The organism is Chitinophaga dinghuensis, assembly GCF_003259435.1.
Taxonomy (GTDB): Bacteria; Bacteroidota; Bacteroidia; order Chitinophagales; family Chitinophagaceae; genus Chitinophaga; species Chitinophaga dinghuensis.
Genome location: NZ_QLMA01000013.1, coordinates 1 through 115,343, shown reverse-complemented (window position 1 = coordinate 115,343; position 115,343 = coordinate 1). Strand labels below are relative to the sequence as shown.

Here is a 115,343-nt window from a genome sequence, read left to right as displayed (position 1 = left end):
ACACACGGCTGCAACAGCCTCTTTGTAGATCATTTTAATGGATTTGATTATATCGTAGCTCCTTCAGGCAGTTGCGTACTCCATATTAAGGATCATTTACATGATCCCAAAAGGGAAGCTGCTGCCGAAAATATACGGGCACGTATATACGAGCTTTCCGAATTCCTCACAGACGTACTGAAAGTGACTTCGCTGCCGGCAAAGTTCCCACATAAAGTAGGACTGCATCAGAGCTGCCACGGACAACGTGGCCTCCACCTGGCGCAGATGAGCGAACTGGTAGACCAGCCTTTCTCCAAACCAGGGCAACTCCTGCAAATGGTGGAAGGCCTGGAACTCATTTCACTGGACCGTACGGATGAATGCTGCGGATTTGGAGGTACCTTCTGCGTGGCAGAAGAAGCCGTATCTGTAAAAATGGGAGTAGACCGTATAGCCGATCACGTTAAACATGAGGCAGAAGTCATCACAGGTACGGACGTCAGTTGCCTCATGCACCTGGAAGGTATTATCAATCGCCGTCAGCAGCCATTGCGGGTGATGCATATCGCTGAAATTCTTAATAACACTATCTGATGAACAGTCAACATACCGATCACGCCTCACTTGCCGGAAAGTTCAATGAAAACGAACTAAGGGTAAACTGGCATGATGAAACATTATGGTGGGTAAGGAAAAAGAGAGATCGCATGGCCTGGTCTGTAAATGGCTGGGAAAAACTAAGGGAAGCCGCCTCCGATATCAAACGACATGTACTGGGAAACCTTCACGATTACCTGGTACAATTCGAGCAACAGGCCATTAAAAACGGCGCTGTGGTACACTGGGCTGCAGATGCCGCCGAACACAACAAAATAGTACTGGAAATACTGCAAAAACACCAGGTGAAACGCATGGTGAAAAGTAAATCCATGCTCACGGAAGAATGCCATCTCAACCCGCACCTGGAAGCCCATGGTATCGACGTGATAGATACAGATCTCGGCGAACGCATTGTGCAACTGGCGAAAGAACCGCCTAGTCATATCGTGCTGCCTTGTATTCATAAGAAGAAAGAGGAAATCGGGGATTTATTCCACGAACATCTGGGTACCCCTGCAGGTAACGCAGATCCGCAATTCCTCACCGCTGCGGCACGTCAACATCTGCGACAGGAATTCCTCCAGGCAGATGCCGCCATCACCGGTGTGAACTTCGCAGTAGCAGAAACCGGCGAAATGGTGGTTTGTACGAACGAAGGAAATGCTGATATGGGCGCGCATCTCGCAAAAGTGCATATCGCATGTATGGGCCTGGAAAAAATTATTCCTAAACGAAAACACCTGGGCGTATTCCTGCGATTACTGGCAAGAAGCGCTACCGGACAGCCTATCACCACGTATTCCAGCCATTTCCGCCAACCGCGGGAAGGACAGGAGTTACACATTGTTTTAGTGGATAATGGCCGCTCCAGACAATTAGGAAGAGAGGATTTTCGTAATTCATTGAAGTGTATCCGTTGTGGCGCTTGTATGAATACCTGCCCTGTTTACAGAAGAAGTGGAGGACATAGTTATCATACTGCGGTGGCTGGCCCTATCGGCTCTATCCTGGCGCCCAATCTGGATATGAAAGACTTCGCAGATTTACCATTTGCATCCACACTCTGCGGCTCCTGCTCCAATGTATGTCCCGTGAAAATAGATATTCACCAGCAACTATATAAATGGAGACAGGTCATTGTACAGGAAGGATATGCTACTACCGGAAAGAAAATGAGCATGAAGATGATGACGTCTGTATTGTCATCTCCAGCTACCTATCGTACTGCCGGCAAAATGGGCAGATGGGTATTGCGTGCATTTCCTGGCATGGTGAATAATAAAATGAATCCATGGTATAAACAAAGAGAAATGCCCGCGCCTCCGAAAGTATCTTTTTCTGAATGGTATGCAAAAAATAAAAAAGATGAGCAGCAGGGATAAAATATTACAAGCCGTAAAGAACAATCAGCCGGAACATACGATGCTGCCTTCTTTGGAAGGATTGTCGGATATGCCTGATACGCTGGAAGATTATAAACGAGTAGTGGAAGGATTAGGCGCTATCGTGGAAGAAGTAAATAGCGAAGCAGATGAATTAGCTGCACTGGATAAACATCTACCGGATAGATTACGTATGATTGATGCAAGGTCATCCATACAACGCGAATGGATACACGAAGATCCACATTCGCTGGAAGATGTAGATGTGGCTATTGTAGAAGGCCAGTGGGCAGTGGCAGAGAACGGTGCAGTCTGGTTAACAGAAAAAGATATGCAGGTACGCGCATTGCCATTTATATGTCAGCATCTCATATTAGTAATATCACGCGAACGTATACTCGCAACGATGCATGAGGCGTATGAAAAAATCGGATCGCCTGAAAATGGTTTTGGCGTTTTCATTGCAGGTCCATCTAAAACAGCAGACATTGAGCAGTCGCTCGTACTAGGCGCACACGGCGCGAAAAGCTTACTGGTGCTGGTTAAGCCATGAATGGAAAAAGTGAATTATATTAGATAAAAATTAACGCCGCAATCGCGGCGTTAATTTTTTTTCAAAAAAATGTTTGTTTGTTTAACTTGTTGGTATAATGTTTGTTCCTTAGAAACACTTTGAAAAACCATATCGAGCGTATTGTCGCAATATCAGAATTGCTAACCAGAAAAATTGAAAAGCCATGCATCGCAACAAAACTTTAGAGAAGCTGTCACAGCGGATTTTAACTGTATGCACTAAAAAATCTTCAGAAAGGCATATTAATTTTCCGTTTCATTGATATAGATTTCAAATTTTATTTTCTACTTTGCATTCACTATTGAAAACCGAAAGTATTATCACGCATACTAACATTACGTAGGAATGCAAACTTGTTAACTGGATCAGTCCATTCTTTTGTGGTATCTATGAAAACCACCATCACAACGGTATTTGGGCTGATTAGAGAAAATATTTTATAACCATATCTTATTATTGAAACCTATGGTGCGAAAAACATCATGGATCACCCCGTCGTGGCTAATACTATTGCTCGACCTTGGGTGTTCCGTTCTGGCTGTCAATTTAGCCTTTCTGTTGCGGCTGAATTTTGATATGAAGGACATTGCGCCTTATCCTATCGCGCAGATTTCATTGTGGGTCCTGGGAGTTAATTTACTACTGTCACTCTCACTACGTACATACCGGGGAATTGTTCGCCATACAGGTATGGCCGACATTGGCCGTATTGCAGGTATGAACGTGCTTTGCAGCGCGGTATTATTTACTATCGGTTATGCATATACGCAATATGCAGACCTGAATATATTTCCGCTTTCCATCATTCTGATTTACTTTTTTATCAGCGCATTTGCCTTACTGTCGTACCGATTGCTGGTGAAATGGACCTTCCGATATTATTCGTTGTTACGTTCTTCCAATAAGGAACGCGCTGCCGTTTTTTATACCGGACATACCGGACTCATGCTGCGAAAAGCCATCAGCGATGATCCTGCCGCAGAAATACGCGTGGTAGCCTTTATTGCAGATGCCGCCGCTCATGCAGGTAAATCATTGGAAGGACTCCCAATTTATTCTGCTGACACCAATCAGCTGTACCGGTTAGTGCAGGCAAAGGTGAACGTATTGCTGATACCAGAAGATCATATACAACCAGAACGACTGAACGAACTTGTGGATACCTGCATTTCATTGAATATAAAAGTGCAGAAAGTAGTGCCTGTCAGCCAATGGGTAGACGGCGCTGTAAATAACAGTGTACAATTGAAAGACATTAATATTGAAGACCTGCTGGAAAGAGCTGAGATAAAAATCAGAAACCCCCGCATCAGCGAAGAGCTGAAAGGCAAGAATATCCTGGTAACCGGCGCTGCCGGATCTATCGGAAGTGAAATTGTGAGGCAGCTGGTAAAATATGAACCAGGATTGATCGTTCTCTGTGATAAGGCCGAATCGCCCCTCCATGAACTGGAGCTGGAACTGGCAGAAAAATCCGGCCGCGCACAAATCATTCCTTTCATCGGGAATGTATGCGATCATACCCGCATGCAGCAACTGTTTGATATCTATGCTCCCGCAATAGTTTATCATGCTGCCGCCTACAAACACGTACCCATGATGGAAAAGAATCCGTCCATCGCTGTAATGAACAATGTACTGGGCACTAAAATCATGGCAGAACTTTCCGTTGAATACCACGTGGAGAAATTCGTGATGGTATCTACGGATAAAGCAGTAAATCCCACCAATGTAATGGGGGCTTCCAAACGCATTGCAGAAATCTTCTCCCAATCATTCAATAATTACCTGAATGAGCAATACCAGCGGCCAGGGCCTGTTTACGGTACGCCGCCGACCCGCTTTATCACTACCCGTTTCGGAAATGTGTTAGGCTCTAATGGTTCTGTCATCCCCCGCTTTAAACAACAGTTGGAGAAAGGCGGACCATTAACAGTCACGCATCCGGATATCACCCGCTATTTCATGACAATTCCGGAAGCTTGCCAGCTCGTACTGGAAGCCGGTTCTATGGGGCAAGGAGGAGAGATCTTTGTCTTCGATATGGGGAAACCCATGAAAATCGCAGACCTGGCCCGCAAGATGATTCGCATGACAGGTAAGGAACCCGGAAAAGATATCCAGATAGTATACACCGGCCTCAGACCCGGAGAAAAATTATACGAGGAACTGTTGAACAATGCAGAAAATACCATGGCTACCTATCACGAGAAAATCATGATTGCCAAGGTACGCACATACAACTTCACCCTGGTAAATGAACAGGTGGAAGATCTGATAGAAGCAGCGAGCAAGCACTATCTGATGCCTACTGTGGCACAGATGAAAAAATTAGTCCCCGAATTTATCAGCAGAAATTCTGCCTACGAGGAGCTGGACAAAGGCACCATTACCATGTAACAGTAACGCATATACTAAATAGAGAGTTGACTATGATAATAAGCAATCAAAAACGGACAGATGCAATGCAGCCCCGGTACAGTTCCCTGTACTGGCTGCTTCTGTTAGTCGTTTCCGGGCTTTTCGCATGCAGAGCGCCCAAAAATATTACTTACTTCAAAGATCTGTCAGACACCATTCCGCACACGGAAGTAGAACAAGCCGCCTATAAAACGCCGGCTATCCAGGTGGATGATATCCTGCAGGTGACCATCCAGACACTGGACCCCAACGCTACTGCCTTACTCAATCAACAAGGACAATCAGTACCCGGCGGCACTCCCGCAGGGATGCCTGGTACAGCGGTTTCCGGCTATCTGGTAGATAAAGATGGAAATATCTCCTTGCCAATGATCGGCAAACTACAAGTGAAAGGAAAATCCACAGATGCAGTAAGAGATGAAATTCAAACAAAGGCTGCTGCGCTATACAAAGATCCGGTGGTGAATGTGCGCTTTGCGAATTTTAAAGTGACGGTATTGGGTGAGGTGGCAAGGCCGTCTTCCTATATCATGCCCAACGAAAAAGTAACCCTACTGGATGCAATAGGCATGGCCGGCGATCTGACCATCTACGGTAAACGGGAGAACGTACTCCTCATCCGTGAAAGCGAAGGAAAGAAAGAGTTTGTACGATTCGACCTGAATAAAAGCAACCTGTTTACTTCTCCCTATTATTATTTGCGGCAGGGAGATGTGATCTACGTGGAGCCAAACAAGCAAAAGGTTGCATCAACAGATATGTCGCAGGTAAAACGTATTTCTATCATGGCTTCTGTACTGTCATTACTGATTGTCGTGGCCTCCAGGATTAACTTTTAATTTAAGATCATGCAGGAGAATAAATATCAATCTTTCAACGGCAGGTACTCGCTCAACGGCAATGCTGCAACCGAACCGGAAGCAACGCTGGACCTCCGCAAACTGCTGGATCACCTGGGCCGCTCCTGGTACTGGTTTGTATTCAGTATTCTACTGACAGGCACACTGGGCTGGATCTATCTGCGATATGCCACCCCTGGTTATAAAATCAATGCCAAAATACTGGTAGAGGATAAACAAAAAGGGGCAGACATTCCAGGCGCTGATCTCTTGCAGCAGATGGAAATGTTTACCAGCAAAAGCAGCGTGGATAATGAACTGGAAATTATCAGTTCCCGCTCGCTGATGGAAAAGGTAGTAAGAGATCAACAGCTATATATCCGTTACCTCGTGGAAGGCCGCCTGAAAAAAACGGAAATATATGGCAATGTACCTTTCTCTATGAACTGGCTCTCGCTCAAGGATAGTCTGGCCGTAGCGAATTACGTACTGGAACCCATAGGGAAAGACAGCTTCCAGCTGAGCATTGATAAGTGGAGTAAAAAAGCTGCATGGGGAGACACGATCCAGTCTGTCGCAGGACTGCTCCGCATAGACAGAGATACGGAATATCCCCTCGATCATAAAGAATATACACTGGAGGTGAGTCCGGTGGATAAAACGGTAGCCGATTACCTGCGTCAGTTGGATGCGGCCATTCCCAACAAACAGGTAAGTACCATCGATATGACCATGTCCGCCGATATTCCCCGCAAAGGAGAAATGGTGCTCAATAAACTTATCGATGCCTATTTGCGTGCCAGTGTGGAAGATAAAAACCGTATTGCGGACAGTACCATCGCTTTCATCGATAACCGCCTGACCATCGTTACTTCGGAACTATCCGGCGTGGAAAAAAATATCCAGCGTTTCAAAGAAGCCAACCAACTGGCGGATCTTGGCGAACAAGCCAAACTCCTCGTTGCTGGCACCGGCGATTCCCGCAAACAACTGATCGATCAACAGGTGAAATTGAATGTGGTAGAATCATTGGAGCAATATGTAAAAGATGAAAAGAACAATAAAAGGGTAGTGCCGGCGGCTATCGTGGTACAAGATCCTACTTTCGTCAGCCTCGTTGAAAAATACAATACCCTCCAGCTGGAAAGAGAACGTTTACTGCTGGCCAATACAGAAGGACACCCGGTTATTCATAACATCGATGTACAACTGGCTGGACTGCGCAGCGATCTGCTCAGTAACCTGAGCACTTTCAAAAAAGGAATACAACTTAGCCTGGAAGCCATGCAAGCCAATGCAGGCAACCTGGATAAGCAGATTCAAAAGGTGCCATCCACAGAAAGGGTGTTTTTAGACTATTCCAGGCAACAGGCCATTAAGCAGGAGTTATACCTGTATTTACTGAAGAAACGCGAAGAATCGGCCATTTCCAAGTCTTCCAACCTGGCCATTGCCCGGATCATAGACCCGGCGAAAAGCGATCCTAAGCCTTTTAAACCCAAGGGTTTGTTTATCTATCTGATCGCCTTTATCTTTGGTATGGGCTTACCGGCAGGAATTTTCTACCTGGCAGACCTGTTAAACAGGCGTATACGCAGCAGGGAAGAAGTACAATCGCTCACGCCGGCGCCTGTACTGGCCGAAATAGGACATAATACGGAAGAAGAACTTGTTGTGGTTAAAAAGGATGTAAGAACCCCGCTGGTAGAACAATTCAGGGCATTACGCACGAATCTGCAATTCATCATGACCAATCCGCAGGAAAAGGTAATTTTACTGACCTCCAGTATGAGCGGCGAAGGTAAATCCTTCGTAGCCACCAACCTGGCTGCAGTGATTGCCCTCTCCGGTAAAAGAGTCCTGCTGATGGAAATGGACCTGCGCAAACCTAAAATTTCAGAAAACCTCGGTCTTAGCAATCATACCGGTTTCAGTACATACGCCATCGGTAAATCAGCCATGGACGCTGTCATAAAACCTTCCGGTATACACGAAAACTGTTGGTTAATTTCCTCCGGGCCAATCCCTCCCAATCCGGCGGAATTGCTGCTGATGGAAAATACCGGCCTGCTCTTTGCAGAACTGCGCAAAATGTTCGACTATATCATCGTGGATACCGCTCCTGTTGGCCTCGTTACAGATGCCCAGCTGCTGGCAAGATTCGCAGATGCGTCGTTATACCTGATGCGCCAGGGCTATACCTTCCGCGAACAGGCCAAACTGACCAAAGACCTGCTCCTCCACCAGAAGATGCCTCGTCTCAATATCATCATCAACGATGTGAAACAAGGCACCTCCTACGGTTACGGATATGGCTACGGTTACGGCTATATGGAAGAAGAGAACAAACCAATGATCAGAAAAATCAAAAAAGTATTCAGCAAATAAATTTTTATTGAAAACACTATGAATCAGGATATCAAAATTGGAGTTATTGGCCTGGGCTATGTAGGATTACCGCTCGCCGTGGAATTTGCCAAAAAATACAAGGTAATAGGATTCGATATCAACGCTTCCAGAGTGGCTGACCTCATGGGCGGTAACGATCATACCCTGGAAGTTAGTTCAGACCAGCTCCAGGCAGTACTGACCGACTGTACAACGCCTACTGGCCTGTATTGCACCAATGAACTGGAGCGCATCGCACCTTGTAACGTCTATATCGTAACGGTACCTACGCCTGTTGATAAAAACAACAGACCCGACCTGACTCCACTCTTCAAAGCCAGTGAAACAGTAGGGAAGGTGCTGAAAAAAGGAGATATCGTGGTGTATGAATCTACGGTATACCCTGGTGTAACAGAAGAAGAATGCGTGCCTGTACTGGAAAAACATTCCGGCCTCCAATTCAATAAAGATTTCTTTGCAGGATATTCTCCGGAACGTATCAACCCGGGAGATAAAGAACATACGGTGGCCAAAATTCTGAAAGTAACTTCCGGTTCCACCCCAGAAGTGGCAGAAACGGTAGACCAACTCTATCGCTCTGTAATTACTGCAGGTACGCATAAAGCAACCTCTATCAGAGTGGCAGAAGCGGCAAAAGTAATCGAAAACGCACAACGAGATATCAATATCGCATTCGTCAATGAACTGGCGAAAATATTCAATCGCCTCGGCATCGATACCGATGAAGTATTGAAAGCCGCCGGTACTAAATGGAACTTCCTGAAATTTAAACCAGGATTAGTAGGTGGTCACTGCATCGGCGTAGATCCTTACTACCTGGCGCAAAAAGCGCAGGAAGCCGGTTATCATCCGGAGATCATTCTCGCTGGCCGCCGCCTCAACGATGGCATGGGCGCTTATGTGGCCCAGGAAGTGATCAAACTGATGGTGAAGAAAGATATCCCGGTAAAAGGCGCTAAAATACTGGTACTGGGCGTTACCTTCAAAGAGAACTGCCCGGATGTAAGAAACACCAAAGTAGTGGATATCCTCAACACGCTGGCAGATTACGGTACCAACATCACCATCTACGACCCTTGGGCTACCCCTGGAGAAGTGGAACATGAGTACGGTTGGAAATCACAGCAAGACCTGAATACCGTTTGCGATTATGATGCTGTTATTCTAGCTGTGGCACATGATGCATTCAATGAGCTGAACATTAACAAACTTTGTAAGAATCGCGCAGTGGTATACGATGTAAAAGGGGTGCTTCCAAAAGAAATAACGGACGCACGCCTGTAATTGCTCATCTCTCAAAAAATAATCATGTACGATAAACCATATCATAACGATAGTCTGAATAATAAATCCTTCCTGGTCACAGGAGGCGCAGGATTCATCGGGTCCGGCCTGGTGGAATACCTGCTGAAATACGGCGCTAAAAAAGTACGCGTATTAGATAACTTTGCGACCGGCAGTATGGATAATATCCGGCCACACCTGGATAATCCCAGCTTCGAACTGTTGGAAGGAGATATCCGTAACCCGGAAACCTGCCGCGAGGCTGTCATAGGAATAGACTATGTAAGCCACCAGGCGGCACTCGGCTCTGTTCCCCGCTCTATCAATGATCCGCTTACTTCCAATGATGTCAATATCACCGGCCATCTGAATATGCTCGTAGCGGCAAGAGATGCTGGCGTCAAAAGAATGATCTACGCTGCCAGCTCCAGCACTTACGGCGATCATCCGGGATTACCAAAAGTGGAAGACCAGATCGGTAAACCATTATCGCCATATGCTATTACCAAATTTGTAAATGAATTGTATGGAGACATCTTCTCTCGTACCTACAATTTTCACACCATAGGTCTGCGCTATTTCAACGTGTTCGGACCACGGCAAAACCCTCGCGGGCCTTATGCAGCAGTGATTCCGCTGTTCATAGAAGCCGCCCTGAAAGGGGAAGCCCCTTTCATCAACGGTGATGGCGAAACCAGCCGCGACTTCACCTTCGTGGAAAATGCAGTGCAGGCCAATGTAAAAGCCATGCTGCTGCCGGAAATAAAACAACATGAAGTAATTAATATCGCCTTCGGTGAACGTACCACCCTAAACCAATTATGGGAGGTGGTCACCGGCCTCGCAGGCAAACAAATCCCGGCGCAATACCGCGATGAACGCGCCGGTGACGTTAGACACAGTCTTGCTAATATTCAGAAAGCTAATAACCTGATAGGATATACGCCCGAATTTTCTGTACACCAGGGGCTGAAACTGGCGTACGACTGGTATGCTGCCAACCTGCAGCAACGCACCGTTTAATATGTTACCGCAGTAGCGGATAGAACCTTTTTATGAACTTAACCATATCTAAGCTACGACGCAAGTGGTCAGACACTGCCGTGAAATACCGGCTGCATGCCCCTAAGCAACTGTCAGGCGAACACAAAACCCTGATCAGAAACTTCGGAGCACTCTCCATCCTGCAAGGGCTGAACATGATACTGCCGCTGATCACACTGCCATACGTACTCCGTATTTTCGGTACGGAAAAATATGGCGTGATCGTACTGGCAAACTCCTTGCTGGCTTACTTTCAAAGCTTCGCAGACTTCAGCTTTAATATTACCGCTACCAGAGATGTGGCCGTACACCGCCACAGCAACAGAGCCCTCAGTCTGATCTATAGCCGCGTACTATCTGTGAAGTCAGTACTGGTCCTGTTTTCATTCCTTTTATTCCTGCCGCTCGTACTCTTCGTACCACAGTTCGCAGACAATAAAATGGTATTCCTGCTGGCTTTCCCGGCACTTGCAGGCTATGCGTTGTTCCCGGAATGGTTCTTCCAGGGCATGGAAGAGATGAAGTTCATCACCATCCTCTCTGCCTGCATAAAAATTTTCTTCACCATCTGCATATTCGTATTTATCCATCGCCAGGAAGATTTCTTCCTGTACCCCATGTTCAATGCCCTGGGATATATAGGGGCAGGACTCTATGCGCAATACCTGCTGCATAGCAAGTACGGCCTGCATTTCCAGTTTATTGGATTCCGGAAAATACGACAGGTACTACGCAGTAACTTCAACATCTTTATCAACCAATTTCTGCCCAACTTGTACAACAACTCCACCACCTTTCTGCTGGGTATCCTCACCGGAAACGCGGCAGTAGGGGTGTATGGGGCAGCGAAAAGCCTGATAGAAGCCGCCAACACCGGCCTGAACATATTGTCACGAGTGTTTTTTCCTTTTCTTAACCGCAACAGCGGCGCCTTTGATAAATTCCGCAAACTAATCCTTGCTGCGGGGATCGTGCTGTGCGCAGGTATCTGCGCACTATCGGTTCCCATCGCCAGGATCTTTCACCTGAAAGGAAGCAATGCCGTGTGGATGCTTTGCATCATGGCGGCCAGCATCGTTTTTATGGCGATGTACTACTGCTATGGCACCAACTACTTCATCGTGAAAAGAGAAGATAAACTGGTGATGAAAAATACAGTCCTTGCCTCTGTAACAGGCTTTGTGATGGCCTTCCCCCTGATCATGCTGTTCTCCGGCGTAGGCGCGGCAGTAAACCTCGCTGTGGCCAGAGGACTCATGGGAATTGGCCTTTGGTGGAAATATAAAAAAGAAAGAAAATGAAACTGGCTATTCATCCCACTCCAGGCTCCTTTAGTGATCGCTGGATAGATTATTGCCGTAATAACGGTATCGGATATACGTTGGTGGATTGTTATCGCAATGATATCCTGGAACAATTGAAAGACTGCGACGCACTCTTGTGGCACTGGCATCACGGAGATTATAAAGCAGTGCGCTTCGCGCGACAACTGACCCTCTCCCTGGAAGCCGCCGGCAAAGTAGTGTTCCCGGATACGCATTCTGCCTGGCACTTCGATGATAAGGTAGGGCAAAAATACCTGATGGAAGCATTGCATGCGCCACTGGTACCTTCCTTTGTATTCTATGATAAAAAAACTGCATCAGACTGGATCAACAAAACGTCTTTCCCTAAAGTATTCAAACTGAAAGGCGGCGCTGGCGCCTCTAATGTTCGACTGGTTCATACTGCGGCAGATGCCCGCAAACTGGCCAGCAAAGCCTTTGGCCGCGGATTTGCAGCCCGTGACCGTTTCAATCGCTTCAGAGATGCGTTGTGGCGATTTAAACGCGATAAAAACAGGGCTGCTTTCCTCGGTCTGTTCAAAGGAATCGGAAGAATATTCTTTCCTACCGTATACGAAAAAATGCAGGGGAAAGAAAAAGGCTATCTCTACTTCCAGGAGTTCATGCCAGACAATGGGTATGATACCCGCATCATCGCCATAGCTGGAAAAGCCTTTGCCATCCGCAGATACAACCGCAAGAACGATTTCCGCGCTTCCGGCAGCGGTGTGATTGGCTACAACAGGGAATTATTCGATACCCGATGCGTACGCATCACTTTGGATCTGGCAGCGAAAATGAAATCCCAGAGTCTTGCCCTGGATTTTATTTACGATACACAACAACAACCACTCATCGTTGAAATGAGCTACGGCTTTGCGATGAAAGTATACGATGCCTGCGAAGGCTACTGGGATCATGAACTGAACTGGCATGAAGGACCTTTTGTACCACAAGATTTTATGATGGAAACAGTAATAGAACAAATACTAACCCGTAAACCGGTTTACTCATGAAACCACTGCCGGTAAAAATATTGGTGTCGATGTTCATTATGAGCCTGCTCTTCCTCAACAAGGAATGGCTGGTGATATATGGATGGGGGATTACTGCGCTCATGTACTTCGCTTTCATACTTGATCTGAAGAATGTCCGGACTTTCAGCTTCCACTCCAATGTACATGGTTCCAGGATCTTCCTGCTGGCCATGCTAGCATTGCTGTCTACACTCTGGTCCCCGGATGCAGAGGCCACTTTACAACACGCTTTTGTGATGTTCATTCTGGTGGCCAACAGCTTCATATTGTACTATTTCCTGGTCAGGTATCAGCTGCATGGTATGGTGACTTCCATCGTACTGATCTACGCTTTCATCAATTATTCACTGGCATTGGGACTTCCGGTATTTAAGTTCCTGGAAAATCACGACGATGAAATGATGCGTTTTATCGGAACAGAACTGAATCCAAACTACCTGTCTATCATGCTGATGTTTTCCATTTTCCTGAGCCTCCTGGCATTTCACCGGAATCAGCTGAAAACGCGCATGGCGAAAGGATTACATCTCCTTAATATCTTGCTGGCATTATATACTATTTTCCTCACTGCCTCCAGGAAAGGGATTGGATTTGGCCTGCTCCTCATCTGTTTTTATGGACTGATTCATATCAAAAGTCTACTCGGGTCATTCAAAACAATCGCTATCGGAGCCATCGCCATTTTCGCAATATCCTTTTTTATGAAAGGCGATTTTGTCAATGAAAACATTGCACCCGCTATGGATCGCATCGGACGCCTGTTCCTGACAATTGGCGGCCGCGATAACGAAGGGAGTACGGAAGACAGGGTTAAATTCATCCGCGAAGGCTGGCAACAGTTTACTGCCAGTCCCATTATCGGGTATGGCGCTGCCAGCTTCCGCTACTATTATCATTTTTATGCACATAATAACTATATAGAATTACTTTTCGGAGTAGGCTTCCTCGGACCTGTTATCTATTACAGCATTCACTTCTCCATTCTGAATAAACTCAGAAAGTATCGCACAGGGATCTTCCTCGCTGCGTTCCTGATCGTGCTGATGCTGATGGATGTAGGACTGGTAGCCTATTACGATAAACGAATTATGTTGATGTTGCTGTTGATTATCATTACAGCAGACAGGGAAATTCAGGAAAAGCAGCTATCCGACAGTCTGCGCCGGTTCCCGCTGAGCCTTAATTAACAGTTAATACGAAGGTGAATGAAAAAGAAGATTGCGTTTATACTACCCAGTTTAAAAGGCGGAGGCGCTGAAAAAGTGGTGATGAATATCATCAACTCCCTGGATACTACCCAGCTGGATATACACCTGATTGTGATCTGCCCGGCCTACGACTATATCGATCTGCTGACGCAACAAGTGAAAGTGATCAGGTTGGAGAAACCAAGCACCAGTGCAGGTATCCGGGATATTTACCAGGTGATGAAAGAGCTCCAGCCACATATCGTATTCACCACACTGAATCATATCAGTATTATCAGTATCCTGATGCGCCGCCTCACTGGTGGTAAGTATGTGAATGTAGTACGGCTCCCCACACTTCCCAGCAATATGCTGGGCGCCGGTATGAAAGGAAAAATAGAACGATTTCTGAACAGGAAAGTGCTCAGACATGCCCATCACGTCATCGCACAAACGACGAGGATGAAAGAAGAAGCGGAAACATTCTATCGCATTCCGGCAAAGAAAGTCAGGCATATTCCCAACCTGGTGAACATCCGGCAGGTGGAAGCCATGGCAAATGAACTGATTAACGTATACGACTACACGCGATTCAATATAGTTGCGGCAGGGTCCTTGTATTCTGCTAAAGGATTTGATGTATTAATAAAAGCAATGCCTGCTGTACTGCAGGCGATACCGCAGGCCCGGCTGCATATTCTCGGGAAAGAGAATATGGAACCCGGTTATGGAGCATTCCTCCGGAAAATGGTGAAGGATATGAATTTGGAAGACGCGGTGCTTTTCCATGGCTTTAAATCCAATCCATATCCGTATTTCAGAGAAGCGGATCTGTTTGTACTATCCTCCCGCAAGGAGGGATTTCCTAACGTAGTGCTGGAAGCCCTGCTGCTGGGAACTCCCGTTGTAGCCACCAGTTGCGTGGATTTCAAAGGTATTATAGAACCTGGTGTAAATGGGGACGTAGTACCTGTGGAAGATGAAAAGAAACTGGCTGCAGCAATAGTAAATGCAAAAAGCCTCTCTGCCCCGAAACTGGCAGTCAGGAATTTTGATTATTCCTCATTCTTTATGTCCGTTTAAACTGATGAGCGATCGTAAAATTTTATTTGTAATCACCACCCTTGGATTTGGTGGCGCTGAAAGCCAGCTGCTGGGCATCATTCCGGCATTGGCCGACAGAGGGTATGATATCTCCCTACTAACTATTAAATCAGACCTCGGGCTGTTGAACCGACTCGATAAAAGAGTCCGACATTTCCACCTGGGCCTGAATGGTCCCAAAACAATGCTGCACGCCTGGAAACAATTGAAACAGGTGATGAGGAAAGTACAACCAGATATTGTACACTGTCATCTCTATCACGCCAATTTATTAGGCCGGTTGATTAAACTGCGATATCCTGGAATCCGCGTCATCAATACATCTCACAGTAATTATGATGCGCGCAAACGGATGATCAGCCCTTATCTTTTTTACCGCCTGACCAATCGTTGGGTAGATTATCATACGGCCGTTTCGACGCCCGCCCTGGAACGATTACAGGAGAAGAAAAGTATCGATGCCAACAGATCAGCTGTGGTATACAATGCGATCGATGTAGAGTTATTTGCACAGCCTGCTGAAAAACAGGTACAGCCTGTGTTTCGCTGGATTGCAATTGGCCGGTTAATTGAAGTCAAAGATTACAGAAACCTGATCGATGCGTTACAATTGTTACTACGTTCCGGTATTTCTTTCTCTGTAGACATCGCCGGAGACGGAGATCTGAAACAGGAATTGAAAGCGCAAACAGAACTGGTAGGACTCAACAGACACGTTACATTCCTGGGACTGGTGAAAAATATTTCCGCTATCATTCCCGATTATGACGGCTACGTCATTTCTTCCCGCAGCGAAGGGATGCCCATGGCACTGTTGGAGGCGATGTCTGCCGGATTACCGGTCGCAGGTACAGATGTAGGCGGTATCAGAAGTATTGTGGAAGGAGCGGAGGGCGGTATTATCGTTCCGCCAAGAGACCCGGTAGCATTGTCTTCCGGCATGATGCAGCTGATGAAAACGGATATCCATACCCGTAAGACATATGGAGGACGTAATGCCGCATTTGTGAGAAATAATTTCGAAAAATCCATGATACTCAATTCATGGGAAGCTATATACGAAAATCGCTAAAACTAAGTATATGCGCAGACGTTGTTTAACCTTTACGGCCTGCCTCTGGTTATGGGTAGGCTGTTACGCTCAGGATGCATTCCGTTACCGGGCATTGCCATCCACATATAGTAACAGTCAGACTGCCACTCCGTTTCGCAGCGCTGCTGTCAGTGATAATGCAGCGGCCTTTGACCTGGCAACTGCTTTGCCGTCAGGCTATGTCAAAGATGGATCTGTGGACTATACGAGCCAGTTGCAGTCGGCCATAAATACACATAATGTGGTAAAAATGCCCGACTTCCCCGTAATGGTCAACGATGCAGGTATCTCATTGAAAAGTAACAGTACCGTAATATTTCAGCCAAATTCTGCGCTGGTACTGCAAGCCACAGGAAAGCCAAAGTATGCAATCCTCCGCATGCTGGATGTACAAAATGTGAAAGTGTATAATCCGGTGATTATCGGGGACCGCGACAAACATAATGGAAGTGGTGGAGAATGGGGGATGGGAATAGATATTCGTTCCAGCGATAATATCAGTATTTATAATCCACGGGTGTCAAAATGTTGGGGAGACGGCATTTACATTGGTCAGGCAGAGAAAATGAATGCGAATACCAATATCGCCATTTATAATGCGCTGGTAGATAATAATCGTAGAAACGGCATTACCATCGGCTCTGTGAAAGGATTAAAACTGATACAACCTGTAGTGAGTAATACTTCGGGAACATTGCCTATGGCAGGTATCGATATAGAACCGAATAGTAGTGCAGATGCGGTCGATAATGTAACCATTGATCGTCCGGTAACATTCAATAATGAAAAATATGGTATTGTTATTGGGTTGTCCCGTTTGCCTGGTCCGGATCAAAAGCAAGTGAATATTACCATTAATAAACACACAGATGATGGCAGCGGCAGCGCCTTCTGGATGGGCGGCACGGATGCCCGCTACACTGCCGCCGATAAGCCGCTGGCTGGTAGCATACAAGTACTGGACCCTGTCTGGAAAAATAATGCAGTACCTTTTAAAGGCGCTAAAACATATGACTTTGCACCACCATGTAAGTTCAGAAATATTTCTATTCAGAAGCCTGGTAGCAACAACGAAGTAGAAAAACTAAAACGTATGCAGGCCAACAAGAAAAACCTGGATATACAGTAAGGAATTAGAAAAACCGCGAAATTTTAACCATATCTCATGAAACTGTTTATCGTTGTAAACGTAGACTGGTTCTTCCTGTCGCATAGGTTACCCATTGCGCTCGCTGCCAAAGCAGCTGGTTACGATGTAACTATCGTTACGGCAGACACAGGCCGTGCAGAGGAAATACGTAGTCATGGCTTAAAGGTAATCGACCTGCCCTTTAATCGCTCCGGCACCAATATGAAGGAAGAACTGAATACAATTCGCCAACTGTTACGCCTATATAAAAGACATAAGCCGGACGTATTGCATCACGTTACTATCAAAGTGGCTTTATATGGCAGTATCGCTGCGCGGCTATGCAAAATAAAAGGAATTGTCAACGCTATTAGTGGCCTGGGATACAACTTCACCGCTGGCCGGAAAGGGCTGGCGCAGAAAGTGCTGCTCACCATGATGAAATTTGGATTCCGGGGAGGCAACAAGCATTTCATTTTTCAAAATGAAGATGATGTACAGGTGTTCCGTTCCATGCGCTTAGTGGAAGATCAGGATGTGACGCTGATCAAAGGCTCCGGCGTAGACCTGAAAGAATTCAATTTTGTGGTCAAACATCTCCCTCCTGGAAAAATAAAAGTCTTATTGCCTGCCCGCATGCTGCGGGATAAAGGAGTCATAGAGTTTATTACTGCTGCAAACCTGATCCGTAAAGAATTACAGGGCATAGCCCAGTTTATTTTAGCAGGAGATGTGGACCATGAAAACCTCGCAGCCATTCCGGAAGAGGAACTGCGTTCGCTCACTGATGGAGACTACATCAAATGGATTGGCTACCAGAAAAATGTGCGCCAGTTGTTACAGGAATCAGACCTGGTAGTATTACCCTCTTACCGGGAAGGGCTCCCTAAATCACTGATAGAAGCCGCTGCGGTCGGACGCCCTATCATCACCACAGATGTTCCCGGTTGCAGGGAATGCGTTATACATGATTACAATGGTTTCCTGGTGCCAGCAAAAGATGCGGAAGCATTGGCGGCAGCTATGCGCCGACTCATCCTCTCCGAAGAGCTACGTAAGCGTATGGGCGCACATTCCAGAACATTGGCAGAAAAAGAGTTTGGAGTAGATAAAGTCGTAGAGAAAACATTACATATTTACAGAAACCTGGCAAAAGTATCCTGATGAAGGTATTAATGAGTGGTTATCGTGGCTTTGCAGGTACTAACCTCATGGCCTACACGAAAGAGAAGTGGCATGTCACCGGGCTTACCCGCCGCCGCGAGTCCTATGAACAACCGGCAACGGCCATCACATGGGAAGAATTGACGAATGGTCCCATGCCGGAAGTGGATGCAGTAGTACATCTGGCAGGTAAAGCGCATGATATGAAAAATACCAGCGCGCCAGCGGCTTATTTTGAAGCGAATACTTACCTGACGCAACAACTGTTTGATCGCTTTCTGCAAAGCGATGCGAAATATTTTATATACTGCAGTAGTGTGAAAGCTGCTGCGGATGAGGTAACAGGCATGCTCACAGAAGAAGCGGCGCCCAATCCTAAAACGATCTATGGCAAATCAAAACAAATGGCAGAAGCCTACCTGCAACAGCAATTGCTGCCTGCGGGTAAATACCTTTATATCCTGCGCCCATGTATGATTCACGGACCAGGCAATAAAGGAAACCTCAACCTGCTGTATGGATTTGTACAACGTGGAATTCCTTACCCTTTATCAGCCTTCGAAAATCGACGTTCCTTTTTGTCTGTAGAAAATTTATCCTTCGTAGTAACGCAACTGCTGGAAAGCGGTGGTAGCATTCCTTCCGGCGTTTACAACCTGGCCGATGATGAATCGCTCTCCACAAACGACCTCATTCAAATCATGGAGGAAGTAACTGGAAAGCATGTACGCAAATGGCATATTTCTCCTGGATTTATCCGGCGTATGGCAAGGATAGGAGATGTGATCCGCTTCCCGCTCAATACAGACCGCTTGCAGAAACTGACATCTTCCTACGAAGTATCCAACAAAAAAATTAAACAGATGCTGGGGCTGGACAGGCTGCCTATTGATGCCCGTTCCGGCCTGACAGCCACTATCCGAAGTTTTCAATCCGAATGATATGACTTATTTAATCATCGCTTGTATTTTAATGGCCGCTATCCAAATTTATTTCAAGATAGCAGACCAACTCAATATTATCGATAAACCAAATCAACGTAGTTCGCATACTACCGTTACAATCAGGGGAGGAGGAATAGTAATACCGCTTGCGGCTGTTTGTTACATGATTTTTTTTCACCAGGTTTCCTGGTTTATAATTGCCGGGCTATTACTCATCAGTGCCGTCAGCTTCGCAGATGATGTGAGTAGTCTTTCCAGCAGGGTCAGGCTCCTGGTACAATTAACCGCAGTGGCACTAATGCTCTTTGGTTTGGGTGCGCTGCAGTCATGGCCCTGGTGGATTACGGCCATCAGTTTTCTGTTAATGGTAGGCGTGATAAATGCCTACAACTTTATGGATGGTATCAATGGAATTACTGGTCTGTACAGCCTGGTAGCATTGCTGAGTCTGTGGTATATTAACGTATATGAATATACGTTTACAGATCCTGCATTTATTATCTGCCCGATCATAGGTTGTCTGGTATTTCTTATTTTCAATTTCAGGAAAAAAGCGAAATGTTTTGCCGGCGATGTAGGCAGCGTAGCGTTGGGGAGTTGGGTCACTATTCTGCTGCTGTGGCTAATCTGGAATAGCAACGATCTGCGGTATATTTTGCTCTTGGCAGTATATGGCTGCGACACCGTTTTAACAATTTTACATAGATTATTCCTCGGACAGGATATCTTTGAAGCACACAGGTTACATTTTTACCAGATACTGGCAAATGAACAACAAGTTCCTCACCTTTTGGTGAGCACAGGTTATGGCATATTGCAGCTGGCAATAAATATGATGATACTGAATACTCACTGGAATTTTGTTACGACATTCGTAGTTAGTTGTCTGCCATTGGTAGCCATATACGCCAGTATGAAAAACAGACTGATGACCAAATCTATCGCATTATGAAAAAAGAAGTAGTTATTTATGGCGCTGGTGGCCATGCACGCGTGATATCTTCCCTCATAAAAAATCAGCTCCGCGAAGTAAGTTGTTTCTTTGATGATCAGGAATCCTTGCAGGGAAATGTAATGCGATATAATAAAGATGCTTTCCCGGATGCGGAAATGATCATTGCAGTAGGCAACAACACTACGCGTCAGCGGCTGGCATCGGAAGTTGCACATGAATTCGGCACTTTCGTTCATCCTGCAGCCACCGTAGATGCAGATACCGTACTCGGTGAAGGAACGGTGGTATTAGCAAAGGCAGTTATACAAGCCAATGTGAAAATTGGCGCGCATGTGATTATTAATGCAGGCGCGATTGTAGATCACGATGCCGTAATAGAAGACTATGTACACATTGCGCCGAATGCCTGTATTGGCGGTGGCGCGCATATCGAGAAGGGCGCTGTTATCGGCGCCGGGGCTGTAGTGTCTCGCTTCGCGAGAGTGAAAGCCAATACGGCTGTTCCTCCGCTGACGGTAGTATAGCAAGTGAACTTATTTATTGAAACCATGCAGATGATGAAAACCCTTACAGCCTTGCTGGCTGTAACGCTATTGAACAATCCGATCACTGCACAGGATATCAGCCTGGGAAATCCTTCCATAGAAGGGCCTCCCAAGGCTGGTAATGTGCCATATCCATGGATTCGGGCATTTGAATCACCGGATACGCAACCAGGTTATTATGGTATTTCACTACCTGCTTCCAATGGTAAAACCTATGCGGGATTTATCCTCGGAAAACGTTGGGAGGAAGGTATTTTCCAACAACTGCCCACACCCATGAAGGCCGGCAGTTATTACCAGGTGTCTTTCGATCTGGCCTTCCCGCCAAAATATGATACGCTTACACTTTGCACCGGTACACTGGCGATCTATGGCAGTAATAGCACAACGGAGAAAGGGGATATGTTATGGCAGTCCGGCACATTTAATCATGAAAGCTGGACCCGATACACCGCCAGTTTCAGACCGGAAAAAGAATACGCCTATATTCTTTTTGTACCATATCTGCCGCCTTCCTGCGGCGCAAAACAATTCACCGGCGCATTAATAGACAACATCAGCTCTAAGCTGGCACAAGTGCCGGAGCTAAGATTTGAACAACAACCTACCTGTAAAGGAAAAAGTACAGGCGCAATTAAGGTTATTCCAACAGGCGGACAGCCGCCATATTCCTATCATTGGCAACATGGGCCCAGTACCAGCCATCTGAAAGGCCTGAGCGAAGGGGCTTATACTGTCACGGTCAATTCCGCCAACGGTACCAGCGTTAGCAGAACAGTTAACGTAGATGCCTATACGCTGAATGCAAAGGCTGTTCCCAAGGAACCGCTTTGTCATGGCGATGCTAATGGGAGTCTGGCGCTGAAACCATTGAATGGCATCGCGCCTTATCTGTATGGATTAGGTAATGAAGTAATATTTCAGGGAGACTCGATCTTCTCCAGCCTGCGGGCAGGCACTTATACATTCGGAGTAGCGGATGCGGTGGGCTGTGAAATGCGCGCCCGAACAATACTTCCGGAGCCAGCTTCACTGGAACTGAAAAATGTGAAACTACATCATGTCAGTTGTACAGAAACAATGGATGGTCATATCATCCTGCATATTAGTGGAGGAACGCCGCCATATGCGTATAGCCTCAATCATGGCCAGTGGCAAACCGATAGCAGTTTCGGCAGACTGGATGCAGGACAGTACCAGATAAAGGTAAAAGACCAGCACAACTGTGCCGTTGCAGGAGAGGTAAACATCATTCGTTATATCCGCGAATGCGCTGTATTTATGCCGAATGCCTTCTCACCAAATGGTGATGGTGTCAATGATGTTTTCCGTGCAAAAGTGCATGATGATGTACACGATTTCCGGTTGGCGGTTTATAACAGATGGGGGGAACTAGTATTCGAATCACGGGAGCCGGAATCCGGATGGGACGGCACTTTCAAAGGGCAGCCGGCAAATACGGAAGTATACGCCTGGGTACTAACGTATACGGATAGTCGCCAGCAGGCCCGCAAACAAACAGGTTCCGTTACCCTTATCCGGTAACAGGAATCGCTGCATTTTTAAATGGATAAGCTTCCAATGTCTGTCTGAGTTTTTTATTAGTAGCCATATCCCTGATCGCCTGTAAATGCTTATGATGATGCAGATCCGTACCTATGTAGTCAATCCAGCCTTTTTGTAACAAATATTCTGCGGCTTGTTTGATATGCTTCCCATAATACCCGGTGAGGGATAACAGATTTACCTGCATCATACAACCTCTTTCCCGATACCTGGCATAGGATTCCGGATGCTGATGATGATAGGCATATCGCTCCGGATGTGCCAGTAGTGGCTGATATCCGGCGGCTTGCAAATCAAACAGCCATTGGAATATTTGGGGGGGCGCCGACATAAACGACATCTCCACCAATACTACCTGATCAAATAGTTTCATTAATGGTTGCTGTAGCAATTGCGGGAGTGTTTCATCCAGGTAGTATTCGCCTGCATGGCGAAACGGAATGGTATTACCCTCTTCCCGCAAGGCTGCTTGTACCTGTTGATATGGATCGGAGAGGGTATGTAAATCATTAGGAAAACGATCCATCATGACATGCGGGGTGGTAATGATCTGGCGTATACCCATTTGTTGCAAGGCATGGATGAATTCCAGGCTGGTGGCTACATCCTGCACACCATCGTCTACAGCTGGCAGTAGGTGAGAATGCAGGTCGGTACCCATGAAGGCAAGCAATGCTTCTGTACTGACCTGCGATGAAGAGCGTCTGCGAAATAAAAACATAAATGGTTCCGAATAAAGATATGATCAATAAGATCCTGCTTTACATCGAAATTAATGCCACAATCTCTTCCAGATATTGTTTATCTGTTTCGTCGAAATGGGAGAGCAGCTCGCTGTCTACATCCAACACTCCTTTCACCACGCCGTCGCGGATAATAGGGACTACTATTTCAGAACGGGAAAGACTGCTGCATGCGATATGTCCGGGGAAGGCTTCTACATCCGGCACTATCAGTGTGGCAGCTTCTGCCCAACTGGTGCCGCATACGCCTTTTCCTTTGCGGATACGCGTGCAGGCAACAGGTCCCTGGAAGGGGCCCAGCACCAGCTCCTCATTTTTTACGAGGTAAAAACCTACCCAAAACCAGTTAAACTGTTCTTTCAGCGCGCCGGCAATATTGGCCAGATTGGCCACCAGGTCAGGTTCTCCATCTATTAAACCTTTAATCTGCGGAAGCAGGGAGATATACTGTTCCGCCTTTTCTCCTTTTGATATTTTTAAATCTTCAGCCATTTTTCAAAGGTAGGATAAAGTTCTGCTGCGAAGAAACTAACAGTCTTCACAGTATTGTCATTCCTGCATCAGAGGATATTAAAATATTTGTCAATTCTAGTATTTAAATCGTATATTTATCCGAGTAACCATTAGCAATATCAGTAAACCAGTCCAAAAATTTAGCGTGAAAAAATTCCATTTATTGCGAGGAGTACGCATAATAAATCCTTAATTAAAATATCTTTGCTGCGCTATGAAACATCCTGAAGTAATACTGGTAAACGAGTCCGATGAGCCGATAGGAACAATGGAAAAATTAGAGGCCCATGAGAAGGGATTATTACACAGAGCTTTTTCCGTTTTTGTCGTAAACGATGCGGGAGAGATCCTCATTCAGCAACGCGCTTTGGATAAGTACCATTCAGGAGGCCTTTGGACCAATACCTGTTGCAGTCATCCTGCCCCAGGAGAAACAACGCTGGCCGCTGCTCACCGCCGTCTTCAAGAAGAGATGGGATTTGATTGTCCGCTGCAGGAGATTTTCTCCTTTACTTACAAAAATGTTTTTGACAATGGTCTTACCGAACATGAATTTGACCACGTGTTCGTTGGGACCTACAACGGTCTTGTCCGTCCGGATGTCGCTGAAGTCAACAATTATCAATATCTGCCTGCCAACCAGCTATTGGAAAGGATGAAAGCGGAGCCGGAAAGCTTTACCGTATGGTTTCACAGGGCATTGCCTATGGTGTTGGAGCACCTCAAAATGACCATAAGTGAAGTGAAGGCATAACCGGTATTTTCCGGTGCCATCCTATGCTGATTCTTTCTGCAGATTGCTGTCGCGATTTAGATGTTAGCTTGTCGGCACTTAACCTCCGCAGACAACTATGTCATTTACCCGCTTCTGGTCTGATTTTAACTGTATCGATTTACCGTTAACCGAATACTCATGCCGCTTTGTGCACGCGGCATCAAAATTCTCATGTCCGTTTTTAACCAGTATCGTCACCCTTACGACGACACTGACATTATCGCTATGCCGCATTTTCTAAACCATCATAGTCAACTTTAAATCAGAGGCACATGAATGCTATCCAACTTCCAGAACTGAGGTTCCCTTTCCCTTCCCGTGTAAGTCCACGCGCTAACGATGCTCAGCAACATCTCAACAACTGGGCACAAGCCTACGGGTTATTGCCAACAGAAGAGGCACTTATGAAATTCGACAAAGCCCGTTTTGCATGGCTCGTAGCCAGAACTTTCCCGGATGCACCTTTTGAAGAACTTTGCCTGATCGCCGATTTCAACGCATGGTTATTCCTCTTCGATGATCAATGTGACGAAGCCGCCCAAGGCAAAAAATCCGCCTATCTCCGTACCATCATGACGGGATTGCTGGATATTCTACGCAACAATAAGGTGTACAGTCCCGTAGATGCAGGCCCTTTCCCCGCTGCACTCTCCGATATCTGGGCTCGCATGCGCGCTATCAGTAAACCTGCATGGAGACTCCGTTTTATCCGCAGCGTGCAGGATTATTTCGAAGCCTGCATCTGGGAATCCGAAAACCGCGAAGCCGGTAAAACCCCATCCGTAAAGGATTACGTACGTATGCGTCCATTCACAGGCGCCCTTCTCGCAGATGTAGATGCAATCGATATTATTGAAAAAATCTACCTGCCAGACGACATGTTGCAAAATGCTATTTTGCAAAGAATGATCCAGGCATGCAATAATGTAGTATGCTGGACCAACGATATCATTTCCTGCCAGAAGGAAGCCCTCCAGGGAGACGTTCATAACCTGGTGCTGGTACTCCACCACGAAAAACAATACAGCCTGCAGGAGGCCGTAAATGAGGCTACGCAGATGACCAGAGAAGAACTGGCCATATTCCTCGTACTGGAACGATTACTCCCCACCCTCGAAGGCTATGGTTCCTATGAACTGCTGCGATTCGTTTCTGTATTGCAAAGCTGGATGATCGGTAATTATGAATGGGCTGTACTGGATACCAAACGGTATCAGTTAGGCCAGACAGTACTGGTAGGCTGATAAACAAAACAGCCAGCATCTTTTACGATGCTGGCTGTCCACTATTTTTTTACGTATCTGCGCTCTATCAACCGCCCTAGTCCCCAGAAGGAAAGCGCCAGTATGGCGAAGAATAATCCCTTGTTCGTTCGGTCCCACAAATACTCAAAATATCGGGTGTATAAATCCAACAGGAAAAACACCACCGCCATATCCCGGATCATAGGGTCCTTCCGCCGCAGCGAATATAAGAATGTCAAAATACACTGCGCTGTGAATATAAACACCCATAACAACAACTGATGTTGCCGTACCTGCTGCCACTCGCTCCAGGTGCCGGTATTGCCAAAAATAGATATCAGCCAGCCAGAGAGCAGAAATAACAACCAACCACCCGCATAGGTCAGCATTTTGATGGGCGTATATAACCGCGTATTTTTCATGACAGTACCGGCTATCACCATTATTCCGCCCAGCACCGCCATCCTGCACGGCAGATTCATGCCGAAGAAAAAAGCGTTGTCTCCCGTTAAAAAATAAGACAACTTCACATACGCAGGAATCAGGGCAATCATCGTGGCTACCCATATCAAACGGGATTCTAACGCCAATGCCAGTACGCCATATATAATAGTGGCCATTAACCAGAAAGCGCCATAATTACCGCCTAAGTAGTCCAGGGATTTTCCCAGGTATACTACGGTAACGCCTGTACTAAGCACAGGTAACAACCAGTAAAGCTCCCGGTTAAACGAAAAGCCGTACTCATGCCGCTTACGCCGCCAGCCCTGGTAGCAAAGCACTACGGTCACTATCCCGAACAACAAGGCAATCACGCCATCCGTCAGCGAAAATTTCTTCCGGATAATCTCAATCCATTTCTCATCCAGTACCAACGACCCAAATGCCATTAGCGCACAGGAGATGGCCGCTATAAAAATATATAACGCAATCGTCTGCCAATCACTGGTCCTGACCTTAATACTATCTTTCAACTGTCGGGCCTGATCTTCTGAAATGACAGCCTGTTGCTGCCACTCAAAAATGGCCTTGTGGAGGAGATGAGCATCTCTGTTATCTACTTCTGGCATCTGTTACGTAAAGGTTTTGTTCGGATAATTATATGGTTTTATCTACAATATGTACTGCTCTTAGCGTATTTCTTTTCTTGATCTTCAATCTGAAATGGTTGAACAAGGCCAACGCCGGTATCGTCCAGTAACTTAACCACTGGTAATGTACATTTTCAGGATAGAAAAAGTAAACCATAGTAATCACTGTAAACCCAGTAGCCATCGTCAGGAAATTATATTTATACCGCTGATACATGAGCTCTTTCTCTGTCCAGTGGCCAGGCATCGCTAAACTGGGCTTCTTCTGGAACACATAGTAACTAATCCAGAACAACGCTGCCAGCGCACCCGCCAGATTGCATAAGTAAATAAACAACGGTAAGATGAAGTGCGTTTTAATATGCATCATCGCAGATGCCGTGAATGGAAAGCTGACAATGAAAAACAGGAAGAACAAGTTCCTGTTCAACAAACCAGTGTCATAATGTTGCAGAAAACGACACAACTGCAAATGACGACGCCAGAAATTTCCCAGAAAAACAAAAGTGGCGGCAAAGGTGAAGAACTCGAAAATAACAGGCTTTAAATAGGGCATGTAATTCGCTACAGGTACCGTGTCCGGGATATCGGGGAGCTTGATCTCAATAATCAGTAGGGTCATTGCAATGGCAAACACCGCATCACTGAAAAGAATCAATCGCTCCAGTTCAAATGCACGATGCTCAGGTTTGGGTTCCTTGATAACAGACATTGACATAATAGGAGTGAATCTTTTTACTTGATATCAGCAATATACAAAGTATCCGGCAAAGCACCCCATATGCCGCTTTTCTTTCAACATTTTCAACATTTCGTTGTTATCTACCCTGACAATCGTCAAGGACCGTCAAAGATTACTTATGCGTGGCACCCATTTGCTGTTATCTCTACTGCTGATTTCCGGATTCCAGACTGTCTCTGCACAGGTGGATACGGCTCGTTCCGGAACTTATGCCTTCAATCTCAATGATTGTATCCAGTATGGCATCACCCATCATCATGATGTGGTAAATGCCCACCTGGACGTAAATTTTTCTAAAGAACAGGTGAAGGAGGCTACCGCGAAATTATTTCCGCACGTCAATATATCCGGCAGTTTTAATGATAACCTTAAACTCCAAACTTCCCTGATCCCGGATTTTATCAACGGAAACCTGAACGAGAAAATTCCTGTGCAATTCGGTACCCGGTTTGCCTCCAGTATAACCGGTGAAATCGACCAGACAATTTTTAACAGCGACTACTTCCTCGGCCTCAAGGCCTCCCGCGTATATACGGATCTGTCCTCGAAAACGCTTACCCGTACAAATATTGATACCAAAGTGGCCATCACCAAGGCCTATTATGCGGTTCTTACCAGCCAGGAAAGTATCCGTCTCACTAAATCTAATCTCCAGCAACTGACCAAAACCCTCCAGGATACCAAAAGCAGGTATGATCAGGGCGTAGCAGAAAGGGTAGACGTAGATCGGATTCAGGTATCATATAACAATACGGTTACTCAGGTGGGCAACCAAATCAGAACACTCGTATATACGTTACAGTTGCTGAAATTTCAGATGGGCATGCCCCAGGAAAATCAACTGGAACTCATAGAAACCGTCAACGATCTGAAAGTGGAAGACTATGCCGGAGATACGGTCAACTACCGCCCGGAAGACCGCATCGAATACGGTATCCAGAATACCCAGATCGCCCTGAATGAACTGCAACTTAAAAGCAAAAAACTCCAGTATCTACCACAACTCGCTGGCTTTGTAAACTACGGATGGAACTACTTCTCCGCTGATTTCAAAGAGCTTTATAAACACGGCTTCGGCGCATCTGTGCTAGGGGTTAATCTTACCTGGCCCATCTTCGCCGGAACCGAACGCCTCCATCAAATCCGCGAAAACCAGATCACCGTGAAAAAATCACAAAATGACCTGGACTATCTCGTTCAACAAATACAGGTGGAAGTCAAAAACGCCAATACCAGCTATCAGAACAATAAAGACAATTTCGTCACCGCTAAGAAAAATATGGATCTCACGCAGGGAATTTATGACCGTATCGTGCTGAAATATGATCAGGGCGTGAGCACCTCTCTGGATGTACTCTCCGCTGAAAATGAGCTGACAGCCGCCAGAACAGATTATATCAATGCCATGCTCAATATCCTGGTCAGCAAAACAGACCTGGATAAAGCTACCGGCAGAATTAAGTAATTCGTCAATCGTAATTTCTTCTCCATATGTATCCAAACAAAAATTCGAACATATTGCTTGTTGCTACTGTGGTTGCTTTCAGCGCCTGTGGCGGTGCAAAAAAGAAACAGCAGCAACAGGCAATGATGATGGCCCAGATGAAACCAACGGTGGTGCCCTATACGGTTCAAGCCGGATCCTATACAGTTGTGGAGAAGTTTCCGGCCACCCTCACCGCCAATAATATCGTGGAAATCAGAGCGGATGTAACTGGCTTCCTGACAGCCATCAAAGTGCCAGATGGCGCTAATGTTCAGAAAGGACAAGTCCTCTATGAACTGGACAGAAGCCGCTATACTGCCGTTCTCAACCAATCAGCCGCCTCCCAGCAACAGGCAGAAGCAGACCTCGCACTCAAACAGCGCGATTATGAAAGATATAAAAATCTCCTCGACCACGACGCCATCTCCAAACAAACAGTAGATCAGGCACATACTGCCCTCCTCACTGCCCAGGCCAATCTCGCTGCGGCAAAAGCAGCCGTTGCCCGCGCCGGCACTGATGTGAACCATGCCATGATCAAAGCCCCCGTGTCTGGCAAAATCGGTATCGTACAAATCAAAGTAGGAGATATCGTCAACGCAGGTCAAACACTTATTAATACCGTGGTAAATGAAACGCCCATGTTTGTGGACTTTGACGTATCGCAATCCAGGGTCCAGGAGTTTACCAAACTGAAACATAACGCAGGCGATATCAAATTCTACCTGCAATTCGCCAACGGTGATCGATACAACGAACCTGGTACCATCCAGACGATTAATAATATTGTAGACCCTACTACTGGTACTGTGAAGGTGCGACTAACCTTCCCCAATAAAGACAGGCTCCTTACTTCCGGTATGAGCCTGGTGGTACTCATGCAATACGCTACGCCAGCAACACAAGTGGCCATCCCGTCTACTGCTATCGTGCAGAACCTTTCTGAAACAAGTGTCATGCTGCTGACGAAAGACAATGTGGTGAAACAACAACCCGTTGTTCCCGGCGCGATCACAGATACCATGCTGCTGATCTCCGGCGGCCTTAATGCGGGCGACAGGATAGTAGCACAGGGCATGCAGCGTCTGAAACCGGGAGATACTGTAAATATTGCCGGCGCAACTCCGCCACCAACGGCGCCAGCAGGAAAACCGGCAGGAAAATAATCATCAAAACTGCATTCACAGCATGATCTCGAAAACATTTATAGAGCGCAAGAATACTACGATCGTTATCGCTATTATCATCGTGATTGTAGGGTTGATCTGTATGTTTAACCTGCCCATTGCGCAGTTACCCGACATCGCGCCTCCGGTAACGGACGTGCGTGCCAGTTATGTGGGCGCCAACTCCACTACGGTGGAAGAAACAGTGACCACTCCCATCGAAAACCAGGTAAACGGTACGCCCGGCGCTATGTATATCCAGAGTGTGAGCGCCAACGATGGTTCCATGAGTATTACTGTCACCTTCAACCTGGGTACCAACCCGGATATCGCCACCCTGGACGTGCAAAACCGCGTGAGCCTCGCATTGCCCAGTACGCCCGATGAAGTACGTCGTGTGGGCGTTACCGTTAAAAAACGTTCCAATGACATGTTGATGGTACTGGCGGTGAATTCTCCTAATGGAACGCATACCCGCGAATACCTGGACAACTACGTAAATATTTATCTCAAACCAGAACTGGCCCGTCTGGACGGGGTGGGAGATGTGAATGCCTTCTCGCAGGACTATAGTATGCGTATCTGGCTCAACCCGGATAAAATGGCGGCCCTCGGCCTCACGCCAAATGATGTGGCAGCCGCCATTACAGAGCAAAACCAACAAGTGCCTGCCGGTAGTATCGGCGCGCCTCCTATGAGCAAACAACAGGCTTTTGAATATACCGTGAGCGTGAAAGGACGTCTGGCTACCTCCGAAGAATTCGGCAATATCGTTATCCGCAAAAGCGATAACGGTTCCCTGGTCCGCCTGCGTGATATCGCCCGCGTCAACTTAGGCTCTTTTACCTACTCTATCGAAGCAAAAGCAGATGGTAAGGTCGGTAGCGGTCTGGCAATCTATTTGTCGCCAGGCGCAAACGCCCTCGACGTAAACGATCGCGTGCTGGCAAAAATGGATGAGCTATCCAAATCATTCCCGGATGATATGAAATACCTCGTGCCATTTGAAACAACTTCTTTCGTAAAAATATCTATCGACGAGGTAATCCATACTTTCCTGGAAGCGCTGGCCCTCGTGGTGTTTGTGGTGTTCGTCTTCCTCCAGAACTGGCGTGCTACCCTCATTCCGATTCTCGTTATCCCCATCTCGCTGATTGGTACATTCATCTTCTTCCAATTGCTCGGCTTCTCCATCAATACCCTCACGCTCTTCGGTTTCGTACTGGCAATCGGGATAGTGGTGGATGATGCCATCGTGGTGGTGGAGGCAGTCCAGCACCATATCGACGCTGATCTGATGTCGCCCAGGGAAGCTACCTATAAAGCGATGTCGGAAGTACAGGCGCCGGTTATCGCTATTGCGCTGATCCTGGCAGCCGTATTCGTGCCGGTGGCATTTATTCCGGGGGTGAGTGGACGATTGTACCAGCAGTTTGCATTAACGATCGCATTCTCCGTACTCTTGTCGGCTTTCCTCGCTTTGACGCTCACACCGGCGCTGACAGCCATTTTGCTGAAACCTGCGCATCTCAATAAACAATCGCACGGCATCAATAAGCTCTTCTTTAAATTTAATGAATGGTTTGCACGCGTTACCGAGAGATACGCACATGGCGTCAAGCATGCCATCCACCAAACATGGGTGGTATTGCTCACACTGGCGGTCTTATTCATTATTGCTGCATGGCTCTTTAAAAAGACGCCCACTACCTTCGTGCCGCAGGAAGACATGGGCGCCCTGTTTATTGCCGTAGAGCTGCCAGATGCGTCCTCTACACAGCGTACCAAGGAAGTCATCGAGGAAATCAATCATATCCTGTTATCCGACAGTGCGGTGAATCACTTCTTCGGTATCGCAGGTATCAACTTCGTGGCCAATGCCACCAAACCCAACTCAGGTACTTTCTTCGTGAGTCTCAAACCCTGGGACGAACGCTATAAACATGGCGATGATATGAACCATGTGCTGGGCCGAATCCAGGGCCAGACGATGCGAATCGTCGGCGCCACGATTATTTGTATTCCAGCGCCTACTTTGCGGGGATTGGGTAACTCCGGTGGTTTCTCCTTCATCATGGAACAAAAAAGTAATCCGGACCTGGGCCAGTTTATGCAGGTGATGGGCCAGTTCTTAATGACGGCCAACCAACGTCCTGAAATAGCCCGCGCATATGCTTTCTTTAGTGCTAATACGCCGCAATTCAACGTGGATGTAGACCGTGATAAGTGTAAGCAGCTGGGAGTACAGATCAGCGATGTATTCGGCGCTTTACAGACCTTCCTCGGCGGATTATATGTAAACGACTTTACCCGGTTCAGTCGCAGCTTCCGCGTGGTAATGCAGGCAGATTCCCTCTATAGAACAAGCATCGATAACCTGGCAACCTATTATGTCCGCAATAACTTAGGACAGATGATACCATTGAGTGCACTCATTACCAGCAAGAAAGGAGGAGGCGCGCCGGTGATCAACCACTTCAACCTTTACCGCTCCGTTGAAATTGACGGGGACGCCCAACAGGGCTACAGCTCCGGCGATGCGATCAACGCGCTGAAGGAAGTGGCCACACAGGTATTGCCTTCCAACTTCGGCTACGAATGGGCCAACGTATCCAAACAGGAAATTGAAGCTGGTAATAAGAGCTTGCTCATTTTCATGCTCTCTATTCTCTTCGTATTCCTCCTGTTGACAGCCCTTTACGAAAGCTGGTCTGTACCGTTCTCCGTATTGCTGGCGGTACCAGTGGCGCTCTTCGGATCTATTGTGGCACTGTCGCTCTCCAAACAGGCAAACAGTGTTTACTCGCAGATCGGTCTGATTACACTGATCGGGCTGTCGGCCAAAAATGCTATCTTGATTGTAGAATTCTGTAAAGAGCGTGTAGACAGAGGTATGCCATTGCTGGCGGCCACGATTGAGGCGGTGAAACTTCGTTTCCGCCCGATCCTGATGACTTCCTTCGCCTTCATTCTCGGGGTAATGCCGCTCTGCTTTGCGAAAGGCGCAGGCGCCGCCTCCCGCGTAAACATCGGGTTTACGGTGGTAGGAGGTATGCTGGCAGCCACTTTACTAGCCATATTCAGTGTGCCGGTACTCTATGTGCTGATCACTAAAATGGCATACGGTAAGAAAAAATTGGCCGAACTGGAAGCGCATGGCAACGAAGAAAAGAAACCTAAAGGACTGGGAGAATAAACCATGAAGAACACAGAAAGATTCACTTCCCGCGTGGAAAATTATGTCAAATATCGTCCGCATTATCCGGATGGACTGCTGCCTTACCTGAAAGAAGAAGGCGTGCTCAAAACGGAAACAGTGATTGCAGATATTGGCGCGGGAACTGGTATCTCTACGGAACCATTTCTGGCAAACGGTAATAAAGTATTTGCAGTGGAACCCAATGAGGCCATGCGGGAATATATGATCCAGCAATTATCTGTATACGCTGGTTTTACCGCAGTAACGGGTACGGCTGAACGCACTACGCTGCCGGATGCCAGCATCGATCTGATCACTGCAGGACAAGCTTTTCACTGGTTCGACCCGCAAGCTGCCAAAGCAGAATTTCTGCGTATAGGCGTGCCTGATGTAATGGTGGCGCTGATATGGAATGTCAGGCAGGCAGATACGGCTTTTGAAAAGGATTACGAGTCGCTCCTGCAACGTTATGGTACAGATTATAAGGAAGTCTCCCACAAAAATATAGGCGCTCCTCAACTGACTACTTTCTATGCACCGAATACATTTAAGCTGAAGAAACTGCAACACGTGCAGCAGTTTGATATCAAAGGACTGAAAGGCAGATTAATGTCTTCTTCTTATGCGCCGGAGAAAGGGCCGGCTCATGATGCGATGATACGGGAAGTGGAGGAAATCTATGAAAAACACCAGGTCAATGGTATGGTGAAATTTCATTTTGATACGGAAATATATCTGGGACCTTTAACGCTGTAGCGCTAAAGGTCCCGGATATACGAATTTATACAAGACTGTCGAACAGAATTTCAATCGGGTGTCTGGCAATGACGCCGGTACCATCTTTCACCTGATGACGGCAACTGGTTCCCGGAGCCGCTATCACGGTGCCTTTGGCAGCATTACGCACCGCAGGAAACAGCACCATCTCTCCAATCTTCATACTGATATCATAGTGTTCTTTTTCATATCCAAAAGAACCCGCCATACCGCAACAACCGGAAGGAATTACTTCCACCGTGAAGTTCGCTGGCAGGGAAAGGATTTTTTTGCTGTATTGAGGAGACGACAAGGCCTTTTGCTGACAATGTCCATGCAGCTTGATATGTAATTCCTTTTTGGTAAACTGTGCAGCGGTGATATTGCCTTTTTCCGCTTCCATAGCGAGGAATTCATCTACCAGGTACACATGTTTGGAGAGTTCCTGCGCACTTTTGCGAAGTCCTTCTCTCACCAGGTCAGGATATTCATCGCGGAAGCTCAGAATAGCAGACGGCTCAATTCCCAACAGGGGTGTGTTTTCATCGATTTTAGTCTGGAAAATACGAACGTTGTCTTCCGCAATTTCGCGGGCTTCCCGCAGCAATCCTTTGGACATATAGGCTCTCGCACTTTCCGGATGTTCTATCATTTCTACGCGGTAACCCAGTTTGTGCAGGAGTTTTACCGCTTTGATACCGATAGGCGTATCGTTATAGTTGGTAAACTCATCACAGAAGAGATATACCTTTTTATTACCTGTTTTACCTTTTGGCTCTTTCGGCCATTTGCGTACAAACCAGTTACGGAAGGTGGTCTTATGCAATGTAGGCAGGGAGCGTTTAGCGGCAAACCCGGACACTTTACGTATAACGGCGCCGGTTATACTATTTTTCACCAGCCCGTTGTAAAGATGTGGCGCAATGGAGGCCAGCGCATTCAGTCGGGAATAGTTACCGATCATTTTGGCGCGCATCGGTACGCCGTTGGCATCATAGTAATGCTGGAGGAATTCCATCTTTAGTTTGGCCATATCCACGTTGGAAGGGCATTCCGACTTACAGCCCTTACATGCCAGGCAGAGATCGAGCACATCGTAGATCTCTTCATGATCAAACTTGTTTTCTTTATTGGAGTGGGTGAGGAATTCGCGTAAAATATTTGCCCTTGCACGGGTGGTATCTTTCTCATTCCTGGTAGCCATGTAGCTGGGGCACATGGTACCGCCACTGAGCTGTGTTTTGCGGCAGTCTCCGGAGCCATTGCACTGTTCTGCGTGCTGCAGAATGGTTTGATCCGGAAAATGGAAGATAGTATTGATATTGGGAGACACCTGTCCTGGTTCATACCGGAGCATGCTATTCATCGAAGGCGTATCGACAATCTTATTAGGATTGAAAATATTCTCCGGGTCCCAGGTGTATTTAATCTGACGCAGTAACTCATAGTTTTTAGCGCCTACCATTTGTCGGATGAATTCACCACGCAAGCGGCCATCGCCATGTTCGCCAGAGAGGGAGCCCTGGTATTTTTTTACCAGTGTCGCAATTTCTTCGGCAATTTTGCGGAAGAGGTGATTCCCTTCTACCGTTTTCAAATTGATGATAGGGCGTAGGTGAATTTCTCCGGAGCCGGCATGTGCATAATGCACGGCATATAATCCGTACTGTTCCAGGATCTGGTTAAAATCGCGGATGAAGTGAGGTAAGTCTTCCACTGCAACAGCGGTATCTTCAATCACAGGTACTGCTTTTTCATCGCCGGGAAGGTTACTGAGTAGTCCCAGACCGGCTTTACGCAGGGTCCATATTTTCTTGGTATCCTCTCCGAACAGTACCGGGAAATGATAACCCAGGCCTGCTGCGCGGAGTTTGGTCTCCACTTCGTTACAAATGGTTTTGATGTCTTCACGGTTATCGCGGCAGAATTCCACTACCAGGATAGCGCCCGGATCGCCTTGTACGAAGAAGCGGTTTTTACTTTGTTCGATATTATCCTTGGTACACTCCAGGATGTAGTGGTCAATCAGTTCACTGGCGCTGGGTTTGAAATCCATTACCAGCACGTTGGCCCGGAGGGATTCATCGATGTTGTTGAAGTGTATGCAAAGGAGACCCGTTTCCTTTGGAGGGAGCGGGTTCACGTGCAATTTGATTTCTGTCAGAAAAGCAAGGGTTCCTTCCGATCCTGCAATGAGTTTACAGAAGTTGAATTCCTCTGTACCAGCAGTGAATGGCGCTGTTTCCAGCAGCATGTCTACTGCATAACCGGTATTGCGGCGGGGAATACTTTTCTTGGGGAACTCTTTCCGGATTTCTTCCTGGTTGGTATGCAAACTAAGGGCGGTCCGTATTTGCTGGTAAATTTTAGTTTCCAGGTTATCGGGGCCTTCGCATTTTTTATGGAAAGTGTCGGTATCTATTGCGCCGAAGGTGGTTTCGGTACCATCGCTGAGAAGGGCTTTCACTTCCAGCAGATGTTCGCGGGTACTACCGTATACAACAGAGTTGGAGCCGCAGGAGTTGTTGCCTACCATCCCGCCAATCATGGCGCGGTTGGCGGTGGATGTTTCAGGTCCGAAGTAAAGTCCGTGCGGTTTGAGGAACATATTCAGTTCATCGCGGATGACGCCGGGTTGTACGCGTACCCATCCTTCTTCTTTGTTGAGTTCCAGTATTTTGGTAAATGTTCTGGAAACGTCTGTGATGATACCGTTCCCTACTACCTGTCCGGCGAGAGAGGTGCCGGCAGTACGGGGTATCAGTGATGTCTTGTTTTCTCTGGCAAAATGGATCAACTTTTTAAGATCTGCCACATCGGCCGGAATAGCCACTGCAAGGGGCATTTCGCGGTATGCCGAAGCATCTGTGGCGTAGAGGGTCCGCATGGTGTCATCTGTGTATAGCGTGCCTTCCAGTTCCTGGGCCAATTGCTCTAGCTTGTCGCGCATGATTAGTTCCTGTTAAATTGAAAGGGCGAATTTAATATATCAACTTGTCTTTTTCATCTCCTGTAATAAGATCGTCAAAAAAAGTCGGGCTATTTTAATAATTGTGGTTTTTTTATTTCAATTCCACATACTCTTTTCAGCTGTTCTGCCAGGTAAACGCCTAGCTCCGGTGTGTATTTTTCATCGGGGGTATGGAGGAAAAAATAGCATTCCTTCAATCCATGACTGAGCCAGTATTTCAGACGGTGCATCCAGTCATCTATTCTTGTAAAGTCGGTCGGGTGCTGATTTGCGACGAAACGCACAAACGTTATGGGGAGGGTAAGATGCATATGTAAAACATCGCGTCTTCCGGCAGTATCAGTGATCACCAAACCAGTTTTTTGTTTACGCAGGAAGGTAAACAGGTCCATCATAATATCTTCTTCGGCGAACCATTGGGGATGTCTTAACTCCACAAAAAACAGTAGATCTTTGGGTAACTGGGCGATATAATCATAGAGCTGTTGCTTTCTGTTGGGACCGAATTTATCACTCAACTGTAAAAATATAGCGCCGAGGTGTTTTCCAAAGCCCAGGAGCCCATCCAGGAAGTAGGTGGTTCGTTCATCTGCATTGGCGAGACGATTATAGTGACTGATGGCCTGGGGTACTTTCGGGCAGAACACGAAATCCTCGCCACGAGCCTGCTCTCCCCATCTGCGGATGGTAGTCTCATCATAAATCTTATAATACGTGGCATTCAGCTCAATGCTGTTGAAGTGTTTGATATATTCCTGGAGATATTGACTTTCGCGGGTTCCTTCCGGATAGAGCAATCCTACCCAGTCTTTTCTGCCCCATTTGCCAGCGCCCGTATAAATATGAGGATGCGCAACTGGTTTGCCTTTCAGGACGTGTTTATTGAACAGCGGTTCTGCTGGAAGCTTGAAATCTATGTCTTCCAGCATGGATGCGGGTACAAGACCGAATTTCATAACCTGATGTTTTTAGAGTACAAGCAAGGACAATCAATGAGCTTTAACTACCAGCAAGTTAGGAAAATTTTGAATTTCAATTTTTTGAGATTAACTTAAGTGTATACAATTAGCAGCATGGAAATTTTACACGTCAGCGCGGAATGTTATCCGGTAGCCAAAGTAGGTGGCCTGGGAGATGTGGTCGGAGCTCTGCCCAAATATCAGCAGCAACTCGGGCATGTCGCCAAAGTGGTATTACCCGCCTACAGGAACAAATTTTATGATACCCATGAATTTGATGTTGTTCATCAGGCTGGCATGTGGCTGGGTCACGAGTGGTACCATTTTAATATCCTGAAGGAACGACAGAACAGCCTTGAGTTTGACCTGTACCTGGTAGATATTCCCGGCCTCCTCGATACCCCGGGCGTTTATGGATATCCCAATGATACAGAACGATTCCTGGCCTTCCAGATAGCAGTACTTGACTGGATCAACGAATGGAATCATCTGCCCGATGTCATTCACTGTCACGATCATCATACCGGACTGATTCCCTTTCTGCTGAGCTGGGGGTACAAATACAGCCGCCTCAAAGAGGTACCTTCTGTACTCACTATTCACAACGCACAGTACCAGGGCCAGTTTGGATGGGATAAGCTCTACCTGATCCCGGGCTTCGATCTGTGGAAATCAGGTCTGCTGGATTGGGGCGGTTGCATCAATCCGCTGGCAGCGGCCATCAAATGTGCCTGGAGAGTGACTACGGTTTCTCCCGGTTACCTGGAAGAACTCTATACAAATGCCAATGGCCTGGAATGGCTGATTAGCAGTGAACGTGCAAAAACATGTGGTATCATTAACGGCATAGATACCGTTGTTTGGGACCCAGCTACCGATCCGCGTATTTCAAATAATTATACTCCGGAACTGGTTCCGGAAGGAAAAGAAGTGAACAAAGTAAAGCTCTGTGAACGATTTGGGCTGGATGCCTCCTTGCCGTTGATTTCCTTTATTGGGCGATTGGTAGGGGATAAGGGCGCCGATCTGCTCCCGGAAATTATCGGAAGAAGTTTACATGAACTGCCAGGAGAAGTGAACTTCCTGGTATTAGGTAGCGGAGACCCGCATATTGAAGCACAATTGAAAGAAACCCGTAATTATGCCAGCTATGGATTTAACCTTCATATTGGTTATGATGAGGCATTGTCGCACCAGATCTATGCCGGCAGCGATTTTCTTCTGATGCCTTCCCGTGTGGAGCCTTGCGGACTGAATCAATTATATGCATTGCGATATGGCACAGTACCTGTAGTAAGAAGTACAGGTGGCCTGAAAGATACCGTCACTGATTTCGGCGATGCCGGAGGAGTAGGTATCCGCTTTATACAGCCCTCTGTTTGGGATGCATGCACCTCCGTTAAAAGGGCCCTGGAGCTTTACCACGACAAGCGGCGTATGCGCGATGTGCAGCTTGCAGGTATGCACCTGGACCACTCCTGGACCACCTCCGCAGCGCAGTATGTGGATCTCTACAGGAGCATGAAGTAGTCTGATACAAATTCTTAATTCCCAATATAATATGTCCAATAGCGTAATTTCCATTATTCTGGGGGGAGGCGCCGGTACCCGCCTGTATCCACTTACCCGCCGCCGCTCCAAACCAGCCGTACCTCTCGCCGGAAAATACCGACTGGTGGATATCCCCATCTCCAATTGCCTGAATGCAGGCCTGAACAGGATTTTCGTGCTGACGCAGTTCAATTCTGCTTCTTTAAACAAGCACATCAAAAACACCTACCATTTCAGCAATTTCGACAAAGGATTTGTAGATATTCTGGCAGCAGAACAAACGCCGGATAATCCCACCTGGTACCAGGGTACAGCCGATGCCGTACGCCAGTGCCTGCACCACATGGAAAACTTCGAGTTTGAGTATATCCTCATTCTTTCCGGAGACCAGCTATATCAGATGGACTTCCATAAAATGCTGCAGCAACACAAGGATGCCGGTGCGGAAATATCCATCGCTACCATCCCGGTAAGCGCCAAAGACGCTTCCGATTTTGGCATTCTGAAAACCAATGAAGCCGGTGCTATTGTGTCTTTCACCGAGAAACCCTCCCAGGACGTATTGCCGCCATGGGCTTCAGAAGTAAGTGATGAAATGAAGCAAGAAGGCCGCGTTTACCTGGCCAGCATGGGCATTTACATTTTCTCCAGGAAAGTGCTGTTCGATATGCTGCATGACCAGCCGGATGCGACCGACTTCGGCAAACAACTCATTCCATACGCTATTGAGGCGAACTATAAAGTATTCAGCTATCAATATGAAGGCTACTGGACAGATATCGGAAACATACCGTCCTTCTTTGAAGCCAATATTGGCCTGACAGACGATATTCCCCTGTTTAACCTGTATGATGAGTCGCAGACCATCTATTCCAGGGCCAGAATGCTGCCTCCGGCAAAAATTTCAGGGGACATTCAAAAAACAATGATCGCCGATGGTTGTATTATTCTGGCAAGCCGCCTCGAACGATGCGTCATCGGTATTCGTACCCGCATCGGAAAAGGAAGCATCATCACCAACAGCTATATTATGGGAAGCGATTATTATCAAACCCTGGATGAACTGAACAGAGCTAAGGATAATGGTCTTCCGCCAATGGGAATTGGAGAGGATTGCGTTATTAATAATGCCATCATTGATAAAAACTGCAGTATCGGAAACGGCGTACATATTAATGGAGGCAAACATCTGGCAGACGGGGATTTTGAGAAATATACCGTGAAAGATGGTATTGTTGTAGTCAAAAAAGGAATGGTGCTGCCCGACGGATTCGAAATTTGATGACTAAATGTGGTAAACCATGCAATTGTCTATTGATAGGAAGTCCACCAAAGTATATCCAGACCTGAAAAGGGTAGTGGCCCGGTTTTTCTTCAACGGAGAAGCCCGCGCAAAATCCATTATCCAAAAAGTGGCTGATATGACGGATACAGAAGTGAATCTAACGATTATGCCTATACTGAGAGAATTCTCCAGGCGACATCGTAACATCACCCGTATCTTCGAACGGCACGCGGAAAAGGTCAGTCATCTCTTTGTGCCACTGGGACTTAGTTATGGCAACATAAACTATCATAAACGACTGCTCATTGGTTCCTATTTCACCAACGAATACTCCATAGAGTCCGCTGCATTCTTCAACCCTTCCATAGTGGAAGATATTGACCAGAGTGGTCTGGAAGAAGGCGAAAAGCGCATTATTATCAGTTTCAGGGCGGTGGGCGAAGGACACGTGTCTTCCATAGCTTTCCGCAATGGCCTCATCAACAGGAACAATGAAATAGAACTGGAAGATCCCGGTAATTACATAGACGAAGCGGAAGTGAAACGCAATGCGGTATATGAAAAGCAGTCTTTCTTTCAGAATGCTGTATCCATCAATCTGCCGGACTCCATTATGCAGGAAGTGCAGAACTGTCTTTCCGATCAGTTTGAGTATCAGTCGCTCAAAAGGGCCATCCGCGATATGCAGCAACGCTACCAGGTAGACCATCTCCTGAAAAAGGAACTGGAAAGAGTGCTGTGGCTGGCAGATAGCTATTATGAGCTGAATTTCTCCCTGGATACAGATATTTCCGACCGTATCATCTTTCCCTATTCCGACGCAGAAAGCAGGGGGATAGAAGATGCCCGGTTCGTCCGATATACAGATGAAGATGGCAGCGTGACCTACTACGCCACCTATACAGCCTTCGATGGCATTACCATTCAGCCGAAGCTTTTACAGACTTCCGATTTCTATTATTTCAAAATATTACCCTTGTACGGAGAAGGCGCCCAGAATAAGAATCTGGCGCTTTTTCCCCGCAAGATCAATGGTAAATACGTAATGATCTCCCGCATTGATGGCATCAATGGGTATATCATGTACTCCGACCATATTAATATCTGGGAAAATCCTCAAATCCTTCAAACCCCGAAATATCCCTGGGAGTTTGTCCAGGTGGGCAACTGCGGCTCTCCTATAGAAACGCCGGAAGGCTGGCTGGTGATTACCCATGGGGTAGGACCTATGCGTACTTATTGCATCGGGGCGAGTCTGCTGGATCTGAATGACCCCAGGATAGAAATAGGCCGACTCAAAGAACCGCTGCTGATGCCTACCAAAGACGAGCGGGAAGGCTATGTACCGAATGTATTGTACTCCTGTGGCTCTATCATACATAATAAAGAGCTGATTATTCCCTATGGTTTATCGGACTATGCATCGGGTTTTGCCACTGTTAACCTGGAAAGATTATTGGCCACTATAAAGGCCGATGGCGTATGATTCCATCTGTCATGTGAATGACAGTATTTTTCCCCTCCAGTTACCGTTCCTTAATTACCTGATCCGGGAATCAAAAAACTGTTTAACTTCGTACATTCAAAAATTTCGATGTATTGGTTTTCTTTGAGCTCCACCACATCTGTAATTCGTCATTTGTAATTATTGATAGATATGCTCGAATATATTCCTTATGGGAAAACTGGCTATTTTAGCCAGCTGGTAACAGATTTTTTGGCAGAAGATCCACAGATTAGGCCTTATTACAAATATTCACCCGTCAGACCGGATTTTGCAGCAGCGATAGATGCCCGAAAGGCTTTTAACACTCCCCGCAAGGAACTGGCAGCAGCACTGGAAACGCAATATGCCACTTTGGAAGTCATACCGCCGGTATATGAAAACATCCGATTGCTGGAAAGCCCTGATACCTTTACTGTCTGTACAGCCCATCAACCCAATATTTTCACAGGTTACCTCTATTTCGCCTATAAAATTCTGCAAACGATAAAACTGGCCGGAGAACTGAAAGCGCAGTATCCTCAGTATAACTTCGTGCCGGTATATTATATGGGCAGCGAAGATGCAGACCTGGAAGAACTGGGTAGCATCTACCTGGAAGGTAAAACCCTGACCTGGAAAACGGATCAGCAAGGGCCTGTAGGTCGGATGGACCCCAAGGGGCTGGACTTGCTGATTCAACAAATACAAGATAACATTGGGTTTGCGCCGCATGGTCAGGAGTTGCTGGAGATTTTACGCAAAGCTTACCTGGAGCATGCAAATATTCAGGAGGCAACCTTATACCTGGTACATACGCTTTTTGGGCGTTATGGACTGGTAACGGTGGTACCGGATAATCCGGCGTTAAAGCGTTTATACATTCCCGTGATGAAGGATGAACTACATCATCAGCGTTCTCACGACCTGGTAGCAGACACCCTTGCTAAGATCGGGAACCATTATAAAATACAGGCCAACCCGAGGGATATCAACCTGTTTTACCTGGAGAAAGGGCTGCGGGAGCGTATTGTGCGGGAAGGTGACCGATGGAAAGTACTCCATACTGCTATCAGCTTTGATGCTGCCGGTCTGGATGCAGAACTGGAAGCCCATCCAGATAAGTTTAGTCCGAATGTGATTCTCAGAGGCATGTTCCAGGAAACAATACTGCCGAATATTGCATTTATCGGCGGTGGTGGGGAGATTGCCTACTGGCTGGAACTGCAGGAGTTATTCCAGCATTATGGCGTGCCTTATCCTATTCTGTTACTCCGTAATTCATTGTTATTGGTAGATGAACAGAGTAATGTGCGACTGGAAAAATTGGGTCTGCCTGTGACTACTCTTTTCAAAAGCACCGATGAAATCGTTAATGGCTTTGTACAAGAACATACCAATGCTTCTCTGGTGCTGAAAGATGAATATGCGGCTATAGAGAAGCTATTTGATGAACTGGAAGCGAAAGCGCGTGAGATAGATGTAACGCTGGTAGCGAGTGCAGGAGCAGAGCGGAAAAGAGCCATGAAGTCGATCAGCAAACTGGAACATAAATTCCTGCGTGCAGAAAAGAAAAAGTTCTCCTGGCAAACGGATCAGATCTGTACGATCAAAGCGCGACTTTTTCCTGCCGGCTCACTGCAAGAAAGAAAAGAAAACTTCATTCCATGGTACGCTATGGAAGGCCCGGCCTTCTTTGATCGCGTACTGGCCGCTCTTACGCCAGTAACAGATCAGTTTACTATAGTTGTATCATAAATAGTTTTGAGTTACTCACTCTGCAAGGAACGTTGAAACATTCTTACGTCCCTTCGTTCCGCGCACCGCGCGGAACGAAGAAAAAAAGTAAAGCGACAAAACCGACAGCGAAGCTGTCGGTTTTGTCGCTTTAAATAAAAAAATATAATCCAAAAGTCTTATATTACAATTGTTGACCTAAATCGAATTAGTTTTTGCTTGTGAACTGTCATAAAGGGTGCCTGCCATCCACAGCAGCCACCCTTTTTTTATTTCCTAAAAGCCCCCAGCCGCCAAGACACCGCCGTAGTCACCACAAACATCCAAGGCCAGATAATATGCATATGATTACCTACAAAAGCATGAGACACAGATGCGCCCGTCAGGTCGAAAATAATGCCCGCATAGGCCCATTCTTTAATAATACGGAAGCGTTTATTCGGCAGCAGTATAGCCAGACCGCCCAGCGTCTTATAAATACCTAACAGTTGCGTGAAAAAATCAGGATACCCCATCTGACGCATACCATTTTCCGGACCAGTGGCCAGCACAACATCCGCCAGACCGCCAGAGATCATCACCATAGCTGTAATAACAGTAACGGTCCAGTAAATAACTTTGAAAACAGTAGTAGTGGAAGAGGCAGCATCCGGAATCAGCCATTTTCTGCTTTCGGGACGAGTGGCCCAGGACACTAAACTTAACGTGGCGAAGATGATCGGGCCAACTGCCGATGCAGTATCATGCGTGGCTATATGAGAATAGGCGGCTGTAATATATACCAGGAAAATACCACAATAAGCCCATTCTTTCTGCCGACCTAATTTCGGCAGGATTAACACCAATACCGCTGCAATTTTCCATGCGCCAATGATATACAGCAGATAAGAAGGATAGCCCAGTGTTACAAATACTTGTTGTACAAATGGAAGCTGTGCCAGATCCCAATAGGCGCCAACAGTGGTTTCCAATAATACGATAGCTGTGGCTATCCAATAAATAATGGTTCTGGTAGTGAATGACCAATGGGTCTTGCCTGCTAATTGCATAAAATAGTGTTTTTATACTATTACAAGGAACAGGAATTCCGAATATGGACACGTCAGCGGATTATTTTTTTAAATTTTTTAGTTTTTCTTCCAATAACTGTATTTCGGAGGGGATGGTAGTGATGGAAAGTGCCTGCTGATAAGCCTTTGCGGCCTTTTCTGTATCCAGCTGTTCGTATAAGGCTCCCAGCAACAGATAATAATCAGTATGCTGTGGTACCTGTAGTTCCAGGAGTTCTTTTAAGGCAGCGGCGGCTCCTGCTACTTTGTATTTTGCATAAAGCCTATTCAGCGCGCCGGCAGCAGAGTACTTAATGGTGAGGAGTTGATCATAGAGCTGCAATATCTCTTCCCATTTGGTGGTGGAGTCTTCCGGAATACAGTGCCAGTAAGCAATGCGAGCCTCCAGATGATAGGAAGTGAGGTAGTTGCCGCTGGCAGAAAGTGCCAGGTAATGCATTCCCTGGCGAACCAGTGGCAAATCCCATTGGCTGCTGTCTTGCTCATCATACAACAGCAGGGTGTCTTCTTCTGGCTGTCTGGCCGCAAAACGGGAGGCATGAAAACAAATCAATGCAATCAGCGCATTGGTGGCAGGCGTGTTGGTGGGGGGATATGTTGTTAACTGCAAACAAAGTCGTAATGCTTCCAAACACAAATCACGACGTAATACCTGATCTTGGGTACGGGAATAATATCCTTCATTAAATACCAGGTAGATGACATGCAGTACGTTTTCCAGGCGGGGAATGATATCCTGATCCGCAGGCATTTCCAGCTGAATATTTTCCTGTCGCAATCTATCCTTTGCACGGAGCAATCGTTTGCTGATAGTTTCACGGTTGGTGAAAAAAGCGGTGGCAATCTCCTCAATACCAAACCCACAAAGAATGCGTAATGCCAGTCCTATCTGCGCTTCGCTGGCGATCACGGGATTGCAGACGGCAAATATCATCCGGAGTTTACTATCCTGGATATGTTCTTCGGAGAAGTCCAGCTCCTCTTCACTGACGCTGTTACTGGTGATGACGGGCATTACCTTATCCCGGTATATTTTATCCCTGCGCCAGAAGTGAATAGCTTTTTGCCGGGCCACCAAATATAACCAGGCAGCGGGATTGGCGGGAATACCTTTAATTCCCCAGGTTTCTGCGGCGGCGAGAAATGTTTCGCTGGCAATATCCTCCGCGGCATGCATATGCTGTACGCCAAACTGGCGCGTAATTACGGCCACAATACGAGGGAATTCCTGCTGGAATAAGTCTTTTAAAGATACGGTGGGTGTTTCCATACGACTGAAAAGAGGTAGTCAAAAGTAAATATTCCGGATAAAAATAGGGAATATTTACTTCTGACTACTTCTTCGTTTATGCATCACAGTTAGTTATCAACCATAGATAGGACGTACTTCTACGGAACCATCCGCTTCCAGTACAGGGCAGCCATGCGCCAGTGTGAGCGCTTCATCTATACTGGCAGCCTTAATCACAATATAGCCGCCGAGCTTTTCTTTGATTTCCACGAAAGGCCCGTCTGTTACCACGCCTCCCGGACGCAATACCTTTCCTGCGAGATCCAGCCGGGAACCATTATTCACAAAGTACCCCTGTGCAGCAATTCCCTCCACCCAGGATTTCCATTTCCCGGCTAATTCAGCCATTTCTTTAGGACTGGTTTGACTGAAGTCATAACTGGGCTGTCTGAACAGCAACATAAATTCTTTCATTTTTAGGCTTTTAATTGTTTACGAATGTAATCATCCCTTGTATAAGGATTGAAGCAAAAAAATATGGACAAGTATCTCGATAAATTTAATGACCAATGGCACGAATGTTGTCATTTTTCGGCAAATTGCATCCCTGATGACGATTAAAGGAGGTCCCTATGCGTATGATTGGAAAGAAGGTATTCTGGCAATCGCCCTTATTGTACTGTTTAGCATATTCCAGTTCTCCACGGCATTATTGATCACCATTTTTTTATCAGGAGGATGGTTGTACTGGCGCCTGCGTCAATGGCATATTATCACGGTAACGATTACTGACAAACAATTGCTGTTACAATATGCCAACTGGATGAAAATGGATAAAACGGTCACTTATCCGCTAGATTCGCTGAATTTTGTAGTGAGAAAAATGTTGGTGCAGCGAGGAATGGTCAGACAAAAAATGTTAAGTATCTATTCCGGCAACCAGGAAATAGCTGCCTTCATGTATACCAAAACCCGATTTGACTGGGATAGCATCCAGCAACTCATAGACAATTTGAAGAAAGCCCGTGTGCCGGGGATCAGCGAGTTATAATGCCAACGCTCGCAAAAAATATGAAAACCAATTAATAGATCTATATCATGAAAAAAGTGTTACTGTTAGCCGTAATGGGACTGATGGGCTCCAAATTGTATGCGCAAGATTTCAAACATGGAATTGGAACCGGCTTTATTTTTTCTACACCTCCAGGTACAGTAGGTTCAGAAGGAGATGTTTCCCTGAATTACTATCCCCGCGTTAATTTCGAATTGAATAAATCTACTTCCATCGCTGTAGGTGTACCATTGGCATTTGGCTTTGGCGGTTCTTATTCTGATGGCTTTGGCGGTACCCGTAAAACCTTCTCCTTCGCTATCAATGCGCCGGTAATGGCAGAATATAACTTCGGAGCAGGAGCGGTGAAAAATACTAGCAGAAGATTTGGCGCCTTTGCCGGTGCTGGTTTTGGTTTGCACTACGGGCACTATTATTATTCAGATTCCTACTATGAGGATTTGAGCGTGAATAGCAATAAGACCTCTGCTGGTCCTGCTGCGAGCTTAGGCGTACGCTTCGCTGTTGGTCGTGGTAAACACAATATCGAAGTACGCACTTCCTATATGCATACCCTTGGCAACGATGGTGGCAATATTGTAGGCACTTACTGCCTTTTCAACTTCTAAAGAAAAATGGCGGGATGTAAAGTCCCGCCATTTTTATCAGCCACCATCGCTTTTAGGAACGCGATGATACCCATGTCATCATTTATGAGCTAGAGGCGGCAGGCGTTGCTGAAAGTCTTTAATAATGCTACCTTTACATGCCTAAGAAAAAATTCCCTGAAATTATTACGAACCATCACCTATGAAAGTGGAAGCAACACCTGGCAACAGGATTAAATGGTCAGCCTACCGTATTTTTATTTTCCTTTTTATCATCCTTATTTATAACACTCCGATTATCCACGGATATCAGTTGCATCTTATTATTGGCGCAGGAGCGGTGATGCTGCTCTGGTCTATTTTTCGTCAAAGAGAGGAGGCGGTTATTATTAGCGACCAACACCTGGAAATCATAACATGCAATGCGCTCAACAGAAAGATTACGAAAGGCTATGACCTGCGCGACATAAAGTATAATCTGTCAAAAGAAAGAAATTTACGGGAGAGAGAAGCCGATCAGTCTGATCCGGAACAGAAATTATATCTCTATTATAAAGAAAGATTTATCGTGAAAATTGATAGTCGCAAAAATGGGTGGAACAAATATAAAATAGATAAGATGGTAGATGGATTGAAAGAAGCAGGTGTTCCGCTGCAATATAATCCTTCATAAATAGATTATTTGGGGAGACAGCCATCCCTCGGACTTACGTCTCCCTAAATCAGCTGCTAATTCTGTCAGTCTCCGCCAGAGGGCATAGTTCTTGTGGCAAATGAGATATGCAGCAACAATCTACCCCTGGTTTTGTGAATGTAAGAGGCGCTCGTGAGCATAACCTCAAAAATGTGGATCTACAAATTCCCCGCGATGCATTGGTCGTGTTCACCGGTATTTCCGGTTCGGGAAAATCATCCCTGGCTTTCGGAACCCTCTATGCGGAAGCCCAGCGCCGATATTTGGAATCGGTGTCTCCTTATGCCAGAAGACTTTTTCACCAAATGCCTGTTCCTGAAGTGGATGAGGTAGACGGACTTCCACCCGCTGTTGCTTTGCAGCAGCAACGCGGTACGCCTACTACTCGCTCTTCTGTGGGCAGCGTTTCCACCTTATCCAACCTGCTAAGAATGCTCTTCAGCAGGGCAGGGGATTACCCCGCGGGGGCTCCTATCATCCATGCGGAAGGGTTTTCGCCGAATACCCCAGAGGGCGCATGTTCTACCTGTCATGGAATGGGGAAAATCTACGATGCCACAGAAGCCTCTATGGTACCAGATCCTAGTCTTACTATCCGGGAAAGAGCCGTGGCCGCCTGGCCTACCGCCTGGCAAGGACAGAATTACCGGGATATCCTGACCACATTGGGGTATGATGTGGACAAACCATGGAAAGACCTGCCTCAAAAATTACGGAATTGGATACTTTTCACGGAAGAACAGCCAACAGTCCCAGTATATGCCAGTTTCACACTGGAAGAGGTAAAAGCTGCACTGAAAAGAAAAGAAGAACCCAGCTATATGGGCACTTTCATGGGTGCGAAGAAATATGTCATGCACACTTTTGCAAATACGCAAAGCGCCATGATGAAAAAACGAGCGGCGCAATACATGCTCAGTACTACCTGTCCGGAATGCCATGGTAAACGATTACGCAGAGAATCGCTGGCAGTGAAATTTGCCGGAATGGACATAGGAGAGATGTCAGCCATCCCACTGAAACGCCTATACGAATTAATGGGGGATCGCCTGAAATTATCTGCTGCAGCGGATAAGAAACATCCCGAAAAGGCCCTGGTGGTACAGCGTATAGCTACTGATCTGGTAGCCAGACTACAGGTAATGCTGGAGCTGGGACTGGGATACCTTTCCCTGGAAAGAAGTACGCCTACTTTGTCGCCAGGAGAACTGCAACGTTTACGACTGGCAGTACAGGTCAGATCAAATTTGTTTGGGGTAGTATATGTACTGGACGAGCCCTCTGCCGGCTTACATCCGGCGGATACGCAGGCATTACTGCGGGCATTGGACCGACTCAAAGCGGCCGGTAATTCGCTCTTTGTAGTAGAACATGATTTAGAAGTGATGCGTTATGCCGATTGGATCGTAGACGTAGGACCATTAGCAGGAGAGAAGGGCGGCCAGATTTTGTACAGCGGCAAACCAGAAGGACTGGCAAAAGTCAGGGATTCGCTGACAGCCGGTTACCTGTTTCATGGTACAGATCAGGTACACCATCAGCCAAGGTCAGCTAGCAGCGAATGGCTGCAGCTCCGCGGTATTACGAGAAATAATTTAAACCAGCTGGACGCCGATTTTCCATTACGCCTCTTCACAGCAGTGACGGGCGTTTCCGGCTCAGGGAAATCAAGCCTGGTGAGTCAGGCATTGGTGGAACTGGTATCTGCACATTTGGGAACTACTTTGCCAGCGGAAGAAGAGGCGCCTGACTTGGCGGAAGATAAACCAGAAACCCTTGGCGGGCGTATATCTGGAGGAATGGAGCATGTGAAACGCCTGGTACTGGTAGATCAGAAGGCCATCGGCCGTACGCCACGCTCTAATCTGGCCACCTATACGGGTTTATTTGATCATGTACGAAAACTCTTCGCTGCCACACCTGCTGCCAAAAAGCGGAAGTACGATGCCGGACGTTTCTCCTTTAATATGCCAAAGGGACGCTGTGAAAACTGCAATGGAGAAGGCTTTGTGATGGTGGAGTTACTGTTTCTGCCCAGCGTATATGCGCCTTGCCCGGTATGTCATGGAAGTCGGTATAATGCCGCCACCCTGGAAATAAAGTATAAGGATAAGTCGATCGCCGAAATATTGCAATTAACGGTAGATGATGCCCATGTATTTTTCCAGGGAGATGACGCTGTACATCATTCGCTGCATGTATTGCGGGAAGTGGGTTTAGGATACTTGCGCCTGGGACAGCCGGCAACGGAGCTCTCCGGAGGAGAAGCGCAACGTATCAAACTGGCCACAGAACTACAACGTATAGGGAAAGGAAATACGCTCTACATCCTGGATGAACCTACGACTGGGTTGCATCCGGCGGATGTTGATAAGTTGATGACCCAGTTGAATCTCCTGGTGGATGCAGGTAATACAGTTATTGTAGTAGAGCATAATATGCGGGTATTGGCAGGTAGCGATTGGATCATTGACATTGGTCCCGGAGCAGGAGAGGAAGGTGGAAAGATAGTAGCACAGGGGACTCCGGCAGATGTAGCCAAATCGAAGCATAGTAAAACGGCTGCCTTTCTTGCGAAGTATTTATCTCCCGGAAAATAAAAAAGCGGGGTAATTATCCCCGCTTCATTTATCTCTATTTCATATTTTTTATGCTAAGGCTTTCCCCATATCTCTCACGAGGGAAAGGATGGCTTGCAGCTGATCATGCACTTGTTTGGCTTCCAGCATTTCATCGCGCAGGGGCGTAGCGCCCTGACCTTCGTTGATTTCCTGCTGACGCATATGCACCAGTTCTTCCAGACGTTGATCCAGATGTTCGAAAGTATTCAGTGGCGCGGGCAGCGTAGTTTGATCTTTTGTTACCGGGTCCAGCATAAGCATCAGCTGATCTATGTAATGGAGCAGATAATTGGTCACCTCCTGGTATTCAGGACGCGGATACTGCACGCCATGGTGGAGACTATACGCCCCCAAAGCGGCTGCATGGGAAGTCAGCGTATGGTTCAACACCACAAAGTGATAAATGCGGGAAGCGTTTATCTGTTTACTCTTAGGTTCTGACAGCATTCGCTGGAAAGCCGCCATCATATTAGCGCTGGCTACATAGGTATCTTTCCTGGCCAGTTTAAAATCAGTAACGTTGACGTTTTCTTTCGAATAGGCATTCATCACTACTTCCAGGTAATGTCTGTTGGCCTGTAACATTTTTTTCATGTAGTTAGGCACGAAATTATGTTCCCAACTAGGCCATAGCACCATATTGGCAATGAATGCCAGCGCCCCGCCAATGAAGGTATCCAGTACCCTTTGTGCCGCATTGTACAGATCTGAAGGATGTAGGAAATGCAACAGGAAGATAATGAACGGTGTCACGAAAAACACGCTGAGCGTATATTTGAAGCTCATGAAACTATATGCGCCCAGGATACACAACAGCATCGAAATGAAGATGATAGTTGGATTATGGGTGAGATACAGTAATCCTGCAGCAAACAAGGCCCCTAAAATAGTGCCGATCAGGCGTTGAATACTCCGGGAACGGGTTAGTCCGAATCCAGGTTTCAGTATCACGATAATCGTCAGCAAAATCCAGTAAACGCGATCCAGATGTAAAGACATGCCCAGGATGTAACCCGCTACGGTAGCGAGACTCACACGAATAGCATGACGGAAGTTATGCGACTTGAAGGTCAGGTTGTCCCGGAAGGTTTCAAAATCATATTTGGTATGCGTCGTAAACTTGGAAAGTTCCAACTTAGGATCTATGGATTCATCTTTCAATCGTTCCAGGCGGGTCAGGCGGTGCAGATTGTAGATGCGCTGAGACATATCCTGCAAATTGGAAAGGATATTGGTGAGCGGCATCGTACGGGTTCTTTCCTTTAACGTCGGGAGTTTGAGGGTAATGTCGGCAATAGTTTTGCGCACTTTTTCCATTCCCAGTTTGAGGTTGGCTTTAGGCAAACTACGTTGGCCTGCGGCGACAGCCAGTCCTATGGTTTTCAGTTCCTCCACGAAATCCAGGATCAGTGTGTGGAATTTATCCAGTATTTCATCGTCTTTAAAATCGCGTTGTAAAGCCTTGTAATCTGTTTGGGAGGCCATGATTTGTTCCTGGAGGTCCACCATATCGAGGAAGATGAGCACCATGGACTTGTTGATACTGGTAGTCCCTTGTTGGTCGGAACGTCTTTTCAGCAGGAGTTCCCGCACATTTTCCTGTTTTTCGTTTACAAGTACCTGTTGTGCCAATACATCCCGGTAGTTATTATCTACGTTGATGCCTGGCGTATAAAAATTAGCCCGGAGTTCCAGGTATTTAGCAGTTTGCAGGATACATTCTCCCAGGGCCTGTTGTACGTTCAGATAAGGGCGAATCTGCCACAGCAGCAGCGCCAGCAGAGAATACCAGATACAGCCCAGTAGTACCATTCCAGAGTGTAACAGCACGGTAGCAGGCGATTGCAGAGATTCTCCCAGGATAGACACCAGTATCAGCAGGCAACCGGTTCCAATGTTGCCGCCACGGTTACCATATACCAGCAGCATAGCGTAAAAGAAGCAGCAACCGGCGATCCAGAAGATCATGGGAATGGTGTATGGAATCAGCAGCCCAGTAATGAGGGCGGTCAGAAAAATCAGGATTGTACTGATAATAAGGCCATTCCGCTTATGTATAATGGTACCTGGCACATCGCTGAGGGCAGTACACAAGGCGCCCATAGACATGGCTATGCCCAGCCCCAGCTGGCCTAAGGCGGCAAATACCAAAGAAGGCACTACTACGCTGATGGTAGTACGCAAACCGTTGCTGAAATGATAACTGTAAAGGAAGGTCTTAATGTCGTTAATCCAATTTTCTGTACGCAAACTCTAACGGGTTTTTGGAGCCCCAAAGGTAGAGAATACCCTTTGTTAAAAGAATATTCTGTATTAAATCTGACAGGAATTTAAATTTTAATTATTGTTTTCACTATATTTATAATCAGACCATTATAAATCCGGTGGAATGTTTGGGAATATTAAATTATTCACAGTTGTGCATAAAAAAATGCCGGAGATAACGTGTTCTCACTTAATTTACTTTTCATTCGGGTAAAATTATATCTTTGACGCCTTAAAAAATCTCGGAGTAAAGTCGTGCGCTTAAAAACACTAGAAATTAAAGGCTTTAAAAGTTTTGCAGATAAGACCGTTTTGCAGTTTGATGAGGGGATTACTGGGGTAATTGGGCCAAATGGTTGTGGCAAAAGTAATATTATCGACTCTATCCGCTGGGTGATCGGGGAGCATAAGATCAGTAATCTGCGTTCTGAAAATCAGGCAGGGCTGGTGTTTAATGGTTCCAAAACGCGTTCTTCCAGTGGGATGGCAGAAGTGAGCCTCACGTTCGAGAATACCAAAAATGTACTGCCTACCGAGTTTACTACGGTAACGATTACCCGTAAATTCTACAAAAACGGGGATAGTGAGTACCGCCTCAATGATGTTGCCTGTCGTCTGAAGGATATCCATAACCTGTTTATGGATACCGGCGTAAGTACCGATTCCTATGCGATTATTGAGCTGGGAATGGTAGACGATATCATCAAAGACAAGGAAAACAGCCGCCGTCGCATGCTGGAACAAGCTGCCGGTATCTCCATCTATAAAACCAGGAAAAAAGAGGCCAAAGCCAAACTGGACGCCACTGAGGGCGACCTTAACCGCATTGAGGACCTTCTCTTCGAAATCAATAACAACCTCAAAACACTGGAAAGTCAGGCCCGCAAAGCGGAACGTTTCTATGAGGTGAAGAAAGAGTACCGCGATGCGAGTATAGAACTGGCAAAAGCAGCCCTGGAAGGCTTTAACATCACCTTCAAAGACCTGTCCGACAAACAGCAGGAAGAAAGTGATCGCAAACTGGGACTGGAAACAGAGATCAAATCTGCCGAAGCAGCCGTGGAAGAAGATAAACTCCACTTCGTAGCCAAGGAAAGAGAACTCCAGACCCTCCAGAAATCGTACAACGAACTGGTAGCCACCATCCGTACCAAAGAAAACGACAAAAACCTCGCTTCCCAGCAACTTACCTATCTGAAGGAACGCGAAAAAAATATTACCGACTTTCTCAATAATGCGGAAGGACAGCTCTCCGGGCTGACTTCCTCCATCGAATTTTCCGAAAAACAAGTGGTGGAAGAAGGCGAAATCTTCGAAACCATGACAGATGAGCTGGAAACGCTGCGGGAAATGGTAGATGAGAAAAAAGATAAATTCCAGCAAAAGAAACAGGCCCTAGAAACGCTCCGTAACGACCAGCAGCGCTGGCAAAGACAGCAGTTCGAAGCCGAAAAGAAAGTGGCCGTTGCCGATACCTCCGTTCAAAACCTCCAGCGCAGCATGCAGCAGCTCCAGGAAGAGAAAGTAGGCCGTCAGCAACAAATTACTCAGCTGGAAGGGGAAAAAGCCACCCTGCAACAAACTCTGGAAACCGAGAAGACTGCCCTCGAGGAAATGATCCGCTTCCAGGACGAAACAAAAGAAAAAATCCTCGCTACTCAATCCGATATTGAAGGTCTTCGCGATCAACTGGTGGATGAGAACCGTAAGCTGGATTCAAAAAAGAATGAATACGACCTGCTTAAGTCGCTGGTAGACAGTCTGGAAGGGTATCCCGAAAGTATCAAATTCCTCAAGAAGAACCCCGATTGGAATAATGCCGCTCCTATTCTCTCCGATATCTTTTTCTGTAAGGAAGAATACCGCACCTGCGTAGAAAACCTCCTGGAGCCTTACCTGAACTATTACGTTGTCAATAATGCCGCTGAAGCCATACAGGCCATTCAGCTGCTAGACAGTAACAAAAAAGGAAAGGCAAACTTCTTTATCCTGGATCAGTTCCGTCAGCAGGCCGATAGTATCCTTACCCCGCCAGGGACCATACCAGCCCTGCAGGTAGTGGAAATCGAAGAAAAGTACAAAGGACTGGGCAATTTCCTGCTGGGAAAAGTATTTATAGGGGAAGACATCAGTCGCCTGGAATTCAGTCAGCTAGCCAGTGATGAGATTTTGCTCCTGGAGAAATCCGGACGCATGCATCGCGGGAAATATAATATCTCCGGTGGTTCTGTAGGACTGTTTGAAGGTAAAAAACTCGGACGTGCCAAGAACCTGGAGAAGCTGGAAGCAGAGATCAAAGACCTGGAAGCTATTGTAGGCCGACTGAAAGTGGCTATACAGGAAAAGCACAACCAGGTACTGGGATACAACAGCCAGCTCAATGAAAATAATATCAATGCCGGTAAAGACAAGATCAACCAGCTGAGTAACCAGCTGTTTGGCCTCCAGAACAGGATTGAGAACTTCCATCACCTTATAGAAGCGGGTGATAAACGCCTGGATGAAATGCAGCAATCCCTGGAAAGCAACCAGGAAAGCATTTCGGGAGTAAAAGAAGAACTCGACAACCTGAACGACCGGGTAAATGAATTGCAGGAAAGCATTGCGGAGGCCGACAGAACAGCCCAGGAATCTGAACAGCAATTCAATATGGCCAATGTGCAGTTCAATAACCAGAACCTGCAACAAACCCGCCAGCAGAGTAAGGTACAGGCCCTCAAACAGGAGCTGGAGTTCAAACGTAAGCAACTGACCGACCTGCACACGCAAATTACCAGCAACAAATCGCAATTGGAAGATGCAGTGGCCAACATCGCTGCCGCACAGGATAAACTGGATCATGCAGATGACGGCCTCGTAGAACTGTTCCGTAAAAGAGAAGAGGAGGAAAAAGCCCTCAACGAAAAGGACCAGGAATACTACAATTTCCGAAATCATTTGCAGGAGCTGGAAACCACGCTGCGTAACAAACAAAAGGCGCGTGAACAGCTGGACCAGCAATTGAATACCATCAAGGATAAGGTGAATGAACTGAAACTGCAACTGGCCTCCATGAAAGAAAGGCTCAGCGTAGAGTTCAAAGTAAACCTGGACGAAATCATTGATGAACAGCGTAGCTCTGAGCTGCCAGTGGAAGAACTGCAGGGTAGTGCAGAACGCCTGAAGAAACGCCTGGAAAATATGGGTGAAATCAACCCTACCGCTATTGAAGCTTTCCAGGAAATGAAGAAAAGGTATGAATTCATCCTGGAACAGAAAACGGACCTGGTGAATGCGAAAGACTCCCTGCTGGCTACGATCCAGGAAGTGGAATCCACCGCCAACCAGAAGTTCCTGGATACCTTCAATACCGTAAAAGAGAACTTTATACGGGTATTTAAAGCCCTGTTTACAGAGGAAGATCAGTGTGATATGATCCTGAGCGACCCTGAGAACCTGGCGGATACCGGTATTGAAATTATAGCTAAACCTAAGGGTAAACGTCCGGCAGCGATTACACAGCTCTCCGGTGGTGAGAAAACCCTCACCGCAACGGCGCTGTTATTTGCCATTTATCTCATTAAACCAGCGCCATTCTGTATTCTGGATGAGGTAGACGCACCGCTGGACGATGCCAACGTAGGTAAATTTACCAACATGATACGCAAGTTCTCCGACAACTCGCAGTTCATCATCGTTACCCACAACAAGCAGACGATGGCTGCTGTGGACGTTATTTACGGGGTAACAATGCAGGAACCCGGCGTCAGCAAACTGGTACCGGTAGATTTCCGGAGTTTGAACTGATCGCTGAGTTAAGTTGTTGTAGATTATCGACTGCTGAATTCTTTATTCTAAAAAAATAAAAAAACTGTAAACACTATGGGCGCATGGGGCACCAGGAACTTTGAAAACGATGGATCACAGGACTGGGTATTTGACCTGGTTGAAAATAAGGACGGCGGGCTGGTTACTGATACGTTGGCACGTATTATCAACAATCATGAGAAGTTAGAAGTCTCTGATTGTGAGGAAGGACTGGCGGCAGCAGAAACTGTTGCAGCATTGGTAGGTCGTCCTAGTGAAGATTATCCGGAAGATCCGCTGGATAAACTGGATATCCTGAATCTGATCGGTACCAAATCATTAAGAAACCAGGCTATCAACGCTGTTAACAAAATTACGAATGGCTCAGAAATGCGTAATTACTGGGAACAAGAAGGTAATCTCGCATCCTGGGAAGCTGTTCAGGCAGGACTGGTTAAAAGATTAGAAATCTAATGTCCAAACAGACTAACAGATAAAAAAATAAACCCGTCTCTACTCAGTAGAGACGGGTTTTATTTTTTATCATGAATTAGTTGATTACATGAGGATACCTGCAATGGTAGCAGAAAGGTAAGAAGCCAATGTTCCGCAGAGCAGGGCTTTCAGACCCAGTTTTGCCAGATCGCTTCGTCTGTCAGGAGAGAGCTCTCCGATACCGCCAATCTGCATGCCCACGCTGCTGAAGTTAGCGAATCCGGCAATCGCAATGGTAACAATGGCGATGCCTTTAGGAGACATAACTGGTACCGTATGTGTGGTCATACTTTTGAATGCCACAAACTCATTGATGGTCAGTTTTTGTCCGAGCAGGGTAGCTACGTTATTGACATCAGAAGTAGGAACACCCATCGCCCAGGCCATTGGCGTAAAGAGTTTGCCAAAGATCCAGTCGAGACTCAGATTAAAATGAGGATTGAAGATGTGCCCGATATGGATCAGTAACCAGTCGATACAAGCGATGAGCGCAATAAAACCAATCAACATGGCTATAACGTTCATGGCTATCTTAAAACCATCGCCGGCGCCATGAGAGATGGCATCGATTACGTTGGTATAGTTACTTTTAACTTCCATTTTCACACGACCCATGGTCTGGCTTTCTTCTGTTTCCGGGAAAACAATTTTAGAAATTACCAATGCTCCAGGAGCTGCCATTAAGCTGGCGGTGATGAGGAAAGGAGCAATGTCCATACCTGCCTGGAAGCCCATGTTAGCGTATACTACGAGGATACCTCCGGCGATACAGGCAAGACTTCCGCTCATAGAGGCAAGCAGTTCACTTTTAGTCATAGTAGGAAGGTAAGGACGAATCATTACCTGCGCTTCTACCTGGCCTACGAAGGCACTGGCTACGTTACTCAGCGCTTCTGCACCACTCACACGCATGATCACATTCATGGCACGGGCAATTACTGCTACAACGCGCTGCATGATACCATAGTGATATAAGATAGCTACCAGTACGCAAACAAGAATAATGGTGGCAGTAACATTGAATGCGAAAACAAAACCGCCATTGGCAAAATCAGCGAAAGCGCTGGTTCCTGGCTGGGCTACGCCTATACCTCCATACACGAAAGCGGCTCCCTGACGTGCAAATGCTTCTAACTTACCCATTGCATGACCTACCTGTTGAAAAAACCAGGTAACGGGAGGTACCTTAAATACAAGTATGCCAATTAATACCTGCAATGCCATGCCACTAAATACTAATCTGTAATTGATCTTACTCCTGTTGTTGGAAAATAAGAAGGCTATACCCAGAATAAGTATTATGCCTATCAAGCCCTGAAAGCGTTCCATAAATGCAAATAAATCGTAAAATGTGTGCAATGAAGCGACGAAGATAGGATTTTTTTCATACCGTGAACGCTTATGGAATAAGGAATGAAAAAAACAGTTGAAAAATGTATTTTTAACCCTTGCAATAGCATTCAAGATGGGCTTTTATAAATTCCTGGTTTTATCCACGTTAGCGCTGGCAATATATGCTTGTAACCAGCCACATTCTTCCGTTTTCAACAGTGCAGCCGCTGATACCGCCGCCGCTCCTACGCTGGAGGGTAAGGAGGCGATTGCGCATATGCAGATAGATTCCGGGTTGGAAGTACAACTGGTGGCACAAGAACCGATGGTGGTAGCTCCCGTAGCCATGAGCTTTGATCCACAGGGACGGATGTGGGTAGTAGAGATGATGGGCTATATGCCCGATACCAGTGGCAATGGCGAGAATGTACCGGATGGAAAAGTAGTCATCTTACAAGATACCAATGGAGATGGCATGGCCGATAAACGCACGGTATTCCTGGATTCCCTGGTGCTGCCAAGGGCTATCTGCCTGATAGATAGCGGCATTCTGGTGGCTACGCCACCAGCGCTCTGGTACTATGAAATAAAGAATGATTCCGCCGGTAAGCGTACGCTGGTAGATGATAAATATGCCGATGGAGGCAACGTAGAACACCAGCCCAATGGACTTTTCCGGGCTATGGATAACTGGATTTACAGTGCAAAATCGGATAGGCGTTACCGTAGGATCAATGGGAAATGGGTGAAAGAAAACACGCATTTCCGCGGCCAGTGGGGGATTAGCCAGGATGATGCCGGGCGACTCTTCTATAATAATAACTCCCAGAACCTGTTGGGCGATTACTTCCTGCCGGGAATGGGCGCTAATAATCCGCATCAGCGCGAAGCGGCGGGCTTCGATGAAAAAATTGTACCCGATAACCGCGTATTCCCTATCCGCCCAACCAGGGGCGTGAACAGGGGATATGTAAAAGGAGTACTGGACGACAGTGGCAGACTGGTTTCCTTCACAGCTGCCTGTGGCCCACATATATACAGGGCTCTGGCTTTACCCTATTCCTACTATGGCAATGCCTTCGTGGCGGAACCTGCCGCCAACCTGATCAAACGCGATATCCTCACAGATAGCGGTCTTGCAGTCACCGGTCGGGAAGCCTATGAGGGTAAAGAGTTCCTGGCCAGTACAGATGAGCGTTTCCGCCCGGTGAATATAACTACCGGACCCGATGGCGCATTATACATCGCAGATATGTACAGGGGTATTATTCAACATAAAACATATCTCACGGGCTATTTAAAACAACAAATTGCTACCCGCCAACTGACCAGACCACTGAACTGTGGCCGTATATACCGCATTGTACCGAAAGGAAAAAAGGTAGAGAATCAACCTTTGTTATTGAATCGCCCGACTAAATTACTGGATTTATTACATGATGGTAACGGCATGCGCCGCGATATGGCCCAGCAGCTAATAATAGATCATCAGCTGATTACATTAACGCCTGCATTAAGACAAATGATGCAGGATTCTACGCAATTACTTGGGCAAAGGCACGCCCTCTGGGCTTTGGAGGGACTCCATGCACTGCGGTGGGAGGATGTCTCCCTAATCCTGCATTCCGGCAACCAGCCTATGCAAATACAGGCGATAGCGGCTATTCCTTCCGTTTTATCTGCTGCCAATATTAAATCGGCACTACCATTAATCGATAGTCTGCTGGCTGATAAATCGCTTGTGCCTTATGCTGCCTGGTTATTACCAGCAGTTGGTAAGTGGGATAAAACTGCTGCAAAGAGAATGGTACTGCAGTTGATGAAATCGTATATGCATGACCGTTATATATCGGCGGCGCTGATCAATAATGCCTGTGACCAGGAATCCGCTATGTTAAAGGAATTGCAGGGTATCAATCCGGACACGACATTAGTATTGTATAAGGCGTTGAAAAACGTATTGGAAAGTATGCAAAGTGCGGAGGAGAAAAAGCGTATGGCCGCCTTGGAATTGGCATATCCGCGTGGGCATGAGATATTTACCACTATTTGCCAGACTTGCCATGGTAAAAGTGGGAAAGGAATTGCTTCTATGGCGCCTCCGCTGAATGAAAGCAATTGGGTGAATGGGAGTAAGAAGTCGCTGATATCCATAGTGTTATATGGATTAACCGGACCTGTGACAGTACAGGGGAAAGTGTATCAGGCCCCTGAAATCAGTGGAGATATGCCAGGAATAGGGGGGAGCGGGGAGTATAGTCATGAGGATATCGCACAGTTATTATCCTATATCCGTAATGCCTGGAAGAACAATGGAGATAAAATCACAGAAGCAGAGGTGAAAGCGGTGCGACAACAATACAATGGCCGGCAAAAGCCTTTTACAGCAGGGGAATTACAATAACGTAACTGGAGAATCCTAAAATACTGCTGGAAATATCGGGTAAATATTCAATGTTGTCATGGCGGCATTGAATATTTACAAAAGAACACGCAACAATCTTTAATGTATTATAATCATATTATAAGTGCATTTCCGTGAAGGAAATTAACCCTATCTTTGCGTCATTATATGAACAACGCAACGAACATATTACCGCGGAAGAACCTATGTACAACATGCATTACTTGCGGGTTTTTGTTGCCATTTTTATCCTGCCCCAAAGACTTCAACACTTGAACCCGGACAACTTAAAGAAAAGCGACTAGTTGTTCGGGGAGGATGACTTACTGTCGAACACCAGGCAGTTTAATCCACTGGCAATTACCAAACAATCTTATAAAATCAATTTTATGAATCATCGGATTGCACGATGGGCAGTTTATGCTTTATGCCTCATATTGGATATTAGTGTAGCAGTGGGGCTTTATCGCGGCTATATTAGCGGATGGGTGTTGTTACCTGTTGCGGTTGGATTGAGTATTCTGACTTTATATGACCGTTTTCAGAGCAAGCATGCGCTATTGCGTAATTATCCTGCGCTCGGACGTTTGCGTTACTTGTTGGAGAACATCCGTCCGGAGATGCGTCAATACTTTTTTGAATCAGACACTGATGGTCGTCCTTTTAGTCGCCGTCAGCGTTCCGTTGTATATCAGCGTGCAAAGGATGTAAAACAAACCGTTGCATTCGGCGCGTTGGCAGATATGTATGAACCGGGTTATGAGTGGGCTTCCCACACTGCTTTCCCGGTAAAAGTAAAAGCAGAATCACTGCGTGTAAATATTGGTAATGAACAATGTTCTCAGCCATACAATGCGAGTTTACTGAACATTAGCGCTATGTCATATGGTGCGTTGAGTAAAACGGCCGTACTGTCGCTCAACGGCGGTGCGCTGCTGGGTGAATTTGCGCATAATACCGGTGAGGGTGGTATCAGTCCTTATCACCTGGAAAATGGTGGTGCACTGATCTGGCAGATTGGTACCGGTTATTTTGGTTGTCGTGATGAGCAAGGTAATTTTTCTCCGGAAGAGTATACCAAATCTGTTGCGGCGCCATCTGTAAAAATGGTTGAATTAAAGCTGAGCCAGGGTGCTAAACCTGGTAAAGGTGGGGTACTGCCTGCAGCGAAGAATACGCCTGAAATTGCGGCTATTCGTAAAGTTAAACCGGGGGTGAGCGTATTATCACCTGCCGCACATACCGCCTTCAGCAATGAATATGAAATGCTCGCATTTTTGCAGCAGTTAAGGAAACTCTCCGGTGGCAAGCCCGTAGGTTTCAAGTTGTGTGTTGGTCGCGCTGACGAATTTGAAAGAATCTGCACCGCTATGGTAAATACCGGTATCTATCCGGATTTCATCACTGTAGATGGTGCAGAAGGCGGTACTGGTGCTGCTCCGCTGGAGTTTACTGACTCCATCGGTATGCCGCTCTACGATGCCCTGGCAATGGTAGTGAATATGCTGAAACATTTTGGCCTGAAACAACATATCCGTATTTTGGCCAGCGGTAAAATCATTACCGGTTTCGATATCATGAAAGTATTGGCACTGGGTGCTGATGCCGCTTACAGCGCACGTGGCATGATGCTTGCGTTAGGTTGTATCCAGGCATTGCAATGCGACAGTGGCAGCTGCCCTGTAGGTGTTGCTACCCAGGATCCAACATTGTATCGTGGTGTGAACGTAGAAGATAAACGTGTACGTGTAGCTAATTTCCATCGTAATACAATCTATGCTCTGTCAGAACTGATGGGAGCTTGTGGATTTACCTCAGCCGACAAGGTTGTTCCGGATGCATTATTCCGTCGTGTAACCAGAACGGATATTCGTTCATACGCGGAAATTTATGGACCTCGTGTAAGTAAAGCTGGTACGCCGCTTTATCCGGAGCATGTCGCGCATAATTAATTCAGCTATAGTGTTAGCAGTCAAATATGTATCAAAAGAGCAAGAGAACTCCGCTGTCTAGCGGAGTTTTTTTTGCGATTTTTTTTCTCGCAGAGCAGCATAAGCAGCAAAGCAGCAAAAGATTGAAATGGGAGATGGGTGTAGGATGGTTTCACGCAAAGGATCTATTGTTCTGGTTTTTCTCGCAGAGCAGCATAAGCAGCAAAGCAGCAAAAGATTGAAATGGGAGATGGGTGTAGATGGTTTCACGCAAAGGATCTATTGTTCTGGTTTTTCTCGCAGAGCAGCATAAGCAGCAAAGCAGCAAAGGATTGAAAGGGGAGATGGGCGTAGGATGGTTTCACGCAATGGATCTATTGTTCTGGTTTTTCTCGCAGAGCAGCATAAGCAGCAAAGCAGCAAAGGATTGAAAGGGGAGATGGGCGTAGGATGGTTTCACGCAAAGGCGCAAAGAAGCAAAGGCTTGTGATTTGTTGTTTGATTGTGTCTTGTTAGATTAGCTCGCAAAGGTTTTAACTACTATTCTACTATACTTTCTGGCGTTTTTCGGGAAAAAGGGGAAGTACTTCAAAAATTCTTTGCGGTCTTAAACAAACAACAACACATAATCCCCAATTCCTTTGCGCCTTTGCGTGAAACCAGCAAAACCACATCTTTGCTGCTCTGCTGCTTATGCTGCTCTGCGAGAAAAAGGAAGCTTCATCAACTTTGCGCCTTTGCGTGAAACCAGCAAAACCACATCTTTGCTGCTCTGCTGCTCTGCGAGAGAAAAAAGAAACCATACGCTGCTCTGCGAGAAAAAGAAAGCTCCGTCAACCGACGGAGCTTTGTGTTGTATGTCAGATATGTATCAATGAGGCAGGGCCATAAAAAAATCCGCTGACTGGCAGCGGATTTTCTGTATTTATAATTTGGTATATGCAATTTTATCGCCGTATGCAATGTGGTACTTGTCTGCAAATCCACCGGTTACTTCCAGTACATACTGGGCCTTTTTGAAGGAAGGCAAACTCTGTTCTGACAGTGGGGTGGCGTATTTCTGGATAGATACGATCTCCATTTTATCATCGATATAGATGATGTCCAGGGAGATATAGGTATTCTTCATCCAGAAGCTGCGTTCTTCCATATCAGGAAAGATAAAGAGCATCCCCTGATCATCAGACATGGATTTACGGTACATCAAACCATCTTCCCGTTGTTTGTCGGTTTGTGCCAGCTGGATATCGATCTTACGAAGCGTATCTGCACCGGATTTGGAAACAAAAGCCAGGGAGCCTTCTTTTTTGAAGGCGCTACCATTCGCTGTTTCTACCGATTGCTCTTCGGTGGAAGGCGTAGTGGGAGTGGTGGTGCTGGTCGTCTGGTTGTTGTTGGCCGACTGGTTACATCCGGAGATGTAAAGACCTGTAGCCAGTAAGAATAGCAGATGTAATTGCATAAGGGTAAGGCTTATTTCAGCAGCAGTTCCTCATCAGAGAAAACAACGTCTGTATAGTCTTTGATTTCATTGTATACGGTATCTCTTTCCACTGGTCTGCGTCCGGCCTGACGAATCAGCATAGCCAGTTGGGCAGTGTTCATGGAAGGATTTTGTTCCTCAGCGCCAGCCATGGAGTAAATTTTGGTGGTATCGTCGATGGTACCGTCCAGGTCATTTACGCCGAAGGAGAGGGTCAGTTGAGCCGTATTTCTTCCCAGCATAGGCCAGTAGGCTTTCAGGTGAGGGAAGTTATCCATGTAAAGGCGTGCAATTGCATACAGTCGCAGATCTTCGATTACAGAAGACTCTGGAATGTCCGACATATCATTGCCTTTATTGCGGAATTTCAGTGGAATGAAGGTATTGAAGCCGCCGGTTTCGTCTTGTAATTGACGGAGCCGCTCCATGTGGTCTACACGGTGTTCGTAGTTTTCTACGTGGCCATAGAGCATGGTAGCATTGGTATGCATACCTTGTTTATGCGCTGCGCGGTGGATAGCCAGCCATCCGTCCCCATCTACTTTATCATGGCAGATTTTGGCACGTACATCCGGATGGAAGATTTCTGCACCGCCACCAGGCATAGATTGCAGACCTGCTTCATTCAGGATGCGCATACCTTCTTCTATGGATACTTTCGCTTTGCGGAACATGTAATCCAATTCCACAGCAGTAAAGCCTTTGATGTGGAGATCCGGACGATGTGCCCTGATCTTTTGGATCAGTTCCACGAAGAAGTCGAGCTGCATTTTAGGATGTACGCCACCCACGATGTGTACTTCTGTCACCGGCTGGTTGTCATATCCTTTGACGATGTCCAGCATCTGGTCTATACTCAGTTCCCATCCTTCTTCCCTGTTTTTATATAAACGGGAATACGAACAGAAATGGCAGGTAAATACGCAGACGTTCGTGGGTTCAATATGAAAGTTACGATTGAAGTAGGTTTTGTCGCCATGCATGCGCTCTCGAACGAGATTGGCTAATGCGCCCAGGTAACCGATATCCGCTTTTTCGAATAAGGCGATACCATCTGCTGGCGTCAGCCTTTCCTGTCTTAATACTTTCTCGCCGATGGTTTTCAGCGACTGGTCCAGTGCGGGATGCTGCAGTAATACTTCTACAGCAGGATAATCTTGTCTCATCGTCATCTTACTTTCATTAATTTAATGGTGTTGGCCCTGTTCCGGTAAATTAATTTCACAAAATAAACACCATTTGGCTCATTTACCAAATTAAAGGTCATACGGTTGGCATTGTTGATAGCAGATTTAGGTAGACTCGTGATAAACTGTCCCGCTGCATTGTAAATGGAAACCTGTAACAGATCCTCTGGTACCTGGTAAAAAGTGACCCATACCAGCCCGCTGGAAGGATTGGGATTCACCAATACTCCTTGTCTCCTCAAATCTTCATTCACTTCTTTGGTGACAATATTGATATTATCAATATATATGTTATTCTCTGAATTAGAGATGTTTCTGAATATTACTTGAAATTTTCCTTTATGTACTGCGGCGGTTAAATCCACAGAATCCCGTCTCCATTCGTTAGCGGCCGGAACGAACTCTGTTTGCAAAGCCGTAGGGTGGGTAATGAGATTAGGGCCCCATTTCTGATAGAGCATAGTGCTGGTATTCATACAATCTGTACTTACCAGTACCTGCAACGTATCCCACATATTGCCGATAGTATTGGGATTGGTAAAGACAGCCGCAGCCACATCAAAGAAGAGGAAAACGGAATCACTTCCGGCAGGATCGAGTACTGGGGTGAGCAGGTCGTCTTGCTGGTAATTGGTATTATAGCCCAGGTTACGCATCAGTGCAGATGCTTTGCTATTGCTGCCCACATCGCGGGCGCGTTCCCAGGTGAAGCTTTGATCCGGATTACGTATAGCCCATCCCGGAGGAGGGAAGCTGTCGTTTTCAAAGCCTTCAAAGAAAGGCAGTGAGGCCTCTGCATCGTAATTAAAGCGATTGCGGGCCGTATCATTGGACGGGTCGCCGTCTGGTTGTCCATTCGGTAACTGCGTATAGGCTTTAATGTTATAGGAGCCGATATCCACCTTGCTGGAAGGAAGCGTGAGCGTGGTTTCCGTGAAACTGGCCAGGTTGCCGGTCCATTGATAGGCGACCAGTGGTCCGCTACCTACCTGGTAATTGATCTTCACGCTGGTAAGAGGTTGGGAACCTTTGTTCCGCAGTACCACCGAGGGCATGATATTTTTGTCGCAGATCTTACCGGCGGGAAATGGTAGCTGGCGTATGGCGGCGTCATTAGGAAAGACTACAGGTGGCGTACAGCCATTGGAGTTCATCAGCGGTTGTACCACATTTTCAAGCACATAGCGCATGCGTACTACCTGGCCGGCGGTAAAAAGGTGCATACAGGCATCGTCTGTGTAGTCCATGTAGTTCATGAACATAATTCCCGGCGGGGTGGGGCTGCACAGGTCCGTTTTCGGAAAGGTAGGACAGCCGAAGCTGTTGGTACCCTGCAGGGGCGTATCTGCGATCCCGTCGTCATCGGAGCAGTCGCCATTATCATCGCCCCATATATGTTTCAGTCCGAAGAAATGGCCTATTTCATGGGTTGCAGTGCGACCTTTGTTATAGATGCCGCTTAGTTCCTGACCTATGGTGCCGAAGGCATTATACATGATCACTACCCCCAGTTGATCCGCGGGGTAGCCATAAGTGGAAGGAGCAGCCACGCCGAGGTAGTTGCCTGCGAGTCGCGTTACCCAGATATTCAGATAGCGTTTGGAATCCCATGCGTCAGAGCCGCCTGTGGTACTATATTTGACGTCCGGCGCGCCGTTGTAGATTTGGAAACTGCGACCTGGAGCCGTTTTTACACGCACGATACCATTAGATGGTTCTCCATCAGGAGTACGTTGGGCGAGGCAGAAATTGATATTTGAATTGCCAATGAGCGATTGCCATACGGCGGGCGTCAGCATTACATCGCTGTTGGTGGCAGTATAGTCTTTATTGAGGACATCGATCTGGGATTGGACCTGTGCATCAGAAACGATGTCGGGGTTATCCAGTACGATATGTACAACCACCGGGATGGTGACAGCTTGTGGCTGGGCTTCTGTGCGTGGTTTCAGTTGCCCTTTCAGCATGGCATTGTTATAACTGCTCACCACCGCAGCCAGTTTGGGGTTGTCCTTAATCATTTGCTGCAAAGCTTCACTGGTACCGCATTTGCGTTGGGCGATCAGTTGGTTGAAACAAAATAAGGCCAGCAGGATAAGGATGAGTTTGCGCAATGGCTGTGAATTTGAATGATTTTGAATATGAAAATATTGAGATGTAAGATAACGTATAGATTTTAATTAATAGTTCAGTGAGTGGGGCGGGGTATAAAAAAGACGGTCTCTACTTAGTAGAGACCGTCTTTTTGTATGATTTACTCAGTTATAATCTGATTAGAGATTTGCCTGAATTTTCTTGTCCAGCACTGCTTTAGGAACAGCACCTACTTGTTTGTCTACCACTTTACCGTCTTTCACGAACAGGATAGCAGGAATACTGGTGATACCGTAATCAATTGACAGTTGCGGATTCTGATCCACGTTAACTTTACCGATATTAACTTTACCATCATAATCTTTAGCCAGTTCTTCAATAACTGGTCCGATTGCGCGGCAAGGACCACACCATTCTGCCCAGAAGTCGATAACAGTAAGTTTATCGGAGTCCAGTACGGTTGACTGGAAGTTTGCATCTGTGAATTCTAAAGCCATATACTACTTTAATTTAATGAATTATATAATGATTGTTTTGATCTTATCTGATTAATCAGGTTCAATAGTGCTTTATTATTGTCAAATCTTGAACCATGTGCAAATTACTGCTTTTTTGACATCTTACTTATTGATAATATCGATATAGACATTGATGTCAGGTTGTTTCGCCAGATACTGTGCCAGTTCGTCATTCATTTCAATATTCCGGTTAAAGGTGTGCAGTTTTGCCTGCAGTTGATGGTCGTCATCTGACAGGTGTACATGCATGGTGCTGCTACCTGGAAAACGGTTTACATTCTCTACGAGGAAATCAACGGTTTTGCGGGTAATTTGTTTAGGGGAGGTCATTAAAAATACCTGTTTGGTATGGGTCTTTTTAACCTCTTGTAGCAGTTGAATACCATTTACCTTGAACTCGTACTCATTATCGTTAAAGCGCTTGGATTTGAAGCCGCCATTGATAAACAGGCATAGTCCTGGTTTCAGGTAAGGGGCGAAGCGGATAAAGTCTTCACTCCAGAGGGCGAATTCAAATTTTCCGGAATAATCTTCTATCGTCATAATACCGAACTGGCGGTTATTTCTGGAGATTCGTTCCTGGGCGTTGGTGATGAATACGGCGAGACGGAAGTTACGTTCTCTTGCTCTGCCGCCTGTGGAGCCCGGAGTCGTGATTTCAGACTGGTAGTCCAGCAGTTCCTGTACGGAGTTCATCTGGTAGTGTTTCATCTCGAAGCGGTAATCGTCCAGCGGGTGACCGGAGATATAGATACCGGTTACATCGCGTTCGTTATTGAGTTTCATGATGAGGGGCCAGGCGTCGCAGGTCGGAATTTTAGGCGGTTCTACGTCGGGCAGTTCATCTGCACCGAAGAGGCTGCCGATGGTAGAGGAGCCGGCACTGACCTGCTGACCGAATTTTACGATACGGTCGATGCCTGTCAGCGGTTCGTTGTCTGGCTTATGGAAATATTGTGCACGATGGAGTTCCGGGAAGCAGTCGAATGCTCCGGACATGGCGAGGGCCTCCAGTGATTTTTTATTGACAGCGCGTTGGTTGACGCGTTTGATAAATTCGAAGATGGTTTTGTAGTTGCCTTCTTTGCGTCGTTCTTCCAGGAGGCTTTCTACGGCTGCTTCACCTACGCCTTTTAGTCCGCCGAGGCCAAAACGGATCTGGCCTTGTTTGTTTACGGCGAAGCCTTTGAAGGATTCGTTTACATCTGGCGGTAATACGTCAATGCCCATACGTTTACACTCTTCCATGAAGAAGGTGATTTTCTCAATATTGCTGGCGTTATTCAGTACGGCAGCCATATATTCAGCAGGGTAGTGGGCTTTGAGGTAGGCTGTCTGATAGGCCACGAAGGCGTAGCAGGTAGCATGGGATTTGTTGAACGCGTAGGATGCGAATGCTTCCCAGTCGGTCCATACTTTATCACAGATTTTCAGGTCGTGGCCATTTTTCTGGCAACCTTCCATGAACTGTGATTTCATTTTATCCAGAACGGCTTTTTGTTTTTTACCCATTGCCTTACGGAGAACGTCCGCATCTCCTTTGGAGAAGCCGGCCAGTTTCTGGCTGAGCAACATTACCTGTTCTTGATATACGGTAATACCGTAGGTATCGTTCAGGTATTCCTCCATTTCTGCGAGGTCGTAGGTAGTGGGTTCCAGGCCGTGTTTACGGCGGATAAATGCCGGGATATACTCGAGTGGTCCGGGACGATACAAGGCGTTCATGGCGATCAGATCGTCGAAACGGTCCGGTTTGAGTTCGCGGAGGTATTTCTGCATACCGGCAGACTCGAACTGGAAGGTGGCGTTGGTTTCACCTTTCTGATACAGCTCATAAGTTTTGGCATCATCCAGCGGGATATAATCGATGTCAATCTCAACGCCGTGGTTCTGTTTAATCAGTTCCAGGGCATTTTTTATGATGGTGAGGGTCTTCAGACCCAGGAAGTCCATTTTGATAACGCCGGCCGACTCGATGATACTTCCTTCGAACTGGGTGACGAGGAGGTCGGAGTCTTTGGCTGTGGAAACCGGGATCAGGTCGTACAGGTCTTGTGGCGCGATGATGATACCTGCGGCGTGGATACCGGTGTTACGTACGGAACCTTCGAGTACGCAGGCTTCGCGGAGTACTTCACCCTGGAGGTCTTCTCCTTTGATGAGTTCCCGGAGCTTCTTCACGTTTTCCAGGTCTTCACCGGCGAGGCCTTCTTTATCAGAGAGACTTTTATCTCCTTCCAGGGGAGCGTTGAAGATGCGATCCAGCTGGATACCGGGTTTTTCCGGTACCAGTTTGGCGAGGGCGTTGGAATCCGGCAATGGGAGGTCCATTACGCGGGCAACGTCTTTGATACTCATTTTGGCCGCCATGGTACCATAGGTGATGATTTGAGCCACCTGGTTACGGCCATATTTCTGTACTACGTAATCAATTACTTTCTGACGGCCTTCATCATCGAAGTCCGTATCAATATCGGGCATGCTCTTACGTTCCGGGTTGAGGAAACGCTCAAACAGCAGGTTGTATTTAATAGGATCGATATTGGTGATACCGATACAATAGGCTACTGCAGAACCGGCGGCGGAACCACGGCCAGGGCCGATGAATACGCCCAGATCGCGGCCGGCTTTGATGAAGTCGGATACGATCAGGAAGTAACCGGCGAAGCCCATGTTTTCGATTACCTGCAATTCGAAGTTGAGGCGTTCCTCCACTTCGGCGGTCATCTCTGTATAGCGGGAGCGTGCGCCTTCATACGTGAGGTGACGCAGGTATTGGTCTTGCGTAAAGAATTCTTTCGGGATAGGGAAGTTGGGCAGGAGGATATCTCTTTTCAGATCCAGCAACTGTACTTTATCCACGATTTCGTTGGTATTGTCGATCGCCTGCGGGAGATCGTGGAACAATGCCGACATTTCCTCTGTGGTCTTGAAATAGAACTGGTCGTTATAGAAGGCGAAGCGTCGGTTTTTCATGGACACATCGTCGTCTGCAAACTCCTTCATGGTAGGCGTACTTTTCTTTTCGCCGGTGTTGATACAGAGGAGGATATCATGTGCATTGGCATCCGCCTGATCCACGTAGTGGGAGTCGTTGGAGGCAATGACTTTTACATTATATTTTTCGGCGAATCGCAACAGGACTGCGTTTACCTGTTCCTGTTCGGGGATGCCGTGTCTTTGTAATTCTACATAAAAATCTTCGCCGAAGATATCCAGCCACCATCTGAACTCCTTTTCTCCTTCGTCTTCCCCTTTGCGGAGGATGGTTTTAGGAACAGAGGCGCCAAGGCAGCAGGTAGTAGCAATAAGTCCTTTATGGTATTGAAGTACGAGTTCTTTATCGATACGGGGATATTTACCGTACAGGCCTTCCATATATCCGAGGGAGCAAAGCTTGATCAGATTACGGTAGCCTTCATCATCTTTTGCCAGGAGTACCTGGTGATAACGGATATCTTTTTCCTCGCGGGTGAAAGCGCGTTTATGCCTGTTTTCCACCAGGTAGAATTCACATCCTACAATAGGTTTTACTTTCAGGCGTTTATCTTTAGGATCGGCGGGATTCAGCTTGTTATTATATGCTTCTGCCACAAACTGAAACACACCGAACATATTACCATGGTCTGTTATGGCAAGGGCTGGCTGATTCGATGCCATCGCTTTTTTGTAGAGCGATTTGATATCAGCAGCACCATCCAGAAGGGAATATTGAGTATGTACGTGTAAGTGGGAGAAATTCATCTTGCTATCCTGTTTCGTCAAGGAGCAAATGTCGTAAAATATTCCAAGAGTAGGGCAGGTGTTTTTATAAGTATTTAAAATTCAGTGAGATTCCCATGGAAAATTGAAAATCTTAAAATATTTTAGCGAAAAATTAACCAGTCAAAAAACTATGAAGAGCGTCAAGAGGAATCTTATTGTGAAATTATCGGTTTGTGCATTGTCACTCAGTTCCTGTTCAGCGCTTCATAAGAGTACCACCAGAACACCGGCCAAACCATCAACTGCGACAGCCGGCAACACAGGTACCAAGGTGGAGTTTATTGAAGGCATCAACACCAGGGCCAAACCTAAACCGATTGCAAGCCATAACAGTAAGAATGTAGGCATCAACAGTAATGTGACCATGGGCAGCGCTATCCTGGAGAATGCCTCCAGCTGGCAGTTCAAATATGCACAGATGCTGGATGTACCCGTAGAGAATGTACTCAACGGACGGTTGTACAATTTTATTGAGGAATGGATGGGGACTCCTTACCGTATGGGCGGAAAAACCAGAGATGGAATTGATTGCAGCGGTTTTGTAAATATGCTGATGAACACCGTATTTCAACTGAATCTAATCGGAAACTCCGTACAATTATTTAATCAGGTAACCCGACTGAGTAAAACCCAATTACATGAAGGAGACCTGGTATTTTTCCGCATCCATCACAAACGTATTTCCCACGTAGGCATTTACCTGGAGAATGATAAATTTGTACATGCGAGTACCAGTAATGGCGTGATGATCAGCGATTTGAAAGAGGCGTACTGGAAAAGGTATTATGCGGGGGCGGGGAGATTGTAGCGGCTTGGGTTCACGCAGAGGGCGCAAAGAAGCAAAGGTCGCAGAGAGGTAGTGGAGATGGAGGCAGGTTGGGTTCACGCAGAGTAGAGGGTGGAGGAGATTGAGGCGGATTGGTTTCACGCAAAGCAGCAAAGGGGCAAAGCAGCAAAGGATAGGAGGAGGTTGGTTATGGTGTAGTGGTGTTGTTTTTTTTGTTGTTAGATAAGATATTAAAAACCCGCAATGGTGAGACCATTGCGGGTTTTGTTTTTTTTGGGGGGGACCCCCTTAATTATTTTCTGATCACTTTTGCTTTCAGATTGTTCCACATGATGTTTACATCTTCAGAGAGGTTGGCCATAATTACCGACGCGCCGAAAATGAGGACATACAGCCCGCTGCGAATGATCGTGTCTACATAAATATTCAGCATAAATGGTAATTGCCTTACTATCAGGATGGCTGCGGCCCCTATCAGCAGTACCCAGAGCGTTTTCCAGGAGAAAGGTTGAACGCCAAAGCGGAACCAGATGAAGCAATAACGTATAAGATTGAAGATGGTAACGGTGATCAGGTCTGCATAGGCAGCGCCGGTGATATCCCAACGTTGCACAAAGAAGTAATTCAGCGTGATAGAAAGTACTACCAACAGGATGGAACAGACAAAGTCGAACCGCCAGTAATTGGAGGTTTGTATGATCTGGTTGTTCACCCCAGTAACCAAATCCACCATTCTGGCGATACCCAGTACAAATACAACACTGGATATATCTTCCCAGCCATGACCAAGGAATAATACCAGATTATTGGTGCTCAGCCAGATAGCGCCAAATATCCCCATCCCTACTATGGACAAGGTGATAGAGCTTTTAGTATATAACTCCGCAATTTTTGCCATATCCTTGTTTTTCCAGGCAGTGGCTAAAATGGGGGTGGTGATGGCATACATGCTACGTTGTGGCACTTCCATGAAGTTCACCACAAAGGTGGCATAAGAGAAAAGTCCCGCCTGCGCCAGTCCTTTTACACTGGTGATAATGAGTACATCATTCATTTTGCGCAGCAATGTGAATACGTGAGACGTAAATACATAGCTGCTGAAAGTGACCATACGCTTGCCGAGACGGCGGGTAACGCTGCTGAAACCTCCTACGATTTTCAGTTCTCCAGTTTTCCATATCACTATCAACAGTGCGACAGCCGCCATGGCATAAGGCACACTGAACAGATCAATGTATAATTTAAAATTGAGTTGCGCGACGCCGAATATGACGAGGATTACGGTGGAAACGATGCGTAGTCCTGCTTCTTTCCAGAAATTGGACGCAATCGTTTTATGAAGGCCCCAGGCAAATCCTTCCAGCATATTATATACCAGAATACAGAGTGTTAGCGGGTATAATGCGTAGAAGTAGTCTATCAGCAATTTACTGTTGCCACTGAACTTTCGAACAATCAGATCGTGGAAGATCCAGGCGAACAACAAAAAGAGGAGATAACCTAACGCAGAAACGAAGATGGTTATTTTCGGGAGATCATTTTTCTTCGGTGTCAGATAATCCTGATAAAAGGGGAAGAACTTATTGATCACCGGAACAGCACCAAGAGAGGCGACAGTAGCCAGAAGCGTGGCTATATCTATCAGTACACGGGTGAGGCCAATTTGTTCTTTGTTGAATATATGGGGCATTAACACCAATAGGTTAAATGCGCCAAAGGCAAAACCGATGTAGATAGATATAGATGAATAAAGACTCTGTTTTCTGACGATTCCCATGTATTTGTGCTGTAAACCTGCAAATATAACGAAGGTGGCAATATCGGGAAAGATATGCAATTGTTTTATGTTTTATTCTTGCACATCCGCCGGGATTAGGTTTAATTTGCGCATGCGTAACGACAACCGGAATTACAACTATAATGATTACCCTTCTGAGAAGCGAATGGAATATACGCTGGTAGCGGATCTTATACCTACTGGCAGCCGTGTGGTGGACCTGGCCTGCGGTAATGGCGCACTGATGGAACAGTTAATCGCAACGCGTCAGGCGGTTTGCGAAGGTATCGAGCTTTCCCCTTCAGGGGTGGAAGTATGCCAGAGTAAAGGCCTGAAGGTAATAGAAGGACGTGTGGATGAAAAACTACCCTATGCAGATAACCAATTTGATGTAGCTGTATGTAATGTCACTATCCAGATGCTGATGTACCCTGAAACGCTGCTCTCCGAAATGAAACGGATAGCTCCTCGCCAGGTGATCTCCTTTCCTAACTTCGCCTATTTCAAGAACAGACTGGATTTACTGCTGAATGGCCGTATGCCTAAACAATTGCTGTTTGGTTATCAGTGGTATAATACAGGGCATATCCATCAGCTGTCTATCCGTGATTTTGAGGAACTGGTAGCAGCAGTGGGAGGATTGGAAATTACAACCCGTAGTTTCGTGCCGATGGGTATGAAACCAATAGATATGCTGGGTGGGTTGTTTCCCGGTTGGTTCCGGAAGGTGGTGATCATGGAAACCCGCCGGACTAACGGATAATAGCGTGTTTCGGTATTTAACAACATATTAGGAAAATCGAGCGACTGATTCTGTTTTAATTTGAAACAGTTGCATATTTTTAACCTATTTTTGCTGATGCGCTGTTTTAGAATGTAAATTTGCGCCAATCTGAACCAGAATATGGGAAAATTCGCACCTATTATTTTTATGGCTTATAAGCGGCCGGAGCTGACCAGGAGAGCCCTGGAAAGTCTGGCAGCCAACCCCGAAGCTGCAGAAAGTGAGTTGTTTGTTTTTGCGGATGGTCCGAAAGACAATGCAACAGAGCAGGATTTGCAGCAGATAGCCGCTACCAGGCAGGTGATTCGTAGTCGCGACTGGTGTGGTATGGTGCATTTACAGGAAAAGGTGAAGAATGAAGGTCTTGCCAACTCCGTGATCCATGCGGTGACGGATGTGTTGGATAAGCATGGACGTGCCATTATCCTGGAAGATGACCTGGTATTATCGCCTTGTTTTTTACAGTATATGAATGCGGCGTTGGAGATGTATGAAGACGAGGCTATGGTGGCCAGCATTCACGGTTACGTATATCCGGTGAAGGAGCATTTGCCGGAAACTTTTTTCATACGTGGGGCCGACTGTTGGGGCTGGGCGACTTGGAGTCGCGCCTGGAAACAGTTTGAGCCAGATGGTTCGAAGCTGTATGATGCCATTCGGCTGAAAGGAGAGAGTGCCGCTTTCAATTTTGATAACAATTACGACTATATGAAAATGCTGCATAAGCAGACAACCGGGAAAAATGATTCCTGGGCTGTTCGCTGGTATGCATCGGCATTTTTGAAGAATATGGTGACCCTGTATCCGGGAGCTTCCCTGGTGCAGAATATTGGGATGGATGCTTCTGGAACGCATATGGGAGAAATGGATGCGGAAACCTTCGATGTGACGTTGGCGAGTAGTCCGGTGAAGTTGGTGAAACAGCCGGCAGTAGCCAGTATAGAAGGAACGCAGGCGTTCATAGCATATTTTAAGTCGATAAAACCAGGCTTTCTGCAACGAATCAGGACAGCCTTCAAGAAATAAGTCAACATTAAACAGAGGAGTTCAATAAATGGGATTTTTCCAGCAGCTACTTCAGAAAGAAACATTTAACCCGGGACCTCTCGGGATTGTCATCAACCCGTTTTATATTGCCCGCCGGGGTTTGTATAAGGAGATGTCCAGGGTAGGTACCCAGCTTTCCGGACGTTTGCTGGATGTAGGCTGTGGTACAAAGCCATATAAGCAATTGTTCCAGGTGAATGAATACATCGGGCTGGAAATTGATACTACTTATAACCGTGAGAAGAAAGATATTGACGTATTCTACGACGGTACGGTATTCCCTTTTGAGGATAACAGCTTCGACTCTCTCTTGTGTAACCAGGTACTGGAGCATGTTTTCAATCCGGAGGAATTTCTGCAACAGATCAACCGGGTATTAAAGGTGGGGGGAAAAGGTATCATCACCGTACCCTTTGCCTGGGATGAGCATGAGCAGCCGTATGACTACGCCCGTTATTCTTCTTTTGGATTGAAAAGTTTGCTGGAAAAGAATGGTTTTGAGGTGATAGAGCTGCGTAAATCGGTGGCAGATTTGAGGGTGCTGACTGTTTTAATGAATGGCTATCTCTATAAAAAAACGGTGAAATATCGCTTCCTGCGCATCTTTGCAACGATATTACTGATGTTTCCTAATAACGTGATTGGTTCGATCATTGGGTTGATTATGCCTCGCAATGAGGATCTTTATCTGGATAACATTGTATTGTTTAAAAAAGTGAAAGCGACTAAATAACGGAGAAAAGGATGAACGGGAAAAACAACACTTTATATTACTGTACCTTATTTGACAGCAATTACTTGTCGCGCGGACTGGCCATGTATGAGTCGCTCGCTGCGGTATGTAATCATTTCCACCTGTATGTATTTGCATTTGATGATAAATGTCTTCAAGTGCTGAAAAGTATGCAGCTGGCTAATATGACTGTCATCTCCCTAAAAGAATTTGAAGATCCGGAATTACTAAAGGTAAAGCCTACACGCAATAGAGCCGAGTATTGCTGGACCTGTTCTTCCTCTACTATATTGTATTGTATCCAGCAGTTTCAGTTGGATCACTGTACTTACATTGATGCAGATCTTTACTTCTATAATGATCCGCAGGTATTAATGGATGAAATGGGCGACAGGTCTGTGATGATCACAGAGCACCGTTATACGCCCATGTACGATAAGAGTAAGCTGAGTGGAAAATACTGTGTGCAGTACGTGACTTTCCGCAATACCGAAGAAGGGATGACCGCCCTTCAATGGTGGCGGAATGCTTGTCTGGATTGGTGTTACGACCGTCATGAAGAGGGTAAGTTTGGGGATCAGAAATATCTGGACGACTGGACTACTCGTTTCAAAGGCGTATGGGTGATGGAGCATCTGGGCGGAGGACTGGCATTGTGGAATATACAGCAATACCAAGTCTTTGAGGAGAATGGAAAATTGATGTGCAGGGAAATTACTACTGGCAAAGAGTTTGCGCCGATATTCTATCATTTCCATTACCTGAAATATTTCAATGATGGCACAATAGAATTAGGTCGACGGATTATTACGCCGGATGTAAAAGAGCTGTTTTATAAGCCTTATATCAAGGCGTTGGAAGTGGCAAAAAAAGAGATTAATACGGCAGATAACAGTTTTGATCCGCATGGCTCCCGCATGCGTCCGGGAGGGTTGAAAGCCATACTGGTAACAGCCTGGAGGAAACTGAAAAACGTGTATCATATTTATTCACTACAGGAATTAGGCCTGTAAGAAGCGGAAATCACATGGCACATATTATTGAGCTGACCACACATAGTGATAAGAGAGGTAATCTTACTGTAATTGAAAAGCAGATACCGTTTGAGATCAAGCGTATCTTTTATATTTATGGAGTAGATGATTCCATCAGAGGCGGGCATCGTCATCACACCACCATACAGGCTGCTATCTGTGTACATGGTAGCTGTATTGTATCCAACAATAATGGAAAAGAGAAGCAGGATTTTGTGATGGATCATCCGAATAAATGTCTGATCATACAGCCGGAAGACTGGCATACTATGCATCATTTCACGCCTGATGCCGTATTGCTGGTGATGGCTTCCTCTGCTTTCGATCCGAAAGATTATATCTATGAACCTTACGATATAAACGACAAACTAGGGTTATGATTGATTATGAAAACCTCGGCTTACTGAATAAGCCATTCTTTGAAGAGTTAAAAGCGGCTTTCAACGAAACACTGGAAAGCGGTTGGTATATACTGGGCAATAAGGTAAAGGAATTTGAAGAAGCCTATGCCGCCTATCATGGCAGTAAGCATTGCATTGGTTTGGCCAATGGTCTTGATGCGCTGACATTGGCATTGCGCGCATTCAATTTTGAACCGGGAGATGAAGTGATTGTACCTTCCAATACGTATATCGCTACTATTCTGTCTATTGCTCAATGCAACCTGAAGCCGGTGTTGGTAGAACCGGATATTCATACTTACAATATTGATGCTTCCAAGATTGAAGCGGCTATAACGCCCCGTACCCGGGCGATTATGGTCGTGCATTTGTATGGCAAGAGTTGTGAGATGGATAAGATTGTGGCCATCAAAGAAAAGTATAACCTGAAGCTGATAGAAGACTGTGCGCAATCGCATGCTGCTAGTTTCAAAGGGCAGCTGACGGGCACTTTCGGCGAGTATGGCGCATTTAGTTTTTATCCTACTAAGAATCTGGGCGCTTTAGGCGATGCCGGCGCTATTCTTTGCAATGATGATACGTTGGCGGTGGCCATGCGCAGGTTACGGAATTATGGTTCTGATATTAAATACCATAACGAAGTGGTTGGTGTGAATAGTCGCCTCGATGAAATACAGGCAGCATTTCTGCTGATCAAGTTCAAGTATCTGCAACAGATTACTGATCATAAACGTAAGCTGGCGGCTATTTATCATGAAGGACTTAAAAGCGATTTCATCAAACCGGTAGTGCATCCGGATTATTTCGATGTATATCATATCTATAATATCCGCCATGAGCGCAGGGATGCGCTGAAGCAGTATTTGCTGGAGAATGGCGTGAAGACGGATATCCATTATCCGATACCTCCGCATCAGCAGAAAGCGATGAAGGGGATAATTACAGGAGAGTATCCAATATCAGAGGAGATTCACCGCACAACATTAAGTTTACCTTGTTCTTACTGTCATACTACGGCTGATATTGAGAAAGTGGTGGAAGTAATAAATAAATTCTAACTGTGACGAATAAACGATTTTCACCGGTTATCAGCATTATAACCGTTTGTTATAATGCTGAACAGTATATAGCGCATACCATCGAGAGTGTTTTATCGCAGACATATCCTCATATTGAGCATATCATTGTGGATGGAGCGTCGAAGGATAAGACGATGGAAGTGGTGGCGCGTTATGGGGCCAGGTTGGCAAAGGTGATATCAGAGAAGGATAAGGGGCTGTATGATGCCATGAATAAGGGTTTGCAGTTAGCCACCGGGGATTATGTTTATTTTCTGAATGCCGACGATGTATTTCTGGATACGCAGGTATTGGAGAAAATGATGGCCAGTTGTGAGAACGCGGATGTGTATTATGGAGAGGCTATGTTTCTGGATGCGGCGGGGAAGGCCTTGGGTTTGCGTTCGGAGCTGACTCCTCAAAAGGTGCCTGAAAACCTGGACTGGAAAAGTTTGCAACATGGCATGGTGGTATCTCATCAGGCATTTATTGTAAAGAGAGATATATGTCCGCCATATGATCTGCGTTACAAGGTGAGTGCGGATATTGATTGGATGATCAAAGTGCTGAAACAGACTAAAGTGGCGTGCAATACGCATTTGGTGGTGGCTGGATTTAGAGTGGGAGGGACTTCCAAGCAGCGTCAGCGCCTGGCGTGGAAAGAACGTTACCAGATTTTGAGCCATCATTATGGGAAGGTTTCAAATTTCCTGCATCATTTGTATATAGCGGGGAGATATATCGTATCTAAGAAGTATTAAGTGTTTTGATTAAATAATTAAAAACCCTGATGGTGAAGGCCATCGGGGTTTTTTTATGGGATATGGGGAGACCACATTTGTTCGGTACTGACAGGCTCTCTCATAGATTATCTATTCTCTGATTTGTCGGGTCTCGTCTTCCAATGCCTAATTTTTTTAAGATAAAAAAGGAGTCTGCTTGGATGGCAGACTCCTTTCCTTTTATATATTTTCAACTGTTATTATACAGTTTTCTTTTTATCATTCATATACTGCCAGATGAATCCGCCAGCAGCGATGAGCAGCACGAGGATAGAGGAGATATATGAAATCTTCGCTGTTTTGTAGAATGTTTGCGGTGCAAATTTCATTTCCACTTTATGCTGACCTGCAGGGATTTTCAAACCACGCAGTGCATAGTTGGTGCGGATGATATCTGTTTCTTTACCGTCGATGTATGCTTTCCAGCCGGCAGGGTACCAGATATCGGAGAACACTGCGAAACCTTCCTGGCTGTTATTGGAAGCGTATTCCAGGTTGTTCAGGCCATACTTGGTCAGTTTAATACTGGCCGTTGTATCTGCCACTGGCTGGAAGGAACCGCCCAGTTTAGGTTCGAAGCGTTTATCTACCACAGCGCTGTCTTTCACATCCAGGTAGCCGAGTGTTTTCATTTCGGTATTGGCATCTGGCGCATATACGATACCTTTTACGAACCATGCATTTCCGTATGCCTCAGGGTTACGTTGAGCTACCATTTGACCATTTTGACCAGGGAAGATCAGGTATTTGGTATTCAGCATATCCAAGATACGCATATCCTGTGGAGTAGGCTTGCCGGTCGCAATGTGCTGGTATGCAGGTACGAGCAGATGATCCAGCATATCCTGGTATATCCACAGTTTAGCAGGACTATAACCACCGATGTTTTTGTGGAAGTAAGAAGGAGCGGCATTGTCGAGTGGAGCGCTGAGGTTCCATACACGGTAATACGGATCCGGGTCTTTCTTAATTTCCAGGTCGGCAGCAGTAGGTTGCAGTTCAGACATGAAGGTGCTGTCGTCTACAAAGCTGTCTGTATTCAGGTATTTTTTGTCTTCCTGCCAGAGGTCGATCGTAATAGCAGCAATGGTGACTACTGCCAGTACGGTCATATTGATTTTGTTTTTCAGGAAGGCCCAGAGTGCGCCGGCGCCGATGGCAATAAAGAGCAGAGATCGGAGGCTGTCTTTCAGCATCAGGTCTGCGCGGTCTTTTTCCAGTGCACGGATAATAGATTTGGCATTTTCTTCTCCGCCGAAATATTGGCTGAAGCTACCGAGGAGTCCTGCATCATGGTGACTGGTGAAGTTCATGGTGTAACTGCCTGCGATACCGAAAATTACTACTACGCCTGCAGTAGCGAGGGTAGCATATTGTAATTTTTTCAGCAATACGGTGGTACCGAGCGTGCCTTCCACAATTTCCTGTAATGCGAGAATAGCCAGCACCACAAAGGAGAAGGAAGGTATAATCAGTGCCATTGCCGGGGCACGGAATTTATTGTAATAAGGCAGATGGTAGAAGAGGAATTCGTTTACAATCATGAAGTGATTGCCCCATGCCAGTACAAACCCGATGATGGTGATAGGAATCAGCCACCAGATGTGCCAGCTGCGTACTATCAGTAACGACAATACGAAGAGGAGGCAGATGATTGCGCCTACATATACCGGACCGGAAGTTCCTTTAGGCTGATCGCCATGGTACATTGGGAAAGGCGCCTGTTGGAGAATTTGTTCTGCCTGTGCTTCAGGAGCGCCGATTTTCACCAGTGCCTGGTAGGTATTGGAGCCTACGCCTGGTTTCTGGCTGGAAGAATTACCTGCATAGCCTGGAATGAGGAAGGTGAAAGATTCTTTCACGCCGTAGCTCCAGTCGTACGCATAATCGATATCCAGACCGGTGGATTTGGTATCTTTTTTAGAGCCGCCTGATTCTTCCGGAGAGTGGATGGTCAGTTCGGATTTGCTGCCACGCATAGTATATTCTGCGTATTCCTGCGTCACTAACAGGGTATTGATAGAAGGCATTACGCCGAGAATACCAGCTACCAGCAGTATACCGGATGCTTTGAAGAAAGCAGGCAGTTGTTTGGATTTATAGAAATGAATAAATGCTGCAATCACTACAACACCAATGCAAATGAAAGTATAGTAGATTACCTGCAGGTGGTTATTATAGATAAAGAGGGCGGTGGCCAGCATGGTGAGGGCGGCGCCGCTGAAGTATTTATTCCGGTAGGTGAGGAGGATACCTGCGAATACAGCCGGCATCAGCGCGATGTCGTACATTTTGGTAACGTGGCCTACATCTATCAGAATCACATTATAGGTACAGAAGGCGAAGGCAATTGCTCCGGCAATCCTGATCCAATATTTAACGTTGAGTACGCATGCCAGGATATACATACATATCATGGCGAGGAAAAGCATGTTAATAGGGTCGGGCAGAAAGAGGCATACTGCCCTGTTAACAAAAGCTATCTTGTTGGCGTTAGGGCCGGTATAAACCACATAGGTGGGCATTCCTCCGAACATGCTGTTGGACCAAAGCGGAATATCGCCTGTCTGCTCGTAATAGTCTTTCGCTTCTTTGGCCATTCCCTGCACGTTCATCATGTCTGACTGGTTCACCACCTTGCCCTCCATTGCCGGAGCGCAGTAAATTGTAGCCAGGATCAGGAAGATTCCTATTGCTGCCAGATGTGGTAGTATGGCTTTTAGCCAGTTTTGCTTCATCGGATATTTTGGATTTAGTTTTAAAGAAACAAAAATAACTGTAATTTATCCGAAATTTCAATATGCGCTGGATACGTTTTCTATTAAAATTTGTGTTTATCTGCAATGTGTGCTTTATTATCGGCGAAATCCTCCGCATAACGGCATATAATCATGACTGGGACGCTGTGCTGATGCACGTGCTGGTGTTGGGAGTAGGTATTGCCTTTCCGCTTAATCTGGTTGTCAGTCTTTTAATCGCTTTATTACTGCTCCTGAAAAAAATTGACTGGAAATCATTGCCACCGTGGGTATATTTGCTAAATCTGGCAATACTCATCGTACAACTTTATATAACTTTCTGATGATAAAACAAATGTTGAATGACAGGCCGACAAAGCTGTTTCTTGGTTTTGCGTGCTTTTTTGTTGCAAATGCCCTCATTGCAGAATGTATTGGCGGAAAGTTATTCTACCTGGAATCTTTGTTTGGGCTTCCGGTACATACTTTCTCGCTGCTGGGTCAAAATGGATTATCGCTCACCCTTACTGCCGGTGTGCTGTTATGGCCGCTGGAGTTTGTTATGACGGATATCGTCAATGAATACTATGGTCCTAAAGCGGTACGCAGGATTTCTTATACCGCTGTTATCCTGATATCCTATGCCTTCCTGATGTTTTACATTGCCATCAAAGTGCCGGGATCGGATTTCTGGAAGGGAAGCAAAGCGGCGGACGGGATTCCCAATATGCAAACTGCATTTGACAGTATTTTCGGGCAGGGCATGTGGATTATCTTAGGTAGCCTGGTGGCCTTTTTGGTGAGCCAAATTGTGGATGTTACCGTATTTCACAGGATTAAGAAACGTACCGGAGAGAAACATGTATGGCTGCGTGCCACTGGTTCTACCTTAGTTTCTCAGCTGGTAGACAGCTTCATTGTATTGTTTATTGCCTTCAAAGTGGGGCAGGGATGGAGTTGGCAGCTGGTACTGGCCATCTGTATGGTGAATTATACTTACAAAGCAATCGTTGCTATTGCAATGACGCCTCTAATTTACTTCCTGGAACACAGAATTAACAAATACCTGGGCGAGGAAACCGCAGCTCGTATGAAAGCGGCGGCCATGGGGAAAGAGCATCCCTTGGTGGCGCCTATTAATGCAGATTAGATAAAATATTGCAGATAAAAAGAGAGCGGTTGTATCCTTCGATGCAACCGCTCTCTTTTTTAATATTTTTCTTTCACCATATCCGCTACCACCTTATCGATGGGCAATGTGACGGCTGCTGAAGAGAAGTCTTCCCAATCAATCCATCTGGCACTTTCCATCTCCTCTGTGCCTGCTGGTACAACAAAGTCGAACGGCTTATCAATGGTAGGCGCTGTAAACGCTGATACCGGCGTAACCAAGTAATAGATGGAGATAATTTGCGTTACATTATCAAAAGCAGATATCTGGAAGAAGTCAGTAGTATAAATATGTTCTACTACTTTGACATCTTGTCCCAGTTCTTCCTGCCATTCGCGTACGATACATTCCAGGGTACCTTCTCCGAATTCGAGGCCACCGCCAGGGAATTTGGTATAGTAGCCGCCGCGGATGTATTCATCGCTTACGAGGACTTGTTTTTTCTCATTGATCATGATGCCGTATACCCGGACATTGAAACCTGTTGTCATAATATCAATTGACTAGAACCATTTTTTCTTCATGAAATACCAGCTAATGATCACTGATATTGCCAGGGAGAGCATAATGGGAATATAAAATGCGTGTACGGTATGCTGATATGGGATATCTACGTTCATGCCGTAGATACTGGCCACCAGCATAGGAAAGGTGAGTACGATGGTAATAGATGTCAGGCGTTTCATCACCACGTTCAGGTTGTTGGAGATGATACTGGCAAATGCATCCATGGTACTGCTGAGGATGTTGGTATAGACGTTTGCCATTTCAAGGGCCTGGGAAGTATCTACGATCAGATCGTTGAGGAATTCTTTTTCATCTTCGTTGAGGCCAAGGAAATTGGTACGTTCCAGTTTCATCAGTAGTAGTTCATTGCTACGCAGCGCAGTAACGAAGTAAACGAGACTTTTCTGTATCCGCATGATGGCGAGCAATTCCTCGTTACGATTGGAGTCGTAGAGTTTTTGTTCCAGTATATTCCTGCGTTGATTGATTTCCTTGAGATAATCGAGGAAATTGACTACTACTTTTTCGAATATTTTCAGCACCATCATATTCCTTTTCTCCGGGGAGCGGTTATGGAAGGTGTTAAGGAATTTCTTGATAGCGGTATTATCGAACGAGTTCACGGTAATAATCTGATTGTGTGTCAGGATGATTACGATGGGAATGGTGATGTAATAGGCATCACTTTCGTTGATAGAATTATTTTCTGTGGGTGTTTTCAGTACTATCAGGCGGACTTTATCTTCCAGTTCGTAGCGGGATCTTTCGTCGATATCGAGGGAGTCGGTGAGAAAGTCTAGCGGGATGTCCAGGTTTTCAGACAGTTGTTCGAATTCACTTTGTTTCAGTGGGGGAGTGATATTAATCCAGGCGCCGTCTTCCGGGGCCTGGATTTCCACTGTTGTAGCGTCAATATTTTTAAAATACTGGATCATCAGGTGGTAGGAAATGGGGGGAGATGAGGATTACCGGATCTGCATTTGTCCTTCGAAAACGAGGGTGGCAGGGCCACAGAGCCAGATATCTTCAAAGCTGCGTTCACCTGTTTTGATGAATTTCACTTCCAGTTGTCCGCCCAATGTTTGCACTGGGATGACATATTCCTGTTCTTCTTTTCCGGCGAAAGTCAGTGCTGCGGCGGTAACGCCTGTTCCGCAGGAATAGGTTTCATCTTCCACGCCTCTTTCGTAGGTACGTACGAAGATGCCATTTTCGAAAGGCTGTACGAAGTTGACATTGGTGCCTACTTCTGCGAATCTTTCGTTGTAGCGGATTTTGCGGCCTTCATCGAAAACGTCGGTAGATTGTACATCGTCTACAAATTTGACGAAGTGTGGGGAGCCGGTATTGAGGTAATAATACAGGGGACCGTGTTCTACATCGTCGACGTTTTGCATTTTGAGGTTGACCCAGTTATCTCCATCGATGGTGGCTTCATGAGGGCCATCTACAGCGATAAAGGAGAAGGTGCCGTTGCCAACACCCATTTTATGGGCGAATGCCACGAGGCATCTGCCGCCGTTGCCGCACATGGTACCTTCGCGACCGTCGGCGTTATAGTATTTCATGGCGAAGTCGTAATCTTCGCTGTTATTGAGCAGCATAAGTCCGTCTGCGCCAATGCCGAAGCGGCGGTCGCAGAGTTCGTGCACCTGTTCGTCTGTCAGCCAGTTGTACTGGCCCTCGCGGTTGTCCATGATAACGAAGTCGTTGCCGGTGCCCTGGTATTTATAGAAATGAATCTGGTTCATGAACACAAATATAATTTAGATATCCTGGAGATGCAAAATATCAAATGGTTATGGCGTGGTTTGCGCCTTTGGCACTTTTTGCTGTGAGGCAGTAAAGCGACAAAGGCGCAAATGGAGATGTTTTGTTATTGCTTTGCTTAGATCGCAGCGATAATTTCCAGACCTTTTTTGATCAGGTTGGAAACGGCGGCGCCGCTGTCTTTACTGAATTCCTGGCGGATTCTGTTGGCAACAATAGCGCTCACGGAGAGGCATTGGTGGCCGAGTACGCGTCCCATACCGTAGATACCGGAAGTCTCCATTTCGAAGTTGGTAATACGGTGATGGTTATACGAAAATCCGGTAAGGTTATCGATCAGGTTAGGATTGGAGAGCGTGCCTCTGAGAACACGACCTTGAGGCGCATAGAAGCCAGGGCAGGTAACGGTGATACCATGATGGAAGCCTTCTCCGAAATGACTGGAGAGGGAGTTGGCAGCCGCAAAAATAGTAGGGCTGGCGCTACCTGGATGCAGTGCTACTTGTCCGCGGAAAGCTTCCAGTAATTGTTTTTCTTCTTCCGTTGTTTCGAAAGCATAGTAAGGCATGAGGTTATCGAGGCCCAGGCCGAAAGAGGATACTACGAAACTGTCTACCGGAATGCTATCCTGCAATGCGCCGGAGGTACCGAGGCGAATGATCTGGAGAGAAGTCAGGTCTTTTTTTACCAGGCGGGTATTGAAGTCGATATTTACGAGCGCGTCCAGTTCGTTGAACACGATATCGATATTATCTGTACCGATGCCAGTAGAAACAACAGATAAACGTTTGTTGCCGATATATCCTGTATGTGTCACAAATTCGCGGTGTTGGAACTTACCTTCGATTTTATCGAAGTGTTGACTCACTGCGCCTACTCTGTCTGGGTCGCCAACGGTGATGATGGTGTGTGCCAGTTCTTCCGGTCTTACATCGAGATGATATACCGCACCGCGGCTATTAATAATCAGTTCTGATTCAGCAATACGTTTATCCATGTTATAAATTTTTATTTTCACTAATTCGTTTCAAACGCTTATTCAGGGCCCAATATTCACATGTTCTGTTCTATTATCAAAATATTTTTTCAGATATTTTTTAAATAATATTTGGTGATTATCAGAATTTTACTACTTTTGCAATCCCAACAACGAAACAGCATGTTGCTAAACGGGTTAAAAATAGTAACATTGCAAATATAAGGTTTCATGGCCGAGTGGCTAGGCAGAGCTCTGCAAAAGCTCGTACAGCGGTTCGAATCCGCTTGAAACCTCTGAAAAGAGTCGCTGAGAAGCGACTCTTTTTTGTTTATCCCCGACCTGTTTCGGCTGTTCTCACCAGTTCTCCAGGATCTTATCGTAATCTGCCTGAAAGCCCGGCATCACGGTGCCTTCTATTCTGAAAGTTTTTACAGTCGTATCACCGATATAAGTATTAAACACGGCATGGATATGAGATGCAATAAATTCCGGTACATTCGCCCTTTTGTCCAGTATTCCGCCAGACGCGATCGCGAGGAAAATAGTTTTTCCGTTAAACCGGCCTTTTCTGAGACCGCGTTCATCATAGTCGTATGTAACGCCTACCCGTACCAGTTGATCTAACCAGGCCTTTAATAGGGCCGACATGCCCAGGTTGTACATGGGAGTGCCAAGTACGAGCATATCGGCAGTACTTATCTCGCTGACAATAGCATCTGCATAGGTCATGAGGGATTGTTCTGCAGCGGAGAGCGTTGCCGGATCTTTATAAAAAGCATTGATCAGTTCCTGTTGCGGCGGCGGTGGTGGCAGCTTTGTAAGATCGCGTTCAATGACGGCATCAATTTCCTGTTGCCGGAATAGTTTTTCTATAATAGCCGAACTCAGGCCTTTACTATAGGATGCATTTTCTCTGGCGCTGGAGATAATGTGCAAAGCAGTTTTCTTTTTCATATCATCATGATTTGCCTGTAAGACGAATGATTTTCTTTCATGGGGACATGATGGATAGAAAAAAAATATAGGGAGACAAATAGCTTTCTGTTTTCATTTTGTTACCCTCATTTTCGAATAAATACGAGGATTATTCTGTGCCGATTTTTTTCAGAAATAATGTTGATTTTGCTGGTACCAATGCAGGAGAAAACTGTCTGTAGATATAGACAAAAGTTCGCCGGCCAGGATTAGCCGGCGATGTATGAAATTACCTCCCGGAAAACGGAGGTAGTAAAGCCCACTGTTGAAACAGCGGGCATATATATTCCAATCGAATGTGTGTCAGATTAGGCGTTTAAGTACAGAAAAGGGATGCAGGGATCAGACTGCGGGGAGCCGGATTGCTATGCTGCATGTAGAAGATGTGCAGGAAGCGCTGATGGCGCCTCCCAGTAGTTGTATAGTTTGTTGACAGCTATAAAGGCTGGTACTATCAGCAGGTTGGAAGATTTCCTGTAATCTGTTTTCAGGAAAGTGTTCGCATGTATTATGGGTAATGATGATGGTCAGTTGTCCTGCAAAGAAGGTTACTTCCATATGGATATTGCTATCGATGGGAGCGGATGTGATGGCGTTGGAAAATACTTTTTCCAGGACAAGATCCAGCCGGGCAGTATCCGTATAGATACTGCCTTTAGGAAAAAAGGAGGTGGTGAGGGAGCGGCGTTGTTGTTCTGCCTTTCGGCGATGATGATAAAAGGCAGTGCTGCAATAGTCCGCGATACTACAGATATCCATTACTAATTGTTCCCTGGTGCAGTTTTTCTCAGGGAGGCTATCAGTGACAGTTTCTTGCTGGGATTCCACTATTTATTGAGGTTTTGAGGTAAATAAACAGTCACGTGCATGGTATATAAAAAATATGCGCGGGACTCTTACGATGACGCGATCGGGCGGCTGTAGGAAGCCTTTGAGCACGCACAAAGAAGAGCCCGCGCAATGACGCAGGCTAGCTTCTCCGTCTTAGTGGCTCCTTCGAAATTTCCTACATTTCCCGATCCACGGTGACGAAAAGCAGCGTCCAAATATTTTTGGGGCTGCAAAATACAAAATACGTAAATAAAATATAAAAGTCTATTAAAATAGGCCCTATTAACGGATGGTTAACTTTAGTAGGTGCTATATTAACATGGCCTATGTAAATTTGACTGAATGTCAGTCAAAAAACAATATATCACCGAAAGCGAATATTACCAAAGGTTGGGCCAGCGGATAAAGCAACTGAGGATTGATGCCGATTTTACCAGCGCTGAATCGTTCGCAAGGGAATACAATATTGGAAGAACCCAGTATCTGGCGTATGAGAAGGGGAAGAACATGACACTGGAAACCATCATACGTATTGCCCGCGTACATGAAATGACTGTAGAGGAGCTGATAATTGGGATAGAGTAATTAATTACTACGCTTATCGAATGACTACCGGACAGACATGATGCTTCAGCCGGATACTCTCCTTTTGGTTACAATGAACCCTTTTATTTCTTCCAATTTCTTCAAAAAATTGATGTCGAAAAGGATGTCTTTGCCTTTTTTATTTTACTACTCGTATATTTATCCCCGGATACACAAGATAATAATGCCAACTAGGAAATATCACTTGTAGTGGGTGGAGCAACTAATTTATATCAGGACTTGACATTACTGGAACGCATCGGAGATGGCGATGAACAAGCTTTTGCGGTGTTCTTCCGGGAGATGGCGCCTGTTGTCAGGGCGCATATACGTTGTATCCTTCAGGATGATGAAGAGGCGTTGGAAGTGTTGCAGGAAACATTCATCCGGGTGTGGCTGCAGCGGGATAAACTCGCAGCCATTGAGCATCTGACGGCCTATATCAAGCAGATTGCAGCCAGACAGTGCTTTACGGTTATGCAGCAAAATACCTTGCGTAAAAAAAGATTGGAAGAACATATACCCGTCGCCGTAGTGAACAATGAGGGTGAACATTTACTTTCTTATAAAGAGTCGCAGAAAGTGCTTCATGAGGCCGTAGCAGATCTGCCGGCACAACGAAAACAAATTTACCTGTTAAGCAGGTCGAAGGGAATGAGTACCCTGGAAATTGCCAGTGAACTGAATCTTTCTCATAGTTATGTCCGTAATGCCCTGAGTACTGCTCAGCAATTTATCCGGGAACGCCTGCGTAAGGCCGGAAAGCATTTACCAGTAATACTGTTAATGCTTTAAAAATTTTTTTTCATCGAGATGAGTACATCCGGATATTCTGTATGGTTTAGTATGTAAAGACCTTTATTCCGGCATTTATGGAGCAGCAACGAATAGTGTATTTATTGGGCCAGCGGGCAGCGAATCGGCTGACAGTAGCAGAGCAACAGGAGTTTGAGTCGCTCCTCGAGAATCCTGCTATGGAAGACGCATTTGTGCAGGCTGCGGCATCCATGGAAATACCGCCGGAGTGGGTAACAGCCTATGATGCGCAATTGGAAAGTGTATTGGAGGCTACCCTGGCATATGACCGCCCACCGGTGCGCCGTATGACGCCCGTATTCAGAAAACTGGCTGTCGCGGCAGCCATTGCATTACTGGTTGGCGCAGGTTTATACATGTTGCAATCTCCCCATCGGCAGCCGGAACTGGCGCATGCCGATGCTGCTCCAATCATTGCTCCTGGTCAGACAGGCGCTATTCTCACCCTGGACGATGGTTCGCAAGTGGTGTTGGATAGTCTGGGTAATGGCTGGCAAACCACCCAATCCGGCGTAAAGCTGAAGATTACCAACGGTCAGCTGCAATATACCAATGAAGGAACAGGAGGAAAGGTATCTACCAATAGCACCAGCACTCCCAAAGGACGCCAGTTTGCGCTGATACTGCCAGACGGCACGAAAGTATGGCTCAATTCAGAGAGCATCATCACTTATCCGACTGCTTTCACAGGGAACAAGCGCTCGGTAAAACTCAGAGGGGAAGCCTATTTCGAAGTAGCAGAAGATCCTCATCATCCATTTATTGTACAAGTGAATGGCCAGACATCCGTAGAGGTGCTGGGAACGGATTTTAATATTAAAGCCTATAGCAACGATGCCCGCATGGAAGCTACCCTCGTAAATGGAGCAGTGCGGGTGATACAAGGTCAGGATAAAGCCATCCTGAAACCAGGACAGCAGGCCCAAATGACAGTGTCCGGCATGACAGTACTGTCGGATGTAGACATAGAACAAGTCAGCGCATGGAAAGACGGACTATTCAACTTTGAAGGTATTTTATTACTTGATGCAATGCACCAGATAGAAAGATGGTATAATGTTAAGGTGCAATATGAGAATGGTGTTCCGAACATCCGATTCGGAGGAAAAGTCAACCGTAATGTCACACTGAACGAGTTATTGCGCATCCTTGCACGCGCAGATCTCAGATTCAGACTGGAGGGCGACAGACTAACCATATTACGCTGATAGCACTGGAATAACAGTTTATTCAGGCTTACCAACTTAAAAATGCAATGGTTTCCATTGCAGGGGCATTTTATTGCCTTTATCAAACGGAATGTAAAAGAGAGCCGTAAAAAAACAAAACCGTTTCAGGGTGAGAGCTGAAACGGTGGCGGTCGGGTCAATTTTTCAGATATAGCTTTTATTAACCAAAACCGTAACAAATCTATGAAATTAAGGCAAAGGAGGAAGCTCCCTCCCGGAGTTAATTTGCTGTCGCGTAAAAATGTACTGATCATGAAATTCTTAGCTGGCTTTTTGTTAGCGGGATGTTTACAGGTGCATGCCAGTGGGCTTGCACAGACTGTAACCCTTTCCTGCAGGCATATGCCTATGAAGAAAGTGTTTGAAAAAGTGGAGTCACAAACGGGACTGGTTCTGTTTTACAACCAGGATATTCTGTCTGGCACAACGCCTGTGACGGTGCAGGCGAAAGAAATGCCGGTAGCACAATTTTTAGCCACTATATTTCAAAATGAAGCGATTTCTTATGAAATCATCGGAAAGACAGTGTCTCTTTCCCGCAAAGAGTCGCTGAAGAAAGACCTGTTGTTCTTTCCTGTAATGTCGGATTCAACAGTAGCTGTTGCCGGCCAGGTAATAGATGAAACCGGACAGCCAGTGCCAGCAGTGACCATTCGCCAGAAAAGCAATGGTAGAACGGCTTTCACCGATCAGGACGGCCGCTTCAAAATGGACGATGCATCCAATAAATCCCACTATATTTTCAGTTCCATTGGTTATGAACCTGTGGAGATGAAATTCTCTTCTTCCGCCACCAATCTACACGTTATCATGAAGAAACAGGTGAATCATCTGACGGCAGTAGCCGTGGTGAGCACCGGTTATCAAACCATTCAGAAAGAGCGTGCCGCCGGTTCATTTGCTACTATCTCTGCAGATGATATGGGCGGTAAGCTCCAGACCAACATTATGGACCGACTGGAAGGTATGGCTGCTGGTATGACCAGTTTCAGAGGCCAGACCCAAATCAGGGGCGTTTCCACGCTCAAGGCCACCCAAGCGCCTTTGATCGTGTTGGACGGCGTACCTTTTGAAGGTAGTCTGGATGCCGTTAACCCTTCTGATATCGCCACTGTAACAGTCCTGAAAGATGCCAGTGCCGCCTCTATCTATGGCGCCCGCGCTGCAAATGGAGTGATTGTACTCACCACCAAAAATGGCAGTGCCGGCCCGGCCCGCGTATCCTACAACGGAACCCTGAAAGTGACGCCGCTGCCAGACAGAGGCTATGCAAATAAAATGTCTAGCGCCGAGCTGGTAGATTTTCAACGGGATATGTTTGCCTACAATTCCGGCGATCCAAATGCCATCGATCCACGCAAAGCCATGAACGACGTGTATGCGTTACTGTATAAGCGTAAAGCCGGTCAGATCACAGATGCGGAGCTCGAACAGCAACTGGATGTTTATCGTCAGCGCGACAGATACGACCAGATGCGGGATGAACTGGTAAGGAAACACAGTTTGCTCCAACAACATAACCTGGCCCTATCCGGAGGGTCTGATGTCTACCGTTACAATCTCTCCGGTAACTATACCGGCAATACGCCTTTTGAAAAGACGGCGAATGGCGTGGTACGTTACGGTTATAACCTGAAAAATACGTTTAACCTTTACCGTTGGATGAAACTGGATGCAGGTTTGCTGGGCAGCTACACCAAAGATGATACGGATAATGGTTTCGACATTATGAGTAACCTGAATGGCGGTAAAGCATCCTATTACATGCTGCGCGATGCAGCCGGTAACCCTGCACAGTGGCTCAATAGTAAATCTCAGTATGAAATTGACCGTTTGAATAAACTGGGACTGATGGATGAAACTTATCGTCCGTTGAATGAGATCAGCAAGTTACATCGCTATGGTACCAGCAAGTACAATAACCTGAACCTGGGTGCGAACTTCAAGCTGATACCTGGATTGACACTGGATATACGCTATCAGACCGAACGTACCGAAGGTTACAACAAACAATTCTATAATAAAAATGCCTATGTGGTAAAAACGCAGATAAATGATGCGACTGTTATTGACAAGGCTACCGGAAAAATAACCAATTACATTCCTAAAGGTGGACAGATCCGCGAGAGCAGACTGGATGAGAATTCCTACACCTTACGTGCCCAGCTGAACTATCAGCAGAATTTCCATAATAAACACCTGGTGAATGTCATTGCTGGTGCGGAACGCAGGAAAATCGTAAAAACTAGCACAGAAGTATATAAGTATGGTTATGACGATTATAACCTAAACTATAAACCAGTGGATGAGTTATTGCTGAGTAACTACGTCTATAATACAGAAGCATTGTTCAACCAGTTCATGTTATCCAGAGCGGAAGCGGGCTTCAGATACAGAGACGATCGCTTTGTTTCTTTGTATGGCAATGGTTCCTATACTTATAATAACCGCCTGACTGCAACTGCAAGTATCCGTATGGATCAGTCGAATCTCTTCGGTACAGATCCTAAATATCAATACAAACCACTCTGGTCAGCAGGTTTACAGTATGTTGTTGCTGAGGATAAATTTGACTGGCTGGACAGAGTTTCAGTTAGAACCACTTACGGTATCAATGGTAATATCTGGAAAGAAGGTGGCCCATACCTGATTGAAGCAGATGAATCCAGCACCAACTACTGGACCAATGAATTCCAGTCTTATGTATCCAGTCCGCCAAACGCTGGTCTGCGTTGGGAAAAAACGCAGGTAACCAACCTGGGGATTGACTTCAGTCTCTTCAAAAAGCGCCTCACCGGTAGTATTGATTTGTATAATAAGCAAACCAATGATTTGTTGAGTAATCGTAATTCTGATCCTGTAATTGGATGGACTTCCGTAGTAATGAACTATGGTAGTATGTTCAACAGAGGTATTGAATTATCATTGACCAGTCGCAATATTGACCAAACTGATTTCTTCTGGAATACCACTGTGAATTTCAGCTATAATAAGAATCAGTTGACTGATTTGCAGAACTCCAGTAACACGCCATACAGTTACTATTCCGGCGCGCAAAACAGAGTAGGTAAGCCAATGGGAGCGTTGTATAGCATTCGTTATGCAGGACTCGATGAAACAGGTCGTCCTATGGCTTACACCGCAGATGGAAAGATTGTGAAATCCACTCAGCAACTGACGCTGAATGACCTGGTTTATTCCGGAACATCTGTACCGCCATTTGCCACTTCGTTGTTGAACAATATCGGCTATAAAGGATTTGAGTTGTTCTTTATGTTCACCTACTATGGCGGAAACGTATTGAGAGATGTAAAAGCGCCGTACCTCACCAAATTGCCGGAGCTGAACTATACCACCAATATGGAACGTAATGCGTTAAAATATTGGAAAAAAGTAGGCGATGAGAAAGATCCGGATATGGCCCCAGCTTATGGTTTCTCTACCAGCGGTACTGTTACTGATTTGTGGGATGCTGCCGATAAGTTCATCCGTAAAGGAGATTATATCAAGCTGAGAGACGTTACTCTGAGCTACGCATTACCAGCAAAACTGATCAGAAAAGCGGCATTCAGAAATGTGAAAGTGAGTCTGCAAATGCAGAACGTATGGCGTTGGACCGCTAACCCGCAAAACCTGGACCCGGAAGTATGGAATGGTACCACTTTGTCGCCAACAAGAGGAACGTTGCCTCCATCTACCTATACCATTGGTCTTTCTGCAAACCTTTAAACTGAATTAGAATGAAAAAAATAGTAGCAATATTTTTTACTGCTGCCACCATCATATCCTGCTTTTCTTCCTGTAAAAAGTTCCTGGACGTAAAGCCGAAGGGATATACGATACCGCAGTTTTATGAAGATTACGCCAAGTTGATGAATAATATGTCGCTTATCAGGGTATCTTCCGCGTACCCTAACTACCTGACAGATGATGTACAGGCAGGGGACGACAATGACGTCAGCAAACAAGCAAGTTATACCGGGTTGTCGGACTTTAAGAAAAACCTGTATTCTTTCCAGCCGGGGGCCGTTTTTATTCCCGGTTCCTCTGATCCGCTATGGGAGCCTGCTTACAGTCATATCTACACCTATAATGTGGTAATCAACAACATTATGAGTGTGACAGATGCAGGAGATACAGAGAAAAAGCAACTGCGTGCAGAGGCTTTGTTCGGAAGGGCTTTTGAATATTTAACGTTGGTAAATGCTTACGCAAAGCATTACAATCCTGCAACTGCAGCTACAGATTTGGGTGTGCCTATTATCTTATCGGAAGATATCAATGCTACCTATAAACGTAACTCTGTAGCAGAAGTTTATGATCGTATTAAAGTGGATCTGGAAGCGGCGCTGAAAGATCTGCCGGAGAAGACAGCCAATATATTTCACCCTAATCGTAGCGTAGGTTTCTCTTTCCTCAGTAAGATGTACCTGTACATGGGTAAATATGATGAGGCGCTTACCAATGCAAGAGCGGCTTTGGCGTTGAATAGTAACCTGATCGACTATACGTTGTATACCACTCAGAACGGAGTAACCTTCGGACGCGTATGTCTGATTTCCAACAAAGACACCCGTTTCCCGGATGCGCAGCTGAGTAATGAGAGCGTATGGGTACGTTTCGGTAGCTCTTCTTCTTCCTCTGTGAATGCAGAAGTGTATGTGAGCAGCGACTTATTATCCGTATTCAGTAAGAATCTTCCGTCGGGTGCTGTTGATCAGCGTAAGAATCTGTTTTTCTGCGATGGCGTAAGCAACTTCGGTTTGAAGCCGGTAAATTTTCCAGGGAGAGTGTTGTATGCTCCTTATATCGACTTTAACCTGGGTCTGAGCAGTGCAGACATGATATTGATTGCAGCGGAATGTGAAGCGCGTGTAGGAGATAAAGATCAGGCGGTGAAATACCTGAATACTTTACGTGACAAGCGTATTAAGAATAATCAGCAGTTGGCTGCCGCCACAAAGGACGATGCTTTGAATCTTGTATTGGAAGAGCGTCGGAGGGAATTGTGTTTTATCGGATGTAATCGTCTGATTGATCTGAAGCGTTTGAATATGGATACGCGTCTGGCAAAAACAATTACCCATACGCAGGGCACTAAAACGTGGTCTTTACCGCCGAATGATAACCGTTACATTTTGCCGGTACCACCGAAAACACTGGAATTTAACAGCGGGATGCCACTATACGAAAGGTAATTACATCTCCCTAAAATATTAAAAGTTATATGAAAAAAATTCGTCTGATTATATCATTATTCGCTTGTCAGCTGTTTGCATTTACAGTGTTTGCACAAGAGGGTATACAATTCCAGAATGCCAGTTTTGCTGAGCTAAAACAGCTGGCGGCTACGCAACATAAGTTGATCTTTATTGATTGTTATACCTCCTGGTGCGCTCCTTGCAAATGGATGGATCATAATGTATTTGTTCTGCCTAAAGTGGCAGAACAGTACAACAGTACGTTTATCAATGCAAGATTTGATATGGAGAAAGGAGAAGGAGTGGAGTTGAGAAAACAATACAATGTGACTTCTTTTCCTACTTACTTATTCCTGGATGCCAATGGCAAATTGATGTATCGTTCCGGCTCTCGTATGACAGCAGAAGAATTCATGACAGTGGGAGAGAATGCGAATGACCCTGGAAAGAGTGTGGCATCTATGCAACAGCAATATGATGGCGGTAAGCGGGATATGCAGTTTTTGCTGGACTTCTACACCTTATTACAGCATAATGACCGTGACAGGGCCTTTAAGATGGGAGCGGAAATAATGCAGCAGTTTCCGGAAAACGAAATGGCGTCTCTCACTGGTTGGAAGGCATTACGTATGCTGAGCCATAGCGAGACAGACCGTCTGGGCGCTTATTTTATGAGTCATCAGTCGGCCTTCCGGCCATTTGCCCGTCAGGGGGAACTGGATACGATGACGAACCGTCTGGTGTCATCCACGCTCTATGGCTATATGAATGAGCAGAAAGATGATTTATTCTGGAAGCGACTGGATTTCTTCCGTAAGTCGCCACAGCCTGCCCGCAAGAAGGAAGCGGTGAGTATGGAGTTGGAGTTCTATTTAACCCGTAAGCAGTATGATAAATACATCAAAATGGCGAATGTAGCTATGAAGGGCCTTTTGAAGGATGATGCCGAGCAATTGAGTTTTATGGCGCGCAGGGCGAATTATAAAGCAGAGGGGGAGACGCGTGTCCTGGAGGTAGCATATGCTATGGCTAAGCGTGCCGTGGAGATGCAACCGAAGGAATATAGCACTTTGAGTACATTGGCGCAACTGTGTTTGTCATTGAAGAAGAAGGAAGAGGGGCTGGCTTTGGCGAAGAGAGCATATGAGGTGGCGGAAACCACTAAAATAGAGAAGATTGTACAGCAGTTGATAGATAAGTTAACAGCGCTGTAATAGCATTAAAACCAACCATTAGAAGAAGGGTGTCTCTTTATTAGGAGACGCCCTTTTTTATGTGTAATAATAAATACATATGAAATTTTCAATAACTTTTATTTTTTTGAATGAAAATTGACAAAAAAGCGTTAAGTTGAACGTCCCAAAATTTTTTGGTGGTAAAAAAATAAGTGTGGTTATGATAGAGATACTGAAAGTAACCGCCGATGATAAAGCGAACCTGGATCATATCAGGTCTTTGTTTCGTGAATATGCCAATTGGTTGAATGTAGATCTTAGTTTTCAGCAATTCGAAGACGAAATGCTTCAGCTTCCCGGAGCCTATGTTGCCCCTACTGGTGCGCTCTTTTTGGCAAAATCGGATGGACAGATAGCGGGATGTGTGGCGATCAGGCAATTTGACAATACGACTGCGGAGATGAAACGGTTGTTTGTAAGAGATGCCTTTAAAGGCCATGGTGTGGGAAAAGCATTGGCTGCCCATGCAATTGAGGAGAGCAAAAAACTGGGTTACAAGCGAATTTTGCTGGATACCCTGGCACATATGCGACCGGCGATTGAGTTATATACTTCGCTTGGTTTCCAGCCAATTGCGGCATATTACGATAATCCGATTACCAGCGCGGTATATCTGTCGCTGAACATAGAGTCCTAAAAGGATTTTCAGGCAATGAGTTTCATCGGCTTCATTGCCTGAAAATAAATAGATGTATTAAGTCTGCAGGATAGACCAGATTCTGTATAGCGCCTGATTGTGCCTGACAAAGCCTAGTTGTATTACCCTATTTTCGGAATTTTATATCCATTATGGTATGCTGCTGCCAGGAATTTGTTGGCTTCACTATCGGTGAAGGCTTTCTTTTTATCATCCCAGTAGATTTTCTTACCTGTACGGAAAGCGATATTGCCCATTTGGGCGGTTGTTGCTATGTGGGCGCCTGCTGCGATAGGGCAGTGAAGGTCGTTCATATTTCCTGATTGGATGACTTCTATGAAATTCTTTGCGTGTAGATCCAGGCCGTTATCTACGGATGGTTTACGGGCAATCGCTTCCATTTTACCTTTTTCAGGAATTACTTCCCAGCCGCCTCTATCCAGTACCAGCGTACCATTGTTGCCAATGAAAGCGATGCCGTGGGTGCGGTTATAAGGGCCGCCATCTATGCCGGTAGCGGATTCCCATTGGATATTATAGTTATCGAATTCGTATACGGTGGTGAGTGTATCTGGCGTTTCTGCGGCATCGTCTGGGTAGGCGAATTTACCGCCGGCAGCCATGATAGATTTAGGGGACTGGGCTTTCATGCCAATCAGCGCGTAGTCGAGCAGATGTACGCCCCAGTCGGTCATCAGGCCGCCGGCATAATCCCAGTACCAACGGAAATTGAAATGGAATCTGTTGGGATTGAAAGGTCTGGTAGCGGCAGGGCCCAGCCAGGACTTATAATCTACGCCAGCAGGAGGAGTGCCGTCGGGTTGCACTGGGATGGACTTCATCCAGCCCATATATGCCCAGGCTTTCACGAGGCGTACCTGGCCTAACTGGCCGGAGTGTACGAAGTCGATGGCATCTTTAAAATGTTGCTGACTGCGTTGCCATTGGCCTACTTGCACTACCCGGTTGTATCTTGCCTGGGCGGCCATCATGGTATTGCATTCCACGATGGAGTTGCCGGCAGGTTTCTCTACGTATACGTGTTTTCCGGCGGAGCAGGCGTCTGTCATTTGCAGGCAGTGCCAGTGGTCAGGCGTACCGATCACCACTGCATCGATGGATTTGTCGTCCAGTAGTTGGCGATAATCGGAGTAGGCTTTTACCTTAATATCCCTTTTGGCCAGTTCGGCTACCCGTTTATCCAATACGTTTTTATCTACATCGCAGAGGGCCACGCATTCAACTGCTGGATTTTTCAGCAGGGCGTTAAGGTCGGACCAGCCCATACCATTAATACCGATGGCGCCTATACGAATACGGTCGCTGGGAGCAATGGCGCGAAGCGGGAGGGTATGTAACAGACTAGCCCCGGCAAGCAGGGTGGAAGCAGATTTAATAAAAGATCTCCTGGAATTTTTCATTGTAATAAAACTTTAAGCGGAATTTGTGGAATGTTATCAGTGAACAAAATAGGGATTTTCAGGAGAAAATCTAAGTGTGATCACAATCTTATCATGAGGGGCAGGTGTTTCCAGAGTAATGGAAAACTATTAATATTGCCATTGATATGAAATTATATCTCGTACCTATAATTGTCCTTTTGTTTTCCCTAACGGGGAATACTCAGACCTTGAAGAAAATGCCACTCACAAAGGCGGAAAGAAAGATGGGTATATATCAAAAATTTCAGCAACGTCAGCAACTCAGCTATGTACAGATCAGCCTAATACTTTACAGGGATAGTACTTATGTGTATAGGTTGCGGGATTGTATGACTACGCTGCGGAGTGCAGGGAAATGGCAGCAGGGTAAGGGAAAACTGATCCTGGAAAGTAGTCTGAAAAAAGAGAGCCCTGTTCCTGTGGAAGTTAGGTATGGCGCTAGTGGAAAGTATATAGACAGTTGCGACATTGCCATAGTAGAGGATTCAGATGCAGCATATTTACCGATTGCACACTTGCTGATTAATAATGATTCTACCGAATGCTTTCCCTCCGTAGGCAAGTTTAATGGATCCTACAGTAGCATTAACCGGGTGAAAGTCTTATTTGAGAATGGCATGGTGTCTTCATGGGTACCTGTTAAAGCTGGTACGAGAAAGGTTTCGCTGAGGGTTTTAACGGATGTTCCCATTCGGGAGTATGAAGTGATGGATAAGTGGGTATATCAATTTAAAGGGAAATTATTGGAACGACAATAAAAGAAGCGTATACTGTTAACATAAACATTATTATTGCCAGTATCATTTCTTGTACTTTTTAAACGACTAACATTTTCGATTAGACAATATTTTATTTCAATACTAACCTGAGCCTATTAACCCTCAACTGTTATGCAGCGTAAGAGCATAGTTATTATTATTATTATTATAGGGATACTTTTGTGCATTGGCATAGCGGTATTCGTTTTCCTTCCGGCGAAGAATGCGGATAAATTTACGGACGTCATTGATGTAGAGACGGCCACTTCTCAATCGCATATTTGGATTAAAAAGAAGGTCTGGGGTATGACTGCCGAGGATCAGTTAATCCTGGTATCTATGTCCTCGGATTGGGAGTATGGCTATGACAAGCAAAAGGAGCTGATATATCATGGGTTGATGCCATTTTTATATAAAATCCAGGGAGATACATTAATGATATATACACTTCATGCGGCAAAGATTCCTACGGCATTTCGTTCTGATGTACAGATTGTCCAACATGAAATGGATAGTGCGGAACTGCGGACTATTTTTGAGCACAACAGGTATAATGAACTGGGGTTAAAAGTGGTAAGTAAGTAATGAAGTATAGTTTGATATTATTAGGTCTTCTGTTGGCGGGTGCCTGTAATAATTTCAGTCATCCTTTATCAAATAGAGACAGTGCTAATATGGAAAAGGCCCAATCAGCAAATGATTCTATGCACCTATATTCCAAAGAGGAAATCATTGATCCAATTATTCCGCAGCCTTTTATTTTATCATTAAAACGGCGAATGCTTAAGCTACCGGACAGCCTGTGTCAAAATGGGAAGACAGGTAGTTTTGTTGTGGAGATAAGTATCAACAGGTCCGCAGTTATTGTGCAGCATAGGATTATTTTAGTGAGAATATACTCTGATAGACAACAGATTAAAAATTATTTTTTGGGTGAGGGAAGGGAGGGGGATAGTCTTGTGAAGCGCTTCTGCCCCTATATTGCTGACTGTGTAAAGGATAATATCCTGCTCAAACCGAATCCTGAAAGGGAGGATCAGGATTCTCTGGCAGTGATGAATGTAGTGATGCGATTTAATTAAAAAGTAACAAGGCGCCTGCAAAGAGGCGCCTTGTTACTTTATATCATGTGAAAAGATCTACTCTACATCATCATCTCCGCTCATACTGAAGTTCATCATGGTTCCCAGTAAATCGGAGAACCTGGTTTCATTTTCCAATACTTTTTTACTGATGAGGGAATGGGCGCTGAGGCCGTGCAATACAAATTCCATGAGCAGCAATGATTCTTTGCCGTTCGCTCTAGGGAAATGGTCTGCTACGAGGTCTTTCAGGCCATCTACTTTGGACAGGGCCACTTCGTATTGTTTATCGGTCAGGTCCTGGAGTAGTTGCAGTTGATTGCCTTTATCGAACCATTGGATAACGGCGCGGTAAGGATTTTCTGCCGGGATGGTCTGTTTACGCTTTTTGTAATTTTCCGGGTTAGGGAAGTAGTTTGCGAAAACGGTACGGATGGATTTGTCGAGCAGATTATGCGCTACCTGTAGCGGGCCTTCCTGTTCTCCTTCGTACACCAGTTCGATCTTGCCGGTGATGGCAGGGATAATTCCCTGTAAATCTCCGATACGTACCTGGGTGTCTTTCTCTTTATTGATGATGGCTCTGCGTTCGCCGGCACTGACAGCGTTTTCAAATGCGGCGATGGTCAGTCGTGCAGAAACGCCGCTTTTCTTGTCGACGTACTCGCTGGTGCGGGCTTCGAAAGCTACTTGTTCGATCAGGCGTTTCACCATGTCCGACATTTGTACTTTCTGGAGCTGTTCTTCGTGAATATCTGCTTCCTGTTCGGTGATGAGCAGGGAGTTTTCGACATTTTTCGGATAATGGGTAATGATCTGGCTTTCTATCCTGTCTTTCAGCGGCGTGACGATGGAACCTCTGTTCGTATAGTCTTCCGGGTTAGCGGTGAAGATGAACAGGATATCCAGTGGCATTCTCACTTTGAAGCCACGGATCTGGATATCGCCTTCCTGGAGGATATTGAAGAGGGATACCTGTATACGTGCCTGGAGGTCGGGGAGTTCGTTGATGACGAAGATACCGCGATTGGAACGTGGGATAATCCCGAAATGAATGACTCTTTCATCCGCGAAGCTGAGTTTCAGGTTGGCGGCTTTGATAGGATCGATATCGCCGATGAGATCCGCTACGGAAACATCTGGCGTAGCGAGTTTTTCGCCGTAGCGTTGACTGCGGTGCAGCCATGTGATGGGCGTTTTATCGCCTTTTTCTGCGATCAGGTCGCGGGCATAACGGGAGAGCGGTGAGAAAGGATCATCGTTGACTTCAGAGCCTTCTATTACCGGGATATATTCATCCAGCAGGTCTACCATCTGGCGGGCCATGCGGGTTTTTGCCTGACCTCGGAGACCGAGAAAAAGGATATTATGGCGGGAGAGGAGGGCACGTTCCGTGTCTGGAATAACCGTGTCTTCATAACCTATGATACCTGGAAAAGTAGCCTCTTTCTGTTGCAGTCGGGTAATCAGGTTTTGTCTGATCTCTTCTTTTACTGACTTAGGCTGGTAGCCGCTTTTCTTCAGTTCGCCCAGTGTTTTTATGTTAGTGTCCATGCTAAATTTTTACTGATTACTATTGGATAAGGTTAAAATAGTTTCCGTTTGCCGTTTTCGAAGTCGTAAAAAAGAAACTGGCCGAGTTTATCGGTACCGGAGAAGAAGGCTTTACCATTATTGGTTTCCGTAAATTCCTGTACGAATTGCTGCAGCCATGGATCGGTGGCTACCATAAAAGTGGTGATGGGTATTTTCAGTTTCTTGCATTGTGCGGCCAGGTTGAGTGTACGATTAAGAATCTTCCTGTCCAGCCCGAAACTGTTCTTATAGTATTGTTTACCTTGTTTCAGACAGGTGGGTTTCCCATCGGTGATCATAAAGATCTGTTTATTGGGATTCCGGCGTCTGCGCAGCAGGTCCATTGCCAGTTCCAGCCCGGCAACGGTATTGGTATGATAAGGGCCTACCTGTAAATAGGGGAGGTCCTTGATTTCTATCTGCCAGGCATCGTTACCGAATACAATAATATCCAGCGTGTCCTTGGGATAGCGGGTGGTGATCAGCTCACTGAGGGCCATCGCCACTTTTTTTGCCGGGGTGATACGATCTTCTCCATAGAGGATCATAGAATGGGAGATATCGATCATCAGGGCGGTGGATGTCTGTGTTTTGAAATCCGTCTCTTTGATGACCAGGTCTTCCTGATCCATGGAGAAGCTGTCGATGCCGTGGTTCACCTGTGCATTATGGATAGAAGCAGTATAATCCAGCTGATCCACATTATCTCCGAATTGAAACGGACGGGTTTCGGCATTCAGTTCGTCTCCCATGCCGGATTTGCGGATGTTATGGTTGCCGGTGGAAGATTTTTTCAGCTTGCCGAAAATTTCTTCCAGGGCGCTTTTGCGGATGATCTGTTCTGTTTTGGAGGTGATGGCAATCTCCCCGGTATTTTCATTTTCTTTTAAATATCCTTTTTCCTGTAAGTCTTGCAGGAAATCTCCTATGCCATAATCTTCGTTGGTAAGGCCATACTCATTATCCAGCTGGGTAAGCCATTGAAGGGCTTCATTTACATCGCCGCTGGTATAGGTAAGTAGTTGAGTGAAGAGATCCAGTAATTTCTGGAAAGGTGGCTTGGTACTGTCGCCAGGATTGAACCTGGAAAATGTAATTCCTCTCATAGCACTAGTTCTACCTAAAATTAACGAAAAAATCCTGGAATACTCAAACGAATAAACCGGACAGATATTTGCATTTTATCATGAAAGCTATTACTTTCAATCATCAAAAAAATATCTATATGAAAAAACTGAGAAATGCATTAATGCTGGCTGGCGGCCTGGCGGCTGCATTATTTGCACAAAGTGCCGGTGCGCAGGCCAGAGCAGATGCATTGGGCTGGAAACTTGGCGCACAGGCTTACACCTTTAACCGCTTTACCTTTGCAGAGGCGCTGGACAAAATGGACAGTTGCGGTATCCAGTATGTGGAGGCATTCCCTGGGCAGAAACTGGGTGGCGGCCTGGAAGGTACATTTGACTATCATATGGGACCTGAAAAGCAGGAACAGCTGAAACAACTGATTAAAAAGAAGCACAAAGTGCTGATGGCATTTGGTGTGGTGGTACCGCCATCTGCGGCTGAATGGAGAATGCTGTTCGATTTTGCCAACAGAATGGGTATTCAGAGCATTACTACTGAACCTCAGCCACAATTCCTCGATCTGATCTCTTCTCTCTGCGATCAATATAATATCAAAGTAGCGATCCACGATCACCCTAAACCAAGCCATTACTGGCATCCAGACAGTGTGCTGGCGGCTATCAAAGGCAGAAGTAAGCTAATGGGCGCTTGCGCGGATATCGGTCACTGGGTACGTTCTGGCCTGGACCCGGTAGAATGTCTGAAAAAGCTGAATGGTCGTGTGGTTTCTCTGCACTTTAAAGACCTGAATGAGAAATCTCCTGAAGCCCATGACGTAGTTTGGGGTAATGGCGTTTCTCAGATTCCTGCTGTACTGGAAGAGCTGAAGGCACAGAAATTCAAAGGCTTATTCTCTGTGGAGTATGAATACCATTGGGATAACAGCGTTCCTGAAGTGAAAGAAAGCGCTGCTTACTGGAGAACAATGGTGAGCAACCTCTAATACACGATTTTTAACTCGTTTTTTACACAATAAAGGCCCGCTGCTTAGCAGAGGGCCTTTATTGTTTGTATGATATTTCAGGGAGACGCGTGTCTTTAGAAACGGAAAGCGATACTGCCAGCTACGTTGCGGGGCATTTGTCTTTCTACTGTCGTCCAGCCGTTATAGTATTCTTTGTTGGTCAGGTTATTGACTTTCAGGGTCAGTACATATTTCTTTGTATCATAGAATACAGAAGCGTTCAGCACTGTATATGCGGGGAGTGTGAATTTTCCTACAATCCGGTTGTTGGCAACCACATTGTCGCTTACATAGTTTCCACCGAAACCCGCTCCCAGTCCGTGTAATTTACCACTGCTTACGGCATAGCTGATCCAGAGGTTCGCCAGATCTTTAGGACCTGCGGTTACCGGACGGAGACCTTCCTGGTATTCGTAGGTATCTTCCAGTTTACTTTCATTGTGACTGTAACCGGCCACGATGTTCAGTCCTGGCAGCGGATTAGCCGTAGCTTCCAGTTCTACGCCGCGACTACTTTGCTTTCCACCCTGGGTGGTGTAGTTGAGTTTATTGCCGCTGGCGTCTACATAAACACTCTGGTTCAGGATATTCGTTACTTTGATATCGTAGTAAGTAGCGGTGAAGCTGAGTTTATGGTTGAACGCATCCAGTTTTACCCCACCTTCCAGCTGATTAGCCTGTTGAGGCTTAAAGGTAGTATTGAGTTCGGGGAGAGGTTGTGTCTGCGGAGCAACATTCTGAAAACCATTCATATAATTCGCGAACAAACTAACCTGGTCTTTTACTACTTCGTATACCAGGCCAAACTTTGGCGACCAGGCAGTTTGGGTGTAAGGGGTTGGCACTTTATTGCTGATATAATTGGTAACGCCTTTATAATCGAAGTAGTCAAAGCGCAGGCTGGCCATGGCCAGGAGCCTGTCTGTGATATTTACAACGTCGGAAACATAGACGCTGTAAGTATTGTTGGTGGTTCTGTTTTTCGTAGCGCCGGCCTGGTTAGCAGCAGCGAGTTTAGCATCTACGCTTTGGCGGTTCAGGTTATAATAGTTTGGATCGTTTTTATTTACCGCGCTTACGCTATCGAACATCAGATAAGGAGAGTTGTCGTTGCGGACTTCCATCTGCATATAATCAAATCCTACCAGTATGCGGTTGCGCACATTTCCGATTTTGAAATCGCCGGTGAAGTTCTGTTGGATATCCGTATTGGAAGTCGTAGAATTCTGATGATAGACAAAACGGCTCAGGAGCGTATCATTGGCTCTGTTGGCGCCAGCAGGGAAGTTACCTCTGTCCAGGAACATCACGTAGCTATAATAGCCATTGCTGCGGGCTTCGCTCCGGGAAACATTTGTTTGGGAGGTCCAGTTGTTGGAAATTTTATAGGTAGCCTGTGCCTGGAGGTTGATGGTAGGCGTTTTATAGGTGATATCATCGCTGGTGAAGGAGCGTTTGAAGTCCATTCCCAGTTCTGTAGGATTATGTGCGATCAGTGGTCGGCTTCTGTTGAGGAATACCATGAGGGCGTTGGTAGATTCGCCGGTGCTGAATACGGAGTTAAAGTTAAAGGTGAGTTTATCGTTGACGCGGTATTGCAGGCTTGGAGCGAAGAACAGGCTTTTAGACCAGCCGGCATCCTGCCAGGAGTTTTGTGACTGGTAGGAAGCGATGGTGCGCATGGTCAGGGAGTTGTCCTGTTTCAGCGGGGTATTAACGTCGGCGGATACACGATTCAGACCGTAGCTGCCTGCAGTGTAGGCAATTTCGCCACCGAAGCCGTCATAAGGTTTCTTTGTAACGAGATTGATGAGTCCACCGAAGGAAATCAGGGAGCTACCATAGAGCGTACCGGAAGGGCCTTTCAGTACTTCCATTCTTTCCACATAGGCGGGATCGCCGATGCCGTTGGTGAGGCCGGGCAAACCGTTTACCATGGTAGGTTGTACGGCAAAGCCACGGAGGGAGAAGTATCCTGCTCCATCGGAAGGGCGGCCGGTAGAGGACCAGAGTTTGGTGATGCCTGGAACATTTTTCAGGGCATCATCCAGGTTGGTGGTCACTTGTTGTTGTAATAACTGAGCGTTTACCACAGAATAGACCTGGGGATTTTCCAGGTTACGCAGGGGGAGTTTGGCGATATATTGAGATTCTTTATTGGTAAAGCGGCGTTGAGAGCCGGTGATGGTGACTTCAGACAGTTGTCTGTCTGAAACTTCCAGTCGGATCTGCACCTGTGTTGTATTTCCTGCACTTACGGTAACGTCTTGTTCTTTGGAATTATAGCCCATCAGGGAGAGCTGTAGGGTATAAGTGCCAGGTTCCAGTTTACGGAGGGAGAAGTCGCCTTTCACATCTGTAACGGTACCTCTGCCACTGCTTTTCACCTGGATGGTGACAAATGAGCCGGGCTGGCCATCGCTGGTAATGACACTTCCTTTGATACTTCCTGTATTATGCTGTGCTGACACTATTGCGGCGTAGGCCAGTAATAGTGTTGTTAGGACTGAGATTTTTCTTAACATCATTTGTTATTGAAGTGGTTGAAATATTTCCGTTTGAGGGGGCAAATTTCTGAAGTAGAATTTTTTGGGGAGACTCGAATCCGGAAAAGGAGTTACGCGATCCGGAAATTGATAGGAGTGGAAACTAAAAAGGCCCGTCTCTACTTGTAGAGACGGGCCTTTTATATGGATAGAATCAGGTGATTATTTCTTAACTGAATCTGTGGTATTTACCTGTACGCCATTTTCAGAAGTAGCAGGATGTTGTTGTGGGTGACCGAAGTCTATTTTCATACGTTCCATCCAGGCGATCATTTGTTGAGCCGCTTGTCCGTCGCGTTTGAGGTCATCTGTCATTCTGTTGTCTGGCAGTTGGTTGTAGTAGCGAATCTGCTGGTTACAATCTTTGATGATTTTATCAGCGATTTCGTCACCTTTTTTCACATCACCGGCCTGGTAGAAAGCGTAAGCAGCCTGCAGGGAGGTGTAGTTGTGCATATTACCAGGAGAGGTCATTGCGTAAGGATAGTTCTGATCCAGGATATTTTTATCCATATAGTTCAGTGCTTTCAGTGCGCTATCTTTCTTACCGTCGGCAGCCATGGCAACGCCCAGTTTAGAGAATGCCTGACGGAGGTACAGGAGCATTTTTCTGTTAGGCTCATCGAAGTAGGTACCTGGTGTTTGCGCACCGCCGAATTCGAATTTGGTCATCATATTATTGTACATCACATCTCTGTTGATGTTGATGTCCATGCCGATTGGATCGTTGTTAGGTTCTTTTGCCAGTGGCACCAGGCGGTATGACAGACCATCCGGACGGAGGTAGTCGTTCAGGCCCAGGTCAGTAGGGCTGGTGAAGTAGATAGGACGTTTCCAGTTATTGGTAGCGATGATATCGTAAACGGCCAGGTCATTTTTCACCAGGTAGTTTTTACTGATTTTGAAAGGTACCTGTGGCATGATGCGGGCGCTGTCTGCGGCACTTACCACGCCGTCTTTCAGCACTTGTGCTTTATCTACAGAGATAAAGAGCTGACGGGTAGGCAGGAAGTTTTCGGAACCGCCGTCCTGCGTTTGTACTTTATTGTTAGGATCGTCTGAACCCATGAAGTTCACGATTTCTTTCAGGTTAAAGTATTTATCGGCAGGGATATTTCCCGGATCGAAGAAGCGGACGAAGTTGCGGGTTTCGCCGCGGTATTTATCAGGTGTCCAGCTCATTGGGATGGCGTCGCTGTTATTTACTTTCACGCGTTGCTGATCGATGTACCAGTCTACGCCGAGGAGGCTGAGGTTGATCACGCGAACGTCGGTGCGGATACCTTCTACTTCCTGGGCGTACCAGAGCGGATAGGTATCGTTATCGCCAACGGTGAAGAGTATGGCGTTAGGAGCGCAGGATTCGAGGTAGTCTTTTGCTACGTCTCTTGCGATGGTTTTGGTAGAGCGGTCGTGGTCATCCCATTCCTGGAAGGCCATCAGGGTAGGTACTGCCAGGAGGCAGACTACAGTGGCGATAACAGGAGACATGGCGCCTTTTATTTTCTTATTCAGCCATTGGTAGATAGCCAGTACACCGAGGCCAATCCAGATAGCATAAGCATAGAAGGAGCCTACATAAGCGTAGTCACGTTCACGTGGCTGGTTACCTGCCTGGTTAAGATATAAAACGATCGCGAAGCCGGTAAAGAAGAACAGCAGGGAAACTACCAGTGTATCTTTACGATTGTATTTGTAGTGGAAGAAGAAACCGAGGATACCTAGGATGAAAGGCAGCATGAACAGGCGGTTATGGGCCTTATTGTTGTTCAGACTGTCTGGCATAGCGGATTGGTCGCCATACATGAAGTTGTCAAGTGGAGCGATGCCGGAGATCCAGTTACCATCGCGCACGTTGCCATAGCCTTGTGTATCGTTTTGTTTACCTGCGAAGTTCCACATGAAGTAGCGGAAGTACATGAAGTTTACCTGGTATTGCAGGAAGAATTTCACGTTGTCGCCGAAGGAAGGTTCTTCGTTTTGTCCGAGTCCCAGCCAGGAGCGGTAGAAGTCGGCGTGACCCTGATCATTGCTACCATCCCAAACGCGAGGGAAGAGCATCATATCTTTAGGATCATAAACTGGGTCTACTTTTTTACCAGAAACTTCATATTTATTTACACCGCGGGCGTAGATTTTACCACCTTCTTTGTATTCGATAGGGCGGGCGGTAAATTTCTGACCGTAGATGAGTGGGAAGTCGCCATATTGTTCACGTCCGAGGTAACCTACCAGAGAGATAGGGTTATCTACGTTATACATATCCACGGCAGGGTTGGCGGTAGAGCGCACCATGGTGGTTACGTAGGTAGAATATCCCAGGAGCATGAAGAGGATCACAGCGATAGTGAGTTTGCTGGAGTGGAAAACTTTGGCGGTGTTGAGGTTTACGCCAAAGGATTTCAGCACATATGGGATGGCGAGGAAGATACCTGCCAGGATAAGTTTCAGGACGACGGTGCCGGTAGATGTATCATTAAACATAGGGATAATGATAATCGTAGCGATCACGATCAGCGGCGCATAGATACTGAATTTAGGTTTTCTGTAGCCGATGATGAGGATGGCGGTGAGGGCGAGGAAGTAGAAAGTGAAGCCGGTAAAGAAGCCGAGGCCGAGGCTGTTCACAAAGAATACGTCCATGTAGCCGGATGCTTTGATGGTATCCTGGATGATGAATTTCTGTACGATACCAGTGAGGGCGCAACCTACCATGAAAGCCCAGAAGGTACCCCAGCCGGTGGCTTTATATTTCCTGAAGTAGTATACCATAACCATAGCGGGGATGGTGAGGAGGTTCAGGAGGTGGACACCGATGGAGAGGCCGAGCAGGTATGCGATGAGTACAATCCAGCGGTCGGCGTAAGGTTCGTCGGCTTCGTTATCCCATTTCAGGATGGCCCAGAATACGATGGCTGTGAAGAAGGAAGACATAGCGTATACTTCACCTTCCACAGCGGAGAACCAGAATGAATCAGAAAAGGTATAGGCCAGTGCACCAACGGCGCCAGCGCCCATAATAGCGATCATTTTCTCACGGGAGATCTCTTCACCAGCTTTTACCATGAGACGACGGGCAAAGTGAGTGATTGTCCAGAAGAGGAACAGGATAGTGAAACCAGATGCGAGGGCAGACATGGTGTTAACACCGAGGGCGGCCTGTGATGGTTTCAGGAAAAAGCTGAACAGTCTTCCGAGCAGCACAAACAGCGGGGCTCCGGGCGGGTGAGGTATTTGTACCTTGTATGCGCTCGAGATGAATTCGCCGCAGTCCCACAAACTGCCGGTTGCCTCCATTGTCTTGATGTAAACAACGCAGGCAATCACGCAAATGATCCAGCCTACGATGTTGTTGGTCCTTTTAAAATTCATAAGGTTGTTTTAAGGTCCGACAAAAATAGAAAAAGTAGCAAATTATGCTAATCTGCCGAACAGTTTTAACTTTTTGTAAATATCTTTATTATTTATGACTAATTGGTATACAATGCATAAGATTAAAAGTTGATTAAAATTATGCAGGGTATTTAAGTAGCGTCAGGGTAGTACGACAGTGGGTAAAACGCTCCATGCTGCTGGTTTTGCGGCGAAGAGTATTTTGGTGGCGGCCCATGTTTCCCGGAACAGGTCTGAATTTCGGTATTTTTCCAGTGCGATTTCTGAGTCCCATTTGCTGAAGGTAAAAAAGGTATTACCGGAGGCTGGGTGTTCCCATAATTCCAGGTGAAGGCATCCTGGGAAGTTTCTGATTTGTTGTTGTTGTCGGGAGAATAGTTCCCGGAAGGAGTTCACTTTATCTGGCTGGAACTCCATTTTAACGATACGGTTGATCATTGAAAGATAATTCTGACAGTTTGGTAGTATGATAATTGTTGGAAACCTGCGGGTTGGGTGAGTTGTTCGCGCCTGAATCCCTGCAGACCGAATAGTCCGGCGGCGTTTCCTTTATTGATGGCGATTTCCAGGTATCCGGCTGCGTTGAACAGTGCCAGTTTGGTACCTTCAGGAACATCCGCGTAGGTTTCGCTGATTTGGCTGATCACTTCATCTCTTCGGAAGAAGATACGGAATTTTCTGTTTTTGCGTTGGGCGGCGAATTGTTCGCGGGTGATATTCACGACGACGTTTTCGAAGCTATCGATATGGATAATTTGGCCTTCGATGAAGTCGTCACCAACGAGTGGTTGCAGGTTATTTTTCACGACAATTTGCTGTGTGAGTGGCGCTAGTTCACCGAGAGCGGCGCCTCTGCTAAGTTCGCGGGCGGCGGCGGCGAGGAGGTTAATGATAGAGAAAGTGTTTCTGGGTTCCTCTTTGGCGAGAGGAATTTTGATTACTTTTTCCGGCATACCTCCGGCGATCATGGTGAGTAGGCCATTGTCGGCGCAACCGATGTATTGACCGTTATGTTCGGCGACGAGGACATGGTCTGGACGTCGGTCAAAGAGATTGATCAGTACGAAGTGGAATGTTCCCAGTGGGAAATAGGCGAAAGCGCTTTTGCAGATATAGGTGGCTTGAGGGAGGTTAAATGGGCTGATATGATGGGAGATGTCTGTAACATGACATTCCGGGCAGTATTGCCAGAGTTGCCCTTTGATGGCACCTACCAGGTAATCCTGCAAACCAATGTCTGATGTTAATGTAATTATGGACATGCCCTATATTCTAAATCCCAACTCCTGTAAATCATTGTCACACGCCAATCTTCACCGCATGATGGTCACCAATGTGATTCGCTTTCCTGTCAAAAAAGGTGCCATCGGCGTTGTAAACACAACCTGACTGCAAATAAAGACAAAATTACAATGCGATGGTAAATTAACCGCAATTTTAAGTATTTGTACGTACTAACGTTAACGGCTAAAGGCAAAAAATGTTTATTGCAGGGGGGAACCGGGTTCCTTTCTGAAGTGGTTAAAGACAATACCATCCAGTATTCCTGGTATTATTTTGCTCAGTAGTACAGTGAGTTTGCCTTGAGTGGTCAGGACGAGTGTTCTTTTTCTTTTAGCGATAGCGTTGCCGATGCGGTGTGCTACTTCTTCGGCGCTCATCAATTTATCTTCATTGAGGGGCGTTTCGCTTTGTGCCTGTCCTTGTGGATTGAGGGCGGTGTTGCGGATATTGGAGGCGGTGAAGCCGGGGCATACCCACATTACGTTAACGCCTGTACGAAGATTTTCTGTACGTAATGCTTCGAGGAAGCCTTGCATAGCGAACTTGGAAGCGGAGTAGCCGGTGCGTGCGGGCAGGCCGCGATAACCGGCGATAGAGGAGACGCCCACGATAGTGCCTTTATTTTCCTGGATGGAAGGGTAGGCATATTTGGTGCAGTACACGGTTCCCCAGAAATTGATATCCATGAGTGATTTCAGTACGCTGAGGTCCAGATCTTTGAATAAGGCCCTCATGGAAATACCTGCATTATTAATGAGTATGTCTATCTTTCCGAACTTTGCTAAAACCGCGTCAATAAAAGCTTTACAGTCGCTCTCCACGCTTACATCTGCCACGAAGGTGAAAACATCCTGGGTATGGAGTTCATTTTTCATGGCTTCGAGGGCAGCTTGTTTTCTGCCGCAAACAGCCACTTGGGCGCCTTGTTTCAGCATTTCTGCAACGAGGGCTTTTCCGATACCTGATGAACCACCAGTGATGACAACTGTTTTGTTTTGAAAGGAATTACTCATGTATATTTTTTTGCATCACAAAAATAGGCGAGAATTTCATGCAACGAAAGTTCTCATGTAAAAATATTGTCTGATGTATATGCTGCTGGTGGCCAGTTTGGAAAAAATATGAAAAAAAATTTGGGAGATATGAAATATTTCCTACTTTTGCGCTCCCATCACGGGAATGATTCCGTAGCTCAGTTGGTAGAGCAATACACTTTTAATGTATGGGCCCTGGGTTCGAGTCCCAGCGGGATCACAACCTTTCGATAAAACCTG

At 46.1% G+C, this 115,343-nt stretch carries 89 protein-coding genes and 2 tRNA genes (1 of these 91 running past the window's edge); 59 read left to right on the top strand and 32 right to left on the bottom strand.

All coding sequences use genetic code 11. The features are described 5' to 3' along the window. The 19 genes from CLV59_RS28340 to CLV59_RS28250 form a co-directional block, all read left to right on the top strand. On the top strand, positions 1 to 576 hold the 3' portion of the coding sequence (locus CLV59_RS28340) for a (Fe-S)-binding protein (protein WP_111595486.1). 162 nt of this gene lie to the left of the window's left edge; only the last 576 of its 738 coding nucleotides appear in the window; its start codon lies off the left edge, out of view; its stop codon occupies positions 574 to 576. Further along, positions 576 to 1,964, top strand: a complete 1,389-nt coding sequence (locus tag CLV59_RS28335) for a LutB/LldF family L-lactate oxidation iron-sulfur protein (protein WP_111595485.1) — start codon at positions 576 to 578, stop codon at positions 1,962 to 1,964. The genes CLV59_RS28340 and CLV59_RS28335 overlap by 1 nt, the downstream gene beginning before the upstream one ends. Beyond that, on the top strand, positions 1,948 to 2,517 hold the full coding sequence (locus CLV59_RS28330; protein WP_170137956.1) for a LutC/YkgG family protein: 570 nt from the start codon (positions 1,948 to 1,950) through the stop codon (positions 2,515 to 2,517). The genes CLV59_RS28335 and CLV59_RS28330 overlap by 17 nt, the downstream gene beginning before the upstream one ends. Positions 2,518 to 3,114: 597 nt before the next feature. Next, entirely contained in the window at positions 3,115 to 4,938 is a 1,824-nt protein-coding gene (locus CLV59_RS28325; protein WP_245950974.1) for a polysaccharide biosynthesis protein, read from the top strand. A gap of 65 nt (positions 4,939 to 5,003) precedes the next feature. Further along, on the top strand, positions 5,004 to 5,798 hold the full coding sequence (locus CLV59_RS28320) for a polysaccharide biosynthesis/export family protein (RefSeq protein ID WP_111595483.1): 795 nt from the start codon (positions 5,004 to 5,006) through the stop codon (positions 5,796 to 5,798). 9 nt (positions 5,799 to 5,807) lie between these two features. Continuing rightward, the gene (locus tag CLV59_RS28315) at positions 5,808 to 8,186 is read left to right on the top strand and encodes a GumC family protein (protein WP_111595482.1); all 2,379 of its coding nucleotides are present in this window, start codon (positions 5,808 to 5,810) and stop codon (positions 8,184 to 8,186) included. A gap of 18 nt (positions 8,187 to 8,204) precedes the next feature. Beyond that, a complete protein-coding gene (locus CLV59_RS28310; protein ID WP_111595481.1) occupies positions 8,205 to 9,491 on the top strand; it encodes a nucleotide sugar dehydrogenase in 1,287 nt (428 codons plus the stop codon). 24 nt (positions 9,492 to 9,515) lie between these two features. Next, positions 9,516 to 10,514, top strand: coding sequence for an SDR family oxidoreductase (locus CLV59_RS28305; protein WP_111595480.1), 999 nt, complete (start codon positions 9,516 to 9,518; stop codon positions 10,512 to 10,514). Between the two features lie 32 nt (positions 10,515 to 10,546). After that, on the top strand, positions 10,547 to 11,836 hold the full coding sequence (locus CLV59_RS28300; RefSeq protein ID WP_111595479.1) for an oligosaccharide flippase family protein: 1,290 nt from the start codon (positions 10,547 to 10,549) through the stop codon (positions 11,834 to 11,836). Further along, complete coding sequence (locus tag CLV59_RS28295) at positions 11,833 to 12,876, top strand: ATP-grasp domain-containing protein (protein WP_111595478.1); 1,044 nt, start codon at positions 11,833 to 11,835, stop codon at positions 12,874 to 12,876. Before CLV59_RS28300 ends, CLV59_RS28295 begins: the two co-directional genes overlap by 4 nt. Then, positions 12,873 to 14,084: an O-antigen ligase family protein gene (locus tag CLV59_RS28290; protein WP_111595477.1), complete on the top strand. Its 1,212-nt coding sequence runs from the start codon at positions 12,873 to 12,875 to the stop codon at positions 14,082 to 14,084. Before CLV59_RS28295 ends, CLV59_RS28290 begins: the two co-directional genes overlap by 4 nt. Before the next feature lie 18 nt (positions 14,085 to 14,102). After that, on the top strand, positions 14,103 to 15,167 hold the full coding sequence (locus tag CLV59_RS28285; RefSeq protein WP_111595476.1) for a glycosyltransferase: 1,065 nt from the start codon (positions 14,103 to 14,105) through the stop codon (positions 15,165 to 15,167). A 4-nt stretch (positions 15,168 to 15,171) separates the two neighbouring features. Then, on the top strand, positions 15,172 to 16,260 hold the full coding sequence (locus tag CLV59_RS28280; RefSeq protein ID WP_170137954.1) for a glycosyltransferase: 1,089 nt from the start codon (positions 15,172 to 15,174) through the stop codon (positions 16,258 to 16,260). Positions 16,261 to 16,270: 10 nt separating this feature from the next. Continuing rightward, the gene (locus CLV59_RS28275) at positions 16,271 to 17,410 is read left to right on the top strand and encodes a right-handed parallel beta-helix repeat-containing protein (RefSeq protein WP_111595474.1); all 1,140 of its coding nucleotides are present in this window, start codon (positions 16,271 to 16,273) and stop codon (positions 17,408 to 17,410) included. A gap of 36 nt (positions 17,411 to 17,446) precedes the next feature. Further along, positions 17,447 to 18,574 carry a glycosyltransferase family 4 protein gene (locus tag CLV59_RS28270; protein WP_111595473.1) on the top strand — a complete coding sequence of 376 codons (1,128 nt, stop codon included), beginning with the start codon at positions 17,447 to 17,449 and terminating at the stop codon, positions 18,572 to 18,574. After that, positions 18,574 to 19,515, top strand: coding sequence for an NAD-dependent epimerase/dehydratase family protein (locus tag CLV59_RS28265; RefSeq protein WP_111595472.1), 942 nt, complete (start codon positions 18,574 to 18,576; stop codon positions 19,513 to 19,515). The genes CLV59_RS28270 and CLV59_RS28265 overlap by 1 nt, the downstream gene beginning before the upstream one ends. A 1-nt stretch (position 19,516) precedes the next feature. After that, positions 19,517 to 20,470 (top strand): MraY family glycosyltransferase, encoded by a 954-nt coding sequence (locus CLV59_RS28260; protein ID WP_111595471.1) that lies wholly within the window; start codon positions 19,517 to 19,519, stop codon positions 20,468 to 20,470. Continuing rightward, the gene (locus CLV59_RS28255) at positions 20,467 to 20,997 is read left to right on the top strand and encodes a PglD-related sugar-binding protein (RefSeq protein ID WP_111595470.1); all 531 of its coding nucleotides are present in this window, start codon (positions 20,467 to 20,469) and stop codon (positions 20,995 to 20,997) included. The genes CLV59_RS28260 and CLV59_RS28255 overlap by 4 nt, the downstream gene beginning before the upstream one ends. A 30-nt stretch (positions 20,998 to 21,027) precedes the next feature. Then, positions 21,028 to 22,563 (top strand): T9SS type B sorting domain-containing protein, encoded by a 1,536-nt coding sequence (locus CLV59_RS28250; protein WP_211324044.1) that lies wholly within the window; start codon positions 21,028 to 21,030, stop codon positions 22,561 to 22,563. On the opposite strand, the gene CLV59_RS28245 is transcribed toward CLV59_RS28250, so the two are convergent. Together CLV59_RS28245 and CLV59_RS28240 are read right to left on the bottom strand one after the other, a co-directional pair. Beyond that, positions 22,553 to 23,305, bottom strand: a complete 753-nt coding sequence (locus CLV59_RS28245) for a tyrosine-protein phosphatase (RefSeq protein WP_111595468.1) — start codon at positions 23,303 to 23,305, stop codon at positions 22,553 to 22,555. The two genes, CLV59_RS28250 and CLV59_RS28245, sit on opposite strands and share 11 nt — an antisense overlap. Before the next feature lie 40 nt (positions 23,306 to 23,345). Then, the gene (locus CLV59_RS28240) at positions 23,346 to 23,819 is read right to left on the bottom strand and encodes a GAF domain-containing protein (protein WP_111595467.1); all 474 of its coding nucleotides are present in this window, start codon (positions 23,817 to 23,819) and stop codon (positions 23,346 to 23,348) included. Between the two features lie 235 nt (positions 23,820 to 24,054). On the opposite strand from CLV59_RS28240, the gene idi reads away from it, so the two are divergent. Next, entirely contained in the window at positions 24,055 to 24,594 is a 540-nt protein-coding gene (gene idi, locus CLV59_RS28235; protein ID WP_111595466.1) for an isopentenyl-diphosphate Delta-isomerase, read from the top strand. 293 nt (positions 24,595 to 24,887) lie between these two features. Further along, positions 24,888 to 25,859, top strand: coding sequence for a terpene synthase family protein (locus CLV59_RS28230; protein WP_111595465.1), 972 nt, complete (start codon positions 24,888 to 24,890; stop codon positions 25,857 to 25,859). A gap of 41 nt (positions 25,860 to 25,900) precedes the next feature. On the opposite strand, the gene CLV59_RS28225 is transcribed toward CLV59_RS28230, so the two are convergent. Both CLV59_RS28225 and CLV59_RS28220 read right to left on the bottom strand, forming a co-directional pair. Beyond that, positions 25,901 to 26,929, bottom strand: a complete 1,029-nt coding sequence (locus CLV59_RS28225; protein WP_111595464.1) for a hypothetical protein — start codon at positions 26,927 to 26,929, stop codon at positions 25,901 to 25,903. Between the two features lie 28 nt (positions 26,930 to 26,957). Beyond that, the gene (locus CLV59_RS28220; RefSeq protein WP_146616345.1) at positions 26,958 to 27,668 is read right to left on the bottom strand and encodes a TMEM175 family protein; all 711 of its coding nucleotides are present in this window, start codon (positions 27,666 to 27,668) and stop codon (positions 26,958 to 26,960) included. 142 nt (positions 27,669 to 27,810) lie between these two features. On the opposite strand from CLV59_RS28220, the gene CLV59_RS28215 reads away from it, so the two are divergent. The 4 genes from CLV59_RS28215 to CLV59_RS28200 are packed head-to-tail and all read left to right on the top strand — an operon-like array spanning position 27,811 to position 34,299. After that, a complete protein-coding gene (locus CLV59_RS28215) occupies positions 27,811 to 29,157 on the top strand; it encodes a TolC family protein (protein WP_111595462.1) in 1,347 nt (448 codons plus the stop codon). A gap of 53 nt (positions 29,158 to 29,210) precedes the next feature. After that, positions 29,211 to 30,344, top strand: coding sequence for an efflux RND transporter periplasmic adaptor subunit (locus CLV59_RS28210; RefSeq protein ID WP_170137952.1), 1,134 nt, complete (start codon positions 29,211 to 29,213; stop codon positions 30,342 to 30,344). A gap of 22 nt (positions 30,345 to 30,366) precedes the next feature. Next, complete coding sequence (locus CLV59_RS28205) at positions 30,367 to 33,540, top strand: efflux RND transporter permease subunit (protein WP_111595460.1); 3,174 nt, start codon at positions 30,367 to 30,369, stop codon at positions 33,538 to 33,540. Positions 33,541 to 33,543: 3 nt separating this feature from the next. Beyond that, entirely contained in the window at positions 33,544 to 34,299 is a 756-nt protein-coding gene (locus tag CLV59_RS28200) for a class I SAM-dependent methyltransferase (RefSeq protein ID WP_111595459.1), read from the top strand. A 25-nt stretch (positions 34,300 to 34,324) separates the two neighbouring features. On the opposite strand, the gene CLV59_RS28195 is transcribed toward CLV59_RS28200, so the two are convergent. Then, complete coding sequence (locus tag CLV59_RS28195; RefSeq protein ID WP_111595458.1) at positions 34,325 to 37,249, bottom strand: FAD-binding and (Fe-S)-binding domain-containing protein; 2,925 nt, start codon at positions 37,247 to 37,249, stop codon at positions 34,325 to 34,327. 89 nt (positions 37,250 to 37,338) lie between these two features. Further along, positions 37,339 to 38,226 carry a DUF72 domain-containing protein gene (locus tag CLV59_RS28190; RefSeq protein WP_111595457.1) on the bottom strand — a complete coding sequence of 296 codons (888 nt, stop codon included), beginning with the start codon at positions 38,224 to 38,226 and terminating at the stop codon, positions 37,339 to 37,341. 117 nt (positions 38,227 to 38,343) lie between these two features. Here CLV59_RS28190 and CLV59_RS28185 point away from each other — a divergent pair, with 117 nt between their 5' ends. From CLV59_RS28185 to bshC, 4 genes are all read left to right on the top strand, one after another. Further along, positions 38,344 to 39,759: a glycogen synthase gene (locus CLV59_RS28185; protein WP_111595456.1), complete on the top strand. Its 1,416-nt coding sequence runs from the start codon at positions 38,344 to 38,346 to the stop codon at positions 39,757 to 39,759. Between the two features lie 31 nt (positions 39,760 to 39,790). Further along, positions 39,791 to 41,062 carry a glucose-1-phosphate adenylyltransferase gene (locus CLV59_RS28180; protein WP_111595455.1) on the top strand — a complete coding sequence of 424 codons (1,272 nt, stop codon included), beginning with the start codon at positions 39,791 to 39,793 and terminating at the stop codon, positions 41,060 to 41,062. 19 nt (positions 41,063 to 41,081) lie between these two features. Further along, on the top strand, positions 41,082 to 42,551 hold the full coding sequence (locus tag CLV59_RS28175) for a glycoside hydrolase family 130 protein (protein ID WP_111595454.1): 1,470 nt from the start codon (positions 41,082 to 41,084) through the stop codon (positions 42,549 to 42,551). A gap of 171 nt (positions 42,552 to 42,722) precedes the next feature. Then, complete coding sequence (gene bshC, locus CLV59_RS28170; protein ID WP_111595453.1) at positions 42,723 to 44,306, top strand: bacillithiol biosynthesis cysteine-adding enzyme BshC; 1,584 nt, start codon at positions 42,723 to 42,725, stop codon at positions 44,304 to 44,306. A gap of 248 nt (positions 44,307 to 44,554) precedes the next feature. Here bshC and CLV59_RS28165 read toward each other — a convergent pair whose 3' ends face one another. From CLV59_RS28165 to CLV59_RS28155, 3 genes are all read right to left on the bottom strand, one after another. Next, positions 44,555 to 45,334, bottom strand: a complete 780-nt coding sequence (locus CLV59_RS28165; protein WP_111595452.1) for a DoxX family protein — start codon at positions 45,332 to 45,334, stop codon at positions 44,555 to 44,557. A 61-nt stretch (positions 45,335 to 45,395) separates the two neighbouring features. Further along, positions 45,396 to 46,625, bottom strand: coding sequence for an RNA polymerase sigma factor (locus CLV59_RS28160; RefSeq protein ID WP_111595451.1), 1,230 nt, complete (start codon positions 46,623 to 46,625; stop codon positions 45,396 to 45,398). A 96-nt stretch (positions 46,626 to 46,721) separates the two neighbouring features. After that, positions 46,722 to 47,060, bottom strand: a complete 339-nt coding sequence (locus CLV59_RS28155) for a YciI family protein (protein ID WP_111595450.1) — start codon at positions 47,058 to 47,060, stop codon at positions 46,722 to 46,724. A 136-nt stretch (positions 47,061 to 47,196) separates the two neighbouring features. Between CLV59_RS28155 and CLV59_RS28150 the strand changes: the two genes are divergently transcribed. From CLV59_RS28150 to uvrA, 4 genes are all read left to right on the top strand, one after another. Continuing rightward, positions 47,197 to 47,637, top strand: coding sequence for a hypothetical protein (locus CLV59_RS28150; protein WP_146616344.1), 441 nt, complete (start codon positions 47,197 to 47,199; stop codon positions 47,635 to 47,637). 47 nt (positions 47,638 to 47,684) lie between these two features. After that, positions 47,685 to 48,266, top strand: a complete 582-nt coding sequence (locus CLV59_RS28145) for a hypothetical protein (RefSeq protein ID WP_111595448.1) — start codon at positions 47,685 to 47,687, stop codon at positions 48,264 to 48,266. A gap of 181 nt (positions 48,267 to 48,447) precedes the next feature. After that, positions 48,448 to 48,918, top strand: a complete 471-nt coding sequence (locus tag CLV59_RS28140) for a hypothetical protein (RefSeq protein WP_111595447.1) — start codon at positions 48,448 to 48,450, stop codon at positions 48,916 to 48,918. 107 nt (positions 48,919 to 49,025) lie between these two features. Continuing rightward, entirely contained in the window at positions 49,026 to 51,539 is a 2,514-nt protein-coding gene (gene uvrA / locus CLV59_RS28135) for an excinuclease ABC subunit UvrA (protein ID WP_111595446.1), read from the top strand. A gap of 48 nt (positions 51,540 to 51,587) precedes the next feature. Here the strand turns inward: uvrA and CLV59_RS28130 are convergent, their stop codons facing one another. Then, positions 51,588 to 53,810, bottom strand: a complete 2,223-nt coding sequence (locus CLV59_RS28130; protein ID WP_111595445.1) for an FUSC family protein — start codon at positions 53,808 to 53,810, stop codon at positions 51,588 to 51,590. 270 nt (positions 53,811 to 54,080) lie between these two features. On the opposite strand from CLV59_RS28130, the gene smc reads away from it, so the two are divergent. Next, positions 54,081 to 57,611, top strand: a complete 3,531-nt coding sequence (gene smc / locus CLV59_RS28125; RefSeq protein ID WP_111595444.1) for a chromosome segregation protein SMC — start codon at positions 54,081 to 54,083, stop codon at positions 57,609 to 57,611. Between the two features lie 75 nt (positions 57,612 to 57,686). After that, on the top strand, positions 57,687 to 58,085 hold the full coding sequence (locus tag CLV59_RS28120; RefSeq protein WP_111595443.1) for a DUF4259 domain-containing protein: 399 nt from the start codon (positions 57,687 to 57,689) through the stop codon (positions 58,083 to 58,085). A gap of 84 nt (positions 58,086 to 58,169) precedes the next feature. Here CLV59_RS28120 and CLV59_RS28115 read toward each other — a convergent pair whose 3' ends face one another. Then, positions 58,170 to 59,435 carry a NupC/NupG family nucleoside CNT transporter gene (locus CLV59_RS28115; RefSeq protein WP_111595492.1) on the bottom strand — a complete coding sequence of 422 codons (1,266 nt, stop codon included), beginning with the start codon at positions 59,433 to 59,435 and terminating at the stop codon, positions 58,170 to 58,172. 136 nt (positions 59,436 to 59,571) lie between these two features. Here CLV59_RS28115 and CLV59_RS28110 point away from each other — a divergent pair, with 136 nt between their 5' ends. Together CLV59_RS28110 and CLV59_RS28105 are read left to right on the top strand one after the other, a co-directional pair. Beyond that, positions 59,572 to 61,842, top strand: coding sequence for a DUF7133 domain-containing protein (locus CLV59_RS28110; protein ID WP_111595442.1), 2,271 nt, complete (start codon positions 59,572 to 59,574; stop codon positions 61,840 to 61,842). A gap of 389 nt (positions 61,843 to 62,231) precedes the next feature. Further along, a complete protein-coding gene (locus CLV59_RS28105) occupies positions 62,232 to 63,794 on the top strand; it encodes an FMN-binding glutamate synthase family protein (RefSeq protein ID WP_111595491.1) in 1,563 nt (520 codons plus the stop codon). 904 nt (positions 63,795 to 64,698) lie between these two features. Here the strand turns inward: CLV59_RS28105 and CLV59_RS28095 are convergent. From CLV59_RS28095 to dnaE, 5 genes are all read right to left on the bottom strand, one after another. Beyond that, positions 64,699 to 65,235 (bottom strand): DUF192 domain-containing protein, encoded by a 537-nt coding sequence (locus CLV59_RS28095; RefSeq protein WP_111595440.1) that lies wholly within the window; start codon positions 65,233 to 65,235, stop codon positions 64,699 to 64,701. An 11-nt stretch (positions 65,236 to 65,246) separates the two neighbouring features. After that, entirely contained in the window at positions 65,247 to 66,428 is a 1,182-nt protein-coding gene (gene mqnE / locus CLV59_RS28090; RefSeq protein WP_111595439.1) for an aminofutalosine synthase MqnE, read from the bottom strand. Continuing rightward, the gene (locus CLV59_RS28085; protein ID WP_111595438.1) at positions 66,425 to 68,557 is read right to left on the bottom strand and encodes a M43 family zinc metalloprotease; all 2,133 of its coding nucleotides are present in this window, start codon (positions 68,555 to 68,557) and stop codon (positions 66,425 to 66,427) included. The genes mqnE and CLV59_RS28085 overlap by 4 nt, the downstream gene beginning before the upstream one ends. Before the next feature lie 159 nt (positions 68,558 to 68,716). Further along, a complete protein-coding gene (trxA, locus tag CLV59_RS28080; RefSeq protein WP_111595437.1) occupies positions 68,717 to 69,034 on the bottom strand; it encodes a thioredoxin in 318 nt (105 codons plus the stop codon). Between the two features lie 123 nt (positions 69,035 to 69,157). Then, a complete protein-coding gene (gene dnaE / locus CLV59_RS28075; RefSeq protein ID WP_111595436.1) occupies positions 69,158 to 72,799 on the bottom strand; it encodes a DNA polymerase III subunit alpha in 3,642 nt (1,213 codons plus the stop codon). A 151-nt stretch (positions 72,800 to 72,950) separates the two neighbouring features. Between dnaE and CLV59_RS28070 the strand changes: the two genes are divergently transcribed. Further along, positions 72,951 to 73,628 carry a C40 family peptidase gene (locus tag CLV59_RS28070; protein WP_146616343.1) on the top strand — a complete coding sequence of 226 codons (678 nt, stop codon included), beginning with the start codon at positions 72,951 to 72,953 and terminating at the stop codon, positions 73,626 to 73,628. 271 nt (positions 73,629 to 73,899) lie between these two features. On the opposite strand, the gene CLV59_RS28065 is transcribed toward CLV59_RS28070, so the two are convergent. Next, positions 73,900 to 75,297, bottom strand: coding sequence for a lipopolysaccharide biosynthesis protein (locus CLV59_RS28065; RefSeq protein WP_211324043.1), 1,398 nt, complete (start codon positions 75,295 to 75,297; stop codon positions 73,900 to 73,902). A 199-nt stretch (positions 75,298 to 75,496) separates the two neighbouring features. On the opposite strand from CLV59_RS28065, the gene CLV59_RS28060 reads away from it, so the two are divergent. From CLV59_RS28060 to CLV59_RS28030, 7 genes are all read left to right on the top strand, one after another. Further along, positions 75,497 to 76,147, top strand: coding sequence for a methionine biosynthesis protein MetW (locus tag CLV59_RS28060; protein WP_170137950.1), 651 nt, complete (start codon positions 75,497 to 75,499; stop codon positions 76,145 to 76,147). A 141-nt stretch (positions 76,148 to 76,288) separates the two neighbouring features. After that, a complete protein-coding gene (locus CLV59_RS28055; RefSeq protein ID WP_111595432.1) occupies positions 76,289 to 77,194 on the top strand; it encodes a glycosyltransferase in 906 nt (301 codons plus the stop codon). A gap of 28 nt (positions 77,195 to 77,222) precedes the next feature. Beyond that, positions 77,223 to 77,948 (top strand): class I SAM-dependent methyltransferase, encoded by a 726-nt coding sequence (locus CLV59_RS28050; protein ID WP_111595431.1) that lies wholly within the window; start codon positions 77,223 to 77,225, stop codon positions 77,946 to 77,948. Between the two features lie 11 nt (positions 77,949 to 77,959). After that, entirely contained in the window at positions 77,960 to 78,961 is a 1,002-nt protein-coding gene (locus CLV59_RS28045) for a glycosyl transferase (RefSeq protein WP_111595430.1), read from the top strand. A 14-nt stretch (positions 78,962 to 78,975) separates the two neighbouring features. After that, positions 78,976 to 79,362 (top strand): sugar 3,4-ketoisomerase, encoded by a 387-nt coding sequence (locus CLV59_RS28040; RefSeq protein ID WP_111595429.1) that lies wholly within the window; start codon positions 78,976 to 78,978, stop codon positions 79,360 to 79,362. Then, positions 79,359 to 80,441 carry a DegT/DnrJ/EryC1/StrS family aminotransferase gene (locus tag CLV59_RS28035; protein ID WP_111595428.1) on the top strand — a complete coding sequence of 361 codons (1,083 nt, stop codon included), beginning with the start codon at positions 79,359 to 79,361 and terminating at the stop codon, positions 80,439 to 80,441. Before CLV59_RS28040 ends, CLV59_RS28035 begins: the two co-directional genes overlap by 4 nt. A gap of 2 nt (positions 80,442 to 80,443) precedes the next feature. Further along, positions 80,444 to 81,202, top strand: a complete 759-nt coding sequence (locus CLV59_RS28030) for a glycosyltransferase family 2 protein (RefSeq protein WP_111595427.1) — start codon at positions 80,444 to 80,446, stop codon at positions 81,200 to 81,202. Between the two features lie 221 nt (positions 81,203 to 81,423). Here the strand turns inward: CLV59_RS28030 and CLV59_RS28025 are convergent, their stop codons facing one another. Then, complete coding sequence (locus CLV59_RS28025; protein ID WP_111595426.1) at positions 81,424 to 83,961, bottom strand: YfhO family protein; 2,538 nt, start codon at positions 83,959 to 83,961, stop codon at positions 81,424 to 81,426. Positions 83,962 to 84,304: 343 nt separating this feature from the next. Between CLV59_RS28025 and CLV59_RS28015 the strand changes: the two genes are divergently transcribed. After that, positions 84,305 to 85,111, top strand: a complete 807-nt coding sequence (locus tag CLV59_RS28015; RefSeq protein WP_111595424.1) for a queuosine precursor transporter — start codon at positions 84,305 to 84,307, stop codon at positions 85,109 to 85,111. Positions 85,112 to 85,170: 59 nt separating this feature from the next. Here the strand turns inward: CLV59_RS28015 and CLV59_RS28010 are convergent, their stop codons facing one another. The 4 genes from CLV59_RS28010 to CLV59_RS27995 form a co-directional block, all read right to left on the bottom strand. Next, the gene (locus CLV59_RS28010) at positions 85,171 to 85,623 is read right to left on the bottom strand and encodes an NUDIX domain-containing protein (RefSeq protein ID WP_111595423.1); all 453 of its coding nucleotides are present in this window, start codon (positions 85,621 to 85,623) and stop codon (positions 85,171 to 85,173) included. A 12-nt stretch (positions 85,624 to 85,635) separates the two neighbouring features. Beyond that, entirely contained in the window at positions 85,636 to 86,574 is a 939-nt protein-coding gene (locus CLV59_RS28005; RefSeq protein ID WP_111595422.1) for a magnesium transporter CorA family protein, read from the bottom strand. Positions 86,575 to 86,604: 30 nt separating this feature from the next. Beyond that, positions 86,605 to 87,390, bottom strand: a complete 786-nt coding sequence (gene dapF, locus CLV59_RS28000) for a diaminopimelate epimerase (RefSeq protein WP_111595421.1) — start codon at positions 87,388 to 87,390, stop codon at positions 86,605 to 86,607. 137 nt (positions 87,391 to 87,527) lie between these two features. Beyond that, the gene (locus tag CLV59_RS27995) at positions 87,528 to 88,406 is read right to left on the bottom strand and encodes a nucleoside phosphorylase (protein ID WP_111595420.1); all 879 of its coding nucleotides are present in this window, start codon (positions 88,404 to 88,406) and stop codon (positions 87,528 to 87,530) included. 204 nt (positions 88,407 to 88,610) lie between these two features. Here CLV59_RS27995 and CLV59_RS27990 point away from each other — a divergent pair. After that, positions 88,611 to 88,681: transfer RNA gene (locus tag CLV59_RS27990), tRNA-Cys, on the top strand. A gap of 61 nt (positions 88,682 to 88,742) precedes the next feature. Here the strand turns inward: CLV59_RS27990 and CLV59_RS27985 are convergent. Together CLV59_RS27985 and CLV59_RS27980 are read right to left on the bottom strand one after the other, a co-directional pair. Further along, positions 88,743 to 89,342 carry an FMN-dependent NADH-azoreductase gene (locus CLV59_RS27985; protein WP_111595419.1) on the bottom strand — a complete coding sequence of 200 codons (600 nt, stop codon included), beginning with the start codon at positions 89,340 to 89,342 and terminating at the stop codon, positions 88,743 to 88,745. Between the two features lie 363 nt (positions 89,343 to 89,705). Beyond that, positions 89,706 to 90,191 carry an ATP-binding protein gene (locus CLV59_RS27980; protein WP_111595418.1) on the bottom strand — a complete coding sequence of 162 codons (486 nt, stop codon included), beginning with the start codon at positions 90,189 to 90,191 and terminating at the stop codon, positions 89,706 to 89,708. A 345-nt stretch (positions 90,192 to 90,536) separates the two neighbouring features. Here CLV59_RS27980 and CLV59_RS27975 point away from each other — a divergent pair, with 345 nt between their 5' ends. The 7 genes from CLV59_RS27975 (at position 90,537) to CLV59_RS27945 (ending at position 99,897) form a co-directional block, all read left to right on the top strand. After that, a complete protein-coding gene (locus tag CLV59_RS27975) occupies positions 90,537 to 90,779 on the top strand; it encodes a helix-turn-helix transcriptional regulator (RefSeq protein WP_111595417.1) in 243 nt (80 codons plus the stop codon). A gap of 240 nt (positions 90,780 to 91,019) precedes the next feature. Further along, the gene (locus tag CLV59_RS27970; RefSeq protein ID WP_146616342.1) at positions 91,020 to 91,574 is read left to right on the top strand and encodes an RNA polymerase sigma factor; all 555 of its coding nucleotides are present in this window, start codon (positions 91,020 to 91,022) and stop codon (positions 91,572 to 91,574) included. A 77-nt stretch (positions 91,575 to 91,651) separates the two neighbouring features. Continuing rightward, complete coding sequence (locus CLV59_RS27965; protein WP_111595415.1) at positions 91,652 to 92,803, top strand: FecR family protein; 1,152 nt, start codon at positions 91,652 to 91,654, stop codon at positions 92,801 to 92,803. A 273-nt stretch (positions 92,804 to 93,076) separates the two neighbouring features. Continuing rightward, positions 93,077 to 96,553: a SusC/RagA family TonB-linked outer membrane protein gene (locus CLV59_RS27960; RefSeq protein ID WP_170137949.1), complete on the top strand. Its 3,477-nt coding sequence runs from the start codon at positions 93,077 to 93,079 to the stop codon at positions 96,551 to 96,553. Between the two features lie 11 nt (positions 96,554 to 96,564). Beyond that, entirely contained in the window at positions 96,565 to 98,022 is a 1,458-nt protein-coding gene (locus CLV59_RS27955; protein ID WP_111595413.1) for a RagB/SusD family nutrient uptake outer membrane protein, read from the top strand. Between the two features lie 29 nt (positions 98,023 to 98,051). Continuing rightward, positions 98,052 to 99,239, top strand: a complete 1,188-nt coding sequence (locus CLV59_RS27950) for a thioredoxin family protein (protein ID WP_111595412.1) — start codon at positions 98,052 to 98,054, stop codon at positions 99,237 to 99,239. Positions 99,240 to 99,420: 181 nt separating this feature from the next. Continuing rightward, positions 99,421 to 99,897 carry a GNAT family N-acetyltransferase gene (locus CLV59_RS27945; RefSeq protein ID WP_111595411.1) on the top strand — a complete coding sequence of 159 codons (477 nt, stop codon included), beginning with the start codon at positions 99,421 to 99,423 and terminating at the stop codon, positions 99,895 to 99,897. 122 nt (positions 99,898 to 100,019) lie between these two features. On the opposite strand, the gene CLV59_RS27940 is transcribed toward CLV59_RS27945, so the two are convergent. Beyond that, entirely contained in the window at positions 100,020 to 101,318 is a 1,299-nt protein-coding gene (locus CLV59_RS27940; protein ID WP_111595410.1) for a Gfo/Idh/MocA family protein, read from the bottom strand. A 146-nt stretch (positions 101,319 to 101,464) separates the two neighbouring features. Here CLV59_RS27940 and CLV59_RS27935 point away from each other — a divergent pair, with 146 nt between their 5' ends. From CLV59_RS27935 to CLV59_RS27925, 3 genes are all read left to right on the top strand, one after another. Next, positions 101,465 to 102,097 (top strand): hypothetical protein, encoded by a 633-nt coding sequence (locus CLV59_RS27935; RefSeq protein ID WP_111595409.1) that lies wholly within the window; start codon positions 101,465 to 101,467, stop codon positions 102,095 to 102,097. Positions 102,098 to 102,229: 132 nt separating this feature from the next. Next, the gene (locus CLV59_RS27930; RefSeq protein ID WP_111595408.1) at positions 102,230 to 102,682 is read left to right on the top strand and encodes a hypothetical protein; all 453 of its coding nucleotides are present in this window, start codon (positions 102,230 to 102,232) and stop codon (positions 102,680 to 102,682) included. After that, a complete protein-coding gene (locus tag CLV59_RS27925; protein WP_111595407.1) occupies positions 102,682 to 103,179 on the top strand; it encodes a hypothetical protein in 498 nt (165 codons plus the stop codon). The genes CLV59_RS27930 and CLV59_RS27925 overlap by 1 nt, the downstream gene beginning before the upstream one ends. A 57-nt stretch (positions 103,180 to 103,236) precedes the next feature. Here CLV59_RS27925 and CLV59_RS27920 read toward each other — a convergent pair whose 3' ends face one another. Both CLV59_RS27920 and CLV59_RS27915 read right to left on the bottom strand, forming a co-directional pair. Next, positions 103,237 to 104,733, bottom strand: coding sequence for a sigma 54-interacting transcriptional regulator (locus CLV59_RS27920; protein ID WP_111595406.1), 1,497 nt, complete (start codon positions 104,731 to 104,733; stop codon positions 103,237 to 103,239). 32 nt (positions 104,734 to 104,765) lie between these two features. After that, positions 104,766 to 105,860 (bottom strand): vWA domain-containing protein, encoded by a 1,095-nt coding sequence (locus tag CLV59_RS27915; protein WP_111595405.1) that lies wholly within the window; start codon positions 105,858 to 105,860, stop codon positions 104,766 to 104,768. A 119-nt stretch (positions 105,861 to 105,979) separates the two neighbouring features. Between CLV59_RS27915 and CLV59_RS27910 the strand changes: the two genes are divergently transcribed. Then, complete coding sequence (locus tag CLV59_RS27910) at positions 105,980 to 106,825, top strand: sugar phosphate isomerase/epimerase family protein (protein WP_111595490.1); 846 nt, start codon at positions 105,980 to 105,982, stop codon at positions 106,823 to 106,825. A 95-nt stretch (positions 106,826 to 106,920) separates the two neighbouring features. On the opposite strand, the gene CLV59_RS27905 is transcribed toward CLV59_RS27910, so the two are convergent. The 5 genes from CLV59_RS27905 to CLV59_RS27885 all read right to left on the bottom strand — a co-directional run bounded on the left by CLV59_RS27905 (position 106,921) and on the right by CLV59_RS27885 (position 115,082). After that, a complete protein-coding gene (locus CLV59_RS27905) occupies positions 106,921 to 109,374 on the bottom strand; it encodes a TonB-dependent receptor (RefSeq protein ID WP_170137948.1) in 2,454 nt (817 codons plus the stop codon). Between the two features lie 180 nt (positions 109,375 to 109,554). Beyond that, the gene (locus CLV59_RS27900) at positions 109,555 to 112,764 is read right to left on the bottom strand and encodes a glycosyltransferase family 117 protein (RefSeq protein ID WP_111595403.1); all 3,210 of its coding nucleotides are present in this window, start codon (positions 112,762 to 112,764) and stop codon (positions 109,555 to 109,557) included. Between the two features lie 162 nt (positions 112,765 to 112,926). Then, the gene (locus CLV59_RS27895; RefSeq protein ID WP_111595402.1) at positions 112,927 to 113,223 is read right to left on the bottom strand and encodes a putative quinol monooxygenase; all 297 of its coding nucleotides are present in this window, start codon (positions 113,221 to 113,223) and stop codon (positions 112,927 to 112,929) included. Further along, positions 113,220 to 114,047, bottom strand: a complete 828-nt coding sequence (locus CLV59_RS27890) for an SAM hydrolase/SAM-dependent halogenase family protein (RefSeq protein WP_111595401.1) — start codon at positions 114,045 to 114,047, stop codon at positions 113,220 to 113,222. The genes CLV59_RS27895 and CLV59_RS27890 overlap by 4 nt, the downstream gene beginning before the upstream one ends. A gap of 222 nt (positions 114,048 to 114,269) precedes the next feature. Beyond that, entirely contained in the window at positions 114,270 to 115,082 is an 813-nt protein-coding gene (locus CLV59_RS27885; RefSeq protein WP_111595400.1) for an SDR family oxidoreductase, read from the bottom strand. A gap of 168 nt (positions 115,083 to 115,250) precedes the next feature. Between CLV59_RS27885 and CLV59_RS27880 the strand changes: the two genes are divergently transcribed. Continuing rightward, positions 115,251 to 115,323: transfer RNA gene (locus tag CLV59_RS27880), tRNA-Lys, on the top strand. Positions 115,324 to 115,343: the final 20 nt, after the last annotated feature.

Bases quoted from the DNA above. Each gene is read 5' to 3' on its own strand.
- uvrA (WP_111595446.1), top strand. From the start codon at position 49,026: ATGCAGCAACAATCTACCCCTGGTTTTGTGAATGTAAGAGGCGCTCGT.
- CLV59_RS28055 (WP_111595432.1), top strand. From the start codon at position 76,289: ATGGGAAAATTCGCACCTATTATTTTTATGGCTTATAAGCGGCCGGAG.
- CLV59_RS28040 (WP_111595429.1), top strand. From the start codon at position 78,976: ATGGCACATATTATTGAGCTGACCACACATAGTGATAAGAGAGGTAAT.
- bshC (WP_111595453.1), top strand. From the start codon at position 42,723: ATGCTCGAATATATTCCTTATGGGAAAACTGGCTATTTTAGCCAGCTG.
- CLV59_RS28290 (WP_111595477.1), top strand. From the start codon at position 12,873: ATGAAACCACTGCCGGTAAAAATATTGGTGTCGATGTTCATTATGAGC.
- CLV59_RS27920 (WP_111595406.1), bottom strand. From the start codon at position 104,733: ATGGACACTAACATAAAAACACTGGGCGAACTGAAGAAAAGCGGCTAC.
- CLV59_RS28320 (WP_111595483.1), top strand. From the start codon at position 5,004: ATGCAGCCCCGGTACAGTTCCCTGTACTGGCTGCTTCTGTTAGTCGTT.
- CLV59_RS27915 (WP_111595405.1), bottom strand. From the start codon at position 105,860: ATGAGAGGAATTACATTTTCCAGGTTCAATCCTGGCGACAGTACCAAG.
- CLV59_RS28035 (WP_111595428.1), top strand. From the start codon at position 79,359: ATGATTGATTATGAAAACCTCGGCTTACTGAATAAGCCATTCTTTGAA.
- CLV59_RS28070 (WP_146616343.1), top strand. From the start codon at position 72,951: ATGAAGAGCGTCAAGAGGAATCTTATTGTGAAATTATCGGTTTGTGCA.
- CLV59_RS27925 (WP_111595407.1), top strand. From the start codon at position 102,682: ATGAAGTATAGTTTGATATTATTAGGTCTTCTGTTGGCGGGTGCCTGT.
- CLV59_RS27895 (WP_111595402.1), bottom strand. From the start codon at position 113,223: ATGATCAACCGTATCGTTAAAATGGAGTTCCAGCCAGATAAAGTGAAC.
- CLV59_RS28295 (WP_111595478.1), top strand. From the start codon at position 11,833: ATGAAACTGGCTATTCATCCCACTCCAGGCTCCTTTAGTGATCGCTGG.
- CLV59_RS28265 (WP_111595472.1), top strand. From the start codon at position 18,574: ATGAAGGTATTAATGAGTGGTTATCGTGGCTTTGCAGGTACTAACCTC.
- CLV59_RS28250 (WP_211324044.1), top strand. From the start codon at position 21,028: ATGATGAAAACCCTTACAGCCTTGCTGGCTGTAACGCTATTGAACAAT.
- dnaE (WP_111595436.1), bottom strand. From the start codon at position 72,799: ATGAATTTCTCCCACTTACACGTACATACTCAATATTCCCTTCTGGAT.
- CLV59_RS28060 (WP_170137950.1), top strand. From the start codon at position 75,497: ATGCGTAACGACAACCGGAATTACAACTATAATGATTACCCTTCTGAG.
- idi (WP_111595466.1), top strand. From the start codon at position 24,055: ATGAAACATCCTGAAGTAATACTGGTAAACGAGTCCGATGAGCCGATA.
- CLV59_RS28240 (WP_111595467.1), bottom strand. From the start codon at position 23,819: ATGGCTGAAGATTTAAAAATATCAAAAGGAGAAAAGGCGGAACAGTAT.
- CLV59_RS28065 (WP_211324043.1), bottom strand. From the start codon at position 75,297: ATGCCCCATATATTCAACAAAGAACAAATTGGCCTCACCCGTGTACTG.
- CLV59_RS28260 (WP_111595471.1), top strand. From the start codon at position 19,517: ATGACTTATTTAATCATCGCTTGTATTTTAATGGCCGCTATCCAAATT.
- CLV59_RS28195 (WP_111595458.1), bottom strand. From the start codon at position 37,249: ATGCGCGACAAGCTAGAGCAATTGGCCCAGGAACTGGAAGGCACGCTA.
- CLV59_RS28180 (WP_111595455.1), top strand. From the start codon at position 39,791: ATGTCCAATAGCGTAATTTCCATTATTCTGGGGGGAGGCGCCGGTACC.
- CLV59_RS28330 (WP_170137956.1), top strand. From the start codon at position 1,948: ATGAGCAGCAGGGATAAAATATTACAAGCCGTAAAGAACAATCAGCCG.
- CLV59_RS28300 (WP_111595479.1), top strand. From the start codon at position 10,547: ATGAACTTAACCATATCTAAGCTACGACGCAAGTGGTCAGACACTGCC.
- CLV59_RS28005 (WP_111595422.1), bottom strand. From the start codon at position 86,574: ATGATCCAGTATTTTAAAAATATTGACGCTACAACAGTGGAAATCCAG.
- CLV59_RS28325 (WP_245950974.1), top strand. From the start codon at position 3,115: ATGAAGGACATTGCGCCTTATCCTATCGCGCAGATTTCATTGTGGGTC.
- CLV59_RS27955 (WP_111595413.1), top strand. From the start codon at position 96,565: ATGAAAAAAATAGTAGCAATATTTTTTACTGCTGCCACCATCATATCC.
- CLV59_RS28110 (WP_111595442.1), top strand. From the start codon at position 59,572: ATGGGCTTTTATAAATTCCTGGTTTTATCCACGTTAGCGCTGGCAATA.
- CLV59_RS28095 (WP_111595440.1), bottom strand. From the start codon at position 65,235: ATGCAATTACATCTGCTATTCTTACTGGCTACAGGTCTTTACATCTCC.
- CLV59_RS28140 (WP_111595447.1), top strand. From the start codon at position 48,448: ATGAAAGTGGAAGCAACACCTGGCAACAGGATTAAATGGTCAGCCTAC.
- CLV59_RS28120 (WP_111595443.1), top strand. From the start codon at position 57,687: ATGGGCGCATGGGGCACCAGGAACTTTGAAAACGATGGATCACAGGAC.
- CLV59_RS27960 (WP_170137949.1), top strand. From the start codon at position 93,077: ATGAAATTCTTAGCTGGCTTTTTGTTAGCGGGATGTTTACAGGTGCAT.
- CLV59_RS27950 (WP_111595412.1), top strand. From the start codon at position 98,052: ATGAAAAAAATTCGTCTGATTATATCATTATTCGCTTGTCAGCTGTTT.
- CLV59_RS28335 (WP_111595485.1), top strand. From the start codon at position 576: ATGAACAGTCAACATACCGATCACGCCTCACTTGCCGGAAAGTTCAAT.
- CLV59_RS28145 (WP_111595448.1), top strand. From the start codon at position 47,685: ATGAAAAAAGTGTTACTGTTAGCCGTAATGGGACTGATGGGCTCCAAA.
- CLV59_RS28185 (WP_111595456.1), top strand. From the start codon at position 38,344: ATGGAAATTTTACACGTCAGCGCGGAATGTTATCCGGTAGCCAAAGTA.
- CLV59_RS28270 (WP_111595473.1), top strand. From the start codon at position 17,447: ATGAAACTGTTTATCGTTGTAAACGTAGACTGGTTCTTCCTGTCGCAT.
- CLV59_RS27890 (WP_111595401.1), bottom strand. From the start codon at position 114,047: ATGTCCATAATTACATTAACATCAGACATTGGTTTGCAGGATTACCTG.
- CLV59_RS28015 (WP_111595424.1), top strand. From the start codon at position 84,305: ATGATAAAACAAATGTTGAATGACAGGCCGACAAAGCTGTTTCTTGGT.
- CLV59_RS27905 (WP_170137948.1), bottom strand. From the start codon at position 109,374: ATGATGTTAAGAAAAATCTCAGTCCTAACAACACTATTACTGGCCTAC.
- CLV59_RS28310 (WP_111595481.1), top strand. From the start codon at position 8,205: ATGAATCAGGATATCAAAATTGGAGTTATTGGCCTGGGCTATGTAGGA.
- CLV59_RS27885 (WP_111595400.1), bottom strand. From the start codon at position 115,082: ATGAGTAATTCCTTTCAAAACAAAACAGTTGTCATCACTGGTGGTTCA.
- CLV59_RS28285 (WP_111595476.1), top strand. From the start codon at position 14,103: ATGAAAAAGAAGATTGCGTTTATACTACCCAGTTTAAAAGGCGGAGGC.
- CLV59_RS28230 (WP_111595465.1), top strand. From the start codon at position 24,888: ATGAATGCTATCCAACTTCCAGAACTGAGGTTCCCTTTCCCTTCCCGT.
- CLV59_RS28305 (WP_111595480.1), top strand. From the start codon at position 9,516: ATGTACGATAAACCATATCATAACGATAGTCTGAATAATAAATCCTTC.
- CLV59_RS28160 (WP_111595451.1), bottom strand. From the start codon at position 46,625: ATGGAAACACCCACCGTATCTTTAAAAGACTTATTCCAGCAGGAATTC.
- CLV59_RS28155 (WP_111595450.1), bottom strand. From the start codon at position 47,060: ATGAAAGAATTTATGTTGCTGTTCAGACAGCCCAGTTATGACTTCAGT.
- CLV59_RS28175 (WP_111595454.1), top strand. From the start codon at position 41,082: ATGCAATTGTCTATTGATAGGAAGTCCACCAAAGTATATCCAGACCTG.
- CLV59_RS28220 (WP_146616345.1), bottom strand. From the start codon at position 27,668: ATGTCAATGTCTGTTATCAAGGAACCCAAACCTGAGCATCGTGCATTT.
- CLV59_RS28280 (WP_170137954.1), top strand. From the start codon at position 15,172: ATGAGCGATCGTAAAATTTTATTTGTAATCACCACCCTTGGATTTGGT.
- CLV59_RS28190 (WP_111595457.1), bottom strand. From the start codon at position 38,226: ATGAAATTCGGTCTTGTACCCGCATCCATGCTGGAAGACATAGATTTC.
- CLV59_RS28205 (WP_111595460.1), top strand. From the start codon at position 30,367: ATGATCTCGAAAACATTTATAGAGCGCAAGAATACTACGATCGTTATC.
- CLV59_RS27910 (WP_111595490.1), top strand. From the start codon at position 105,980: ATGAAAAAACTGAGAAATGCATTAATGCTGGCTGGCGGCCTGGCGGCT.
- dapF (WP_111595421.1), bottom strand. From the start codon at position 87,390: ATGAACCAGATTCATTTCTATAAATACCAGGGCACCGGCAACGACTTC.
- CLV59_RS28255 (WP_111595470.1), top strand. From the start codon at position 20,467: ATGAAAAAAGAAGTAGTTATTTATGGCGCTGGTGGCCATGCACGCGTG.
- CLV59_RS27975 (WP_111595417.1), top strand. From the start codon at position 90,537: ATGTCAGTCAAAAAACAATATATCACCGAAAGCGAATATTACCAAAGG.
- CLV59_RS27995 (WP_111595420.1), bottom strand. From the start codon at position 88,406: ATGGATAAACGTATTGCTGAATCAGAACTGATTATTAATAGCCGCGGT.
- CLV59_RS27985 (WP_111595419.1), bottom strand. From the start codon at position 89,342: ATGAAAAAGAAAACTGCTTTGCACATTATCTCCAGCGCCAGAGAAAAT.
- mqnE (WP_111595439.1), bottom strand. From the start codon at position 66,428: ATGACGATGAGACAAGATTATCCTGCTGTAGAAGTATTACTGCAGCAT.
- CLV59_RS28200 (WP_111595459.1), top strand. From the start codon at position 33,544: ATGAAGAACACAGAAAGATTCACTTCCCGCGTGGAAAATTATGTCAAA.
- CLV59_RS28050 (WP_111595431.1), top strand. From the start codon at position 77,223: ATGGGATTTTTCCAGCAGCTACTTCAGAAAGAAACATTTAACCCGGGA.
- CLV59_RS28045 (WP_111595430.1), top strand. From the start codon at position 77,960: ATGAACGGGAAAAACAACACTTTATATTACTGTACCTTATTTGACAGC.
- trxA (WP_111595437.1), bottom strand. From the start codon at position 69,034: ATGGCTTTAGAATTCACAGATGCAAACTTCCAGTCAACCGTACTGGAC.
- CLV59_RS28010 (WP_111595423.1), bottom strand. From the start codon at position 85,623: ATGACAACAGGTTTCAATGTCCGGGTATACGGCATCATGATCAATGAG.
- CLV59_RS27935 (WP_111595409.1), top strand. From the start codon at position 101,465: ATGAAATTATATCTCGTACCTATAATTGTCCTTTTGTTTTCCCTAACG.
- CLV59_RS28275 (WP_111595474.1), top strand. From the start codon at position 16,271: ATGCGCAGACGTTGTTTAACCTTTACGGCCTGCCTCTGGTTATGGGTA.
- CLV59_RS28315 (WP_111595482.1), top strand. From the start codon at position 5,808: ATGCAGGAGAATAAATATCAATCTTTCAACGGCAGGTACTCGCTCAAC.
- CLV59_RS27945 (WP_111595411.1), top strand. From the start codon at position 99,421: ATGATAGAGATACTGAAAGTAACCGCCGATGATAAAGCGAACCTGGAT.
- CLV59_RS28245 (WP_111595468.1), bottom strand. From the start codon at position 23,305: ATGTTTTTATTTCGCAGACGCTCTTCATCGCAGGTCAGTACAGAAGCA.
- CLV59_RS28150 (WP_146616344.1), top strand. From the start codon at position 47,197: ATGACGATTAAAGGAGGTCCCTATGCGTATGATTGGAAAGAAGGTATT.
- CLV59_RS27965 (WP_111595415.1), top strand. From the start codon at position 91,652: ATGGAGCAGCAACGAATAGTGTATTTATTGGGCCAGCGGGCAGCGAAT.
- CLV59_RS27940 (WP_111595410.1), bottom strand. From the start codon at position 101,318: ATGAAAAATTCCAGGAGATCTTTTATTAAATCTGCTTCCACCCTGCTT.
- CLV59_RS27930 (WP_111595408.1), top strand. From the start codon at position 102,230: ATGCAGCGTAAGAGCATAGTTATTATTATTATTATTATAGGGATACTT.
- CLV59_RS28115 (WP_111595492.1), bottom strand. From the start codon at position 59,435: ATGGAACGCTTTCAGGGCTTGATAGGCATAATACTTATTCTGGGTATA.
- CLV59_RS28105 (WP_111595491.1), top strand. From the start codon at position 62,232: ATGAATCATCGGATTGCACGATGGGCAGTTTATGCTTTATGCCTCATA.
- CLV59_RS28025 (WP_111595426.1), bottom strand. From the start codon at position 83,961: ATGAAGCAAAACTGGCTAAAAGCCATACTACCACATCTGGCAGCAATA.
- CLV59_RS27900 (WP_111595403.1), bottom strand. From the start codon at position 112,764: ATGAATTTTAAAAGGACCAACAACATCGTAGGCTGGATCATTTGCGTG.
- CLV59_RS28215 (WP_111595462.1), top strand. From the start codon at position 27,811: ATGCGTGGCACCCATTTGCTGTTATCTCTACTGCTGATTTCCGGATTC.
- CLV59_RS28225 (WP_111595464.1), bottom strand. From the start codon at position 26,929: ATGCCAGAAGTAGATAACAGAGATGCTCATCTCCTCCACAAGGCCATT.
- CLV59_RS28165 (WP_111595452.1), bottom strand. From the start codon at position 45,334: ATGCAATTAGCAGGCAAGACCCATTGGTCATTCACTACCAGAACCATT.